Annotated in this window: 105 protein-coding genes and 2 pseudogenes (2 of these 107 running past the window's edge); 60 read left to right on the forward strand and 47 right to left on the reverse strand. The window is 61.3% G+C overall.

From position 1 onward, the window contains the following. Both ABI582_RS04060 and ABI582_RS04065 read left to right on the forward strand, forming a co-directional pair. Positions 1-852 carry the 3' portion of a sigma-54 interaction domain-containing protein gene (locus ABI582_RS04060; protein WP_442118473.1) on the forward strand. It extends 447 nt beyond the left edge of the window, so the window shows 852 of its 1,299 coding nt (coding positions 448-1,299); the start codon falls outside the window, past its left edge; the stop codon is at positions 850-852. Positions 853-1,015: 163 nt separating this feature from the next. Then, positions 1,016-1,423, forward strand: coding sequence for an RcnB family protein (locus ABI582_RS04065; protein ID WP_338745673.1), 408 nt, complete (start codon positions 1,016-1,018; stop codon positions 1,421-1,423). Positions 1,424-1,487: 64 nt separating this feature from the next. On the opposite strand, the gene gyrB is transcribed toward ABI582_RS04065, so the two are convergent. From gyrB to dnaA, 4 genes are read right to left on the reverse strand one after another with little or no spacing between them, the layout of a single operon-like run. After that, positions 1,488-3,908 carry a DNA topoisomerase (ATP-hydrolyzing) subunit B gene (gene gyrB / locus ABI582_RS04070; protein WP_016497346.1) on the reverse strand — a complete coding sequence of 807 codons (2,421 nt, stop codon included), beginning with the start codon at positions 3,906-3,908 and terminating at the stop codon, positions 1,488-1,490. A gap of 4 nt (positions 3,909-3,912) precedes the next feature. Further along, the gene (gene recF / locus ABI582_RS04075) at positions 3,913-5,016 is read right to left on the reverse strand and encodes a DNA replication/repair protein RecF (protein ID WP_442118474.1); all 1,104 of its coding nucleotides are present in this window, start codon (positions 5,014-5,016) and stop codon (positions 3,913-3,915) included. A 15-nt stretch (positions 5,017-5,031) separates the two neighbouring features. Further along, entirely contained in the window at positions 5,032-6,135 is a 1,104-nt protein-coding gene (gene dnaN, locus ABI582_RS04080) for a DNA polymerase III subunit beta (protein ID WP_016497344.1), read from the reverse strand. 40 nt (positions 6,136-6,175) lie between these two features. Further along, the gene (gene dnaA, locus ABI582_RS04085) at positions 6,176-7,720 is read right to left on the reverse strand and encodes a chromosomal replication initiator protein DnaA (protein WP_019470308.1); all 1,545 of its coding nucleotides are present in this window, start codon (positions 7,718-7,720) and stop codon (positions 6,176-6,178) included. Positions 7,721-8,316: 596 nt separating this feature from the next. Here dnaA and rpmH point away from each other — a divergent pair. From rpmH to ABI582_RS04195, 22 genes are all read left to right on the forward strand, one after another. Continuing rightward, positions 8,317-8,451 carry a 50S ribosomal protein L34 gene (gene rpmH, locus ABI582_RS04090; RefSeq protein WP_003253163.1) on the forward strand — a complete coding sequence of 45 codons (135 nt, stop codon included), beginning with the start codon at positions 8,317-8,319 and terminating at the stop codon, positions 8,449-8,451. 13 nt (positions 8,452-8,464) lie between these two features. Further along, positions 8,465-8,869 (forward strand): ribonuclease P protein component, encoded by a 405-nt coding sequence (gene rnpA, locus ABI582_RS04095; protein WP_019470307.1) that lies wholly within the window; start codon positions 8,465-8,467, stop codon positions 8,867-8,869. After that, positions 8,862-9,107, forward strand: coding sequence for a membrane protein insertion efficiency factor YidD (gene yidD, locus ABI582_RS04100; RefSeq protein ID WP_075046823.1), 246 nt, complete (start codon positions 8,862-8,864; stop codon positions 9,105-9,107). The genes rnpA and yidD overlap by 8 nt, the downstream gene beginning before the upstream one ends. A 2-nt stretch (positions 9,108-9,109) precedes the next feature. Next, positions 9,110-10,792: a membrane protein insertase YidC gene (gene yidC, locus ABI582_RS04105; protein WP_016502301.1), complete on the forward strand. Its 1,683-nt coding sequence runs from the start codon at positions 9,110-9,112 to the stop codon at positions 10,790-10,792. 88 nt (positions 10,793-10,880) lie between these two features. Next, entirely contained in the window at positions 10,881-12,251 is a 1,371-nt protein-coding gene (mnmE, locus tag ABI582_RS04110; protein WP_049275249.1) for a tRNA uridine-5-carboxymethylaminomethyl(34) synthesis GTPase MnmE, read from the forward strand. 590 nt (positions 12,252-12,841) lie between these two features. Continuing rightward, positions 12,842-14,734, forward strand: coding sequence for a tRNA uridine-5-carboxymethylaminomethyl(34) synthesis enzyme MnmG (mnmG, locus tag ABI582_RS04115; RefSeq protein ID WP_442118475.1), 1,893 nt, complete (start codon positions 12,842-12,844; stop codon positions 14,732-14,734). After that, positions 14,731-15,381, forward strand: a complete 651-nt coding sequence (gene rsmG, locus ABI582_RS04120; RefSeq protein WP_338745670.1) for a 16S rRNA (guanine(527)-N(7))-methyltransferase RsmG — start codon at positions 14,731-14,733, stop codon at positions 15,379-15,381. Before mnmG ends, rsmG begins: the two co-directional genes overlap by 4 nt. Positions 15,382-15,399: 18 nt before the next feature. After that, positions 15,400-16,191 (forward strand): ParA family protein, encoded by a 792-nt coding sequence (locus ABI582_RS04125; RefSeq protein ID WP_016502297.1) that lies wholly within the window; start codon positions 15,400-15,402, stop codon positions 16,189-16,191. Between the two features lie 9 nt (positions 16,192-16,200). After that, positions 16,201-17,073 carry a ParB/RepB/Spo0J family partition protein gene (locus tag ABI582_RS04130; RefSeq protein ID WP_016502296.1) on the forward strand — a complete coding sequence of 291 codons (873 nt, stop codon included), beginning with the start codon at positions 16,201-16,203 and terminating at the stop codon, positions 17,071-17,073. A 148-nt stretch (positions 17,074-17,221) separates the two neighbouring features. Next, positions 17,222-17,629 carry a F0F1 ATP synthase subunit I gene (locus ABI582_RS04135; RefSeq protein WP_008092225.1) on the forward strand — a complete coding sequence of 136 codons (408 nt, stop codon included), beginning with the start codon at positions 17,222-17,224 and terminating at the stop codon, positions 17,627-17,629. 16 nt (positions 17,630-17,645) lie between these two features. Then, on the forward strand, positions 17,646-18,515 hold the full coding sequence (atpB, locus tag ABI582_RS04140) for a F0F1 ATP synthase subunit A (RefSeq protein WP_016489912.1): 870 nt from the start codon (positions 17,646-17,648) through the stop codon (positions 18,513-18,515). A 142-nt stretch (positions 18,516-18,657) separates the two neighbouring features. Next, on the forward strand, positions 18,658-18,915 hold the full coding sequence (atpE, locus tag ABI582_RS04145) for a F0F1 ATP synthase subunit C (RefSeq protein WP_003097235.1): 258 nt from the start codon (positions 18,658-18,660) through the stop codon (positions 18,913-18,915). A gap of 56 nt (positions 18,916-18,971) precedes the next feature. Next, the gene (locus ABI582_RS04150) at positions 18,972-19,442 is read left to right on the forward strand and encodes a F0F1 ATP synthase subunit B (RefSeq protein WP_003253189.1); all 471 of its coding nucleotides are present in this window, start codon (positions 18,972-18,974) and stop codon (positions 19,440-19,442) included. A 12-nt stretch (positions 19,443-19,454) separates the two neighbouring features. After that, complete coding sequence (locus ABI582_RS04155) at positions 19,455-19,991, forward strand: F0F1 ATP synthase subunit delta (RefSeq protein WP_003253191.1); 537 nt, start codon at positions 19,455-19,457, stop codon at positions 19,989-19,991. A 21-nt stretch (positions 19,992-20,012) separates the two neighbouring features. After that, positions 20,013-21,557: a F0F1 ATP synthase subunit alpha gene (gene atpA / locus ABI582_RS04160; RefSeq protein WP_012274911.1), complete on the forward strand. Its 1,545-nt coding sequence runs from the start codon at positions 20,013-20,015 to the stop codon at positions 21,555-21,557. Between the two features lie 48 nt (positions 21,558-21,605). Continuing rightward, on the forward strand, positions 21,606-22,466 hold the full coding sequence (atpG, locus tag ABI582_RS04165; RefSeq protein ID WP_016502295.1) for a F0F1 ATP synthase subunit gamma: 861 nt from the start codon (positions 21,606-21,608) through the stop codon (positions 22,464-22,466). Between the two features lie 27 nt (positions 22,467-22,493). Beyond that, positions 22,494-23,870: a F0F1 ATP synthase subunit beta gene (atpD, locus tag ABI582_RS04170; RefSeq protein WP_016502294.1), complete on the forward strand. Its 1,377-nt coding sequence runs from the start codon at positions 22,494-22,496 to the stop codon at positions 23,868-23,870. 43 nt (positions 23,871-23,913) lie between these two features. After that, complete coding sequence (locus tag ABI582_RS04175; protein ID WP_041167946.1) at positions 23,914-24,333, forward strand: F0F1 ATP synthase subunit epsilon; 420 nt, start codon at positions 23,914-23,916, stop codon at positions 24,331-24,333. 120 nt (positions 24,334-24,453) lie between these two features. Further along, positions 24,454-25,821 (forward strand): bifunctional UDP-N-acetylglucosamine diphosphorylase/glucosamine-1-phosphate N-acetyltransferase GlmU, encoded by a 1,368-nt coding sequence (glmU, locus tag ABI582_RS04180; protein ID WP_442118476.1) that lies wholly within the window; start codon positions 24,454-24,456, stop codon positions 25,819-25,821. 190 nt (positions 25,822-26,011) lie between these two features. Beyond that, the gene (locus ABI582_RS04185) at positions 26,012-26,788 is read left to right on the forward strand and encodes a DeoR/GlpR family DNA-binding transcription regulator (RefSeq protein WP_442118477.1); all 777 of its coding nucleotides are present in this window, start codon (positions 26,012-26,014) and stop codon (positions 26,786-26,788) included. 3 nt (positions 26,789-26,791) lie between these two features. Beyond that, on the forward strand, positions 26,792-28,627 hold the full coding sequence (glmS, locus tag ABI582_RS04190; RefSeq protein WP_442118478.1) for a glutamine--fructose-6-phosphate transaminase (isomerizing): 1,836 nt from the start codon (positions 26,792-26,794) through the stop codon (positions 28,625-28,627). A 425-nt stretch (positions 28,628-29,052) separates the two neighbouring features. Further along, positions 29,053-30,033: a hypothetical protein gene (locus ABI582_RS04195; protein ID WP_442118479.1), complete on the forward strand. Its 981-nt coding sequence runs from the start codon at positions 29,053-29,055 to the stop codon at positions 30,031-30,033. A 268-nt stretch (positions 30,034-30,301) separates the two neighbouring features. Here the strand turns inward: ABI582_RS04195 and ABI582_RS04200 are convergent. Both ABI582_RS04200 and lpdA read right to left on the reverse strand, forming a co-directional pair. After that, positions 30,302-31,521, reverse strand: a pseudogene (locus ABI582_RS04200) (IS3 family transposase). A 162-nt stretch (positions 31,522-31,683) separates the two neighbouring features. Further along, positions 31,684-33,084 carry a dihydrolipoyl dehydrogenase gene (gene lpdA, locus ABI582_RS04205; protein WP_442118480.1) on the reverse strand — a complete coding sequence of 467 codons (1,401 nt, stop codon included), beginning with the start codon at positions 33,082-33,084 and terminating at the stop codon, positions 31,684-31,686. Between the two features lie 207 nt (positions 33,085-33,291). On the opposite strand from lpdA, the gene cfaB reads away from it, so the two are divergent. Next, complete coding sequence (gene cfaB, locus ABI582_RS04210; RefSeq protein ID WP_338745665.1) at positions 33,292-34,476, forward strand: C17 cyclopropane fatty acid synthase CfaB; 1,185 nt, start codon at positions 33,292-33,294, stop codon at positions 34,474-34,476. 72 nt (positions 34,477-34,548) lie between these two features. On the opposite strand, the gene cls is transcribed toward cfaB, so the two are convergent. After that, complete coding sequence (cls, locus tag ABI582_RS04215) at positions 34,549-35,988, reverse strand: cardiolipin synthase (protein ID WP_442118481.1); 1,440 nt, start codon at positions 35,986-35,988, stop codon at positions 34,549-34,551. 132 nt (positions 35,989-36,120) lie between these two features. Between cls and ABI582_RS04220 the strand changes: the two genes are divergently transcribed. Next, positions 36,121-36,648, forward strand: coding sequence for a DUF3617 domain-containing protein (locus ABI582_RS04220; protein WP_338745664.1), 528 nt, complete (start codon positions 36,121-36,123; stop codon positions 36,646-36,648). Here ABI582_RS04220 and folE2 read toward each other — a convergent pair. Continuing rightward, positions 36,632-37,537 (reverse strand): GTP cyclohydrolase FolE2, encoded by a 906-nt coding sequence (folE2, locus tag ABI582_RS04225; protein WP_442118482.1) that lies wholly within the window; start codon positions 37,535-37,537, stop codon positions 36,632-36,634. The two genes, ABI582_RS04220 and folE2, sit on opposite strands and share 17 nt — an antisense overlap. Positions 37,538-37,563: 26 nt before the next feature. Continuing rightward, a complete protein-coding gene (locus ABI582_RS04230) occupies positions 37,564-37,944 on the reverse strand; it encodes a glutamine synthetase (RefSeq protein ID WP_442118483.1) in 381 nt (126 codons plus the stop codon). 115 nt (positions 37,945-38,059) lie between these two features. On the opposite strand from ABI582_RS04230, the gene zigA reads away from it, so the two are divergent. From zigA to ABI582_RS04245, 3 genes are read left to right on the forward strand one after another with little or no spacing between them, the layout of a single operon-like run. Beyond that, positions 38,060-39,268 (forward strand): zinc metallochaperone GTPase ZigA, encoded by a 1,209-nt coding sequence (zigA, locus tag ABI582_RS04235; RefSeq protein ID WP_442118484.1) that lies wholly within the window; start codon positions 38,060-38,062, stop codon positions 39,266-39,268. Further along, the gene (locus ABI582_RS04240) at positions 39,265-39,891 is read left to right on the forward strand and encodes a DUF1826 domain-containing protein (protein ID WP_442118485.1); all 627 of its coding nucleotides are present in this window, start codon (positions 39,265-39,267) and stop codon (positions 39,889-39,891) included. The genes zigA and ABI582_RS04240 overlap by 4 nt, the downstream gene beginning before the upstream one ends. A gap of 39 nt (positions 39,892-39,930) precedes the next feature. Then, on the forward strand, positions 39,931-40,902 hold the full coding sequence (locus tag ABI582_RS04245; RefSeq protein WP_442118486.1) for a CobW family GTP-binding protein: 972 nt from the start codon (positions 39,931-39,933) through the stop codon (positions 40,900-40,902). Here ABI582_RS04245 and ABI582_RS04250 read toward each other — a convergent pair whose 3' ends face one another. After that, positions 40,903-41,295 carry a DUF3301 domain-containing protein gene (locus tag ABI582_RS04250; protein ID WP_016489878.1) on the reverse strand — a complete coding sequence of 131 codons (393 nt, stop codon included), beginning with the start codon at positions 41,293-41,295 and terminating at the stop codon, positions 40,903-40,905. It lies immediately after the preceding gene. Between the two features lie 119 nt (positions 41,296-41,414). On the opposite strand from ABI582_RS04250, the gene pdxY reads away from it, so the two are divergent. Further along, entirely contained in the window at positions 41,415-42,287 is an 873-nt protein-coding gene (gene pdxY / locus ABI582_RS04255; protein ID WP_442118487.1) for a pyridoxal kinase PdxY, read from the forward strand. Here pdxY and ABI582_RS04260 read toward each other — a convergent pair. Next, complete coding sequence (locus ABI582_RS04260; RefSeq protein ID WP_258654405.1) at positions 42,284-42,769, reverse strand: acyl-CoA thioesterase; 486 nt, start codon at positions 42,767-42,769, stop codon at positions 42,284-42,286. The two genes, pdxY and ABI582_RS04260, sit on opposite strands and share 4 nt — an antisense overlap. Before the next feature lie 342 nt (positions 42,770-43,111). Between ABI582_RS04260 and ABI582_RS04265 the strand changes: the two genes are divergently transcribed. Then, complete coding sequence (locus ABI582_RS04265; RefSeq protein WP_442118488.1) at positions 43,112-44,872, forward strand: cation:proton antiporter; 1,761 nt, start codon at positions 43,112-43,114, stop codon at positions 44,870-44,872. Positions 44,873-45,180: 308 nt separating this feature from the next. Here the strand turns inward: ABI582_RS04265 and ABI582_RS04270 are convergent, their stop codons facing one another. The 5 genes from ABI582_RS04270 to zwf all read right to left on the reverse strand — a co-directional run bounded on the left by ABI582_RS04270 (position 45,181) and on the right by zwf (position 50,842). Beyond that, the gene (locus ABI582_RS04270) at positions 45,181-45,588 is read right to left on the reverse strand and encodes an SMI1/KNR4 family protein (protein WP_016489874.1); all 408 of its coding nucleotides are present in this window, start codon (positions 45,586-45,588) and stop codon (positions 45,181-45,183) included. Positions 45,589-45,703: 115 nt separating this feature from the next. Next, positions 45,704-46,555, reverse strand: a complete 852-nt coding sequence (locus ABI582_RS04275) for a Tim44 domain-containing protein (protein WP_442118489.1) — start codon at positions 46,553-46,555, stop codon at positions 45,704-45,706. Between the two features lie 132 nt (positions 46,556-46,687). Then, entirely contained in the window at positions 46,688-48,874 is a 2,187-nt protein-coding gene (gene uvrD / locus ABI582_RS04280) for a DNA helicase II (RefSeq protein ID WP_442118490.1), read from the reverse strand. 118 nt (positions 48,875-48,992) lie between these two features. Continuing rightward, the gene (locus ABI582_RS04285; RefSeq protein ID WP_442118491.1) at positions 48,993-49,310 is read right to left on the reverse strand and encodes a hypothetical protein; all 318 of its coding nucleotides are present in this window, start codon (positions 49,308-49,310) and stop codon (positions 48,993-48,995) included. Between the two features lie 89 nt (positions 49,311-49,399). Next, positions 49,400-50,842 (reverse strand): glucose-6-phosphate dehydrogenase, encoded by a 1,443-nt coding sequence (gene zwf, locus ABI582_RS04290; RefSeq protein ID WP_442118492.1) that lies wholly within the window; start codon positions 50,840-50,842, stop codon positions 49,400-49,402. Positions 50,843-50,945: 103 nt separating this feature from the next. On the opposite strand from zwf, the gene hexR reads away from it, so the two are divergent. Further along, positions 50,946-51,812: a transcriptional regulator HexR gene (gene hexR / locus ABI582_RS04295; RefSeq protein WP_016489869.1), complete on the forward strand. Its 867-nt coding sequence runs from the start codon at positions 50,946-50,948 to the stop codon at positions 51,810-51,812. Positions 51,813-52,027: 215 nt separating this feature from the next. Further along, positions 52,028-52,246: a PA3496 family putative envelope integrity protein gene (locus tag ABI582_RS04300; protein ID WP_080889157.1), complete on the forward strand. Its 219-nt coding sequence runs from the start codon at positions 52,028-52,030 to the stop codon at positions 52,244-52,246. On the opposite strand, the gene ABI582_RS04305 is transcribed toward ABI582_RS04300, so the two are convergent. Then, on the reverse strand, positions 52,188-53,150 hold the full coding sequence (locus ABI582_RS04305; protein WP_318014198.1) for a LysR family transcriptional regulator: 963 nt from the start codon (positions 53,148-53,150) through the stop codon (positions 52,188-52,190). The genes ABI582_RS04300 and ABI582_RS04305 overlap by 59 nt on opposite strands. Positions 53,151-53,340: 190 nt before the next feature. On the opposite strand from ABI582_RS04305, the gene ABI582_RS04310 reads away from it, so the two are divergent. Together ABI582_RS04310 and oadA are read left to right on the forward strand one after the other, a co-directional pair. Further along, entirely contained in the window at positions 53,341-54,756 is a 1,416-nt protein-coding gene (locus ABI582_RS04310; RefSeq protein WP_016489867.1) for an acetyl-CoA carboxylase biotin carboxylase subunit, read from the forward strand. Between the two features lie 11 nt (positions 54,757-54,767). Continuing rightward, positions 54,768-56,573, forward strand: coding sequence for a sodium-extruding oxaloacetate decarboxylase subunit alpha (oadA, locus tag ABI582_RS04315; RefSeq protein ID WP_353457178.1), 1,806 nt, complete (start codon positions 54,768-54,770; stop codon positions 56,571-56,573). 122 nt (positions 56,574-56,695) lie between these two features. Here the strand turns inward: oadA and ABI582_RS04320 are convergent, their stop codons facing one another. The 3 genes from ABI582_RS04320 to ABI582_RS04330 are packed head-to-tail and all read right to left on the reverse strand — an operon-like array spanning position 56,696 to position 58,463. Beyond that, the gene (locus ABI582_RS04320) at positions 56,696-57,367 is read right to left on the reverse strand and encodes a GNAT family N-acetyltransferase (RefSeq protein WP_442118493.1); all 672 of its coding nucleotides are present in this window, start codon (positions 57,365-57,367) and stop codon (positions 56,696-56,698) included. A gap of 7 nt (positions 57,368-57,374) precedes the next feature. After that, the gene (locus ABI582_RS04325) at positions 57,375-57,821 is read right to left on the reverse strand and encodes a GNAT family N-acetyltransferase (protein ID WP_442118494.1); all 447 of its coding nucleotides are present in this window, start codon (positions 57,819-57,821) and stop codon (positions 57,375-57,377) included. A 12-nt stretch (positions 57,822-57,833) separates the two neighbouring features. Then, the gene (locus ABI582_RS04330; RefSeq protein ID WP_442118495.1) at positions 57,834-58,463 is read right to left on the reverse strand and encodes an FMN-binding negative transcriptional regulator; all 630 of its coding nucleotides are present in this window, start codon (positions 58,461-58,463) and stop codon (positions 57,834-57,836) included. A 90-nt stretch (positions 58,464-58,553) separates the two neighbouring features. On the opposite strand from ABI582_RS04330, the gene pdxR reads away from it, so the two are divergent. Then, positions 58,554-60,083 (forward strand): MocR-like pyridoxine biosynthesis transcription factor PdxR, encoded by a 1,530-nt coding sequence (gene pdxR, locus ABI582_RS04335; RefSeq protein WP_442118496.1) that lies wholly within the window; start codon positions 58,554-58,556, stop codon positions 60,081-60,083. An 84-nt stretch (positions 60,084-60,167) separates the two neighbouring features. On the opposite strand, the gene ABI582_RS04340 is transcribed toward pdxR, so the two are convergent. From ABI582_RS04340 to aspA, 4 genes are all read right to left on the reverse strand, one after another. Continuing rightward, a complete protein-coding gene (locus tag ABI582_RS04340) occupies positions 60,168-61,271 on the reverse strand; it encodes a polyamine ABC transporter substrate-binding protein (protein ID WP_442118497.1) in 1,104 nt (367 codons plus the stop codon). Beyond that, complete coding sequence (locus tag ABI582_RS04345) at positions 61,271-62,314, reverse strand: histone deacetylase family protein (protein ID WP_258910598.1); 1,044 nt, start codon at positions 62,312-62,314, stop codon at positions 61,271-61,273. The genes ABI582_RS04340 and ABI582_RS04345 overlap by 1 nt, the downstream gene beginning before the upstream one ends. Before the next feature lie 218 nt (positions 62,315-62,532). Then, entirely contained in the window at positions 62,533-63,525 is a 993-nt protein-coding gene (locus ABI582_RS04350) for an AraC family transcriptional regulator (RefSeq protein ID WP_442118498.1), read from the reverse strand. Positions 63,526-63,706: 181 nt separating this feature from the next. Further along, entirely contained in the window at positions 63,707-65,131 is a 1,425-nt protein-coding gene (aspA, locus tag ABI582_RS04355; RefSeq protein ID WP_041168153.1) for an aspartate ammonia-lyase, read from the reverse strand. Between the two features lie 182 nt (positions 65,132-65,313). Between aspA and ABI582_RS04360 the strand changes: the two genes are divergently transcribed. The 5 genes from ABI582_RS04360 (at position 65,314) to ABI582_RS04380 (ending at position 68,938) form a co-directional block, all read left to right on the forward strand. Continuing rightward, complete coding sequence (locus ABI582_RS04360) at positions 65,314-66,246, forward strand: LysR substrate-binding domain-containing protein (protein ID WP_442118499.1); 933 nt, start codon at positions 65,314-65,316, stop codon at positions 66,244-66,246. Between the two features lie 171 nt (positions 66,247-66,417). Beyond that, positions 66,418-66,909: a 5-(carboxyamino)imidazole ribonucleotide mutase gene (purE, locus tag ABI582_RS04365; protein WP_016489856.1), complete on the forward strand. Its 492-nt coding sequence runs from the start codon at positions 66,418-66,420 to the stop codon at positions 66,907-66,909. 10 nt (positions 66,910-66,919) lie between these two features. Then, the gene (locus ABI582_RS04370) at positions 66,920-68,002 is read left to right on the forward strand and encodes a 5-(carboxyamino)imidazole ribonucleotide synthase (RefSeq protein WP_016502259.1); all 1,083 of its coding nucleotides are present in this window, start codon (positions 66,920-66,922) and stop codon (positions 68,000-68,002) included. Positions 68,003-68,110: 108 nt separating this feature from the next. Further along, positions 68,111-68,356, forward strand: a complete 246-nt coding sequence (locus tag ABI582_RS04375) for a GlsB/YeaQ/YmgE family stress response membrane protein (protein WP_010955824.1) — start codon at positions 68,111-68,113, stop codon at positions 68,354-68,356. Positions 68,357-68,404: 48 nt separating this feature from the next. Beyond that, positions 68,405-68,938: a DUF3299 domain-containing protein gene (locus tag ABI582_RS04380; protein WP_161775560.1), complete on the forward strand. Its 534-nt coding sequence runs from the start codon at positions 68,405-68,407 to the stop codon at positions 68,936-68,938. A gap of 132 nt (positions 68,939-69,070) precedes the next feature. Here ABI582_RS04380 and ABI582_RS04385 read toward each other — a convergent pair whose 3' ends face one another. Next, positions 69,071-69,967 (reverse strand): D-hexose-6-phosphate mutarotase, encoded by an 897-nt coding sequence (locus ABI582_RS04385; protein ID WP_442118500.1) that lies wholly within the window; start codon positions 69,965-69,967, stop codon positions 69,071-69,073. A 71-nt stretch (positions 69,968-70,038) separates the two neighbouring features. Next, on the reverse strand, positions 70,039-70,437 hold the full coding sequence (locus ABI582_RS04390; protein ID WP_016489852.1) for an acyl-CoA thioesterase: 399 nt from the start codon (positions 70,435-70,437) through the stop codon (positions 70,039-70,041). 360 nt (positions 70,438-70,797) lie between these two features. Here ABI582_RS04390 and ABI582_RS04395 point away from each other — a divergent pair, with 360 nt between their 5' ends. The 8 genes from ABI582_RS04395 (at position 70,798) to ABI582_RS04430 (ending at position 81,448) form a co-directional block, all read left to right on the forward strand. Next, a complete protein-coding gene (locus ABI582_RS04395) occupies positions 70,798-72,087 on the forward strand; it encodes an MFS transporter (RefSeq protein WP_442118501.1) in 1,290 nt (429 codons plus the stop codon). Between the two features lie 256 nt (positions 72,088-72,343). Beyond that, entirely contained in the window at positions 72,344-73,342 is a 999-nt protein-coding gene (locus ABI582_RS04400) for a phosphate ABC transporter substrate-binding protein PstS (RefSeq protein ID WP_016502256.1), read from the forward strand. 139 nt (positions 73,343-73,481) lie between these two features. Further along, positions 73,482-75,770, forward strand: coding sequence for an ABC transporter permease subunit (locus ABI582_RS04405; protein WP_442118502.1), 2,289 nt, complete (start codon positions 73,482-73,484; stop codon positions 75,768-75,770). Between the two features lie 71 nt (positions 75,771-75,841). Continuing rightward, entirely contained in the window at positions 75,842-77,458 is a 1,617-nt protein-coding gene (gene pstA / locus ABI582_RS04410) for a phosphate ABC transporter permease PstA (protein ID WP_197862764.1), read from the forward strand. Between the two features lie 102 nt (positions 77,459-77,560). After that, complete coding sequence (gene pstB / locus ABI582_RS04415; protein ID WP_016502253.1) at positions 77,561-78,394, forward strand: phosphate ABC transporter ATP-binding protein PstB; 834 nt, start codon at positions 77,561-77,563, stop codon at positions 78,392-78,394. 73 nt (positions 78,395-78,467) lie between these two features. After that, positions 78,468-79,238 carry a phosphate signaling complex protein PhoU gene (gene phoU / locus ABI582_RS04420; RefSeq protein ID WP_016502252.1) on the forward strand — a complete coding sequence of 257 codons (771 nt, stop codon included), beginning with the start codon at positions 78,468-78,470 and terminating at the stop codon, positions 79,236-79,238. Positions 79,239-79,402: 164 nt separating this feature from the next. Then, positions 79,403-80,299, forward strand: coding sequence for a response regulator (locus tag ABI582_RS04425; RefSeq protein WP_442118503.1), 897 nt, complete (start codon positions 79,403-79,405; stop codon positions 80,297-80,299). A 252-nt stretch (positions 80,300-80,551) separates the two neighbouring features. After that, on the forward strand, positions 80,552-81,448 hold the full coding sequence (locus ABI582_RS04430) for a peptidoglycan DD-metalloendopeptidase family protein (protein ID WP_016502250.1): 897 nt from the start codon (positions 80,552-80,554) through the stop codon (positions 81,446-81,448). A 117-nt stretch (positions 81,449-81,565) separates the two neighbouring features. Here the strand turns inward: ABI582_RS04430 and ABI582_RS04435 are convergent, their stop codons facing one another. From ABI582_RS04435 to phoB, 3 genes are all read right to left on the reverse strand, one after another. Beyond that, a complete protein-coding gene (locus ABI582_RS04435) occupies positions 81,566-82,906 on the reverse strand; it encodes a hemolysin family protein (protein WP_338745642.1) in 1,341 nt (446 codons plus the stop codon). A gap of 173 nt (positions 82,907-83,079) precedes the next feature. Next, positions 83,080-84,387: a phosphate regulon sensor histidine kinase PhoR gene (gene phoR, locus ABI582_RS04440; protein ID WP_063422528.1), complete on the reverse strand. Its 1,308-nt coding sequence runs from the start codon at positions 84,385-84,387 to the stop codon at positions 83,080-83,082. Between the two features lie 48 nt (positions 84,388-84,435). Next, positions 84,436-85,125: a phosphate regulon transcriptional regulator PhoB gene (gene phoB / locus ABI582_RS04445; protein WP_003253341.1), complete on the reverse strand. Its 690-nt coding sequence runs from the start codon at positions 85,123-85,125 to the stop codon at positions 84,436-84,438. Positions 85,126-85,297: 172 nt separating this feature from the next. Here phoB and ABI582_RS04450 point away from each other — a divergent pair, with 172 nt between their 5' ends. Beyond that, positions 85,298-85,666: a COG4315 family predicted lipoprotein gene (locus tag ABI582_RS04450; RefSeq protein ID WP_442118504.1), complete on the forward strand. Its 369-nt coding sequence runs from the start codon at positions 85,298-85,300 to the stop codon at positions 85,664-85,666. Positions 85,667-85,788: 122 nt separating this feature from the next. Here ABI582_RS04450 and ubiA read toward each other — a convergent pair whose 3' ends face one another. Both ubiA and ABI582_RS04460 read right to left on the reverse strand, forming a co-directional pair. Beyond that, positions 85,789-86,679, reverse strand: a complete 891-nt coding sequence (gene ubiA / locus ABI582_RS04455; RefSeq protein WP_442118505.1) for a 4-hydroxybenzoate octaprenyltransferase — start codon at positions 86,677-86,679, stop codon at positions 85,789-85,791. Continuing rightward, positions 86,679-87,236, reverse strand: a complete 558-nt coding sequence (locus tag ABI582_RS04460; RefSeq protein ID WP_442118506.1) for a chorismate--pyruvate lyase family protein — start codon at positions 87,234-87,236, stop codon at positions 86,679-86,681. The genes ubiA and ABI582_RS04460 overlap by 1 nt, the downstream gene beginning before the upstream one ends. Positions 87,237-87,366: 130 nt before the next feature. Here ABI582_RS04460 and ABI582_RS04465 point away from each other — a divergent pair, with 130 nt between their 5' ends. From ABI582_RS04465 to ABI582_RS04480, 4 genes are all read left to right on the forward strand, one after another. Further along, on the forward strand, positions 87,367-87,534 hold the full coding sequence (locus ABI582_RS04465) for a rubredoxin (RefSeq protein WP_003253349.1): 168 nt from the start codon (positions 87,367-87,369) through the stop codon (positions 87,532-87,534). 16 nt (positions 87,535-87,550) lie between these two features. Further along, the gene (locus ABI582_RS04470) at positions 87,551-88,699 is read left to right on the forward strand and encodes an NAD(P)/FAD-dependent oxidoreductase (RefSeq protein WP_338745639.1); all 1,149 of its coding nucleotides are present in this window, start codon (positions 87,551-87,553) and stop codon (positions 88,697-88,699) included. A gap of 187 nt (positions 88,700-88,886) precedes the next feature. Continuing rightward, positions 88,887-89,192, forward strand: a complete 306-nt coding sequence (locus ABI582_RS04475) for an HU family DNA-binding protein (protein ID WP_338745638.1) — start codon at positions 88,887-88,889, stop codon at positions 89,190-89,192. A gap of 147 nt (positions 89,193-89,339) precedes the next feature. Beyond that, positions 89,340-89,714, forward strand: a complete 375-nt coding sequence (locus ABI582_RS04480) for an SCP2 sterol-binding domain-containing protein (RefSeq protein ID WP_016502241.1) — start codon at positions 89,340-89,342, stop codon at positions 89,712-89,714. Positions 89,715-89,836: 122 nt separating this feature from the next. On the opposite strand, the gene ABI582_RS04485 is transcribed toward ABI582_RS04480, so the two are convergent. The 6 genes from ABI582_RS04485 to exbB all read right to left on the reverse strand — a co-directional run bounded on the left by ABI582_RS04485 (position 89,837) and on the right by exbB (position 96,565). Beyond that, entirely contained in the window at positions 89,837-91,240 is a 1,404-nt protein-coding gene (locus ABI582_RS04485) for an HDOD domain-containing protein (protein WP_442118507.1), read from the reverse strand. 78 nt (positions 91,241-91,318) lie between these two features. Continuing rightward, positions 91,319-93,397: an ATP-dependent DNA helicase RecG gene (gene recG, locus ABI582_RS04490; RefSeq protein WP_442118508.1), complete on the reverse strand. Its 2,079-nt coding sequence runs from the start codon at positions 93,395-93,397 to the stop codon at positions 91,319-91,321. Between the two features lie 3 nt (positions 93,398-93,400). Continuing rightward, positions 93,401-94,327, reverse strand: coding sequence for a hydrogen peroxide-inducible genes activator (locus ABI582_RS04495; protein WP_043199836.1), 927 nt, complete (start codon positions 94,325-94,327; stop codon positions 93,401-93,403). A 94-nt stretch (positions 94,328-94,421) separates the two neighbouring features. Next, entirely contained in the window at positions 94,422-95,153 is a 732-nt protein-coding gene (locus tag ABI582_RS04500; protein ID WP_338745634.1) for an energy transducer TonB, read from the reverse strand. Continuing rightward, positions 95,150-95,578 carry a TonB system transport protein ExbD gene (gene exbD, locus ABI582_RS04505; protein WP_003253367.1) on the reverse strand — a complete coding sequence of 143 codons (429 nt, stop codon included), beginning with the start codon at positions 95,576-95,578 and terminating at the stop codon, positions 95,150-95,152. Before exbD ends, ABI582_RS04500 begins: the two co-directional genes overlap by 4 nt. Before the next feature lie 3 nt (positions 95,579-95,581). Continuing rightward, positions 95,582-96,565: a tonB-system energizer ExbB gene (exbB, locus tag ABI582_RS04510; RefSeq protein WP_442118509.1), complete on the reverse strand. Its 984-nt coding sequence runs from the start codon at positions 96,563-96,565 to the stop codon at positions 95,582-95,584. Positions 96,566-96,755: 190 nt separating this feature from the next. Here exbB and ABI582_RS04515 point away from each other — a divergent pair, with 190 nt between their 5' ends. Continuing rightward, positions 96,756-97,613 carry an NAD-dependent epimerase/dehydratase family protein gene (locus ABI582_RS04515; RefSeq protein ID WP_442118510.1) on the forward strand — a complete coding sequence of 286 codons (858 nt, stop codon included), beginning with the start codon at positions 96,756-96,758 and terminating at the stop codon, positions 97,611-97,613. A gap of 110 nt (positions 97,614-97,723) precedes the next feature. Here ABI582_RS04515 and ABI582_RS04520 read toward each other — a convergent pair whose 3' ends face one another. The 5 genes from ABI582_RS04520 to ABI582_RS04540 all read right to left on the reverse strand — a co-directional run bounded on the left by ABI582_RS04520 (position 97,724) and on the right by ABI582_RS04540 (position 102,403). After that, the gene (locus ABI582_RS04520; protein WP_442118511.1) at positions 97,724-98,455 is read right to left on the reverse strand and encodes a hypothetical protein; all 732 of its coding nucleotides are present in this window, start codon (positions 98,453-98,455) and stop codon (positions 97,724-97,726) included. A 56-nt stretch (positions 98,456-98,511) separates the two neighbouring features. Continuing rightward, complete coding sequence (locus tag ABI582_RS04525; RefSeq protein WP_043199829.1) at positions 98,512-98,892, reverse strand: RidA family protein; 381 nt, start codon at positions 98,890-98,892, stop codon at positions 98,512-98,514. Between the two features lie 23 nt (positions 98,893-98,915). Next, positions 98,916-101,024, reverse strand: coding sequence for a bifunctional GTP diphosphokinase/guanosine-3',5'-bis pyrophosphate 3'-pyrophosphohydrolase (spoT, locus tag ABI582_RS04530; RefSeq protein ID WP_019471052.1), 2,109 nt, complete (start codon positions 101,022-101,024; stop codon positions 98,916-98,918). Positions 101,025-101,083: 59 nt separating this feature from the next. Beyond that, the gene (gene rpoZ, locus ABI582_RS04535; protein WP_003253383.1) at positions 101,084-101,347 is read right to left on the reverse strand and encodes a DNA-directed RNA polymerase subunit omega; all 264 of its coding nucleotides are present in this window, start codon (positions 101,345-101,347) and stop codon (positions 101,084-101,086) included. 183 nt (positions 101,348-101,530) lie between these two features. Next, positions 101,531-102,403, reverse strand: a complete 873-nt coding sequence (locus ABI582_RS04540; protein WP_019471051.1) for a LysR family transcriptional regulator — start codon at positions 102,401-102,403, stop codon at positions 101,531-101,533. A gap of 205 nt (positions 102,404-102,608) precedes the next feature. On the opposite strand from ABI582_RS04540, the gene ABI582_RS04545 reads away from it, so the two are divergent. The 3 genes from ABI582_RS04545 to ABI582_RS04555 all read left to right on the forward strand — a co-directional run bounded on the left by ABI582_RS04545 (position 102,609) and on the right by ABI582_RS04555 (position 106,424). Beyond that, positions 102,609-103,991 carry a glutamine synthetase family protein gene (locus ABI582_RS04545; protein ID WP_016502231.1) on the forward strand — a complete coding sequence of 461 codons (1,383 nt, stop codon included), beginning with the start codon at positions 102,609-102,611 and terminating at the stop codon, positions 103,989-103,991. A gap of 4 nt (positions 103,992-103,995) precedes the next feature. Further along, entirely contained in the window at positions 103,996-104,769 is a 774-nt protein-coding gene (locus tag ABI582_RS04550; protein ID WP_019471049.1) for a gamma-glutamyl-gamma-aminobutyrate hydrolase family protein, read from the forward strand. A gap of 113 nt (positions 104,770-104,882) precedes the next feature. Continuing rightward, on the forward strand, positions 104,883-106,424 hold the full coding sequence (locus tag ABI582_RS04555; RefSeq protein ID WP_019471048.1) for an APC family permease: 1,542 nt from the start codon (positions 104,883-104,885) through the stop codon (positions 106,422-106,424). 126 nt (positions 106,425-106,550) lie between these two features. Here the strand turns inward: ABI582_RS04555 and gmk are convergent, their stop codons facing one another. Beyond that, positions 106,551-107,171, reverse strand: a complete 621-nt coding sequence (gene gmk, locus ABI582_RS04560; protein ID WP_338745629.1) for a guanylate kinase — start codon at positions 107,169-107,171, stop codon at positions 106,551-106,553. 13 nt (positions 107,172-107,184) lie between these two features. Continuing rightward, on the reverse strand, positions 107,185-108,048 hold the full coding sequence (locus ABI582_RS04565; RefSeq protein ID WP_016489820.1) for a YicC/YloC family endoribonuclease: 864 nt from the start codon (positions 108,046-108,048) through the stop codon (positions 107,185-107,187). A gap of 228 nt (positions 108,049-108,276) precedes the next feature. Between ABI582_RS04565 and rph the strand changes: the two genes are divergently transcribed. Continuing rightward, a complete protein-coding gene (gene rph, locus ABI582_RS04570) occupies positions 108,277-108,999 on the forward strand; it encodes a ribonuclease PH (protein ID WP_019472532.1) in 723 nt (240 codons plus the stop codon). A gap of 61 nt (positions 109,000-109,060) precedes the next feature. Here rph and ABI582_RS04575 read toward each other — a convergent pair whose 3' ends face one another. Further along, the gene (locus ABI582_RS04575) at positions 109,061-109,840 is read right to left on the reverse strand and encodes an exodeoxyribonuclease III (RefSeq protein WP_003253401.1); all 780 of its coding nucleotides are present in this window, start codon (positions 109,838-109,840) and stop codon (positions 109,061-109,063) included. 80 nt (positions 109,841-109,920) lie between these two features. On the opposite strand from ABI582_RS04575, the gene pyrE reads away from it, so the two are divergent. After that, positions 109,921-110,562, forward strand: a complete 642-nt coding sequence (gene pyrE / locus ABI582_RS04580) for an orotate phosphoribosyltransferase (RefSeq protein WP_003253405.1) — start codon at positions 109,921-109,923, stop codon at positions 110,560-110,562. 180 nt (positions 110,563-110,742) lie between these two features. On the opposite strand, the gene argB is transcribed toward pyrE, so the two are convergent. Both argB and ABI582_RS04590 read right to left on the reverse strand, forming a co-directional pair. Further along, entirely contained in the window at positions 110,743-111,648 is a 906-nt protein-coding gene (gene argB / locus ABI582_RS04585) for an acetylglutamate kinase (protein WP_004575216.1), read from the reverse strand. Positions 111,649-111,678: 30 nt separating this feature from the next. Beyond that, positions 111,679-112,661 (reverse strand): annotated as a pseudogene (locus ABI582_RS04590) (phosphomannomutase/phosphoglucomutase) (its annotated part continues 436 nt past the right edge of the window); the annotation flags it as partial.

Here is a 112,661-nt window from a genome sequence, read left to right on the forward strand (position 1 = left end):
CAACGTGCGGCGCCAGCGCAGATCCCGGTGCTGCTGCAGGGTGAGTCCGGTAGCGGTAAAGAACTGTTCGCCCGTGCGGTGCACATGGGCAGCCCCAGAGCAAACGGCCCCCTGGTGGTGGTGGACTGCACTGGCCTGACGGAGTCGTTGTTCGAAAGCGAGTTGTTCGGTTATGAGAAAGGCGCGTTCACCGGTGCCAACCAACGCAAGATCGGCTTGGCTGAGGCAGCCCATGGCGGCACCCTGTTCCTCGACGAAATTGGCGAAGTACCGCTGGCAATGCAGGTGAAGCTGCTGCGTCTGATCGAGTCTGGCAGCTTCCGCCCGGTGGGCAGCCTGCGCACGGTGCATTCGGATTTCCGCCTGGTATCGGCCACCCACAAGCCGCTCAAACAGATGGTGGCGGACGGCACCTTCCGTGAAGACCTGTATTACCGTATCAGCGGCTTTCCGATTCGCCTGCCGGCATTGCGTGAGCGGGTAGAAGACCTGCCGCTGCTCGCGCAGAGCCTGCTGCAGCGCATGGCCACGGCCGGCAAGCCAACGCCCAGGCTGAGTGACGATGCCTTGCAGCAACTTGGGTTGCATGCGTTTCCGGGCAATATCCGCGAACTGCGCAACATACTGGAAAGGGCGCGTCTGTTTGCCGATGACGGGCTGATTCGACCTGAGCACTTACCGGAAGATATCGGGCCGGTGGCAGCGCTGAGAGGAAGCGGCCGTCGTAATGACTTGGGTGAGCTGGCGCAGGCGCTGGAACAGTTCAAGGGCTCGCGTAGCGAACTTGCCAGCCATCTTGGCATGAGTGAACGCACGCTCTATCGCCGCTTGAAGGCCCTGGGGCTGAATTAACGAATATCGGCAAACGCTCCACGGTGTTCGCCCCACCTGCACCTTTACCCGACCTTTACCTCTGCCCTTACATTAAACGGCTAGAACCGTGGTCTGATTGGTTAACCGCACCCGGTACCCAGACAGTGACAACCGGGCGTTAATAGGCAGAGGACCGCAACACATGAAGAAAACCCTAACCGTGATCTGCGCCGCGCTCATGTTCAGCGCACCGTTGGCCAGCTTCGCGCAGCCGGGCCCACCCGACCGACATGATGGCGGCCCATCGCACCAAGGCAACTCGCCGCATGGTCAGCCGCAGCAACAGGGCCGACATGACAATGGCCGAGGTCCTGCTTACCGTGATCCGAACTTCCGTCCACAAAAAGGCATGCCGGTACCTCATCAGCAATGGCAGCGTGGTCATGCCGTGGACCCGCATTACCGTGGTGACCGTTACTGGGTGACCGACTGGAAAGCGCGCCACCTGTATGCGCCACCGCGTGACCACCGTTGGCTGTATGTGAACGGTGACTATGTGTTGATGTCGATCGCCAGTGGCAGGATCGTGAACATTCTTACCGGCTACTGATTTTTTGCAGACACTAAAAAGCCCGCATCAGCGGGCTTTTTAGTGCCTGTCGATTTAGACCTGATCAGAAGTCCAGGTTCGACACCGACAACGCGTTGCTTTCGATGAACTCACGACGCGGCTCGACTGCATCACCCATCAGGGTGTTGAAGATCTGGTCAGCAGCGATTGCATCTTCGATCGTGACCTTGAGCATACGGCGAACGGTCGGGTCCATGGTGGTTTCCCACAGCTGGTCCGGGTTCATCTCACCCAGCCCTTTGTATCGCTGGATGGTGTGACGCTTGGTGGTCTCGTTCATCAGCCAGTCCAGGCCTTCCTTGAACTCGACGATTGCCTTGCGGCGTTCACCACGTTGTACGTAAGCACCTTCACCCAACAGGCTGGAGAGCTTGGCACCGATGTTGACGACTGTCCGATAGTCATTGCTGCCAAAGAAGTCACGGTTGAACGTGATGTAGCTGGCCAGGCCGTGGGAGGTGATTTCCACTTCCGGCAGCCATACGTTGCGTTCTTTGTCTTCACGCAGGCTGGCGTTGTAAGCCAGGCCAGACTTCTGGCTGGAGTTCAGACGCTCCTGCAGCTTGGCCAGCCAGGCTTGCATCACCGCGTGGTCACCCAACTGCTCCAGGGTCACCTCAGGCAGGTAGACGAAGTGCTCGGTCAGCTCTTCCGGGTACAAGCGCGACAGGCGCTTGAGGGTCTTCATGACACTACGGAATTCGTTCACCAGGCTTTCCAGCTGCACGCCAGAAACCGCTGGTGCCGACTCGTCCAGGTGCAGGCTTGCGTCTTCCAGGGCCGACTGGGTCATGTATTCTTCCATGGCCTCGTCGTCCTTGATGTACTGCTCCTGCTTGCCTTTTTTCACCTTGTACAGTGGAGGCTGGGCAATGTAGATGTAGCCGCGCTCGACCAGCTCCGGCAACTGACGGAAGAAGAAGGTCAGCAGCAGGGTACGGATGTGCGAACCGTCAACGTCAGCATCGGTCATGATGATGATGTTGTGATAACGCAACTTGTCGATGTTGTACTCTTCGCGGCCGATACCACAGCCAAGCGCAGTGATCAGCGTGCCTACTTCCTGGGACGAGATCATCTTGTCGAAGCGTGCTTTCTCGACGTTCAGGATCTTACCCTTCAGCGGCAAGATCGCCTGGGTACGACGGTTACGACCTTGCTTGGCCGAGCCACCTGCGGAGTCACCCTCCACCAGGTACAGTTCGGAAAGGGCAGGGTCCTTCTCCTGGCAGTCCGCCAACTTGCCTGGCAGGCCGGCGATATCCAGCGCACCTTTGCGGCGAGTCATCTCGCGGGCTTTACGTGCTGCTTCACGCGCACGAGCAGCGTCGATCATCTTGCCAACGACGGCCTTGGCCTCGTTCGGGTTTTCCAGCAGGAAGTCGGAGAAGTACTTGTTCATCTCCTGTTCCACGGCGGTTTTCACCTCCGAGGAAACCAGCTTGTCTTTGGTCTGCGAGCTGAACTTGGGGTCCGGTACTTTCACCGAGATGATCGCGGTCAGGCCTTCACGGGCGTCGTCACCCGTGGTCGCCACCTTGTTCTTCTTGGCCAGGCCTTCCTGTTCGATGTAGCTGTTCAGGCTACGGGTCAGCGAAGAACGGAAGCCCACCAAGTGGGTGCCACCGTCGCGCTGTGGAATGTTGTTGGTGAAGCACAGCAGGTTTTCGTTGAAGCTGTCGTTCCACTGCAGAGCAACTTCCACGCCCACGCCGTCTTCACGCTGAACGCTGAAGTGGAACACCTGGGAGTTGACTGGCGTCTTGTTGGTGTTCAGGTACTCGACGAACGCACGCAGGCCGCCTTCGTACTTGAAGAACTCTTCCTTACCGCTGCGCTCATCCTTCAGCAAAATGCCAACGCCCGAGTTGAGGAACGACAACTCGCGAATACGCTTGGCCAGGATGTCCCAGCTGAAGTGAATATTCTTGAAGGTCTCAGCCGACGGCTTGAAGTGGATGTGGGTACCGGTGGTTTCGCTTTCACCGACAACAGCCATCGGCGCTTGTGGTACGCCGTGAACGTAGGTCTGCTCCCAGATCTTGCCGCTACGGCGAACGGTCAGCACGAGCTTCTCGGACAGGGCGTTCACAACAGAAACACCTACGCCGTGCAAGCCGCCAGATACCTTGTAGGAGTTATCGTCGAACTTACCGCCGGCGTGCAGTACGGTCATGATGACCTCGGCTGCGGAAACGCCTTCTTCTTTATGCACGTCGACCGGAATGCCGCGACCATTGTCGCGCACGCTGATGGATTCGTCCGTGTGGATGATGACGGTGATGTCATCGCAGTGACCGGCGAGGGCTTCGTCGATCGAGTTGTCGACCACCTCGAAGACCATGTGGTGCAGGCCGCTACCATCATCGGTGTCGCCAATGTACATGCCGGGACGCTTGCGTACGGCATCCAAACCTTTCAGCACCTTGATGCTGGAGGAGTCGTACGTTTGATTTTCGCTCATGCCTTCACTCCCGATGGTCGTGGGTCTGGGTGATACGGCCTTGTTCCACGTGGAACAAAGCAACTGGCGTTTCCGTCTGCCAGCCTTCCCTCAGTAATTCGTGATCTACACAGGTGATGAACACCTGGCAGCGTAATTCTTCAAGCAAGCGGCACAGCGCGCGGCGATGCTTGTCGTCCAGTTCGGACGGCAAGTCATCCACGAGATAAATACAGTTACCGCGACGAGCCTGGCTGACGAGGTGGCCTTGGGCAATGCGCAATGCGCACACCACCAGCTTTTGCTGACCACGCGACAGGATGTCGGCCGCGTTATTGGCAGCCAGACGAAGACGCAGATCAGCACGCTGCGGACCGGCCTGTGTATGGCCCATCTGCTGATCGCGAAGGAGAGAGGATGCGAGTACTTCTTGCAGTTCCCGGTCCTTGTCCCAGCCTCGGTAGTAGCTCAGGGTCAACCCGTCCAGCTCGACCAGTTCGCTCAGGGTTCGCTCGAAGACAGGCTTCAAGGCCTTGATGTAGTTGCGACGGTATTCATCTATTTCCGCGCTGGCCAGGCACAATTCCCGGTCCCAGGCGGCTTGCGAAGCTGCGTCAAGTGTACCATGACGCAACCATGAGTTCCGCTGCCTCAGCGCCTTCTGCAGCCGTTGCCAGGCTGGCAAAAAACGAGGTTCCACGTGGAACACACCCCAATCCAGGAACTGGCGGCGTATTTTCGGGGCACCTTCCAACAGCCGGAAACTGTCTGGGTTGATCAGCTGCAGCGGTAACAGTTCCGCCAGCTGGGCGGCGCTACGTGCATTTTGCCCATCGATGCGTATGGTGAATTCTCCCTGCCGCTCTCGGGATACACCCAGGTTGCTGGTGCCACCATCAGCCAACTGCACTTCGCCAAATACGGTACAGGCAGGCTGTTCGTACTGGATAACCGGGTTCAGGCGGGTGCTGCGAAATGACCGCGCCAGCCCGAGCAAGTGCACAGCTTCAAGCACACTGGTCTTGCCACTGCCGTTGGCGCCGTAAAGGATATTGATGCGGGGGGAGGGCGAGAGGGTCACCGGGTGCAAGTTGCGCACCGCGGTGACCATGATCCGTCGAAGGGACATTGCGCCTGCTACAGGTTACAGGCGCATCGGCATGACAACGTAGGAAGAATCGTCATTGCCAGCTTCCTGCAGCAGCGCACTGCTGTTGGAGTCGGACAGGATCAGACGAACTTGCTCGGTAGTCATCACGCCCAGCACGTCCAGCAGGTAGCTGACGTTAAAGCCGATTTCCAGCGAGCTACCTTCGTAGTCCACGCTGATCTCTTCTTCAGCTTCTTCCTGCTCGGGGTTGTTGGCCTGGATTTTCAGTTGGCCAGCAGCCAGTTGCAGGCGAATACCGCGGTACTTTTCGTTGGAAAGAATCGCAGTACGGCTGAAGGCTTCACGCAGAGCCTGGCGATCACCGACCACCAGCTTGTCGCCGCCCTTGGGCAGTACACGCTCATAGTCCGGGAACTTGCCATCTACCAGCTTGGAGGTGAAGGTGAATTCACCGGTTGTGGCGCGAATGTGGTGCTGGCCCAGGACGATGCTGACCATGCCTTCCGGGTCGGTAAGCAGGCGGGCCAGTTCCAGGATACCTTTGCGTGGCACGATGACCTGATGGCGATCTTCCTGCTCGATCGGCGCGGTCATGGAGCACAGCGCCAGGCGGTGGCCGTCAGTGGAAACTGCGCGCAGGGTGTTACGGGAAACCTCCAGCAGCATGCCGTTGAGGTAGTAGCGCACATCCTGCTGGGCCATGGCGAAGCTGGTGCGCTCGATCAGACGGCGCAGCTTGCTCTGTTCCAGGTTGCAGGTCAGCGAACCCGGGCCTTCTTCCACAGTCGGGAAGTCATTGGCTGGCAGGGTCGACAGGGTGAAGCGGCTGCGACCGGCCTTCACCAACAGTTTCTGCTCGTCGACCTTGATATCGATCAGGGCGTCGTTCGGCAGGCTTTTACAAATGTCCATCAGCTTGCGCGCCGGCACAGTGATTTCGCCAGGCTCGGCTGGCTCTTCCAGTTGTACGCGGCCTACCAGTTCGACTTCCAGGTCGGTACCGGTCAACGACAGTTGCTGGCCTTGTACGACCAGCAATACGTTGGACAGGACCGGCAAGGTCTGACGGCGCTCTACGACACCGGCGACCAGTTGCAGGGGTTTCAACAGGGCTTCGCGTTGAATGGTGAAATGCATGGTCTAGTCCCTTGCCTTCAATTAGCTGCGCAGACGGCCATCAGGTCGTCAGCGTCCGCAGCAGGTTCTTGTAGTCCTCGCGGATGTCCGCGTCGGATTCCTTCAATTCATTGATCTTGCGGCAGGCGTGCAGCACGGTCGTGTGGTCGCGACCACCGAACATGTCGCCGATTTCCGGCAGGCTGTGGTTGGTCAGCTCCTTGGACAGGGCCATGGCCACCTGACGTGGACGCGCGACAGAACGCGAACGACGCTTGGACAACAGATCAGAGATCTTGATCTTGTAGTACTCGGCGACGGTTCGCTGAATGTTATCCACACTCACCAGTTTATCTTGCAGCGCCAGCAAGTCTTTTAGCGACTCACGGATCAGCTCGATGGTGATGTCGCGGCCCATGAAGTGCGAGTGGGCAATCACCCGCTTCAGTGCACCTTCCAGCTCACGTACGTTGGAGCGAATGCGCTGGGCAATGAAGAAGGCCGCATCATGTGGCAACTCGACCTTGGCCTGGTCGGCCTTCTTCATCAGGATCGCTACGCGCGTTTCCAGCTCTGGCGGCTCTACAGCCACCGTCAGCCCCCAACCAAAGCGCGACTTCAGGCGCTCTTCCAGGCCTTCGATTTCCTTGGGGTAACGGTCAGAGGTAAGGATTACCTGCTGGCCGCCTTCAAGCAGGGCGTTGAAGGTGTGGAAAAACTCTTCCTGCGAGCGCTCTTTGCGGGCAAAGAACTGGATATCGTCGATCAGCAACGCATCCACCGAACGGTAGAAGCGCTTGAATTCATTGATGGCGTTGAGCTGCAGCGCCTTGACCATGTCTGCGACGAAGCGCTCGGAGTGCAGGTACACGACTTTGGCGTTCGGGTTCTTCCTCAGCAGGTGGTTACCCACAGCATGCATAAGGTGGGTTTTACCCAGGCCAACGCCGCCATACAGGAACAGCGGGTTATAGCCATGCTTGGGGTTATCAGCCACCTGCCAGGCAGCCGCGCGCGCCAGCTGGTTCGACTTACCTTCGACGAAGGTGTCGAAGGTGAAAGTGCGATTCAGGTAACTGGTGTGCTTGAGCGCCCCTTCCACCTGGACGGTGCGCTGTTCGGTCCGGGCATTGCTGGCTGGCGCCGACACAGGCTCGGCCATGGCATCAAAGCTGTCACGCGAGGACGGCTCTGCCAATTCATTGACCAGTACAGGCTCGGTGGCCGTGACAGCAACGGGTTCGACCGCTGCCGCTACCGGCACAGGCTTTTGTGCCTGGCTCTGCGACCGGGTCTGCGCCAGCGAAGCGGCTACCGCGGCGCTGACAGGCGCGTTGGGCGCGGCACGTGGGGCCGAGCTGCGGCGGCTGCCTATTAATAAGGAAAGGGCAGGCGCAATGCCGCTGCCGTTCTCACCCAACAGCTCGAGCAAGCGGCTCAGGTACTTTTCATTGACCCAATCGAGAACGAAACGGTTAGGCGCATAGACGCGCAACTCGTCGCCTTCGGCTTCGACCTGTAGCGGACGGATCCAGGTGTTGAATTGCTGGGCAGGCAGTTCATCGCGCAGAAGCTCCACGCACTGCTGCCAAAGTTCCACTGACACGGATATCCCCTGAGTTTGAAAGCCGGATGAGGCAAAAGCAAACCGCCATTGTACCGGTCGAGCGTTCAGTTATCCACATGTGGACACGTTAGGAACCATGACAAAACAGCCATTTATCGACCAAAAAGGCTTTACCTCACTGTGAATAAGCCCTGTGGATAAACGACCATGAGGGCTATGCACAACCCTGGGTCCAGATCTGTTGATAACTCAACTGTGGATAAGCGGCATTTTAATCCACAGGTTTCGACCACGATGGAAACAAGCGCAGCACCGGTTGAGAACAAGGTTTTAAAACTCTGTACAGTTCGTATTTACTGGCCTACAGAAGGTTATCCACAGAAGGTTATCCACCTAAGATTTATAAGTTATTCAGAAAAGCTTTTTATATGTCTCTTCTTTTTTTTCATGTTGTCCCCGATTCGTGTGTCCGATCAAGCACCCCCTTGAGGATGACCGAGCAGGCACCGTCCATCACACGGCCTATAGGGAATAGCTGGTTGGAAATTGACCTACGGGCTTGCTTTCTCTAGAATCGCCGGTCTCTTAAAAAGGGGGCCATCCCGGCCCGTCGTCGACAAACCAGGTAACACGCCATGAAACGTACTTTCCAACCAAGCACCATCAAGCGCGCCCGCACCCACGGTTTCCGTGCCCGTATGGCTACCAAGAACGGCCGTGCTGTTCTGTCGCGTCGTCGTGCCAAAGGCCGTAAGCGTCTGGCCATTTGATTTTTCGGCACAGGTGGTGAGTCAGGACTTCAGTCGGGAAAAGCGACTGCTTACACCCCGACACTTCAAAGCGGTCTTCGACTCCCCAACCGGCAAGGTTCCAGGGAAAAACCTGCTGATCCTTGCTCGCGAGAACGGTCTCGATCACCCACGTCTCGGCCTGGTGATTGGCAAGAAGAGCGTCAAGCTCGCCGTTCAACGCAACCGCCTCAAGCGCTTGATGCGCGATTCCTTTCGTCTGAACCAGCAATCGCTTGCCGGGTTGGACATCGTGATCGTCGCGCGCAAGGGATTGGGTGAGATAGAAAACCCGGAATTGCACCAACACTTTGGCAAGCTCTGGAAACGCCTGGCACGCAGCCGGCCAACACCAGCAGTCACCGCCAATTCCGCAGGGGTAGACAGCCAAGATGCGTAAACTGGCACTCGTTCCGATCCAGTTTTACCGTTACGCCATTAGTCCTCTGATGGCCAGTCACTGTCGTTTTTTCCCCAGTTGCTCCTGTTACGCTTATGAAGCCATCGAAAACCATGGCCTCTGGCGTGGTGGGTGGCTGGCCGTTCGTCGCCTGGGGCGTTGTCATCCGTGGAATGACGGCGGTTTCGACCCCGTTCCACCCGCTCCTTCCTCCCGAACTTCTTCGATAGCCGAGTAATCATGGATATTAAACGCACGATCCTGATCGCCGCGCTGGCAGTCGTGTCCTACGTCATGGTCCTGAAGTGGAACGATGACTACGGCCAGGCTGCCCTGCCGACTCAGAATACTGCTGCCAGCACTGTTGCGCCGGGCTTGCCCGATGGCGTGCCGGCCGGTAACAACGGCGCCAGCGCCGATGTACCGAGCGCCAACGCCGAATCGAGCCCTGCCGAACTGGCACCGGTCGCACTCAGCAAGGACCTGATCCGAGTCAAGACCGACGTTCTGGAACTGGCTATCGATCCGGTCGGTGGTGACATCGTCCAGTTGAACCTGCCGAAGTACCCACGCCGTCAGGACCACCCGAACATTCCGTTCCAGTTGTTCGACAACGGTGGTGAGCGTGTTTACCTGGCACAAAGCGGTCTGACCGGTGCCAACGGCCCGGATGCCCGCGCCAGCGGCCGCCCGCTGTATGCCGCCGAGCAGAAGAGCTACCAGCTGGCCGACGGCCAGGAACAACTGGTGGTCGACCTGAAGTTCAGCGACAACGGTGTCAACTACATCAAGCGCTTCAGCTTCAAGCGCGGTGAGTACGACCTGAATGTCAGCTACCTGATCGACAACCAGAGCGACCAGGCCTGGAGCGGCAACATGTTTGCCCAGCTCAAGCGTGACGCCAGCGGCGATCCGTCCTCGAGCACTGCCACTGGCACCGCCACCTACCTGGGCGCCGCCCTGTGGACAGCTTCCGAGCCTTATAAAAAGGTCTCGATGAAGGACATCGACAAAGGTAGTTTGAAAGAAAATGTGTCCGGCGGCTGGGTTGCATGGCTGCAGCACTACTTCGTGACCGCCTGGATTCCGGCCAAGTCGGACAACAACGTTGTCCAGACCCGCAAGGACAGCCAGGGCAACTACATCATCGGCTACACCGGCCCAGCCCTCAGCGTACCTGCTGGTGGCAAGGTCGAAACCAGCGCCATGCTGTACGCCGGCCCGAAGATCCAGTCCAAGCTGAAAGAGTTGTCCCCAGGCCTGGAACTGACCGTAGACTACGGCTTCCTGTGGTTCATCGCCCAGCCGATCTTCTGGCTGCTGCAACATATCCACAGCCTGCTGGGTAACTGGGGCTGGTCGATCATCGTGCTGACCATGCTGATCAAAGGCCTGTTCTTCCCGCTGTCGGCTGCCAGCTACCGCTCCATGGCGCGCATGCGTGCTGTTGCGCCCAAGCTCGCCGCGCTGAAGGAACGCTTCGGTGACGATCGCCAGAAGATGTCCCAGGCGATGATGGAGCTGTACAAGAAAGAGAAGATCAACCCGCTGGGCGGCTGCCTGCCGATCCTGGTGCAGATGCCGGTATTCCTGGCCCTGTACTGGGTACTGCTGGAAAGCGTGGAAATGCGCCAGGCCCCATGGATGCTGTGGATTACCGACCTGTCGATCAAGGATCCGTTCTTCATCCTGCCGATCATCATGGGCGCCACCATGTTCATTCAGCAGCGCCTGAACCCGACGCCGCCGGATCCGATGCAGGCCAAGGTGATGAAAATGATGCCGATCATCTTCACCTTCTTCTTCCTGTGGTTCCCGGCTGGTCTGGTGCTGTACTGGGTTGTGAACAACTGCCTGTCGATTTCGCAGCAGTGGTACATCACTCGCCGTATCGAAGCAGCCACCAAAAAAGCTGCTGCTTGACGGGCTAGTACGCTAGCCTGTGAATAAAAAACGCCCCCTAGTGGGGCGTTTTTGCTATCTGTCGTTTTTGTCGTAGAGGCTTTCGAGCATGAACACTGTGCGTGAAACCATCGCCGCCATCGCTACCGCCCAAGGCCGCGGTGGTGTGGGTATTGTCAGGTTGTCCGGCCCCTTGGCCAGCAAGGCCGGGCAGTTGATCACCGGCCGTACGCTGACCCCTCGCCATGCCCATTACGGCCCGTTCCGCGACGATGAAGGCCTGGTGCTGGACGAGGGGATCGCGTTGTTCTTCCCTGGGCCCAACTCGTTCACCGGCGAAGATGTGCTCGAACTCCAGGGCCACGGTGGCCCGGTGGTCCTGGACATGCTGCTGCAGCGCTGTGTACAAGTTGGCTGTCGCCTGGCCCGCCCAGGTGAGTTCAGCGAACGCGCGTTCCTCAACGACAAGCTCGACCTGGCCCAGGCCGAAGCCATTGCCGACCTGATCGAGGCCAGCTCCAGCCAGGCGGCACGTAACGCCCTGCGCTCGCTGCAGGGGGAGTTCTCCAAGCGTGTGCACAGCCTGACCGAGGCGCTGATTGCCCTGCGCATCTACGTCGAGGCAGCAATCGACTTCCCCGAAGAGGAGATCGACTTCCTCGCCGATGGCCACGTCCTGTCGATGCTCGATGCAGTGCGTGGCGAGTTATCCACCGTGCAACGCGAGGCCGGGCAGGGTGCCTTGCTGCGTGACGGCATGACGGTGGTCATCGCCGGGCGGCCGAACGCCGGCAAGTCGAGCCTGCTGAACCAGCTGGCTGGTCGGGAAGCCGCCATTGTCACCGATATCGCCGGCACCACCCGGGACATCCTGCGCGAACATATCCACATCGACGGTATGCCGCTGCACGTGGTCGATACCGCCGGTTTGCGTGATACCGATGACCATGTGGAAAAGATCGGCGTAGAACGCGCCCTGAAGGCCATTGGCGAGGCCGATCGTGTGTTGCTGGTGGTCGACTCCACCGCGCCCGAGGCCAGCGACCCGTTCGCGTTGTGGCCCGAGTTTCTCGATCAGCGGCCCGACCCGGCCAAGGTCACGCTGATTCGCAACAAGGCCGACCTGAGTGGCGAGCGGGTAGCGTTGGAACAGTGCGATGACGGCCATGTGACCATCACCCTCAGTGCCAAGGGCGACGACACAGGGCTGCAACTGCTGCGCGACCATCTCAAGGCCTGCATGGGTTACGAACAGACGGCAGAGAGTGGTTTCAGTGCCCGCCGGCGCCACCTGGATGCCTTGCGCCAGGCCAGCGAGCACCTGGAGCACGGCCGTGCACAGTTGACCTTGGCGGGCGCAGGAGAGCTGCTGGCAGAGGACTTGCGCCAGGCCCAGCATGCCCTGGGGGAAATTACCGGGGCGTTCAGCTCGGATGACCTGCTGGGGCGGATTTTCTCCAGCTTCTGCATCGGCAAGTAATCCACAGCCAGGCTAGACCAAGGCCGCTCCTTCGGGAGCGGCTTTTTTTTGCCTGAAATTCGTTGCGGGAGATGACCACAGTGAGGTCAACAGCGCACCTGTGGGATCGGGCATGCCGGCGAAGACGCCAGTACAACCGCTAGATCTCTGTGGCTGGACCGACGTTTTTGCATATTTTTGTCATCCACAACCTGAAAACTGAGGTCAGGAGCCCTGTGGAAAACCCATCTTCAGCTCAGTTGATAAGCAGGCTTTTTTCCTGAGGAGAAATCCGCCTGTGGGTAAATAGCCATTTCATCCACAGGCTAAATCGCGTTATCCATAGCCCTCATGGCACTCCAGACACAGGGTTTAATTTCTCTCTACACAGCGCCAGTAATGGCCTACAAAGCTTTATCCACAGATATCGTTGTGCATAAGAATAAACATAAAAACAAAGCTTTTATAAATTTCTTCTTGTTGATTTCTGTTGTCTGCCACTCATCCACAGACTGGTCAAAATTTGCTCAGACGGTTTCTTTAAAGGGGGTGAAGTCCCTATACTTGTCGGCTTACCTTCTCTATTCGCAAAAACAGGCACGAGGTGCGTGGTGGATTTCCCTTCCCGTTTTGAAGTGATCGTCATCGGCGGCGGCCATGCCGGTACCGAGGCTGCGCTTGCGTCTGCACGCATGGGTGTAAAAACCCTGCTGCTGACCCATAACGTGGAAACCCTCGGTCACATGAGCTGCAACCCCGCCATCGGCGGTATTGGCAAAAGCCATCTGGTCAAAGAGATCGATGCCCTCGGTGGCGCCATGGCGCTGGCCACCGACAAGAGCGGCATCCAGTTCCGCGTTCTGAACAACCGCAAGGGCCCGGCGGTACGCGCCACCCGTGCACAGGCCGACCGCGCCATCTACAAGGCGGTGGTGCGTGAAATCCTGGAAAACCAGCCAAACCTGTGGATATTCCAGCAGTCCTGTGACGACCTCATCGTCGAGCAGGACCAGGTCAAGGGCGTAGTTACCCAGATGGGTTTGCGTTTCTTCGCCGAATCGGTGGTACTGACCACTGGTACTTTCCTCGGCGGGCTTATCCACATTGGTTTGCAAAACCATTCCGGTGGCCGTGCCGGTGATCCACCCTCGATCGCCCTGGCCCACCGCATGCGTGAACTGCCGCTGCGCGTCGGCCGCCTGAAAACCGGGACGCCGCCACGCATCGATGGGCGCTCTGTGGATTTCTCGGTGATGACCGAGCAGCCAGGTGATACGCCGATCCCGGTCATGTCCTTCATGGGCAATGCCGAAATGCACCCACGGCAGGTGAGCTGCTGGATTACCCATACCAATGCGCGTACCCACGAGATCATCGCCTCGAACCTCGATCGTTCGCCGATGTACTCGGGTGTGATCGAAGGCGTCGGGCCGCGCTACTGCCCATCGATCGAAGACAAGATCCACCGGTTCGCCGACAAGGAAAGCCACCAGGTGTTCATCGAGCCCGAAGGCCTGAACACCCATGAGCTGTACCCCAACGGTATTTCCACTTCGCTGCCGTTCGACGTGCAGCTGGAGCTGGTGCGTTCGATCCGCGGCATGGAAAACGCCCACATCGTCCGCCCGGGCTACGCCATCGAGTACGACTACTTCGACCCGCGTGACCTCAAGTACAGCCTCGAGACCAAAGTCATCGGTGGCCTGTTCTTCGCCGGGCAGATCAACGGCACCACCGGTTACGAAGAAGCCGGTGCCCAGGGCCTGCTGGCCGGGACCAACGCCGCATTGCGCGCACAGGGCCGCGAAAGCTGGTGCCCGCGGCGCGACGAGGCGTACATCGGCGTGCTGGTCGACGACCTGATTACCCTGGGTACCCAGGAGCCGTACCGCATGTTCACTTCGCGGGCCGAGTACCGCCTGATCCTGCGCGAAGACAACGCCGACCTGCGTCTGACCGAGAAAGGCCGTGAACTGGGCCTGATCGACGATCAGCGCTGGGCCGCCTTCTGCGCCAAGCGTGACGGCATCGAGCGTGAGGAACAGCGCCTGAAGTCGACCTGGGTTCGGCCGAACACCGAACAAGGCCAAGCCATTGTGGATAAGTTCGGCACGCCGCTCAGCCACGAGTACAGCCTGCTGAACCTGTTGGCGCGCCCGGAAATCGACTACGTCGGGCTGATCGAGGCGACCGGCGGTGACGCAATCGATCCACAGGTCGCCGAGCAGGTCGAGATCCGCACCAAGTACGCGGGCTACATCGACCGCCAGCAGGATGAAATCGCTCGGCTGCGCGCCAGCGAAGACACCCGCCTGCCTGTGGATATCGACTACACGACGATTTCCGGCCTGTCCAAGGAGATCCAGGGCAAGCTGGGCCAGACCCGCCCGGAAACCCTGGGCCAGGCTTCGCGCATCCCAGGCGTGACCCCGGCGGCGATTTCCCTGTTGCTGATTTACTTGAAAAAACGCGGCGCTGGCCGCGAATTGGAGCAAAGCGCTTGAGTTCCCTGGTCACCCCGCAACACGCTGAAGAGTTGTCCACAGGTGCGCGCCAGCTCGGTGTAGAGCTGAGTGCCGAGCATCACGAGAAATTGCTCGGCTACCTGGCCCTGTTGATCAAATGGAACAAAGCCTACAACCTCACTGCCGTGCGCGACCCGGACGAGATGGTGTCGCGCCATCTGCTCGACAGCCTGAGCGTCATGTCGTTTATCCACAGCGAGCGTGAAAACTGGCTGGATGTTGGCAGCGGTGGTGGCATGCCTGGTATCCCGTTGGCTATCCTGCATCCGCACAAGCGCGTGACGGTGCTGGACTCCAACGGCAAGAAGACCCGCTTCCTGACCCAGGTGAAAATGGAGCTCAAACTGGACAACCTCACGGTTATCCACAGCCGGGTCGAAGCCTTCCAGCCGGCGCAGCCGTTCGACGGAATCATCTCCCGCGCCTTCAGCAGCATGGAGAACTTCACCAACTGGACCCGCCATCTGGGCGACACCGGGACGCAATGGCTTGCAATGAAGGGGCTGCATCCTGCCGATGAACTGGTAGCATTGCCCGCAGACTTCACAGTGGAAAGCGAACAGGCCCTGACCGTTCCAGGTTGCCAGGGCCAGCGCCATCTGCTGATACTGCGCCGCAAGGCATGACTGGGAACACGCGCATCAATGGCTAAGGTATTCGCAATCGCGAACCAGAAAGGTGGTGTAGGCAAGACCACCACCTGTATCAATCTCGCCGCCTCGCTGGCCGCGACCAAGCGTCGTGTGCTGCTGATCGACCTCGATCCGCAGGGCAACGCCACCATGGGCAGCGGTGTGGACAAGCACGAGCTCGAGCACTCGGTCTACGACCTGCTGATCGGGGAATGCGACCTGGCCCAGGCCATGCATTACTCCGAGCACGGTGGGTTCCAGTTGCTGCCGGCCAACCGCGACCTGACCGCCGCCGAGGTGGTGCTGCTGGAAATGCAGGTCAAGGAGAGCCGTCTGCGCAACGCACTGGCGCCCATCCGTGAGAACTACGACTACATCCTCATCGACTGCCCGCCGTCGCTGTCGATGCTCACGCTCAACGCCCTGGTCGCTTCCGATGGCGTGATCATCCCCATGCAGTGCGAGTACTACGCACTGGAAGGCCTCAGCGACCTTGTGGATAACATCAAGCGCATCGCCGCCCGGTTGAATCCGGAGCTGAAGATCGAGGGCTTGCTGCGGACCATGTACGACCCTCGGCTGAGCCTGAACAACGATGTTTCGGCGCAGCTGAAGGAACACTTTGGCCCGCAGCTGTACGACACGGTCATTCCGCGCAATATTCGCCTGGCCGAGGCCCCCAGCTTCGGCATGCCGGCACTGGCCTACGACAAGCAATCGCGCGGCGCGCTGGCTTATCTGGCCCTGGCCGGGGAACTGGTTCGCCGTCAGCGCCGTCCATCACGCACTGCACAAACAACTTAAGGAATCCGTATGGCCGTCAAGAAACGGGGTCTCGGACGTGGGTTGGATGCACTGCTCAGTGGTCCTTCCGTCAGCGCGCTCGAAGAGCAGGCTGTGAAGATCGACCAGAAAGAACTGCAACACCTGCCGGTCGAGCTGATCCAGCGTGGCAAGTACCAGCCGCGTCGGGACATGGACCCGGAGGCGCTGGAAGAGCTCGCTCATTCGATTCGCAGCCATGGCGTCATGCAACCGATCGTGGTCCGCCCGATCGGCGACAACCGCTTCGAGATCATCGCCGGTGAGCGCCGCTGGCGCGCGACCCAGCAGGCCGGCCTGGACACGATCCCGGCCATGGTCCGCGAAGTGCCCGATGAAGCCGCCATTGCCATGGCGCTGATCGAGAACATCCAGCGCGAAGACCTCAACCCGCTGGAAGAGGCGATGGCCCTGCAGCGTCTGCAGCAGGAATTCGAGCTCACCCAGCAACAGGTGGCCGACGCCGTGGGCAAGTCGCGGGTCACCGTGGCCAACCTGCTACGCCTGATCACCTTGCCGGAGGCGATCAAGACCATGCTCGCCCACGGTGACCTGGAGATGGGCCACGCACGCGCATTGCTCGGCCTGGACGAAAACCGTCAGGAGGAGGGGGCGCGTCATGTTGTCGCACGTGGTCTCACCGTGCGCCAAACCGAGGCACTGGTTCGTCAGTGGCTCAGTGACAAGCCTGATCCGGTCGAACCGAGCAAACCTGATCCGGATATCGCACGCCTTGAACAGCGGCTCGCAGAGCGCCTGGGCTCGGCCGTTCAGATCCGTCATGGCAACAAGGGCAAGGGCCAGTTGGTTATTCGTTACAACTCGCTTGACGAGTTGCAAGGCGTGCTTGCTCACATCCGCTGAAACAATTCCTGTTGTAGCGCGCAGTCGGAAATCACTACGAAGAGTTGAATAGGGGTTAATCCACCCCTATACTCTGCGCGCATTTTGTCGGCACAAATTATGCCAAGTCATAGCTGACTTGTTGGTCGACTTCCGAGGAGCAGTTGTGATGGAAATCCGCACGCCAAACCGCCTGCCTTTCCATCGCTGGGCGGTTTTTCCGGTACTGCTGGCTCAATTCGTCGTACTGCTGCTGGCAACCCTGGTGTTGTGGCAGTGGAAAGGGGCGGTCAGTGGATATTCAGGCCTTTGCGGAGGTTTGATTGCGTGGCTGCCCAATGTGTATTTCGCCTGGAAGGCTTTTCGCTTCAGCGGAGCTCGGGCAGCACAAGCCATCGTCAAGTCGTTCTACGCTGGCGAGGCAGGCAAGATGATTTTGACGGCAGTGCTTTTTGCACTGACCTTCGCAGGAGTGAAGCCACTGGCGCCGTTAGCAGTATTCGGCGTCTTCGTGTTGACCCTTTTGGTCAGCTGGTTCGCGCCCCTGCTGATGAATAAAAGACTTTCGAGACCTTAGGGCGTTTGAGGCAACCATGGCAGCAGAAACCGCTTCGGGCTATATCCAGCACCACTTGCAGAACCTGACCTACGGTCAACTACCAGACGGCAGCTGGGGCTTTGCCCATTCGGCTGCAGAAGCCAAGGCAATGGGCTTCTGGGCGTTCCACCTGGACACCCTGGGTTGGTCCGTCGCGCTGGGTCTGATCTTCCTGTTCATTTTCCGCATGGCGGCAAAGAAGGCGACTTCCGGCCAGCCTGGCGGTCTGCAGAACTTCGTGGAAGTGATGGTCGATTTCGTCAACGGCAGCGTGAAGGACTCCTTCCACGGCCGTAGCCCGGTAATCGCACCGCTGGCATTGACCATCTTCGTCTGGGTATTCCTGATGAACGCCGTCGACCTGGTACCGGTCGACTGGATTCCTCAGCTGGCCATCCTGATTTCCGGTGATCCGCACATTCCGTTCCGCGCCGTGTCGACCACCGACCCGAACGCGACCCTGGCCATGGCCTTCAGCGTGTTCGCCCTGATCATCTTCTACAGCATCAAGGTCAAGGGCCTGGGCGGCTTCATCGGTGAGCTCACCCTGCACCCGTTCGGCAGCAAGAACATCTTCGTGCAGATCCTGCTGATTCCGGTCAACTTCCTGCTCGAATTCGTCACCCTGATCGCCAAGCCGATCTCGCTGGCACTGCGTCTGTTCGGCAACATGTATGCCGGCGAACTGGTGTTCATCCTGATCGCTGTCATGTTCGGCTCCGGCCTGCTGTGGCTCAGCGGCCTGGGTGTGGTGCTGCAATGGGCGTGGGCTGTGTTCCACATCCTGATCATCACCCTGCAAGCTTTCATCTTCATGATGCTGACCATCGTCTACCTGTCGATGGCGCACGAAGATAACCATTAAGACCGCCTGGCGTGTCTGATAGCCTTCCCCGCCTGTTCGGGGGGAGGGCTTAAAAAGTCCGCAAGGGCAGCTGTACTCACGATTTGTTTTACCGCTTCAAACTAAAAACCTAACCAATACGACGTAAAAGTCGGGAGGAAAGATGGAAACTGTAGTTGGTCTGACCGCTATCGCTGTTGCTCTGCTGATCGGCCTGGGTGCTCTGGGTACCGCCATTGGTTTCGGCCTGCTGGGCGGCAAATTCCTGGAAGGCGCTGCTCGTCAGCCAGAAATGGTTCCGATGCTGCAGGTCAAAATGTTCATCGTTGCCGGTCTGCTCGACGCCGTAACCATGATCGGTGTTGGTATCGCTCTGTTCTTCACCTTCGCGAATCCGTTCGTTGGTCAGATCGCCGGCTAATCACTCGTCACCACGAGTTGATGGCTGTATGAATTAAGACCGAGCGAGGTGTTGGCGTGAACATTAATGCAACCCTGATTGGCCAATCCGTTGCTTTCCTGATTTTTGTACTCTTCTGCATGAAGTATGTATGGCCTCCGGTCATCACTGCCCTGCAAGAGCGCCAAAAGAAGATTGCCGACGGCTTGGACGCTGCCAACCGCGCAGCTCGCGACCTGGAGCTGGCCCAAGAGAAAGCGGGTCAGCAACTGCGTGAAGCTAAAGCACAGGCAGCCGAAATCATTGAGCAAAGCAAGAAACGCGCTGCTCAGCTTGTCGAGGAAGCCCGTGAACAGGCCCGCGTCGAAGCTGACCGTGTGAAGGCTCAGGCTCTGGCCGAGATCGAACAGGAACTGAACAGCGCTAAAGATGCCCTGCGTGCCCAAGTGGGTGCTCTGGCCGTTGGCGGTGCTGAAAAGATCCTTGGCGCCACAATCGATCAAAACGCGCATGCGGAGCTGGTTAACAAACTGGCCGCTGAAATTTAAGCGAGGGCGATCATGGCAGAACTGACCACGTTGGCCCGACCTTACGCTAAGGCTGCCTTTGAGCATGCCCAGGCCCATCAGCAACTGGCCAATTGGTCAGCCATGCTCGGCCTGGCTGCTGCGGTGTCGCAAGACGACACCATGCAGCGCCTGCTCAAGGCCCCGCGACTGACGAGCGCAGAAAAGGCCGCCACGTTCATTGACGTGTGCGGTGACAAGTTCAATGCACAGGCACAGAATTTCATTCATGTTGCCGCGGAAAACGACCGTCTCCTGCTTCTGCCGGAGATTGCCGCTCTGTTTGACCTGTACAAGGCCGAGCAAGAGAAATCCGTGGACGTGGAAGTCACCAGTGCCTTCGCGTTGAACCAAGAACAGCAAGACAAACTCGCCAAGGTTCTCAGTGCACGGTTAGGCCAGGAAGTGCGCCTGCACGCGTCGGAGGATGCCAGCCTGATTGGCGGCGTCGTCATCCGCGCTGGTGACCTGGTAATCGATGGCTCTGTTCGCGGCAAAATCGCGAAACTGGCCGAAGCATTGAAATCTTGAGTTTGAAGGGGCAGCAGAGCAATGCAGCAACTCAATCCTTCCGAAATTAGTGAAATCATCAAGGGCCGCATCGACAACCTCGATGTGAGCTCCCAAGCCCGTAACGAAGGTACCGTCGTTTCGGTTTCCGACGGTATCGTGCGGATCCACGGTCTGGCCGACGTCATGTACGGCGAAATGATCGAGTTCCCGGGCGGCGTCTACGGCATGGCCCTGAACCTGGAGCAAGACTCCGTAGGTGCAGTGATCCTGGGTGCCTACGACACCCTCGCCGAAGGCATGAGCGCCAAGTGCACCGGCCGCATCCTGGAAGTTCCGGTTGGTAAGGAACTGCTGGGTCGCGTCGTCGACGCACTGGGCAACCCGATCGACGGCAAAGGTCCTCTGGGCAACACCCAGACCGACGCGGTCGAGAAAGTAGCTCCAGGCGTGATCTGGCGTAAGTCGGTAGACCAGCCTGTACAGACTGGCTACAAATCCGTCGACGCCATGATCCCTGTCGGCCGTGGCCAGCGTGAGCTGATCATTGGCGACCGTCAGATCGGCAAGACCGCCATGGCCATCGATGCCATCATCAACCAGAAAGACTCCGGTATTTTCTGTGTTTATGTAGCTGTCGGCCAGAAGCGTTCCACCGTTGCCAACATCGTTCGCAAGCTGGAAGAAAACGGCGCCCTGGCCAACACCATCGTGGTTGTTGCCAGTGCCTCGGAATCCGCCGCACTGCAATTCCTGGCGCCATACGCCGGTTGCACCATGGGCGAGTTCTTCCGTGACCGCGGTGAAGACGCTCTGATCGTTTACGATGACCTGTCCAAGCAGGCCGTTGCCTACCGTCAGATCTCCCTGCTGCTGCGCCGTCCACCAGGACGTGAAGCGTACCCAGGCGACGTGTTCTATCTCCACTCCCGTCTGCTGGAGCGTGCATCGCGCGTTTCGGAAGAGTACGTCGAGAAGTTCACCAACGGTGCTGTCACTGGCAAAACCGGTTCCCTGACCGCTCTGCCGATCATCGAAACCCAGGCTGGCGACGTTTCCGCGTTCGTTCCGACCAACGTGATTTCCATCACCGACGGTCAGATCTTCCTGGAATCGGCCATGTTCAACTCGGGCATCCGCCCGGCAGTGAACGCCGGTGTTTCGGTATCCCGCGTAGGTGGTGCCGCTCAGACCAAGATCATCAAGAAGCTGTCCGGTGGTATTCGTACCGCGCTGGCTCAGTACCGTGAACTGGCAGCATTCGCCCAGTTCGCGTCCGATCTGGACGAAGCGACCCGCAAGCAGCTGGAGCATGGTCAGCGCGTTACCGAGCTGATGAAGCAGAAACAGTACGCGCCAATGTCCATCGCGGACATGGCCCTGTCGCTGTACGCCGCTGAGCGTGGCTTCCTGACCGACGTAGAAGTCTCCAAGATCGGCAGCTTCGAGCAAGCACTGATCGCCTTCTTCAACCGTGATCACGCTGAACTGATGGCGAAGATCAACGTGAAGGGTGACTTCAACGACGAAATCGACGCAGGCCTGAAAGCCGGTATCGAGAAGTTCAAGGCCACCCAGACCTGGTAAGCCGCAGCGGGGGCCCTGGCCCCCGCTTGCTAACCTGATAGGTGATACATGGCAGGCGCAAAAGAGATTCGCAGTAAGATTGCGAGCATCAAAAGCACGCAAAAAATTACCAGCGCCATGGAGAAAGTGGCGGTCAGCAAGATGCGCAGGGCACAAATGCGCATGGCTGCTAGCCGTCCTTACGCGGAGCGTATCCGCCAGGTGATCGGTCATCTGGCCAACGCCAACCCGGAATACCGCCACCCGTTCATGATCGAGCGCCCTGTAAAGCGCGCCGGTTATATCGTGGTGAGCAGTGACCGTGGTCTGTGCGGTGGCTTGAATACCAACCTGTTCAAGGCCTTGGTCAAGGACATGAGCGCAAACCGCGAACAGGGCGTGGAAATCGACCTGTGCGTGATCGGCAGCAAAGGTGCGACTTTCTTCCGCATCTTTGGCGGCAACGTCGTAGCAGCGATCAGCCACTTGGGCGAAGAGCCATCGATCAACGATCTGATCGGCTCCGTCAAAGTGATGCTGGACGCCTACCTGGACGGCCGTATCGATCGCCTCTCCGTGGTTTCGAACAAGTTCATCAACACCATGACCCAGAAGCCAACGGTCGAGCAATTGGTACCGTTGGTGGCAACCCCGGATCAGGATCTCAAGCATCACTGGGATTACCTGTACGAACCCGACGCAAAAGAGCTGCTGGACGGCTTGATGGTGCGTTACGTGGAGTCGCAGGTATACCAGGCGGTGGTCGAGAACAACGCTGCTGAACAAGCGGCCCGGATGATCGCCATGAAGAACGCCACAGACAACGCCGGTGATTTGATCAAAGAGCTTCAGTTGATCTACAACAAGGCGCGTCAGGCTGCGATCACCCAGGAGATCTCGGAAATCGTCGGCGGCGCTGCCGCGGTTTAACGGTTCAAAAATTCAGAGGATCCAGCTATGAGTAGCGGACGTATCGTTCAAATCATCGGCGCCGTCATCGACGTGGAATTCCCACGTGATGTCGTGCCGAGTGTATACAACGCGCTGAAAGTACAAGGCGCGGAAACCACCCTGGAAGTTCAGCAGCAGCTGGGCGACGGCGTGGTTCGTACCATTGCGATGGGCTCCACCGAAGGCCTCAAGCGCGGTCTGGAAGTCGTTGACTCCGGCGCTGCCATTTCCGTTCCTGTTGGTAAGGCCACCCTGGGCCGTATCATGGACGTACTGGGCAACCCGATCGACGAAGCCGGCCCGATCGGTGAAGAAGAGCGTCGCGGTATCCACCAGCCAGCGCCTTCGTTCGCTGACCAGGCAGGCGGCAACGACCTGCTGGAAACCGGCATCAAGGTTATCGACCTGGTTTGCCCGTTCGCCAAGGGTGGTAAAGTTGGTCTGTTCGGTGGTGCCGGTGTCGGCAAGACCGTAAACATGATGGAACTGATCCGTAACATCGCCATGGAACACAGCGGTTACTCCGTGTTCGCTGGTGTGGGTGAGCGTACTCGTGAGGGTAACGACTTCTACCACGAGATGAAGGACTCCAACGTTCTCGACAAAGTAGCACTGGTCTACGGTCAGATGAACGAGCCACCAGGAAACCGTCTGCGCGTAGCGCTGACCGGCCTGACCATGGCTGAGAAGTTCCGTGACGAAGGTAACGACGTTCTGTTGTTCGTCGACAACATCTATCGTTACACCCTGGCCGGTACCGAAGTATCCGCACTGCTGGGCCGTATGCCTTCGGCAGTAGGTTACCAGCCGACCCTGGCTGAAGAGATGGGCGTTCTGCAAGAGCGCATCACCTCCACCAAGGAAGGTTCGATCACCTCCGTCCAGGCCGTATACGTACCTGCGGACGACTTGACCGACCCGTCGCCAGCGACCACCTTCGCCCACTTGGACGCCACCGTCGTTCTGTCCCGTGACATCGCCTCCCTGGGTATCTACCCAGCGGTCGATCCACTGGACTCGACTTCGCGCCAGCTGGACCCGAACGTGATTGGCAACGAGCACTACGACACCGCTCGTGGCGTTCAGTATGTTCTGCAGCGCTACAAAGAGCTGAAGGACATCATTGCGATCCTGGGTATGGACGAACTGTCCGAGACCGACAAGCAACTGGTAGCCCGCGCTCGTAAGATCCAGCGCTTCCTGTCGCAGCCGTTCTTCGTGGCCGAAGTCTTCACCGGTTCGCCAGGCAAATACGTTTCCCTGAAAGACACCATCGCTGGCTTCAGCGGCATCCTCAAAGGTGACTACGACCACCTGCCAGAACAAGCGTTCTACATGGTCGGCAGCATCGACGAAGCGATCGAGAAAGCCAAGAAACTGTAATTCCTGCGCCCCGCAAGGGGCGCTATCAGGTTGAGGCAAGCAGATGGCTATGACAGTCCATTGCGATATCGTCAGCGCGGAAGGAGAAATTTTCTCCGGTCTGGTCGAGATGGTGGTTGCGCACGGTAACCTGGGTGATCTTGGTATCGCTCCAGGCCACGCGCCGCTGATCACCAATCTGAAGCCAGGTCCGATTACGCTGACCAAGCAGGGTGGCGCCCAAGAGGTGTTCTACATCTCTGGTGGTTTCCTCGAGGTTCAGCCGAACATGGTCAAGGTGCTTGCCGATACCGTGCAACGTGCTGCAGACCTGGATGAAGCGCAAGCTCAGGAAGCCCTCAAGGCTGCCGAGAACGCCCTGAATCTGAAAGGCGCGGACTTCGACTACAGTGCCGCCGCCGCACGTCTGGCCGAGGCCGCAGCCCAGCTGCGTACCGTCCAGCAAATGCGCAAAGGCAAGTAATCGGCCACGGCTGATAACTTCTGTTGCGATTGAGTAAAAGGGTAGCCTCGGCTACCCTTTTTCTTTTTCTGATTTTTCTCCCCCGGTCTTCCACTGACCGCCCAGGATTGGTAGCCAGTAATGTCACTCGATATCGTTATTCTCGCCGCCGGCCAAGGCACACGCATGCGCTCGGCGCTGCCCAAGGTGCTGCACCCGGTAGCCGGCAACTCCATGCTCGGCCATGTTATCCACAGCGCGCGCCAACTGCAGCCGCAAGGTATTCACGTGGTCATTGGTCATGGTGCCGAGCTGGTTCGCGAGCGCCTGGCCGCTGACGACCTGAACTTCGTCATGCAGGAAAAACAGTTGGGCACCGGCCATGCGGTAGCCCAGGCACTGCCGGCCGTGACCGCCGACACCGTGCTGGTGCTGTACGGCGATGTACCGTTGATCGAAGTGGAGACCCTGCAACGTCTGTTGGCCAAGGCCAATGACCAGCAGCTGGGCCTGCTTACGGTGATGCTCGACGACCCGACCGGCTATGGCCGCATCGTGCGTGACGAGCAAGGCCAAGTGACTGCCATCGTTGAGCACAAGGACGCCAACGACGCGCAGAAAGCGATCAAGGAAGGCAACACCGGTATTCTGGCCCTGCCAGCCGCGCGCCTGGCTGACTGGATGGGCCGCCTGTCGAACAACAACGCCCAGGGCGAGTACTACCTGACCGACGTCATCGCCATGGCAGTGGCCGACGGCCTGGTGGTGGCCACTGAACAGCCACACGACCCGATGGAAGTGCAGGGCGCCAACGATCGTCGCCAGCTATCCGAGCTGGAGCGTCATTACCAGCTGCGTGAAGGCCGCCGGCTGATGGCCCAGGGTGTGACCCTGCGCGACCCGGCGCGCTTCGATGTACGGGGTGAAGTGACCGTTGGTCGTGATGTGCTGATCGACATCAACGTGATTCTCGAAGGCAAAGTGGTCATCGAGGACGATGTGCAGATCGGCCCTAACTGCGTCATCAAGAACACTACCCTGCGCAAAGGCGCGGTGGTCAAGGCCAACAGCCACCTTGAAGGCGCCGTGATGGGCGAGGGCAGCGATGCCGGCCCGTTCGCTCGGCTGCGCCCGGGCAGCGTGCTGGACGCCAAGGCCCATGTCGGTAACTTTGTCGAACTGAAAAACGCCCACTTGGGTGAAGGCGCCAAGGCCGGTCACCTGACCTACCTGGGCGATGCCGAAATTGGTGCACGCACCAATATCGGCGCTGGCACCATCACCTGCAACTACGATGGCGCCAACAAGTTCAAGACGGTAATGGGCGAAGACGTGTTTATCGGCTCGAACAACTCGCTGGTTGCGCCTGTGGAAATCAAGGCCGGCGCGACCACCGCAGCCGGTTCGACCATCACCCAGACCGTCGAAGCTGCCGACCTGGCTGTAGGCCGTGCGCGCCAGCGCAATATCTCGGGCTGGAAGCGGCCGGAGAAAATCAAGAAGAGCTGAGTTATCCACAGCTGCTTCGATCGAAAGCCGACTTATGCGAATAAGTCGGCTTTTTTATTGGCCGATCGGTAATCCCGTGGGACCGCGCCAAATATGACAAAACTATCCACAGGGCAGCAACTGCTTGACGAAACGAGCGTGTTAGGTTTTGATTGCAACCATTATCTTTCGAAACGAAACTTAAGCGCTCATGTCGAAACGAAACACACCGCAGCGGCGGCACAATATCCTGGCTTTGCTCAGCGAGCAGGGCGAGGTAAGTGTGGACGCCTTGGCCAAGCGTTTCGAAACTTCGGAAGTGACCATTCGCAAAGACCTCGCCGCCCTCGAAACCAACGGCCTGTTGCTGCGCCGCTACGGCGGTGCGGTACCGGTGCCGCAGGAACTGCTCGGTGAGCCGGCCCAGCCTGTCTCTTCCTACAAGAAGGCCATTGCGCGTGCCGCCGTCGGTCGTATCCGCGAACATGCGCGCATCATCATCGACAGCGGCAGCACCACGGCAGCCATGATCCCCGAACTGGGACGCCATCCCGGCCTGGTGGTGATGACCAATTCGCTGAACGTGGCCCGAGCCATCTGCGACCTCGAACACGAGCCCGTGCTGCTGATGACCGGTGGCACCTGGGACCCCCATTCCGAGTCGTTCCAGGGCCAGGTGGCCGAGCAGGTATTACGTTCTTACGATTTTGATCAGCTGTTCATCGGCGCCGACGGCATCGACCTGGGCCGGGGTACCACCACCTTCAACGAGCTGCTCGGGCTTAGCCGCGTCATGGCCGAAGTTGCCCGTGAAGTGATCGTGATGGTCGAGTCGGACAAGGTGGGGCGCAAGATCCCCAACCTTGAGCTGCCCTGGGGCAGCGTGCACACCCTTATTACAGACGAACGCCTGCCCGCAGCGGCACGCGAACAAATTCAAGCTCGCGGCATCAACCTGATCTGCGCCGCGATCAGCCAGGAGCAATAAAACATGTGTGGAATCGTTGGTGCCGTCGCCGAGCGCAATATCACAGCCATCCTGATCGAAGGTCTCAAGCGTCTTGAGTACCGCGGTTACGACAGCGCCGGCCTTGCCGTGCTCACCCAGAGCGGTGAACTGCAGCGCCGCCGCCGCATCGGCAAGGTCAGCGAGCTGGACGCTGCTGTGGCAGCCGACCCACTGGCTGGCCAGCTGGGCATCGCCCACACCCGTTGGGCCACCCACGGTGCGCCAACCGAAGGCAATGCCCACCCGCACTTCTCGGGCAATGAAGTGGCTGTGGTGCACAACGGCATCATCGAAAACCACGAAGAGCTGCGCGAAGAGCTGAAAGGCCTGGGCTACGTCTTCACTTCGCAGACTGACACCGAAGTCATCGTCCACCTGATCCACCACACCCTGAAGAGCATCCCGGACCTGGCCGATGCCCTGAAAGCCGCTGTGAAGCGCCTGCATGGCGCCTATGGCCTGGCACTGATCAGTGCCAAGCAGCCTGACCGCCTGGTGGCTGCACGCAGCGGCAGCCCGCTGGTCATCGGCCTGGGCCTGGGTGAAAACTTCCTGGCGTCCGACCAGTTGGCCTTGCGCCAGGTCACCGACCGCTTCATGTACCTGGAAGAAGGCGACATCGCTGAAATCCGCCGTGACCAGGTCACCATCTGGGACCAGCAAGGCAACAAGGTCCAGCGCGAAACCGTGCAGTACCATGAAGGTGCCGAAGCTGCCGACAAGGGCAACTATCGCCACTTCATGCTCAAGGAAATCCACGAGCAGCCAAGCGTTGTTCAGCGCACCCTGGAAGGCCGCCTTGGCAAGGACAACGTGCTGGTCCAGGCTTTCGGTCCGAAGGCTGCCGACCTGTTCGCCAAAGTGCGCAACGTGCAAATCGTTGCCTGTGGTACCAGCTACCACGCCGGTATGGTCGCCCGTTACTGGCTCGAAAGCCTGGCTGGCATCCCGTGCCAGGTGGAAGTGGCCAGCGAATTCCGTTACCGCAAGGTGGTGGTGCAGCCGGATACCCTGTTCGTGTCCATCTCGCAGTCTGGCGAAACCGCCGACACCTTGGCCGCGCTGCGTAACGCCAAGGAGCTGGGCTTCCTCGGCAGCCTGGCAATCTGCAACGTGGGCATCAGCTCGCTGGTGCGTGAGTCGGACCTGACCCTGCTGACCTTGGCCGGCCCGGAAATCGGTGTGGCCTCGACCAAAGCCTTCACCACGCAGCTGGTGTCGCTGATGCTGCTGACCTTGGCCCTCGGCCAGGTGCGCGGTACCTTGGAAGCAGGTGTCGAAGCCGAGCTGGTTGCAGAACTGCGTCGGCTGCCGACCCGCCTGGGCGAAGCCTTGGCCATGGACGCGACGGTCGAGAAGATTGCCGAGCTGTTCGCCGACAAGCACCACACCCTGTTCCTCGGCCGTGGTGCTCAGTACCCGGTGGCGATGGAAGGTGCGCTCAAGCTCAAGGAAATCTCCTACATCCACGCCGAAGCCTACCCGGCAGGCGAGCTGAAGCACGGTCCGCTGGCACTGGTGGATAACGACATGCCGGTGGTTACCGTCGCCCCGAACAACGAGCTGCTGGAGAAGCTGAAATCCAACCTGCAGGAAGTGCGCGCCCGTGGTGGCGAGCTGGTGGTGTTCGCCGACGAGCACGCTGGCATGACCAATGGGGAGGGCACACACGTGATCAAAGTACCGCACATCGCCGATGCGCTGGCGCCGATCCTGTACACCATTCCGCTGCAGTTGCTGTCGTACTACGTGGCCGTGCTGAAGGGCACCGACGTGGATCAGCCGCGTAACCTGGCGAAGTCGGTAACGGTAGAGTAAGAGGCCGGCATTTGCCGGTAAAAAGGTTTCGTTGAATTAAAACGCTTTTCGAGCAATTAAAGTCGTCACCGATGGAGGGAAGCGCTCGCTTCCCTTCCGGGAGCGGCTCACCTGCCTCTCCATGTCACCCCTCCCTACCTCGCATTGGCATTATCTGATGCCCCTCTCAAATCAGCCTGATGCATCCCTTTCGTCCTACGTTAGGAGGAACCAGCTGCTCTACTGGGTCGAGCCCAAGGCAGAGATCCAGTTTTAAGCAGATGGCCTCGCGCGACTGCACAAGCCCGTTGCTGGAGTCTTCCTCGCTCCCAGATTGCTGTGTGGTCGAGGGCATTACGGGCGAGTTGGCAAGTCAGCTTTGATTTAAGATGTCCTATTTCATGTGCTAGGGCACGATGCGCTTGCAGGAGAGGGAACCGAGACTGATGTGGGGATATGTTGCGTTCTATGTGCTGTTCGCAGCGGGCGTCTATGGCTTGGACTGTTGTATTCATCGGCCGCTGTTCGTCCGAACTCAGAACCGGCACTTGCCTTGGAAGCTGAATTTCAGCGTGAAAGACTGGGGCGTTGACGAGTATCTGGCCGCGCTGGTCACGACGTGTGTGATTGTCTTGCTAGTTATGCCGATGTTTCACTCGCTGGGCAGCACACTCGATAAATCTTTTGCGAAATGGCTGTTTGCGTTGCTTAGCCTGGGGTCAATAGTGCTAGCTGTGCGCTTGCTACGGCTGGTAGAGCGCTATGCACGTTACAAAGGCTGGTTGACGGTACTGGCTGCATTGGTGACTGTCGCGGCGGGGCTCGTAGCGAGCGCAGAAGCTGACGCCTTTATCCTCGGGCAGACGCGTATTGAGCCAGGGCAGTTTCCAGGTGCACAGAAAACCCTGACTTTCATCTATTTGGTTTACTTCTGGTATGTGGCAACGAGCTTGCTGATGCCGATAGTGATGCTTACCGGTGTATTGGTGTTCGGTATGACGGCGCCGACTTTCAGCCAGCAGATGAGGCGTAATCACGCCACCGCTATTTGTAGGAATCTCTTCGTACCCAGCTCAGCCTGGCGACGGCGGCAGTGGATGCATGGATCGTGCGTGCTAGGGGTGATTTATACCGCCGTGATTCTTCTGCAGTTTTCAGAAATGGTCGACAGCAAGTTACGGTGGGTTTCGCACGAGGCCTTGGTGTATGCATCCTTTCACCTCGGGCCTGAAGACTGCGCGATGACCGGGTTACCTGTTGGCACACGAGTGGCGCTGGTGGCCAATGGAAGGGTAGTGGTCGCTCAACCCGCAGAGGGCGTTTATCGCTACAAGGAGCAGACATGCTCACTGCAGTCGCTTGAGCAAATAAAGGCGACGCGAGATCATCGGATCAGAGAGGCCAGGGCCAGCGATGCCTACTTTTAACATGCATCGCTGGTTTTTCGGCTAAAAAGGCCGGTTTGTATCTAATCATCAGCAGCATACGGGCCAGGCAACGGCGCAAGACGCTGCAGGTAGGCATATTTACCCACGGCGGATCTCGCGAAGACGGCATTTGGGACGATTGCGACAGCTTTGCACTTTCTCAAGAACGGGCTGGAAATCCCAGAATACGGGAGCCCTGTGAGACAGTTTTCATCTTCCTGTCTAGTCCTGAAATAGGTTTACACCTGTTCAGGTAGGCCGAAAGGCCTCAAAACGCCCGATGCACCGCATCGGGCGTTTTGTTTTTCAGGGCCATATGAGGCCGTTCTGTATTGTAAATCTGCACTGCCTCGTCAACCATCTGCCTCGCTTGCTCCAGATCTTCAGGGCTACTCAACAGCAGCTCCATCTTGAGGATTCCGTTGATTCGCTCGGCCAGCGCGTTCTGGTAGCAGTCATACCCATCAGTCATGGAGCACTGAACGCCGTGCCGTTGATGCAGTGACTGGTATAGCGCCGAGCAATATTGGATTCCTCGATCCGAATGGTGGACTAATGGCTGGCGACGACGGCGCTTTCGTAATGCCTGCTTGAAGGCTTGCGCCACTGACTCGGCATGCAGGTTTTCATGGACGTGGTGGCCAACAATCTTCCTGGAGTACGCATCCGTTACCAGGCTCAGGTACAGCGGGCCCTTACGTGCGGGCAGGTAAGTAATGTCGGCAACCCAGACGTGCTCCGGCCTTGTCGGAACGATCTGGCTTGGGCCGGGTTTGAGTAAATTGGGATGGCGGTAGAAGCGATGAAAGCTTTGTGTTGTCTTGTGATAGGCCCGCTTAGGCAACACTAGCAAACGGCGCTCTCCCAAGACCTGGAACAGCCTATCTCGGCCGACCTGGAATCGTCTGTCAGGTTGGCAATGCAGCAGATAGCGCAGCTTGCGTGTGCCCAGACGAGGCTGGCGTATCCGGATCTGCTGTACAAACTCAACCACCCGGTCTGCCTGGCGTTCTTTGCCATCAGCAACTCGATTGCGTTTGTAGTAAGCCTGTCGACTGATGCCTAGAAACTGACAAGCCCTGGCAATGCTCAGTCCTGCGACTTGACCTTGCGTGAGGACTTGCCGGATCGCTTTTTTACGACCGAGACACCTTAGTCATTTTTCAGAACATCAACGACCGTCTCAAAGAACTGGGCCTTCTGGCTCATCAGCTCAAGCTGCTGTTCTAGCTCTTTGATCCGCTGCTCTGGAGTGAGCGTTTTGGGGTCAGACATCGCGCAGCTCCTCTCGTCGCGGATCGAGGCCCCCTGGCTCCAATCCTGCCGACCGTGCTTACGCAACCATACCAGAACCGTCGAGCGACCCTGGATGCCATACCGCACCTGGGCCTGCTTGTAGGTCAGTTCGCCTTTTTCTATCTGATCAACCACCGCCAATTTAAAAGACAGTGAGTAATCACGCTGTGTGCGCTTTACACCTTGCTCCATCAGACTCTCCGGAAATTCGGGATGGGAGGTGTAAACCTTATTCAGGACGGGACATCCAGATCAAAAAAACCCTCCCCATGGAGGGCTTTTTGCTTACTGAAGATCAGGCAATCGCGCACCAGGACATACGAGTTGAATGCCTTGTGCTGCGAAGGCGTACGCTCAGATCTGCATCGCCATGCCGTCCACATTCATCGCTGCCTGGCGCAGGGCCTCGGAGCGGGTGGGGTGGGGGTGGCAGGTCAGTGCGATATCTTCCGCCGAGGCCGAGAACTCCATCGCCACGCAGAACTCACCGATCATCTCGCTGACGCTTGGGCCCACCAGGTGCACACCCAGTACTTCATCGGTTTGGGCATCAGCGATGACTTTGGCGAAGCCTTCGGTCTCGTGGTTGATCTTGGCGCGGCTGTTGGCGGTGAAGGGGAACTTGCCTACTTTATAAGCACGCCCTTCGGCTTTGAGCTGCTCCTCGGTCTTGCCCACGGTGGCCAGCTCCGGGCGGGTGTAAATCACGCCAGGGATGAGGTTGTAGTTGACCTCGTGGGGCTTGCCGGCAATGCGCTCGATGCAGGCTACCGCTTCGTCTTCGGCCTTATGCGCCAGCATCGGGCCGGAAGTGACGTCACCAATCACCCACACACCGGGCACTGAAGTGCGGTGGTGGTCGTTGCCGAGCATGCCGCGTTTGTCGGTTTCCAGGCCCACGCTTTCAAGGTTCAGCCCCTTGGTATAAGGGCGGCGGCCGATAGCCACCAGCACGTAATCGGCCTGCAGCGATTCTGCGGTGCCCCCGGCAGCAGGCTCCAGCGTCAGGCTCACGCCATCGGAACTTGCAGAGGCTTGGGTCACTTTGCTGCCCAGCTTGAACACCATGCCTTGCTTGGCGAGTGCCTTTTGCAGGGTCTTGGCGGTTTCCGTGTCGGTACCTGGGCAGATGCGATCAAGGTATTCGATGACGGTGACCTGGCTGCCCAGGCGGCGCCAGACGGAACCCAGCTCAAGGCCGATCACGCCGGCACCGATGACCACCAGGTGCTTGGGCACTTGCGGCAGCGACAGTGCGCCGGTCGAGTCGATGATGCGCTGGTTGTCGATTGTCACGCCCGGCAGAGGAGTGGGCTCGGAGCCGGTGGCGATGACCACGTCCTTGGCTTGCAGCGCCGTTTCGCTGCCATCTTCAGCCTTGACCACAACCTTGCCGACGCCGTCCAGGCGGCCCCAACCCTTGATCCAGTCGACCTTGTTCTTGCGGAACAGGTATTCGATGCCCTTGGTCAGGCCGGTCACGCTCTCGTCCTTCTGTTTCATCATCTGGGCGAGGTTGAGGGTGGGCTTGACTTCGATACCGAGGTGGGCGAACTCTTCACCGCTGGCGGCTTCGTACAGCTCGGAAGCATGCAGCAGTGCCTTGGAGGGCATGCAGCCCACGTTCAGGCAAGTGCCGCCCAAGGTCGAGCGGCCTTCCACGCAGGCAACGCTCAGGCCCAGCTGGCCAGCGCGGATGGCTGCGTTGTAGCCGCCAGGGCCACCGCCGATGATCACCACGTCATAGGATTTCATGGGTTCAACTCCAGGATGTAGAAGCGCGAGAGGGGCACAAGGTTAAGCTGAGATGCAAGAATTGTATACAATCTGCTGCAGGTATAAGACCCGACGGTTCTAGACCTTGGTCTCGTTTAGAGGAAACATCTCTCCAATGAACTACTCTGATTCGGCGACGTTCGAAATTTAAGGCGTCGAAGTCAAATATGGATAGGAGGGTTGTTCATGCTCGCGCAACTTCCACCTGCTCTGCAGAGCCTGCATCTGCCGCTGCGGCTGAAATTGTGGGACGGTAACCAGTTCGATCTGGGGCCTAGCCCGCAGGTCACCATCCTGGTCAAAGAGCCGCAGTTGATCAGCCAGTTGACGCACCCGAGCCTGGAGCAGTTGGGCACCGCGTTCGTCGAAGGCAAGCTGGAGCTGGAAGGCGACATCGGTGAAGCCATCCGGGTATGCGATGAGCTGAGCGAGGCGCTGTTACCTGATTTCGAAGAGGCTTCGCCGGCGCGGCTTGCCCATGACAAAAGCACTGACGCTGAAGCCATCTCCTATCACTATGATGTTTCCAACGCGTTCTACCGGCTGTGGCTGGACCAGGACATGGCCTATTCGTGCGCTTACTTTCGCGAGCCTGATAACACGCTCGATCAGGCGCAGCAGGATAAGTTCGACCACCTGTGTCGCAAGTTGCGCCTGAATGCCGGCGACTACCTGCTGGACGTTGGCTGTGGTTGGGGTGGGCTTGCGCGCTTCGCTGCACGGGAATATGACGCCAAGGTATTCGGCATCACCTTGAGCAAGGAGCAGCTTAAGCTTGGCCGGCAGAGGGTCAAGGCCGAAGGCTTGGCCGACAAGGTCGACCTGCAGATTCTCGACTACCGAGACCTGCCTCAGGATGGCCGCTTCGACAAGGTTGTCAGCGTTGGCATGTTCGAGCATGTGGGGCATGCCAACCTGGCGCTGTATTGCCAGAAGTTGTTCGGCGCCGTGAGGGAAGGGGGGCTGGTGATGAACCACGGTATCACCGCCAAGCATGTCGATGGCCGCCCGGTCGGGCGTGGCGCAGGTGAGTTCATCGACCGCTACGTGTTTCCCCATGGCGAGCTGCCTCACCTGTCGATGATCAGCGCCAGCATCTGTGAAGCGGGGCTGGAGGTGGTGGACGTTGAAAGCCTGCGCCTGCACTACGCCAAGACCCTGCACCACTGGAGCGAAAACCTGGAGAACCAACTGCACAAGGCGGCAGCGCTGGTGCCGGAAAAGACCCTGCGCATCTGGCGCCTGTACCTCGCAGGGTGTGCGTATGCCTTTGAGAAGGGCTGGATCAACCTGCACCAGATCTTGGCAGTGAAGCCATACGCCGACGGGCACCATGACCTGCCCTGGACGCGCGAAGATCTGTATCGCTAAGCATGTAGATGCGGATGTTGTGGGAGCGGCCTTGTGTCGCGAAAGGGCCGCTCCCACACTCAGACTGCTAGCTTAAAGGATTGGCGAAATCAGCCGTGCAATCCGCATCCCCAATTGCTGCAGTCGATGAGTGTCCAGGCTGTCCTCCGCAGTAATTTCTCGCGACTGTTCAAAGTCATTGATCAGCATCTTTTCCACCTGGTCGGCGAAGCTGCGGTCGACGGTCAGCAGGGTGATCTCGAAGTTCAGACGGAACGAGCGGTTGTCCAGGTTGGCACTGCCGATCGCGCTGACATCATCATCCACCAGCACCACCTTCTGATGCATGAAGCCCGGCTGATAGCGGAACATGCGCACACCCGCGCGCACCGCTTCGAAGGCAAACAGGCTGGAAGCGGCATAGACCACGCGGTGGTCTGGCCGTGACGGGATCAGCACTCGCACATCGACCCCACGCAGCACCGCCAGGCGCAAGGCGGCGAACACCGCCTCGTCAGGGATAAAGTAAGGGCTGGTGATCCACACCCGGCGGGTAGCTGAATGAATTGCTTCGAGGAAGAACAGCGAGCAGGTTTCCTGCGGGTCGGCCGGGCCGCTGGCCAAGGCCTGGCACAGCACCCCGTTATCCGGGTAGGTATCCGGCAGGATCAGCGGCGGCAGCTGGCGCGTGGCCCAGTACCAATCCTCGGCGAACGACTCCTGCAGACAGGCCAGCACCGGCCCGCCGATCTGTACATGGGTGTCGCGCCAGGGGGAAAGTTTCGGGTGCTTACCGAGGTATTCGTCACCTACGTTGTGCCCACCAATGAAACCTAGCAGGCCGTCCACTACCACGATCTTGCGATGGTTGCGGAAGTTCACCTGCAAGCGGTTGAACCATCCGCGGCGAGTGGCGAAGGCGTGAATCTGGACACCACCGTCGCGCAGCTGTTGGCTGTATCTGGCTGGCAAGGCATGGCTGCCAACGCGGTCATACAGCACGAACACCTGCACCCCTTCGGCAGCCTTGCGTAGCAGCAGCTGCTGTAATGCCTTGCCGAGGGTGTCGTCATGGATGATGAAGAACTGCACCAGCACCACGTCGCGGGCTTTGTCGATGGCGGCGAAGATGGCATCGAACGTGGCTTTGCCATCGACCAGTAGCTTCACCTGGTTGTTCGCCAGGCAGGGCATGCGCCCCAGTTTTGGCATGGCGCGCAGGGCTGCATAGCTTTCTGACTCACGGGCGGTCAGGGCTTCTTCCACCCAGGGCCGCCAGTTGAGATTGGCCATGGCCACGTGCATTTCCTGGTTGGCCTGGCGCCTGGCCTTGATGTAGGCATAGAACGAGCGGGCGCCGAAGATCAGGTAGGGGATCAAGGTAAGGTAGGGGATGAAGAGCAAGGGCATGGCCCAGGCGATGGCGCCTTGGGCGGTACGCACGGTGAATATCGCGTGCAGTGCGGCGACGATACCCAGTAGGTGAATCAGTCCTATCACATAACCAAAAAAGTAGGGGCTGTGGTAATCCATATGCATCCTGCTTGCCGAGTACACTTGAGGTAACAGAACACGTTCCCGGTCCGCCTTGCAACCCGAAGGTGAATTTGGCGTCCAAGGTTCAGCCCGGCCCGCTTGGCCGGTTTTTTTCAGGAGCGATCGTCCATGAAAATTCGTCTGCCACTGTTGGCGTTGGCCCTGACCATGAGCAGCCCGCTGGTGCATGCCCAGGTGCTGCAACCAGGTTTGTGGGAGCTGACTACCAGCAACATGCAGGTTGATGGCAAGCCATTACCCGACATGCAGTTCATGCTCGGTCAGTTGAAAAACCTGCCGCCAGAGCAACGCGCGATGATGGAGGGGGTATTGGCGAAACAGGGGGTTACTGTCGGTGGCAATGGTGTGCGTTCGTGCCTGACGCCAGAACAGGTGGCAACCAACGATATTCCGCTACAAGACCCAAAGTCAGGTTGCACTCAGAAGATTACCGACCGTACCGGTAATGTGTGGAAGTTCCAGTTCAGCTGCCCCAAGGCACAGGGCACTGGCCAGGCTACGTTCCTCAGTGACCGGGAATTCACCACGCAGGTCAGTGGTACCTTCAACGCTTCGGGTGTGCAGCAGCAAGGCAGCATGAACACCCGTGCGGTGTGGCTGGGTAATGACTGTGGCACGGTCAAACCGCGCAGCTGACCTCCCATTGCCATTGGCTGGTGGCAACGGCGTCGTGGGCATGCAGGCTTTCTGCATGCTCAACGCGCAGCTTGAAGGCCGTGCTCCATTCCAGTTGCCGTAGCGCCTTGTGCAGGCGTCGTGCGGCGTCTTCACAGAACATCAGGTTCTGCCCGTTGGCCAAGGCGAAGGCTTGCTCGTCCGCACGCTTCACGGCGGTTTGCACAGCGGTCCCCAAGCTTGCCTCAATGCAATCGATCAACTCGGTGATGGGTAATACGTGCTCATTGCTGCGCAGCCTTACCTGAATGTGTGCGGTACTTCGTTGGCTGTGCGGCGTCGCCACAATACCTCCGGCGCTGCCAAGCCACTGCATTACTGCGGACTTTTCGACTTGGTCTTCGCTGAAGTCGTCCAGGAATTGCTGTTGGATCAGCTGGCGTGCAAGCGCAGCTGAGCATGGACAGGTAGAGGAGTAGGGTACGGAAACAGATAGTTCCACGTGGAACATTTCGTTTTCTATCCGCGCATCGACCGAAACGGCGTAGCTTTTCCAGCCTGCCAAGGGGCTGATCAAGGCCGGCCTTTTCAGCAGATGCTCAAACCGCAGGCGCAGGTAGGCTGCCGAAGAAAGCCCTTCATGGCTGCTCAGGAAATCAGCCAGTAGCTGTCTGATTGCCAGTGGATTGAGGGGCTGGTGCTCCAATGTCTCAAGGGCAAGGTAAAGTCGCGACATATGGATACCGCGTGAACTGCCGTCTACCAGGCTTACCCCTGCATCGATTTTGGCGGCTGCGGTGCGCCCTTCGAATTGCACAGGCAAGGCGATCCCGCACATGCCCACCCAGTCCAAAGGCAAGGTGTACTCCAGGGTTTGTGCTGCGATGTCGGGGAGCTTGAACTGGGTCATCTGGCTTTCCAAACAAAAAGGGGCAATCAGTGGCAACCTCCGATCAAGCTGCAATGCAGCCTGAAGCGCTGCCCACTGGAGCTGGATACGCGGTTCAGGGTGGTCCAGCCAACGCGACGGCTGTAACCCACCCAGGCTTCGCCATCGCTGGCCAGGCCGGTAAAAAAGGTCAACGTGCCATAGCGGCTGTTGGTTTGTGCCCACAGGCGCCGGCTGCTGAAGTCGTAGCCGCGCAGGTAGAACGTACTGCCTTCGCTGCGCACGCTGTAATAACTACCCTTACCGTCCTGGCAGGCAAGCAGTGTCGCGCTGCGTGTACATACCGCCAACATGCTGCTCTTCGGCATGGCGAACAGCGAAGTGGGCAGGGCGAGCAACAGCAACACCATGGCGCGTGGCAGATTCATTTTTCATCCCCGGTGAATACTCGTCCGTCTAGAACGGCTTGGCGAAATTGTATTGTTACTTTATAACATTGTGCAATGCATCGTTTCGAATGCGCTCGCCTGAAGAGGTTTCGCCATGTCCAATCGTCTCCCTGTCACCGTGCTGTCTGGCTTCCTTGGCGCCGGCAAGAGCACCTTGCTCAACCATGTGCTGCGTAACCGCGACAACCTGCGGGTCGCGGTCATCGTCAACGACATGAGTGAAATCAACATCGACGCCAGCGAGGTGCAGCGCAACGTCAGCCTCAACCGCGCTGAAGAGAAACTGGTCGAGATGAGCAACGGCTGCATCTGCTGCACACTGCGTGAAGACCTGCTCGAAGAGGTGGCGCGGCTGGCCGAAGAAGGGCGCTTCGATTATTTGCTCATCGAGTCCACGGGTATCTCTGAGCCGCTGCCGGTTGCCGAGACGTTCACGTTTCGCGACGAGCAGGGCCGCAGCCTTTCCGACATGGCGCGCCTGGACACCATGGTCACTGTGGTCGATGGCCTGAATTTTTTACGCGATTACCAGGCAGCAGACAGCCTGGCCAGCCGTGGTGAAACCTTGGGTGAAGAGGACGAGCGCTCGATCAGTGATCTGCTGATTGAGCAGGTGGAGTTCGCCGATGTGCTGTTGCTGAGCAAGATCGACCTGATCAGCCAGCACGAGCGCGAAGAACTCATGGCCATTTTGCGTAGTCTCAACGCCCGGGCGCAGATCGTGCCCATGGTCATGGGCCAGGTGCCGCTGACGCGCATCCTGGACACTGGCCTGTTCGACTTCGACCAGGCTGCTCAAGCGCCTGGCTGGTTGCAGGAATTGCGCGGCGAGCATGTGCCGGAGACTGAAGAGTACGGCATCGCGGCCACGACCTGGCAGGCGCGGCGGCCACTTCATCCACAACGCTTTTTTGATTTTATCCACAAGCCCTGGAGCAATGGTCGGCTGCTGCGTTCGAAGGGTTTTTTCTGGTTGTCCAGCAAGTACCAGGAAGCCGGTAGCTGGTCCCAGGCAGGTGGCATGATGCGTCACGGCCTGGCTGGCCGTTGGTGGCGTTTCGTGCCGCGCGAGCAGTGGCCGCAGGATGTGGATAACACTGCCGATATCTTGAAACACTGGCACGCCGAAACCGGTGACTGCCGGCAGGAATTGGTGTTCATTGGTCAGAATATCGACTTCAAAAAGTTATCAACAGAGCTTGAGGCCTGCTTGTTGACGGATGAAGAAATGGAGTTGGGGGCTATGGGCTGGTTGCGTCTGCCCGATCCATTTGGCCCTTGGCACGAGGAGGCTGCAGCATGAACCAGGCGCTCAAGCCTGTGGATATCTTCCAGGTGTTTGGCGAAACGCCGCTGGTGTTGACCGACGTGCTGCAGGACGGCGTGAACCTGGCGGTCTGGCGCCGGCGCTTGCCGCCACAGCTGGAGGATTTTGCCGAACTGGTCGTCAGCCTTGGGCAACCCCTGGCAGATCAGTGGGTAATCGATGTGGACGAGCAGCAGATGCCGGTTTTGCCGGATTTGCTACGCGAAGCGGCGGACTTCCACGGTTACGAAGCATTCGTGGCCGATGTAGCCTGGCTGGTGGCGGCCTATACCTGCCTGGTTGGCGCGCGCCGGGTAGGTTTGCGCCTGCGGGTGCTCACCGGGCCCATGTGCCCGCGCTTCCATGTGGATAACGTGCCGTTGCGATTGCTCACCACCTATGCGGGCCCGGGTAGCGAGTGGTTGCGCGAGCAGGAGAGCCGGCGCGGGGAGTTACACACAGCTCAAGTGCCTGTGGATAACATTCAGAAACTGCACGTCGGTGAAGTAGCCGTACTCAAGGGCGAGAAGTGGCAGGGCAACGAAGGTGCTGGCCTGGTGCACCGCTCGCCCTCGGGCCAGCAAGGGCGCCTGTTGCTCAGCCTTGACTGGCTGGCCTGACGGCGCATAGTGAGCCATCACCCCGCCTGAAGCCATCCCATGCTGCAGAACATTCCCACCCATGTGATTGCTGGCCCACTGGGGGCCGGCAAGACCACCCTGATCCGCCATCTGCTTGCCCAGCGCCCGGGCAACGAACGCTGGGCGGTATTGATCAACGAATTCGGCCTGGTTGGCCTGGATGCGGCCTTGCTCAGCCGTGACGAAGATGGCATCGCCATCGGCGAGGTTGCAGGCGGCTGCCTGTGTTGTGTCAACGGCATGCCGTTTCAGGTGGGCCTAGGCCGGTTGTTGCGCAAATCCCGGCCTGACCGGCTGTTTATCGAGCCGTCTGGCCTGGGTCACCCGTTGCAGCTGCTTGCTCAGCTGAAACAGGCGCCGTGGGCTGGAGTGCTGACAATTCAGCCGTTGTTGATGGTTGTCGATGCGCAATCCATGGCGCGAAACGAGCCCCTTCCGGAGGCCCAACAGCAGGCTTTCAACGCGTCTGAATACGTGGTTTTCAACAAGTCAGAGGCTGTGGATGAAAAATCTAAGTTGTTGATAACTAATAAATTTAACGACAAGAATGTGATGTGGTCGGTACAGGGCCAGGTGCCGCTATCAAGCCTTCCTGGCGCCCTCGTACAGATTGTCGACAGCCCATTTGAGGAAAACCAGATTGTCGACAATCTTGGAGGTGCCCCAACAATATTGTGGACAGACCCCAGCCAGCCGATCTGTCTTGCCCAGAAGGGGGAGTGCGGTTGGAGCATTGGCTGGCGCTGGCATCCCGCGCAGCAGTTTTATCCACAGCGGCTACTGGCGTTCTTGCGGACCTTGCCATGGCGGCGTGCGAAAGGGGTTATCCACAGCGTGGAAGGTTGGCAGTCATTCAATGGGCTCAAGGGTGACATGCCGATGTGGCAGCCCAGTGACTGGCGAAGGGATAGCCGTATCGAGCTGATTTTTGATCAGCCGCAATCGCAACCCACGCTGCAAGCGGGGTTGAGCGAATGCCGCGTCAGCTGATCAATTGCGCCAGCGATTGTGCTCCTGGCGCCACTGCTGCATCTCGATGACATTGTCGGTGCGTGGCGGGGTCTTGATTTCGAACGGGTAGGGCGCCAGCTCGATCTGCACGCTGTGCGCGCCAAACTGGGTCACGGTACCGGGGTGGCGTTGCTCGCCGGTAACGGTGAATTCGAAGGCATAGATGCGTGCCAGGCGCTTGCGGCCATTGGCATCACGGACAAAGGCGATGCGCTTGAGCGCGACGGCATCGTCGAGCAGTTCGAGGTCGAGCTTGGCGCAGTGCTGTTTGACCCGTTCCAGGGCTTTTTCGCGCAACCCATGGTTGTGCCACAACCAGCCGCCCGCCGTGGCTAACAGCATCAGGACGAAGACATTCTCCAGGGTCAACATTTGCATATGCTCCAAACAGGTAGATCCAGCTTAACTGCGTCCCTGGCCTGTCGTACAGGTGGCAATCGAGTTCATACTGCGCTGCGCACAATCCTTGAAACAGCTTTGGAAACCCCCGCATGAAACGTACCCCGCACCTGCTCGCCATCCAGTCCCATGTGGTGTTCGGCCACGCCGGCAACAGCGCCGCGGTGTTTCCCATGCAGCGTATCGGGGTCAATGTCTGGCCACTCAATACCGTGCAGTTCTCCAATCACACACAGTATGGCCAGTGGGCGGGTGAAGTGCTTGCCCCGGCGCAAATTCCTGCGTTGGTGGAAGGTATTTCCAACATTGGCGAACTGGGTCACTGCGATGCGGTGCTTTCTGGCTACCTGGGCAGTGCCGAGCAAGGGCGGGCTATCCTGGCGGGTGTCGAGCGGATCAGGGCGGTAAACCCGAAGGCTTTGTACTTGTGTGACCCGGTCATGGGGCACCCGGAGAAGGGCTGCATCGTGCCACAGGAAGTCAGCGAGTTCCTGCTCGACGAGGCGGCGGCCCGGGCCGACATCCTGTGCCCCAACCAGCTGGAGCTGGACAGCTTCTGTGGGCGCCGCGCGCAGTCGCTGGAGGATTGCGTGAGCATGGCGCGCAGCCTGTTGCAGCGTGGGCCGCAGGTGGTACTGGTCAAGCACCTGTTTTACCCCGGGCGGGCCGAAGACCAGTTCGAAATGCTGCTGGTGACCGCCGAGCAAAGCTGGCACCTGCGCCGCCCGCTGCTGGCGTTCCCGCGTCAGCCGGTGGGGGTGGGTGACCTGACCTCAGGGTTGTTCCTGGCCCGCGTGCTGCTCGGCGACAGCTGGGTGCAGGCGTTCGAATTCACCGCTGCAGCCGTGCATGAGGTGCTGCTGGAAACCCAGGCCTGCGCCAGCTACGAACTGCAGCTGGTACGGGCCCAGGACCGCATTGCCCACCCGCGGGTGCGCTTCGAGGCGCAGTTGCTGGCGTTTTAGACCGCGTCGGTTTTCAGGTCCTGGTAGCGCTTCTCCAGCTCCTGGCGGATCTGACGGCGCTGCTGGCCTTGCAGGAAGCGGCGCTTTTCTTCGCTGCTGTGCGGCTGGCGCGGCGGCACCGGCACCGGGCGGCGGTTGTCGTCGACTGCGACCATGGTGAAGAAACAGCTGTTGGAATGGCGTACCGAGCGCTCGCGGATGTTCTCGGTCACCACTTTGATGCCGACTTCCATCGAGGTGTTGCCGGTGTAGTTGACCGACGCCAGGAAGGTCACCAGTTCACCCACGTGCACGGGTTCGCGGAAGATGACCTGGTCGACCGACAGGGTCACCACATAGCTACCGGCATAGCGGCTGGCACACGCATAGGCCACTTCGTCGAGATACTTGAGCAGGGTGCCGCCATGTACGTTGCCAGAAAAGTTGGCCATGTCCGGGGTCATCAGGACGGTCATGCTCAGCTGGGCGTTTCCAGGTTCCATAGTGTGCTCACGGTGAGGTTGCGCTGAATCGGGCGAATGGGGGGCGTTATTTGCTGACACTTCTGTTCCCCTCTTTTGAATTTGCCTTACGGATACGGGACGTTGCCTGACGCGCCGTCGTCACGCTGATCATGTCATCAGCGGCGCTTTTCCAGCCGATCTGTTTCTGCATATTGCACCGGCTTTTTGCGGCGAGGTGCGATGTTAACCTGAGTACGCCCATGCACCATGGGCTTTCCTGTATTCAATACAGTATGTACTTGCTGCTCGCTCAGGTTTGCCTTGGCAGAGGAGCGGTCTGCCCAGGCATCCATAAAAAGACGAGAAAAGGAGTATCACGCCATGCATGCCATCAGCTTCATCCAGGACCTGGCAGTCATCATGCTGGTCGCTGGCGTGGTCACCATTGTTTTTCACCGCCTCAAGCAGCCGGTGGTGCTGGGCTACATTGTCGCCGGCTTCATCATCGGCCCGCACACCCCGCCATTCGGCCTGATCCATGACGAAGACACCATCAAGATCCTTGCTGAACTGGGGGTGATCTTCCTGATGTTCTGCCTGGGGCTCGAATTCAGCCTGCGCAAGCTGTTCAAGGTTGGCGCCACGGCGTTTATCGCGGCGTTCCTGGAAATCGTGCTGATGATCTGGATCGGTTTCGAGATCGGCCGCTGGTTTGGCTGGAGCACCATGGATTCACTGTTCCTCGGCGCGATCCTGGCCATTTCCTCGACCACCATCATCGTCAAGGCACTGAACGACCTGAAGATGAAGAACGAGCGCTTCGCCCAGCTGATCTTCGGCGTACTGATCGTGGAGGACATCCTCGGTATCGGTATTATCGCCCTGCTGTCAGGCATCGCTGTCAGCGGCTCGGTCAGCTCGGGGGAAGTGTTCTCCACCGTAGGAAAATTGTCGCTGTTCATGATCGTTGCCTTGGTCATCGGCATTCTGCTGGTGCCGCGGCTGCTGGCCTACGTGGCCAAGTTCGAAAGCAACGAAATGCTGCTGATTACCGTGCTTGGCCTGTGCTTCGGCTTCTGCCTGTTGGTGGTGAAGCTGGAATACAGCATGGTGCTGGGCGCCTTCCTGATTGGCGCAATCATGGCCGAATCGCGTCAGTTGCTAAAGATCGAACGCCTGATCGAGCCGGTACGCGACCTGTTCAGCGCCATCTTCTTCGTCGCCATCGGCCTTATGATCGACCCTCAGGTACTCGTCGATTACGCCTGGCCGATCGTGGTCATTACCCTGGCGGTGGTGCTGGGCAAGATGCTCTCCTGTGGCATGGGGGCGTTCATTGCCGGTAATGACGGGCGCACGTCGCTGCGGGTGGGCATGGGTCTTTCGCAGATTGGCGAGTTTTCCTTCATCATCGCCGCGCTGGGCATGACGCTGCAGGTGACCAGCGACTTCCTGTACCCGGTGGCGGTCGCAGTATCGGCCATCACCACGCTGTTGACGCCTTACCTGATCCGTGCGGCCGACCCGCTGTCGCAGAAACTTGGCAATGTGGTGCCCAGCCGCCTGGCGCGGGTGCTTTCGTTGTATGGCGAATGGTTGCGCAACATCCAGCCGCAGGGCGAGAGCGCCATGCTGGCCGCGATGATCCGGCGCATCCTGCTGCAGGTGGGGGTGAACCTGGCGCTGGTGATCGCCATCTTCTTCAGTGGTGGTTACTTTGCAGAGCGTATCGGCAACTGGCTCAGTGAGTGGGTCAGCGATGTCAGCCAGCAGAAGGCGATGATCTGGGGGGCGGCGTTGTTGCTGTCGCTGCCATTCCTGATCGCGGCCTATCGCAAGCTCAAGGCACTGTCGATGCTGCTGGCAGAAATGGGCGTGAAGCCGGAAATGGCCGGGCGGCATACCCAGCGTGTACGCCGCGTGATCGCCGAAGTTATTCCGCTGTTGTCACTGCTGGTGATTTTCCTGCTGCTGTCGGCATTGTCGGCGAGCATTCTGCCCACCAGCGAGTTGCTGTTGGTCATTGCCGTAGTGGCCGCGGTGGTGGTGGCCTTGTTGTGGCGCTGGTTCATCCGCGTGCACACGCGCATGCAGATTGCCTTGCTGGAGACGCTGGAAAACAGTCGCGAGAATACGCACTGAAGGGAGCCATGCTCCCTGCGCAAGATTTCATCGTCGTCCGAGGGGATGGAGCGGTAGCAATGTCGCCAGGCGCAGAAAGCCTGGCGATTTTAATCAGGATGGTGGCACTAAGCCATAAACTTTACAGCTGCAGGCTGTGAACGGGCTTGGTGGGAGCAAACTTCTTTCACATCACACATCACTTGTAGGAGCAGCCTTGTGCTGCGAAGAGGCCGGTAAGGCTAACGACTATCTGCGGCTGCAATGGCCTCTTCGCAGCGCAAGGCTGCTCCTACAGGGATCGTGGTAACCCAGGCAATGGGGGGGGATCAGCTCTCCAGCCACACATCCCGCGCCCAGTGCCACACCGACTCCCAGCTGTCTTCACCGGCGATTTCCTCTTCCGCATCCCACAGCACCACGGTGCCGTCTTCTTCGACGCAGTAGTAGTTGTCACCGTCCTGGCACAGCGGAATCAGGTCGCGCGGCACGCCGGCATCCCAGGCGTTGGCGGCGACGTCGGGCAGGTAGGTGTGCGATTGTGGGTCGGTGACAGTCACCGGCTCCAGCGAGCCATACACCACGTCGCTGACGGTCAGCAGAAACTCTTTGAACACGAAGGGTATGTTGATGAACAGCTCTTCCTCGATTTCGACCAGCTGGTCCTCGTCGGGAAGCTCCAGGGGCACCGGCACTGGCTGATTGGCTTCACGGAGTTGTTCGATCACTTCTTCCACGGTTCACTTCCTCTGACCTAGATGACAACGCTGCGCGTTATACCCTAGTAGGCCACTCTGGCAAAAGCAAAAACCCCGGGACAGGCCCGGGGTTTTTTTGTACAGCACGCTGCGGTTAGCCGTTTTGACGGATACCGGCGACCAGCCAAGGCTGGTTCTCGCCTGGGGCGCGAACCATGTGCCAGCTTTCGCTGAACACTTCGCCCTGGTCGAAGCGCGAGTTCTTCGACACGCCACGGAAGGTCAGGGTGGCGTCGGTACGGTCGGCACGGTCGTCGATACCGTCCAGCTGTACTTCGAGGTTGTCGATGTAGGTGGACTGGAAGCCGTCACCCAGTTCAGCACGCTCACGCTTGAGGAACTCAAGCATTTGCGGGGTAACGAACTCGGTGATCTTGTCCATTTCGTTGGCATCCCAGTGCTGCTGCAGCGACTGGAAGTGGTTACGGGCAGCAGCCAGGAAGCTTTGCTCGTTGAACCAGGCCGGGGCGTTGATCACCGGGGCAGCGGCAGGTGCGGCCGAACCACCAAACACCGATGGCTGTGCCGGCTGGTTGTGAGCTTCACGCTGCATCGACGCATGGCCTGGCATGGCCACTTGCGGCTGCTGCTGGCGGCGGCGTGCGGCAATGAAACGGAACACCAGGAAGGCGATGAGCGCCACGATCAGGAAGTCCATGATCTGGAAGCCCTCGAAACCGTCGCCCATGAACATGGACGCCAGCAGGCCACCGGCGGCCAGGCCGGCCAGTGGGCCCAGCCAGCGCGAAGCACCGCTGGCGGCCGGAGCTGCACGACCAGGTGCGGCAGCCGGTGCGGCGGCAGGCGTGGTTGGCGTAGCCTGGCGGGTCTGGTGGATAGGCGCGGAGCCCGAGCTCTTGCCGCCGCCGAAACGCTTGGCGTTGGCGTCCAGGCTCAGCGTCAGGCCAACGCAGAGCGCCAGTGCGATGCTAAGAAAACGTTGCATAAGTGGGATATCCCCTGTTGTGGATTGCACGCGCGTCATGGTGCACAGGTTCCCGGGCACATGACCAGCGACATAGTGTTTCGAGCTTTTGCCTGAATGTTACAAGGCCCCCCGGCAGGGCGGCCTTGTTCTTCAGATGGCCTCAAGCTTGGCATACCCCAGCATCAGCCACTTGCTGCCTTCGGCAAAGTTCACCTGCACCCGTGCCTGGGCGCCCGAACCCTCGAAGTTGAGGATCACGCCTTCGCCAAACACTGCATGTTGCACACGCTGACCGAGGTTGAACGCCGTCTGCGGAATGTTGGCATTGGCGAACAGGTTGCTGTTGGTGGCCGTCTTGGCCCCACTGAACGGGCGGCTGACGCTGTTGGACAGGCGCACTTCCTGAATCAGGCCTGCCGGAATTTCACGTACGAAACGCGACACCTTGTTGTAGGTCTCGCTGCCATACAGGCGACGTGTTTCGGCGTAGGTCATGACCAGCTGGCGCATGGCGCGTGTAATCCCCACATAGGCCAGGCGGCGTTCCTCTTCCAGGCGGCCGGGCTCTTCCAGGCTCATCTTGTGCGGGAACAGGCCTTCTTCCATGCCCACCAGGAACACATACGGGAACTCCAGGCCCTTGGCGCTGTGCAAGGTCATCAGCTGCACGCTGTCCTCATGCTCGTCGGCCTGGGTATCGCCGGCTTCGAGCGAGGCATGGCCGAGGAAGGCCGAGAGCGGCGAGAGATCGGCGTCTTCGTCGGTGGACTCGAAGTTGCGCGCCGCGCTCACCAGTTCCTCAAGGTTTTCTACCCGTGCCTGGCCCTTTTCACCCTTTTCTTCCTGGTGATAGGTAATCAGCCCGGACTGCTCGATGGTGGTCTGGGTCATGGTATGCAGCGGCATGTCCGTGACCTTGGCAGCCAACCCCTCGATCAGCTCGATGAATGCACCCAGAGCGCTGGCGGCGCGGCCCTTCATAGCCTTGGCCGCCAGCAGCTGGCACATGGCTTCCCACATCGACAGCTGGCTGTGGCGGGCATGCTCGCGGATGGCTTCGACGGTTTTCTCGCCAATACCGCGTGGCGGCACGTTGATCACCCGCTCCAGCGCAGCGTCGTTGCCACGCCCTTCGATCAGCCGCAGGTACGCCATGGCGTTCTTGATTTCGGCGCGTTCGAAGAAGCGCTGGCCACCATAGATACGGTAGGGGATACGCTCGCGCAGCAGGGCTTCTTCCAGCACCCGCGATTGGGCGTTGGAACGGTACAAAATAGCGATTTCGTTGCGCGCATTGCCCTGCTTGACCAGGCTTTCGATGGTTTCCACCACGTAGCGCGCTTCGTCGTGTTCGTTGTAGGCCGCGTACAGGGTCAGCGGTTCGCCTTCGCCCATGTCGGTCCACAGTTCCTTGCCCAGGCGCCCGGTGTTGTTGACGATGAGGGCGTTGGCGGCCTTGAGGATGCCTCCGGTGGAGCGGTAGTTCTGCTCCAGGCGGATCATTTCGGCGTCGGGGAAGTCGGCGGTGTACTGGTGAATGTTCTCGATCTTGGCACCGCGCCAGCCGTAGATCGACTGGTCGTCGTCGCCCACCGCCATCAGGCTGGCACCACCGCGCGCCAGCAGGCGCAGCCAGGCGTACTGCACGGCGTTGGTATCCTGGAATTCGTCTACCAGCACATGCTGGAAGCGCCGCTGGTAGTGCTCAAGCAGGCCCGGGTGGTCGCGCCACAGGTCCAGGGCGCGCAGCAACAGTTCGGAGAAGTCGATGACCCCGGCGCGCTCACAGGCCTGTTCGTAGGCGCTATACACCTCGCGCATGGTCGCCAGGAACAGGTCGCCCCCCGCCTGGATATGCTGCGGGCGCAGGCCTTCGTCCTTCTGCCCATTGATGAACCACTGGGCCTGGCGTGCCGGCCACTTCTGCTCGTCCAGGCCCAGCTCGCGCATGACCCGCTTGATCAGGCGCTGCTGGTCATCGCTGTCGAGGATCTGGAAGTTCTGCACCAGCCGCGCTTCCTGCCAGTGGGCCCGCAGCAGGCGATGGGCCAGGCCGTGGAAGGTGCCGACCCACATGCCTGCCGGGTTGATCCCCAGCAGTTGCTCGATCCGGTGGCGCATTTCTGCCGCCGCCTTGTTGGTGAAGGTCACCGACAGGATCGAGTGCGGCGATGCCTGCTCCACCTGGATCAGCCAGGCGATGCGGTGCACCAGCACGCGGGTTTTACCGGAGCCGGCGCCAGCAAGCACCAGTTGACGCCCGAGCTTGGCCGCGACGGCCTGGCGTTGAGCATCGTTGAGGGAGTTCAGCAGGAGGGAGAGGTCATCTGTGTGCATCGGGCCATTCTAGGGCGCAGCAGGGGAAGGGTAAATGGCACTGTATAAATATTCACCCTGCCAAACATACAAAGCGGCCACTACAGGCGATGCGCTTGCAGTGGCCACCGCGTCTACATCAATGGGTTTCCACGATGTCGGTGATGCTGGCGATCAGTTTACCGTCGTGGATAATGTCCACCCGCGGGATCAGACCGTGCTCGTCTTGGGTTTCGAACGTCACTTGCTTGTCGCAGACAACCTGCATGAAGTTACCGTCCTGTTGCTGCAGTTCAAGCTCCAGGGCCAGTGCAAAGGACCTGTCCTGCTTTCTGCGCTTGACCAGTACCGGTACTACGCCTGGGTGGCTTACGGTGATGGTCCCGTTCACCCGCAGGCGAGCGCCTGGTGGCATCTTGTCGTGCTGGGCTTGCCAGTCTTTGCATTCGATGATCATGGTAAAACTCCTGTCCTGGAAAGCGCGGTATGCACCTTCCGAACGACAGATTGCTTGCAGCACCTACCGGCACAGCAGAGCGAAGCGCTTCAGCTGTACCAATGCCTGCCATGCCTGGCCAGCAGGCTACCGGCCTGTTCCGGGCCATTGCTGCCGGCGGCATAGTGGCGGGGCGCCTGAAAGTGCTCCTGCCAACCCTTTATTACCGGGTCGACCCAGTGCCAGGCTGCCTCGACTTCATCGCGGCGCATGAACAGTGTCGAATCACCCTCCACGATGTCCAGCAGCAGCCGTTCGTAAGCTTCCCAACGGCGGGTCTGGCTGAATACCTGGGCCAGGTTCAGGTCCAGTTCAACCGGTTCCAGCCGCATGCCCCTGCCTGGGCTCTTGGTCATCATGCGCAGGCTGATGCGCTCATCCGGTTGCAGCTGGATCAATAGCTGGTTGACCTGGCCACCGCTGAACAGCTCGTGGGGTACCGGCTTGAATTGAATGACGATCTGCGACGAGCGCCGTGCCATGCGCTTGCCGGTGCGTAGATAGAACGGCACACCTGCCCAGCGCCAGTTGTCGATGTGCGCTTCGATGGCCACGAAGGTTTCGGTATCGCTGTCGTTGTCGACGTCCTTTTCGAAGTAGTAAGCCGGCACCTCCTGGCCGCCGATGTGCCCCGCACCGTACTGGCCGCGCACGGTCTTGTCCTGCACGTCCTGGCCAGTGATCGGCTTGAGGGCCCGCAGGATCTTCACCTTTTCGTCGCGCACCGCTTCGGCCTCGAACTGCGCAGGTGGCTCCATGGCCACCAGGCACAGCAGCTGCAACAGGTGGTTTTGCAGCATGTCGCGGGTTGCCCCGGCGCGGTCGTAGTAAGCGCCGCGGTTCTCCACCCCCAGGGTTTCGCAAACGCTGATCTGTACGTGGTCGACCTGATTGTTGCGCCACACCGGCTCCAATAGGGCGTTGGCGAAGCGCAGGGCCATGAGGTTCTGCACGGTTTCCTTGCCCAGGTAGTGGTCGATGCGAAATACCTGGTTTTCGTCGAACACTGCGCCAATCGCTTCGTTGATGGCGGTGGCCGAGGCCAGCGAGTGGCCGATCGGCTTTTCCAGCACGATGCGCGCTTCGGGGTCGGCCAGGCCTGCGTTACGCAGGTGATTGGCAATCGGCACGAACAGGTTGGGAGCGGTGGCCAGGTAGAAAATGCGCGTCAGCCCGCCAGGTTCGCCCAGGTAGCGCGCCAGGCGGCCGAAGTCGGCGCTTTGCGACGCATCCATGGGGAAGTAGTCGAGGCGCGCGGCAAAGCGTTGCCATACATCTTCGTCGAAATCGTTGCGGGCAATCTGCGCTCGGCAATGGCGTTCTGCGAGCTTGAGATATTCGTTACGGCTTATGTTGCGGCGGGCGAGGGCGATGATGCGTACCGCGTTGTTCAGGCGCGCCTCGCGATACAAGTGATAGAGCGCCGGGAGGAGTTTGTGCAGGGCCAGATCGCCTGTGCCACCGAACACCAGAATGTCGCAAGGAATAGTCAAACCGCCACTCTCCACGTTCGTTTAACTGGGCGGGTTGGCGTCCATGTAGTATAACTACAAGAAAGCTACAACCCGGCCAGTCGATCATAACCGAGTCCAGCCCGTGAATCTGTTGCAACATATCGCCCAATCGCGCCACCTGCTGCGCAAATCGGAACTCAAAGTGGCCGACCACGTGCTGCTCGACCCGGCTGCGGTCATGCACAGCTCCATGGCCGACCTGGCGCACAGCGTGGGTATCAGCGAACCGACCATCGTGCGCTTTTGCCGGGCCATCGGTTGCTCGGGCTTCCAGGACCTGAAATTGAAACTGGCGCAGAGCCTGGCCGCCGGGGCCAGTTTTGGCCAGTTCGCCATTCATGAAGACGACTCGGTTGCCGACTACAGCCTGAAGATTTTCGACACCACCCTGCACACGTTGATGGAAGTGCGCGAGCACCTCGACCCGCATGCGCTGCAACAGGCCGTGAGCGCCATGGCCCAGGCGCAGCGTGTGGAGTTCTATGGCTTTGGTGCCTCCGGCGCGGTCGCGGCGGACGCCCAGCACAAGTTCTTCCGCCTGCTGCTCAGTGCGGCCGCGTATTCCGACCCGCACATGCAGGCGATGTCGGCAGTAACCTTGAGGCCTGGCGATGTGGCGGTGTGCATTTCCCAGTCCGGCCGTTCCAAGGACCTGCTGATCACTGCCAACCTGGTGCGTGAGAGCGGTGCCAACCTGATTACATTGTGCCCAAGCCAGACGCCGCTGGCCGAGCTGTCGACCGTGAACCTGGCGATCGACGTGCATGAGGACACCGAAATCTACACCCCGCTGACCTCGCGTATCGCTCACCTGGTGGTAATCGACGTGTTGGCCATGGGCGTGGCCATGGCGCGCGGCCCGAGCCTGGTCAACCACCTGAAAAGCGTGAAGCGCAGCTTGCGCAGCCTGCGTTTGTCGCCCAAGTCGATCAAGGCTACAGACGACTGATTTTCTTTGTCAGCGCAGGCCCTTTCGCGGGTAAACCCGCTCCCACAGGTACTGCGCACCTCTTGAAGTCGGCGCTCTCCCCGTGGGAGCGGGTTTACCCGCGAAAGGGCCAGCATAGGCGAAGCAGATTTAACTGTTTTGTCACCATTCCACAGCCAAACCGTAAACCTTCAAGGCCAGTCTGAAACTCCCGCATCCTATCTGGGAGACAGGCAATGGCACGTGACCACGACGGTATCTACCAACCCAACGCCAAAGCTCGCAAGCAGCAGGAAAAGGATCAGCGCCGCATGGAATACCGCCGCGCGATCGAGGTGTATTGCGACCAACGTCAACTGCTGCGCGACCTGGTGGATTATCCCGAGTTGCAAGCACTCACAGTGTGGCAGTCTTCGGCGGCAACTTCCCCGAAAAACGCTCAACAAGCGCGCTGATCAGCGCACGTTCGCTGCGGATGAACGCCAGAAACGCCAAGGCCACCGGCGACTGCCGCTTGGCCTTGGACTGCACCACGCACCAGCTGCGATACAGCGGCAGCTCTTCCACCGGTAGCTCCTTCAACGCACCCGTGGCCAGTTCCAGGTTGACCGCATGGCGGGTCAGCAGGGCGATCCCCAGGCCGGCGATCACGCACTCGCGCTGGGCATCGGCCGAGGCCACTTCCAGGGTCTGGGTGAAATGCACGCGTTTGTCCTTGAAATACTCCTCGCAGGCCTTGCGCGTGCCTGAGCCTTGCTCGCGTACCAGCAGGGTATGAGGCTCCAGGTCCTGAAGGCGCAGCTGCTCCAGCTTGCACAGGGGGTGCTCGGGCGGTGCCACCGCGATGATCGGGTTGTTGAGGAACGGCAGAAACTCCAGGCCCATGTCCTGCGGCACCATCGACATGATGATGATGTCGTCGCGGTTATCCGAAAGGCGGCGGATGGCCTGGGCCCGATTGACCACCGTCAGGGTCAGGTTGACCTCCGGGTGACGCTGCTTGAAGGCGGCGAACAGGTGTGGCACGAAGTACTTGGCGCTGGACTCGATCGCCAGCTTGAGCTGCCCCTGCAATGAGCCCTGCATGTCCGACAGCTGCATGTCCAGGCTTTCGAGGCGCCCGAAGATGTCGCGGCTGGCGCGTTGCAGGGCTTCGGCCGCTTCGGTCAGGTACAGCTTCTTGCCCACATACTCGAACAGCGGCTGGCCGATCAACTCTTCGAGCTGGCGGATCTGTAGACTAACGGCGGGTTGCGTCAGCGACATCTCCTCCGCCGCACGGCTGTACGAGCGCAAATCGCACACCTCATTGAAGATCTGCAATTGACGCAAAGTCATACGCATCAAGGACTTACGCATTTTACACCCGCCCTTCGGCAATACCTTGTTACTGCACTATAAGCTTTTGCTAATACTGCCCCTAACAAATATTGATTTTTGTTTATCGATCCACAGCGCTAGGGTGAATATGCGACTGGCCAGCAACGTCTGGTCACGCGCCGACCGGTAGAACCGGCTCGACTGTTCCTACGGCTTTGGGAAGACTCCAGTGATAAAAAAAATCCTGATCGCCAACCGAGGTGAAATCGCAGTTCGGATCGTGCGTGCCTGCGCCGAGATGGGCATACGCTCGGTAGCGATCTATTCCGACGCCGACCGGCATGCCTTGCACGTCAAGCGCGCCGACGAAGCCCACAGCATTGGTGCCGAGCCGCTGGCCGGTTACCTGAACCCGCGCAAGCTGGTGAACCTGGCTGTGGAAACCGGCTGTGATGCCCTGCACCCGGGCTATGGTTTCCTGTCGGAAAACGCTGAACTGGCAGAGATCTGCGCCGAGCGCGGGATCAAGTTCATCGGCCCGGCCGCTGACGTCATTCGCCGCATGGGCGACAAGACCGAAGCGCGCCGCACCATGATCGCCGCCGGTGTGCCGGTAACCCCGGGCACCGAAGGCAACGTTGCCGATATTCATGAAGCCTTGAGCGAAGGTGAGCGCATCGGTTACCCGGTAATGCTCAAGGCCACTTCCGGTGGTGGCGGCCGCGGGATTCGCCGTTGCAACAGCCGCGAAGAGCTGGAACAGAACTTCCCACGGGTGATTTCCGAGGCCACCAAGGCCTTTGGTTCGGCCGAAGTGTTCCTGGAAAAGTGCATCGTCAACCCCAAGCACATCGAGGCACAGATCCTCGGTGACAGCTTCGGCAACGTGGTGCACCTGTTCGAGCGCGATTGCTCGATCCAGCGCCGTAACCAGAAGCTCATCGAAATTGCCCCAAGCCCCCAGCTCACGCCCGAGCAGCGCGCCTACATCGGCGACCTGGCAGTGCGTGCGGCCAAGGCGGTGAACTACGAGAACGCCGGCACCGTGGAGTTCCTGCTCGCCGATGGCGAGGTGTACTTCATGGAAATGAACACCCGGGTGCAGGTGGAGCACACCATCACCGAGGAAATCACCGGTATCGACATTGTCCGTGAGCAGATTCGCATCGCCTCGGGCCTGCCGCTGTCGGTCAAGCAGGAAGACATCCAGCACCGCGGTTACGCGCTGCAGTTCCGCATCAACGCGGAAGACCCGAAGAACAACTTCCTGCCCAGCTTCGGCAAGATCACCCGTTACTACGCCCCCGGCGGCCCGGGCGTGCGTACCGATACAGCGATCTACACCGGCTATACCATTCCGCCGTTCTACGACTCCATGTGCCTGAAACTGGTGGTGTGGGCGTTGACCTGGGAAGAGGCCATGGACCGCGGCCTGCGAGCCCTGGACGACATGCGCGTGCAAGGGGTGAAGACCACCGCCGCCTACTACCAGGAAATCCTGCGCAACCCGGAATTCCGTAGCGGCCAGTTCAATACCAGCTTCGTCGAAAGCCACCCTGAACTGACCAACTACTCGATCAAGCGCAAACCCGAAGAGCTGGCCCTGGCCATCGCCGCCGCCATCGCCGCCCACGCAGGCCTGTGAGGAAACCTATAATGTCCAAGAAAATTCACGTAACCGACACGATCCTGCGCGACGCCCACCAGTCCCTGCTGGCCACCCGCATGCGTACCGAAGACATGCTGCCGATCTGCGACAAGCTCGACAAAGTCGGCTACTGGTCGCTGGAAGTCTGGGGCGGCGCCACCTTCGACGCCTGCGTGCGCTTCCTCAAGGAAGACCCATGGGAGCGCCTGCGCAAGCTGCGCGCAGCCCTGCCCAACACCCGCCTGCAAATGCTGCTGCGCGGCCAGAACCTGCTGGGCTACCGCCACTACAGCGACGACGTGGTCAAGGCCTTTGTCGCCAAGGCTGCGGTAAACGGCATCGATGTGTTCCGCATCTTCGACGCCATGAACGACGTGCGTAACCTGCGCGTGGCCATCGAAGCGGTAAAGGCCGCCGGCAAGCACGCCCAGGGCACCATCGCCTACACGGTCAGCCCTGTGCACACCATCGACGCCTTTGTTGCCCAGGCCAAGCAGATGGAAGCCATGGGTTGCGACTCGGTGGCAATCAAGGACATGGCCGGCCTGCTGACCCCATTCGCCGCTGGTGAACTGGTCAAGGCGCTGAAGGCCGAGCAGTCGCTGCCGGTGTTCATCCACTCCCACGACACCGCCGGCCTGGCCGCCATGTGCCAGCTGAAAGCGGTGGAAAACGGCGCCGACCACATCGACACCGCGATCTCCAGCTTCGCCTGGGGCACCAGCCACCCGGGTACCGAGTCGATGGTTGCTGCGCTCAAGGGCAGCGAGTTCGACACCGGCCTGGACCTGGAGCTGCTGCAGGAAATCGGCTTGTACTTCTACGCCGTGCGCAAGAAGTACCACCAGTTCGAAAGCGAATTCACCGCCGTGGATACCCGCGTGCAGGTCAACCAGGTGCCGGGCGGCATGATTTCCAACCTGGCCAACCAGCTGAAAGAGCAGGGCGCGCTCAACCGCATGAACGAAGTGCTGGCAGAGATCCCGCGTGTGCGTGAAGACCTCGGCTTCCCGCCGCTGGTGACGCCGACCTCGCAGATCGTCGGCACCCAGGCGTTCTTCAACGTGCTGGCCGGCGAGCGCTACAAGACCATCACCAACGAAGTGAAGCTGTACCTGCAAGGCGGTTACGGCAAGGCCCCGGGTGTGGTCAACGAGCAGCTGCGCCGCCAGGCCATCGGCAGCGAAGAAGTGATCGACGTGCGCCCGGCCGACTTGCTGAAGCCAGAGATGGCCAAGCTGCGTACCGACATCGGCGCCTTGGCCCGTTGCGAAGAGGACGTGCTGACTTTTGCCATGTTCCCGGACATTGGCCGCAAGTTCCTTGAAGAACGCGAAGCCGGCACTCTCACCCCGGAAGCCCTGTTGCCGATTCCGGAGGCTGGCGCCGTTTCTGCGCCAGGCGGCGAAGGCGTACCGACCGAATTTGTCATCGACGTGCACGGCGAAACCTACCGCGTCGACATCACCGGCGTTGGCGTGAAGGCTGAAGGCAAGCGCCACTTCTACCTGTCGATCGACGGCATGCCGGAAGAAGTGGTGTTCGAGCCACTCAACGAGTTCGTCGGCGGCGGCAGCAAGCGCAAGCAAGCCACCGACCCAGGCCACGTCAGCACCAACATGCCAGGCAACATCGTCGATGTACTGGTCAAGGAAGGTGACGTGGTCAAGGCTGGCCAGGCCGTGCTGATCACCGAAGCCATGAAGATGGAAACCGAAGTGCAGGCGGCCATCGCCGGCAAGGTCGTGGCCATCCATGTGGCCAAGGGCGATCGCGTGACGCCGGGTGAGATCCTGATCGAGATCGAAGGCTGAGATAAGCCCTCATCTACAAGCGGTTAACCTCTGGGGAGCGGATGCTCCCCTTTTTTTGTGCTGTATTTGCCGGCCTCTTCGCGGGTTTACCCGCGAAGAGGCCGGCAGGTTCAATATCATCCTCAGCCTTTGCGGCATGCCTCAAGCGTTTCTACCTGGCCTCCCGGCTGCTGATTTTCCTCACTCAACCACCGCTCGAACCCGGCAGCCACCGCCGGCCACTCATCATCGGTAATCGAATACCACGCCGTATCGCGGTTATGGTCCTTCACCACCAGGTGCTTGCGGAATACCCCTTCGTAGACGAAGCCGAACCGTTCAGCCGCGCGCTTGGAGCGCGCGTTGGCATTGTTGCACTTCCACTCCAGCCGGCGGTTGCCCAGTTCGAAGCCCAGCTTGCCCAGCAGGTACACCGCCTCGGTGCCCTTGGGTGTGCGCTGCATGGCGGCGCCGAAGGCGATGTGGCCGATTTCGATGCGGCCGTGGTCGGGCACGATCGACATCAGGCTGAGAATGCCTTGGGCCTGGCCGCTGGGGCGGTCGATGACGGTGTAGAACAGCGGGTCGCGCCCCGCGGCGTTGCCTTCCAGCCAGCGGTCGAAGGCAGCACGTTCGGCGAACGGGCCATAGGGCAGGTAGTCCCACAGCACCGGGTCGGCGGTTGGGCCTTGCAGCACTTCCCAGAGGTCGTCGCCATGGCGCGCCGGGTCGAGCTTTTCCAGGCGGATGAAGCGGCCGTCAATAGGCTCGGCCTCGGGCGTTGCGGCGGGTTTCCAGTTCAATGCGTCTGTCATGTTCGGCCTACAAGCCTTTGCGGAATTGGATGAAGCCCGAGCGCTCGGCAACCTGCTGATACAGGCTGATGGCGGTGGCATTGGTTTCGTGGGTCAGCCAGTGAACCTTGACGCAGTTGTCGGCCTTGGCTGTGGTGTAGACGTGCTCGATCAGCTGGCGACCAATACCCAGGCCGCGTTGCGAGCTGTCCACGTACAGGTCCTGCAGGTAGCAGGAGTTTTCGATGCTCCAGTTGGAACGATGGTAGATGAAGTTGACCATCCCCACCGCCTTGCCATCGACCCAGGCCAGTGCCGAATGGGTCGGCTCACTTGGGTCGAGCAGGCGCTGCCAGGTGCTCAGGCTGACTTCATCGGCCAACTCGGTTTCATAGAAGTGCAGGTAGGCCTGCCACAGGGCGAGCCAGGCGGCATGGTCTTGGGCGCTGACGGGGCGCAGGGTAATGCTGGGCATGGGGCTATTCCTTCACAGTTGGCGCATGTGCGCCGCGAGTTGGTTGTCCAGTTGATCGGGGCTGGCGCTCAGGCCTTCGCGCACGCCGGCGATGTCTTGCTCGGAGCGGTTCTGGCTGAGCTTGCGCGCACCTTGCAGGCGGGCGATGGGCAGGCGGATACCGACGATGGCGCGGAGCATGCCGTCGATGTAGTCAGCCGGGGCATCGGCGACGCTCCACGGTTCGTTGCGGCCTTGTTCATGGCGCTCGGTCAGGCGGCTGACGATAGCGAGCAGAGGCTCGGCTTCATGGATGACTTCGGCCGGGCCATAAGCGTGCACCGCCAGGTAGTTCCAGGTCGGCACCACTTTGGGGTTGTCGGCTTTGCTCGGGTAGTAGCTGGGGCTGACATAGGAATCGGCGCCGGGGAAGACCAGCAGGGCTTCGCCACCTTGTGTCAGGTCCTGCCATTGGCGATTGGCCCGTGCCAGGTGCGCATAGACGGTGCCGAACTCGCCCTCGGTGGTATCGACCAGCACCGGCAGGTGTGTGGCCAGCAGGCCTTGCTCGCCTTGGCTGACCAGCACGGCAAGGCGGGTGTCGAGCATGTGCTGGTGAAGGCGGCCGAGGTCGTGTTCCTGGTGCGGTTTGCTGTTGTACATGCTCGGTTTCCTTGTGCAATGGTGCCATCCTAGGCAGGCTATTGGTTCTGGGTAAGAGCCATTAAAGCCTTATTTGATAGGTCCAATAGCATGAGCGAAAGCCCCCTCGTTTTGCCTTTCGACCCTTCCGGGATCGCCCTGGACCGCCGCCGCGGGCTCAGCCAGCAGCTTTACCAGGCGCTGCGTGCGAGGGTGCTGGACGGCCGCTTGAGCAGCGGTACCCGGCTGCCGGCCACCCGCGAGTTGGCCACCATGCTGGTGCTGTCACGCAACAGCGTGGTGCGGGCCTATGACCAGTTGTACGCCGAGGGCTACATCGAAAGCCGGGTGGGCGATGGCACCTATGTAAGCCGGCTACCAAAACTATCCACACAAGTATCCACAGGGTTATCCCATGGGTTATCAACAGACTTGTCCACATTTTCAGTAAAAGACACTGAGGATTTATCCAGCAACCGACGTTCCAGTGAAGCTTTGCAGCGGCTGAAAACCAACCACTTGCCGCCGCCAAGAAGCGGCCAGCCGCGTGCTTTTCGCGTGGGTATTCCCGCATTCGACCTGTTCCCGTTTGACGTCTGGGCCAAGCTGCAGGCGGGTTTCTGGCGTAATCCGAGCCCCGCACAACTGGGTTATGGCGACCCGGCGGGCGAGCCGATGCTGCGCGAACTGATCGCTGCCTACTTGCGTCGATCGCGTGGGTTGAGTTGCATGGCTGAACAAATTGTGATCACCAGTGGTGCACAGCAGGCCATCAGCCTTTGTGCACAGTTGCTGTTGCAGCCAGGTGACGCGGTGGCTGTGGAAAACCCGGGCTATCGGGCGGCTGGCCATGCCTTCGCACTGGCGGGTGGCCGAGTGCTTGGCGTACCGGTGGATGAAGAGGGGATGGACTGCGGCCGGCTCGGGCAGTTGGAGGGTTGCCGCCTGGCCTACGTGACGCCTGCTCACCAGTACCCGACCGGGGTAACCATGAGCCTGGCGCGTCGCCTGGAACTGCTGGCCTGGGCTGACCGCAACGATGGCTGGATCATCGAGGACGACTACGACGGCGAGTACCGATACAGCGGCGCGCCCTTGGCCCCGTTGGCGGCGCTCGACCGGCACGGGCGGGTACTGTACGTCGGCACCTTCGGCAAGATTGCCTTCCCGGCGCTGCGCCTGGGCTATCTGGTGCTCCCACCGCAGTTGGCGCAGGCGTTCAGCCAGGGCAAGGCCCTTGCGGTGCGCCATTCTGAGGTCAGCAGCCAATGCGTGATGGCCGAGTTCATCGCCCGCGGGCACTTTCAGCGGCATATCCGGCGCATGCGCAAGGCAGCGTTGAGCCGACGCAATGTGCTCAAGGCAGGCTGGCCTGTGGATATTGCAGGTTTGGGCGCCATGCCAGCAGTGGCGGCCGGGCTGCATGTGAAGGTTGATGTGGATAACTTTGCGCGGGAGCAGGAACTCGTGGCCAAGGCTGAAGCGGTGGGTGTGGAGGTTACGCCGCTGAGTAATTTCTGGTTGGCGGACAGCGAGGTGCCTGTGGATAAGCGGGCGGGGCTGGTGCTGGGCTTCGCGGCGGTGCCAGAGGGGGAGATTGCCGAGGCGCTGATGAAACTGCGTAAGGCCTGGAGAAGGTGAATGGGGCCGCTGTGCGGCCCAATCGCCGGCAAGCCAGCTCCCACAGAGTCCGCGTGGCATGCGAACAATGTGGGAGCGGGCGACTCAGGTGCCGGACTTGATCCGCGTCCAGGCCCGGGTCCTGGCCCGCTCTGCATCCCTCGCCAATGGCTTGAGGGTATACAGCTTGGCCATCGCCTCTGCCGTCGGGTACAGGTTGGGGTTGTTGCGAATCGCCGGGTTCACCTTGTCGGTCGCATCCTTGTTCGGGTTGGGGTACCCGACAAAGTCGCTGATCGGCGCAATCACCTCTGGCCGCAGCAGGTAATTGATGAACGTGTGGGCATCTCCCGGGTTGGCCGCATTCTTTGGAATCGCCAGCATGTCGAACCAGATCGGCGCGCCTTCCTTGGGCAGGCGCATGTCCACCACCACGTCGTTCTTGGCTTCGCGGGCGCGGTTGGCGGCCTGCGAGAAGCTGCCGCTGTAGCCCACCGCCACGCAGATATCGCCATTGGCGATGTCTGCCATGTACTTCGAGGAGTGGAAGTAGGTGATGTACGGGCGAATCTTCAGCATCAGTGCCTCAGCCTTCTTGTAGTCGGCCGGTTTGTCACTGTTCGGTGGCAAGCCCAGGTACTGCAGGGCCAGCGGCAGAATTTCCGAAGGCGAGTCGAGCAGGGCCACGCCGCACTGCTTGAGCTTGGCGATGTTCTCTTCCTTGAAGATCAGGTCCCAGCTGTCTACCGGCGCATTGTCGCCGAGCGCAGCCTTGACCTTGGCCGGGTTGAAGCCGATCAGCACGGTGCCGTACATGTACGGCACGGCAAACTTGTTACCCGGGTCGTTGGCCTCGATCAGCTTCATCAGCGCCGGGTCCAGGTGTTGCCAGTTTGGCAGCTTGCTGCGGTCCAGCGGCTGGAATACCCCGGCCTCGATCTGCTTGGCGAGGAACACGTTGGACGGCACCACCACGTCATAGCCGGAGTTGCCGGTGAGCAGCTTGGCCTCCAGCGCTTCGTTGGTGTCGAAGATGTCGTAGATCAGTTTGACGCCGCTGTCCTTCTGGAAGTCGGTCAAGGTCTGCGGGGTGATGTAATCGAACCAGTTATACACACGCAAGGTGCGCTGCTCGGCCTGGGCTTGCAGGGCACCGGTGAACAGGGTGGCAGCGATGAACGGGGCGAGCAGACGCTTGAGTCGGACCATTACCGGGCTCCTGGCTGGGCGCGCTGGAAGCCTTCCAGCACATTGACCGCGTTGATACCGATTTCTTCCACAGCGTAGCCGCCTTCCATCACGAACAGGGTCGGCTTGCCGAGCTGGGCGATGCGCTTGCCCATTTCCAGGTAGTCCGGGCTGTCGAGCTTGAACTGGGAGATGGGGTCATCCTTGAACGTGTCCACACCCAACGAGATGACCAGCACGTCGGCGTCATAGCTGGCGATGCGCTGGCAGGCATCTTCCAGCGCAGCGTTCCAGGCGGCCCAGTCGCTGCCGGCCGGCAAGGGGTAATTGATGTTGCAGCCCTCGCCGGCACCTTCCCCGGTTTCGTCGGCATAGCCGAGGAAGAACGGGAATTCGTCCTGCGGGTCGCCGTGGATCGAGGCGAAGAACACATCGTCGCGGCTGTAGAAGATGTCCTGGGTGCCGTTGCCGTGGTGGTAGTCGACGTCGAGGATGGCGACTTTGCGCTTGCCCTGGTCGAGGAACGCCTGGGCGGCGATGGCAGCGTTGTTCAGGTAGCAGTAGCCGCCCATCACTTCACCCGCGGCGTGGTGCCCTGGCGGACGGCACAGGGCAAAGGCCGAATGGGCGCCTTGCTGGATCGCTGCCTGGGCGGTGAGGGCGACTTGCGCAGCACTGTAGGCAGCCTGCCAGGTACCCGCGGTGATGGGGGCGCCGGCGTCGAAACTGTAGTAACCCAGTTCGCCATGCAGGCCGGTGGGCTTCACCTGGCGTAGCGTGCGGGCCGGCCAGGTGAAGGGCAGCAGGTCACCTTCGTGGCCCAGTGCGGCCCAGCGGGCCCAGGCGCCTTCGAAGAAATCCAGGTAGTCGGCGCTGTGGATGCGCAGCAATGGCGCACGGCCGAAGTCGGTCGGGCCCTGGACGTCGCCGAGGTTGCGCTTTTTCACCTGGTCGAGCACATGGTCGGCGCGCGAAGGCATTTCGAAGCAGGGCATCAGCTTGCCGTCGATCAGCTCGCAGCGGCCGTGGTGCAGGCGGTGGTCATCGGAATAGATCGTCAGCATTGTTGTTCTCCGGGTGGGTACTGGCGTGGGTCCATTGTCATGGGCGGGTCAGTGGCGGAGAACGACGCAAACGGCCAAAAGGGGATCGATGTGGCCAAGGTTGATTGGCTTGTGCTGGCCCTGTCGCCGGCAAGCCAGCTCCCACAAGTACCGCACAGGCCTTGAATGCAGCGCAGTACCTGTGGGAGCTGGCTTGCCGGCGACAGGGCCGGAACAGGTCAACCGCGGAAGTGGCTGGGTGCCACACCACTCCAGCGCTGGAAGGCATGGCGGAAGCTGGCCGTCTCGCTGAACCCCAAGGTCTCGGCAATACGGTAGATGGGCATCTGCTCATCGGCCAGCAACTGCTTGGCTCGTTCGAACCTGAGCTCGTCCAGCAGCTGTTGATAACTGCTGCCCAGCGCCTGCAAATGCCGGCGCAAGGTGCGCGAGGAGCAGTTCATCTGCCGTGCCAGGCCCTCCAGCCCAGGCGCGGCATCCAGTTGCTGTGCCAGCAGCTGGCGAATCCGCCCCAGCCAGGCCTGACGGCCGGTGAACTCAAGGTTCAGGCGCCGGCAGCGTTCGCTCATGGCCTTGTGGGTAATCGGGTCGGCCAGCGGCAGCGGCGTATCCAGCCAGCGCCGCTCGAAGGCAAAGGCATTGTCCTCGGCGGCAAACCCGACCGGGCACTGGAATGCACCGGCATAGCGCGCGTGGTAGTCGGGCCGTGGGTGCTCGAAGCGGGCGCCCAGCAATGGTAGCGGGCGGCCAAGCAGGTCATCGCAGATGACTTTCAGCGACACCAGGCAGAACTCTGCGTTGAAAGCGCTCAGCGCCGGGCTGTCGTGGTAATCGCTGGCGCTGAACCAGACCCGCTGGCCATCGTCGAGCAACCGCAGCTTGAAGACTGTTCCCAGCAGTGCCGGATATTGCAGCGCCAGGCGCAAGGCGTCACCCAAAGTGGCACTGGAGAGCAGGGCGTAACCCAGCATGCCGTAGCACGACACGTGCATGCGGCGGCCCAGTTCCAGGCCGATGTCCTCGCGCCGGGCCACGGCGTTGGCGCACACCTGCAGTTCCTGCTGGGTGGTGATGCGCGCATCGGCGTGCCCCAGGTCTGCCGGGCCAATGCCGCTGCCGGCCAGCAGCGCCGAAGCCTCGCAACCGTCTGCCTGGAAGACGTTGAGGATCAGCGAAACTGCGTTGAGGGTGGTCAGGTGACTGTGCAGCATGCTGGGTAATCCCGGGGGGCTGGGACGCATTATGGAGCAAGTTGTGTGCCGATATCCCGGTGCCGCTTTGCGGCCCCGCCATCCCTCAGGCAAAAAAAAGGCCCGAAGCAATCGCTCGGGCCTTGAAAGGTTGAGAGGTGTCTAGTCCCTTAACCTGGTGAGACTGTTTGCAGCGGCCGGGTTACGCCTTCAGCGGAACCAGACGTGGAGCGATCATGTTTTCCGGACGCAGGATGTCGTTGAGCATCTCTTCGTCCAGCAGCTTCTCTTCGCGCACCAGTTCCAGTACGCCGCGGCCGGTTTCCAGGGCAACGCGGGCGATACGGGTGGCGTTTTCGTAGCCGATGTACGGGTTCAGGGCGGTGACCAGGCCGATCGAGTGCTCGACCAGTTCACGGCAGCGCTGTTCGTTGGCAGTGATGCCGACGATGCAGTGCTCGCGCAGCATGTCCATGGCGCGTTGCAGCAGGCGGATCGAGTCGAAGATCTTGTAGGCGATCAGCGGCTCCATCACGTTCAGCTGCAGCTGGCCACCTTCGGCGGCGACGGTCAGGGCCAGGTCGTTGCCCATGATGGCGAAGGCGACTTGGTTGACGGCTTCCGGGATAACCGGGTTGACCTTGCCTGGCATGATCGAGCTGCCTGGCTGACGCGCTGGCAGGTTGATCTCGTTGATGCCGGTGCGCGGGCCGCTGGACAGCAGGCGCAGGTCGTTGCAGATCTTCGACAGCTTGACGGCGGTACGCTTGAGCATGCCGGAGAACAGCACGAAGGCGCCCATGTCGGAGGTGGCTTCGATCAGGTCGGCAGCTGGCACCAGCGGCTGGCCGCTGATGGTTGCCAGGCGCTGTACGGCGAGCATCTGGTAGCCCGGGTCGGCGTTGATGCCGGTACCGATGGCAGTACCACCCAGGTTGATTTCGGTCAGCAGCTCAGGCGCCAGCGAACGCAGACGGTTGAGGTCTTCGGTCATGGTGGTGGCGAAGGCGCGGAATTCCTGGCCCAGGGTCATCGGCACGGCGTCTTGCAGTTGGGTACGGCCCATCTTCAGTACGTGGTCGAACTCTTTACCTTTGGCTGCGAAGGCCTGGATCAGGCTGTCGAGGCTGGCCAGCAGAGCGTCGTGACCCAGCAGCAGGCCCAGACGGATAGCGGTCGGGTAGGCGTCGTTGGTCGACTGCGCCATGTTCACATCGTTGTTCGGGTGCAGGTACTGGTACTCACCCTTCTGGTGGCCCATGGCCTCCAGCGCGATGTTGGCGATGACTTCGTTGGCGTTCATGTTGGTAGAAGTACCAGCACCGCCTTGAATCATGTCCACCACGAACTGCTCGTGGTAGTCGCCCTTGATCAGTCGTGCGCAGGCTGCGCTGATCGCGGCGTGCTTGGCATCGCTCAAGTGCCCCAGCTCACGGTTGGCGTCAGCAGCTGCCTGCTTGACCATCGCCAGGCCCACTACCAGTTTCGGGTAGTGCGACAGCGGAACGCCGGAGAGGTGGAAGTTGTTGGCAGCGCGCAGGGTCTGGATGCCGTAGTAGGCATCAGCAGGAACTTCAAGGGTACCCAACAGATCTTTTTCGACGCGGAACGATGCAGCGGAGGACATGATGTATATCATCTCGAATTTGACCCGGCACATGCCGGAATGGCGCCAATCCTAGGCCTGAAGGTGATTTTGCGGCCAATGCTGTTGCACGCTAACCTATGCACAAACGGCATAGTGTTTCATGTGACGCCAATTGACATTCGAGCGTGTTCCATTTTGGTGCACGCCGGGAGATGTGCTTCGTGAACCTTGAAAGCAAATGGCTGGAAGATTTCAGTGCGCTGGCTTCTACCCGCAGTTTTTCCCAGGCCGCAGAGCGGCGTTTCGTCACCCAACCGGCCTTCAGCCGGCGTATTCGCAGCCTTGAAGCGGCGTTGGGGTTGCAACTGGTGAATCGTTCCCGCACGCCCATCGAACTGACCGAAGCCGGCCAGCTTTTTCTCGTCACAGCGCGCACGGTTGTCGACCAGTTGGGCGAAATTCTCCGCCATTTGCATCATCTTGAGGGCGGGCAGGGCGAGGTGGTGCAGGTGGCTGCGGCACACTCCCTGGCGTCGGGCTTTTTCCCCCGGTGGGTGGCCCAGTTGCGCAACGACGGTTTGAACATCGCCACGCGCCTGGTTGCGACTAACGTCGGAGATGCCGTGCATGCATTACGCGAAGGTGGCTGCGACCTGATGCTGGCCTTCTATGACCCGGACGCGGCCCTGCAGATGGACGCCGAGATCTTCCCGTCGCTGCACATGGGCAACACCGAAATGTTGCCGGTGTGCGCCGTGGATGCCGATGGCAAGCCGTTGTTCGACCTGGAAGGTGAGGGCAGCGTACCGTTGCTGGCCTATACCGCTGGCGCCTTCCTGGGCCGCTCGGTCAATTTGCTGCTGCGCCAGCGCAACCTGCGCTATACAACGGTCTATGAAACCGCCATGGCCGACAGCCTCAAGAGCATGGCGCTGGAGGGCATGGGTATTGCCTGGGTACCGCGCCTGTCGATGCGTGGCGAGCTGGAGCGGGGCGAGCTGGCCGTCTGTGGCGGCAGCCAGTGGCACGTGCCACTGGAAATTCGCCTGTACCGCTGCGCCCTGGTGCGCAAGGCCAACGTCAGGCTGTTATGGCGCAAGCTCGAGGGTACGGCGGCGGTTGACCCAAAAGTCAGCCAAAGCCCCGAAAAATAAGGCCCGACAGTTGGTCGCCGGGGTGCCTTAAACGCACCACCTTACGGTATACTGCGCGGCCTTTCGACCGGATGCGTCCGGTCCAGATCAGCAAACAAGCCACGCCGGTCGTCCCGCGTGGCTTGTTGTTTTTTGACGCGCCCGCGGGCGCACAAGCGAAGAGGCTCGACGATGAGTGCACTGGTTGGCGTGATCATGGGCTCCAAGTCCGATTGGTCCACCCTTAGCCACACCGCCGATATGCTGGAAAAACTCGGCATTCCCTACGAAGTGAAGGTGGTTTCTGCCCACCGCACCCCGGATCTGCTGTTCCAGTATGCCGAGGAGGCCGAAGGCCGCGGCATCGAGGTGATCATCGCCGGTGCCGGTGGCGCAGCCCACCTGCCAGGCATGTGCGCCGCCAAGACCCACCTGCCGGTGCTGGGCGTGCCGGTGCAGTCGTCGATGCTGTCGGGTGTCGATTCGCTGCTGTCGATCGTGCAGATGCCAGCCGGCGTGCCGGTTGCCACGCTGGCCATCGGCCGTGCCGGTGCGATCAACGCTGCGCTGCTGTCGGCCAGCATCCTGGGCGCCAAGTACCCGCAGTACCACGCGGCGCTCAAGCAGTTCCGCACGGAACAGACCGACACTGTGCTGGACAACCCAGACCCGCGCCAGGCTTGAGGCTCAACCCATGAAGATCGGTGTAATCGGTGGCGGCCAGCTGGGCCGCATGCTGGCCCTGGCGGGCACCCCGCTGGGCATGAACTTCGCCTTCCTCGACCCGGCACCGGACGCCTGTGCCGCGCCGTTGGGCGAGCACCTGCGTGCCGACTACGGCGACCAGGACCACCTGCGCCAGCTGGCCGACGAAGTCGACCTGGTCACTTTCGAGTTCGAAAGCGTCCCGGCCGAGACCGTGGCCTTCCTCTCGCAGTTCGTGCCGGTGTACCCCAGCGCCGAAGCGCTGCGCATCGCCCGCGACCGTCTGTTCGAAAAAAGCATGTTCCGCGACCTGGGTATCCCGACTCCGGCCTTCGCCGACATCCTCTCCCAGGCAGACCTGGACGCTGCGGTAGCCAGCATCGGCCTGCCGGCCGTGCTGAAAACCCGCACCCTGGGCTACGACGGCAAGGGTCAGAAGGTGCTGCGCACGCCAGAAGACGTGGTAGGCACCTTCGCCGAGCTGGGCAGCGTGCCGTGCCTGCTGGAAGGCTTCGTGCCGTTCACTGGCGAAGTGTCGCTGGTGGCCGTGCGTGCCCGTGATGGCGAAACCCGCTTCTACCCGCTGGTGCACAACACCCACGAAAGCGGCATCCTGCGCCTGTCGGTGGCCAGCCAGGCGCACCCGCTGCAGGCCCTGGCCGAAGACTACGTGGGCCGTGTGCTGCAGAAGCTGGACTACGTCGGCGTCATGGCCTTCGAGTTCTTTGAAGTGGACGGTGGCCTGAAGGCCAACGAAATCGCCCCGCGCGTGCACAACTCCGGGCACTGGACCATCGAAGGCGCCGAGTGCAGCCAGTTCGAGAACCACCTGCGCGCCGTTGCCGGCCTGCCGCTGGGCTCGACCGCCAAGGTGGGCGAGAGTGCGATGCTCAACTTCATCGGTGAAGTGCCGGCCGTGGACAAGGTTGTCGCCATCGGCGACTGCCACCTGCACCACTACGGCAAGGCCTTCAAGGTCGGCCGCAAGGTTGGCCACGCCACCCTGCGCTGCCATGACATGGCCACCCTCGAGCGCAAGATTGCCGAAGTAGAGGCTCTGATCAGTAACTGATCGGGCTGCAAATCGAACTTCTGCAAGCGGCTTGCCCTCTGAACATGGCAACAAGCCAAAGCCCGTCTAGGCTTTGGCTTGCTCCATATTCACTGCAGAGGGATTGCCATGGGCATCATTGGAACCATCTTCATCGGCCTCATCGTCGGCCTGCTGGCCCGCTTCATCAAGCCGGGCGACGACAGCATGGGCTGGATCATGACCATCCTGCTGGGTATTGCCGGCTCCTTGCTGGCTACCTATGGCGGCCAGGCACTGGGCATCTACCAAGCCGGGCAGGCGGCGGGCTTCTTTGGCGCGCTGGTCGGTGCCGTGGTCCTTCTGGTGATCTACGGATTCATCAAGAAACGCTGAATACTGGTTAGAATGCCCGGCAATTCATTCGAGTTGCCGAGCATTGCCATGCGAGCCTTTTTCCTCGTCCCCCTCCTGTTGGCCAGTACCCTGGCCCATGCCGAACTGCCTGAAACCGACTGGCTGGAGCTGATGCCCAAGTCGGATCAGAAGGCGCTCGAGCAAATGCCCGAAATCGACCACAACTCGCCAGAAGCCATGGGCACGTTTACCGACAAGGGCGGGCTGAAACAGAGCAAGGGCCTGCCAGCGGTGATGTATTCGACCAAGACCGTGGCGGCCATGAACGGCAAGGACATTCGTCTGGGCGGCTACCCGGTGCCGCTGGAAAGCGATGCCAAGGGCAACAGCACGCTGTTCTTCCTGGTGCCGTACCCAGGCGCGTGCATTCATGTGCCGCCACCGCCGCCGAACCAGCTGGTGCTGGTGCGCTACCCGAAAGGGTTGAAGATCGATGACATCTACACACCGCTGTGGGTCAGCGGCAAGCTGAAGGTGGAAAAGGTCAGCAATGACCTGGCCGATGCGGCCTATGCACTGGATGCGGGCAAGGTGAGGGTGGTGGAAGACGCAGACCTCTGATTGCCTGCACCGGCGTATTCGCGGGTAAACCCGCTCCCACAGGGTCACCACGGGCCTCAGGCGTTGCGCGGTCCCTTGTAGGAGCGACCTTGTGTCGCGAAAGGACCGCGCAGCGGTCCCGGGGGCTTCAGATCAAAGCGCTTCGCTGGCAACTACCACGCTCAGTGAATGACTCGCGCCAGGCTTCAATTCCACCAGGTCATCCCACACATTCGCTGTCTCGATGCACAGCATGCGCTGCCAGCCGTCGTCAGCCATGTCCGCCAGCTCCCTGGCCCGCTCGGTCCATGGGTTCCAGATCACCGCCGACCGCGAGCCACTGCTGGTCAGGGTAATCCGCCGGTTCCAGTGCGGGTCGACAATGCTCAGGGTCTGCGGGGTGTCGAGGTAGATCCGGTCAGTCTCCCCGGCAAACCCCAGTGCGCCCTGCTGCTGACGCTGTTCCCAGTCCGCAAGGGTTTCGATATAGCCCAGGCCTTCGACGCCTTCGACCCGCGCCTGGCGCACATCGCTGACCGCGAAGTAACTGTGCAGTGCCTGGCTGATGGTAACGGGGGTATTACCCATGTTGCGGCTTGTCAGCTTAAGCTTCAGCGCATCACCCAGCTCCACCACCAGTTTCAGTTCGACGTCATGGGGCCAGCCGGGCAGGTCGCCCTGCGCTTCAGGCAATTCGAATTCGATGCGCAGGCCGTTGCCCGTTTCCTCGATACCCAGCAGCTGCCAGTCACGCGAGCGCGCCAGCCCGTGAGCAGGCGCCTGCTCGCCGTGGTACATGGCCTGAACGGCCTGGGGGTTGCGCTGCAGGTTGCCGAACCACGGCCAGCACACCGGCACACCGGCGCGTACCGACTTGCCGTGGCGGAAGATGGCCTGGTCGCTCAGCCACAGCAGCGGCGGCTCGCCGACCCGCTGGTAGCTGAGGATCTGTGCGCCCTGCTGGGCGATCAGGAGTTCGGCGCGGTCGCTGCTGATACGCCAGCAGTTGAGTTCGCCATGTTGCTCGGTTACGACCTGGAAGGTAGCCATTGCGTTCGTCTCATTGATTGCCAGTGGGCCTTGGACCCGGGCATATGCAATGAGTTTACCGCCCGCGTGGCTCAGCGACGAGGCACGGAACGGGTGCGGCCACTGCCGTCGATGGCAACGAAGACGAATGCCGCTTCGGTAACCTTGCGCCATTCACTGGACAACGGGTCGTCGCTCCACACTTCGACCATCATCTGGATCGAGCTGCGGCCGATTTCCAGGGTCTGGGTATAGAACGACAGCTGTGCGCCCACCGCGACGGGTACCAGGAACGCCATGCGTTCGATGGCCACGGTCGCCACACGGCCTCCGGCGACGCGGCTGGCCATGGCGGTGCCGGCCAGGTCCATCTGGGCAACCAGCCAGCCGCCGAAGATGTCGCCAAACCCGTTGGTTTCGCGCGGGAGTGCGGTGATCTGCAAGGCCAGGTCGCCTTGCGGGATTGGATCTTCTTGTTCGAGCTCAATCATGCGATGGGGCCTCTGACCCGTGACGCTTTTCGTTGGTGTGGCGCAAAGGCCGGGTAAACGATTCAGCTTGAAACATACTACGCCGATTTCGTTTCACTGGACGGCCGTAGGGAAACTCTGCGAAACCGTCTGACATAAAGACCGGCGTTTTCGCACAACATCCCACGCTGGCAGCAACCTTTTCCTACGAATCGCCAGTATATAGAGCATAACTGCCAGCGACGACCGCGCATTCATGAATATCTGTATGGATTTTGTATCGCTTTCGGCGCGCCTCGGCAATTTGCTATCTTCGCTTGTCTCCCAATCCAGAAGCCGCGTGCCAAGCGGCCTGCATGCCCTACAAGAGAACAACGAGCGATGACTTCCGTGCCGAGCAGTATCGAGCAGCCCCCGCGGCCGCTGACCCGCAGTGATTACAAGACACTCTCACTGTCCGCCCTGGGTGGCGCACTGGAGTTCTACGACTTCATCATCTTCGTGTTCTTCGCCACGGTGGTTGGCAAGCTGTTCTTCCCGGCCGACATGCCCGAGTGGTTGCGCCTGATGCAAACGTTCGGCATTTTCGCCGCCGGCTACCTGGCGCGGCCGCTGGGCGGCATCATCATGGCTCACTTCGGTGACCTGCTCGGGCGCAAGAAGATGTTCACCCTGAGCATCTTCATGATGGCCCTGCCGACCCTGATCATGGGCCTGCTGCCAACCTATGCCCAAATTGGCATGTGGGCGCCGATCCTGCTGCTGCTGATGCGGGTGATCCAGGGCGCGGCGATTGGGGGCGAGGTGCCGGGCGCCTGGGTATTCGTCTCCGAGCACGTACCGGCGCGCAACACCGGCTATGCCTGCGGCACCCTTACAGCAGGTTTGACCGCCGGCATTCTGCTGGGCTCGCTGGTGGCAACCCTGATCAACAGCGTGTACAGCGCTGGAGAAGTGGCCGATTACGCCTGGCGTATTCCGTTCCTGCTTGGCGGTGTGTTCGGCCTGTTCTCGGTGTACCTGCGCCGCTGGCTGCACGAAACCCCGGTGTTCGCCGAGATGCAGCAACGCAAGGCGCTGGCCGAGGAGCTGCCGCTGCGCGCCGTGCTGCGCGACCACCGCGGCCCGATCATCCTGTCGATGCTGCTGACCTGGATGCTGTCGGCCGGTATCGTGGTGGTCATCCTGATGACCCCGGCGCTGCTGCAGAGCTTCTACCACATCAGCCCGATCGACTCGCTCAAGGCCAACAGCATGGCCATCGTGCTGCTCAGCTTCGGCTGCATCGGCGCCGGCAGCCTGGCCGACCGCTTTGGTGCGGGCCGGGTGTTCGTGATCGGCAGCCTGTTGCTGCTGGCCAGCTCCTGGACCTTCTACCACAGCCTGCCGACCCGGCCCGAGCTGCTGTTCCCGCTGTATGCGCTGACCGGCCTGTGCGTGGGGGTGATCGGCGCGGTGCCTTATGTAATGGTCAAGGCATTCCCGGCGGCGGTGCGCTTTAGCGGGCTGTCGTTCTCGTACAACGTGGCCTACGCGATCTTTGGTGGCTTGACGCCGATGGTGGTGACCGCGCTGCTGAAAGTAAGCCCGATGGCACCTGCCTACTACGTGGCAGGGCTGTGCGCCGTTGGCCTGGCCGTGGGCCTGTACCTGCTCGCCAACAAGCGCTGATCTGTACTACGGCTACTCGCGTCCCCTGTAGGAGCGGCCTTGTGTCGCGAAAGGGCCGCAACGCGGCCCCAAGGTTGCCAGCGTAGATGCATGAATTAATGGGGCTGCTTCGCAGCCCTTTCGCGACACAAGGCCGCTCCTACAGATGATGGCCTTTCATCCAATTGTCACAATGAAGTCATATCGTGTTCATGCGGCCTGCCGATACTTGGGCCCGTTCCATCCAACACCCCAATATTCCTGCTAGGAGCAAGGCATGAAACTGAAGCGTTTGATGGCGGCCCTCACCTTTGCCGCCGCTGGCGTTGCAACCGCCAACGCGGTAGCCGCTGTCGATCCTGCAATCCCGACCTACACCAAAACCACCGGTGTTTCGGGCAACCTCTCCAGCGTCGGTTCCGATACCCTCGCGAACCTGATGACTCTGTGGGCCGAGGCCTACAAGAAGGAATATCCGAACGTAAACATCCAGATCCAGGCTGCCGGCTCTTCCACTGCGCCACCCGCGCTGACCGAAGGCACCGCCAACCTCGGCCCGATGAGCCGCAAGATGAAGGACGTCGAGCTGCAGGCCTTCGAGCAGAAGTACGGCTACAAGCCGACCGCCATCCCGGTCGCCGTCGACGCCCTGGCCGTGTTCGTGCACAAGGACAACCCGATCAAAGGCCTGACCATGGAGCAGGTCGATGCGGTCTTCTCCTCCACCCGCCTGTGCGGTGGCAAGGCAGACGTGAAAACCTGGGGCGACCTGGGTGTGACCGGCGACCTGGCCAACAAGCCAGTGCAGCTGTTCGGCCGTAACTCGGTATCGGGCACCTACGGCTACTTCAAGGAAGAAGCCCTGTGCAAAGGCGACTTCAAGCCTAACGTCAACGAACAGCCTGGCTCGGCTTCGGTCGTGCAGTCGATCAGCAGCTCGCTGAACGGCATCGGCTACTCGGGTATCGGCTACAAGACCGCCAGCGTGAAGACTGTTCCGCTGGCCAAGAAAGGCAGCACCGAGTACATCGAGGACAACGAAGAGAACGCCCTGAACGGCAAGTACCCGCTGTCGCGCTTCCTGTACGTCTACGTCAACAAGGCCCCGAACAAGCCTCTGGCCCCGCTGGAAGCCGAGTTCGTCAAGCTGGTACTGTCGCAAGCGGGCCAGCAGGTCGTGGTGAAGGATGGCTACATCCCGCTGCCGTCTAAAGTCGTCGACAAGACCCTGGCTGACCTGGGCTTGTCCCACGCCGGTAACGTCGCAAAGAAGTAATTAACTGAAGAAGGGGCCGGTGCTGATGCCCGGCCTCTTCCACGAATTTCCAGTCCGAAGCCAGGTCCCCTGTGCGGCGGGCTTTCGCGCGTCACCACTTTGTAATGTTTTTGTCACACGGGACCGCTAGGGTGTGCGCATGAATGATCTGGCCAATTCCAACATGACCCAAAACTCCCAGCCCGTGCGCATTGATTTCAATACGCCCGGGTTGCAACGCAAGCGCCGCATGCGCGCGCTGAAGGACCGCCTGACCCGCTGGTACGTGCTGGTGGGCGGGCTTGCCGTATTGGCGGCAATCACCTTGATCTTCTTCTACCTGGCCTATGTGGTGTTGCCACTGTTCCAGGGCGCCGAGCTGACCAGCAAGAAAGCCCTGGAGCCGGCTTGGCTGCAGCAGGATGCCGGCAAGCCGCTGCTGATCGCGCTTGAAGAACAGAACCTGGTGGGAATGCGAGTTTCGGACAAGGGCCAGGCACTGTTCTTCGATACCAAGACCGGTAACGAGCTCAAGCGGGTCGACCTGCCAGTGCCGGCAGACACCCAGGTAACCTCGATCAGTAGCGACCAGCCGGGCAGCCCGCTGGTGGTACTGGGCTTGTCCAATGGTCAGGCGCTGGTGTTCCACCACACCTACAAGATCACCTACCCGGACAACAAGAAAACCATCACCCCCGGCATCGACTACCCGTACGGCGAGCAGCCGTTCGTGCTTGACGAACAGGGCCGTGCGCTCGAGCACGTCAACGTCAACGTCAATGGCGACACCTTGGTACTGGCCGGGTCCACCGGCGCGCACCTGCAGGTGGTGCAGCTGACCCGTACCGAAAACATGATGACCGAAGAGGTCACCACCGAGCAGAACCGTATCGTGCTGCCGCAGATGACCGAAGCGGTGAAGAACATCTTCATCGACCCGCGTCAGCAGTGGCTCTACGTGATCAACGGCCGCGCCACCGCCGACGTGTTCAGCCTGCGTGACAAGAGCCTCAACGGCCGCTACAAGCTGGTCGAAAGCGCTGACACCGAAATCACCGCCAGCGCCCAGTTGGTCGGCGGCATTTCGCTGATCATCGGTGACTCCAAAGGTGGCCTGGCCCAATGGTTCATGGCCCGTGACCCGGACGGCGAATCGCGCTTCAAGCAGATCCGTACCTTCCAGATGGGCAAAGCCCCGGTTGTGCAGATTGACGCCGAAGAGCGCCGCAAGGGCTTCATCGCCCTGGACGCCGACGGCAAGCTGGGCGTGTTCCACAGCACCGCGCACCGCACCCTGCTGGTCGAGCCGGCTGCCGAAGGCCCTGGTATTCTGGCCCTGTCGCCGCGTGCCAACCGCATCATCATCGAAGAAGGCGGCAAGCTGCTGCCGCTGAGCCTGCGCAACCCGCACCCTGAAGTTTCCTTCAGCGCGCTGTGGGGCAAGGTGTGGTACGAGAACTACGACGAACCGAAATACGTCTGGCAATCGACCGCTTCCAATACCGACTTCGAACCCAAGCTGAGCCTTTCGCCGCTGACCTTCGGTACGCTGAAAGCCGCGTTCTACGCGATGATCCTGGCCGCCCCGCTGGCCATTGCCGCCGCCATCTACACCGCCTACTTCATGGCCCCGGGCATGCGCCGCAAGGTCAAGCCGGTGATCGAGCTGATGGAAGCGATGCCGACGGTGATCCTCGGCTTCTTCGCCGGCCTGTTCCTGGCACCGTACCTCGAAGGCCACCTGCCAGGCGTGTTCAGCCTGTTCCTGCTGATGCCGCTCGGCATCCTGCTGGCCGGCTTCACCTGGAGCCGCCTGCCAGAGTCGATCCGCCTGCGTGTGCCGGATGGCTGGGAAGCCGCGATCCTGATACCGGTCATCCTGTTCACCGGCTGGTTCGCCCTGACCATGAGCCCGCACCTGGAAAACTGGTTCTTCGGCGGTGACATGCGCCTGTGGATCACCAACGACCTGGGCATCACCTACGACCAGCGCAACGCCCTGGTAGTGGGTATCGCCATGGGCTTTGCGGTCATCCCTAACATCTACTCCATTGCCGAAGATGCTGTATTCAGCGTGCCGCGCAGCCTGACCCTGGGCTCGCTAGCCCTGGGCGCCACGCCCTGGCAAACCCTGACCCGCGTGGTCATCCTCACTGCCAGCCCGGGTATTTTCTCGGCGCTGATGATCGGGATGGGCCGTGCGGTGGGCGAGACCATGATCGTGCTGATGGCCACCGGCAACACCCCGGTGATGGAAATGAACCTGTTCGAGGGCATGCGCACCCTGGCCGCCAACGTGGCCGTGGAAATGCCGGAATCGGAAGTCGGTGGCAGCCACTACCGCGTGCTGTTCCTGGCCGCGCTGGTGCTGCTGATGTTCACGTTCGTAATGAACACCTTGGCCGAGCTGATTCGCCAGCGTCTGCGCAAGAAATACTCGTCGCTTTGATAGAAAGGTAGCGATCCGTGAAAAAGGATTCCCTCAAAGGCTGGTTCAAGAGCGGCGCCCCAGGCGTCTGGATGAGCGGCGGCGCCGTGGCCATGGCGGTGATCATGACCGTTGGCCTGCTGGCGGTGATTGCCGTGCGCGGCCTGGGCCACTTCTGGCCGGCCGATCTTGTCCAGGCCACCTACAAGGTACCGGGCCAGGCTGACCACATCGTCATCGGCGAAGTGGTGCAAAAGGAAGAGGTACCCCGTGCCCGCCTGAAGGGGGCCGGCCTGCCGGTACCGGAGCAGGGCCCGGAGTTCATGACCCGCGAGCTGATCAAGGTGGGTAACCGCGACCTCAATGGCAGCGATTTCACCTGGGTGGTCGGCGACTGGCTGGTCGATGAACAGCGCCCGGCCGACTTGATTGCCCTGGAGCGCCGCGAGTGGGGCAACTTCTATGGCTACCTGGTCAGCGTCAAGGAAGAAGGCCGCGTGGTTGCCGAAGGCCCTGCTGCCTGGAACGAACTGCAGGCCCGCCTCAAGCGTGCCAGCCAGCTCAATGGTGAGCTGCAGCAGCTGGAGAAGAAGGACATCGGTGCCATCAACCATGGCCTTGAGCGCCTGCGCCTGCACGCGCGCAAGCTGGAGCTGGACGGCAAGCTGGACGCCGCCGCCCAGGCCGACATGGACGCCGACCGCGCCGAGCTGAACAGCCGCTACAAGGCCATCGAAGACCGCTTGAGCGGCCTGCACCAGGCCTTCGCCCGCGACAGCCTGGTGGCCCGCGATGGCAACGGCCGTGAAGTGGAAATCAACCTGAGCAAGGTGGTGCACGCCATCCAGCCGAACGGCATGTCCGGCTTCACCAAGCTGGGTACGTACTTTGCCAAGGTGTGGGAGTTCCTCAGCGACGACCCGCGTGAGGCCAACACCGAAGGCGGTATCTTCCCGGCCATTTTCGGTACCGTGATGATGACCCTGATCATGGCCGTGATCGTCACCCCGTTCGGTGTGCTGGCTGCCGTCTACCTGCGCGAATACGCACGGCAAGGCCCGGTGACCCGCCTGATCCGCATTGCGGTGAACAACCTGGCTGGCGTGCCGGCGATCGTCTACGGCGTGTTCGGCCTGGGCTTCTTCGTCTACGTGCTGGGTGGTTCTATCGACCGCCTGTTCTTCCCCGAAGCACTGCCGGCGCCTACCCTGGGTACCCCGGGCCTGCTGTGGGCATCGCTGACCCTGGCCCTGCTGGCCGTACCGGTGGTGATCGTGGCCACCGAAGAAGGCCTGGCGCGTATTCCCCGTACCGTGCGCGAGGGCTCGCTGGCCCTGGGCGCGACCAAGGCCGAGACGCTGTGGAAGATCGTCCTGCCCATGGCCAGCCCGGCAATGATGACCGGCATGATCCTCGCCGTGGCCCGCGCCGCCGGTGAAGTGGCGCCGCTGATGCTGGTAGGTGTGGTGAAGCTGGCGCCGTCGCTGCCAGTGGACGGCAACTACCCGTACCTGCACCTGGACCAGAAGATCATGCACCTGGGCTTCCACATCTATGACGTCGGCTTCCAGAGCCCGAACGTCGAGGCCGCGCGGCCGCTGGTGTACGCCACGGCACTGCTGCTGGTGCTGGTGATCGCCTCCCTCAACCTGTCGGCCGTGTGGATCCGCAACCACCTGCGCGAGAAGTACAAGGCGCTGGACAGCTGATCAAAGCTTTAAGTCACAAGCGGCAAGCTCCAAGCAGATTGCCGCTTTGTCCTAACTTGCAGCTTGCAGCTTCAAGCTCGCAGCTACAAACGGAGTGAGACCATGCAGCAAGATTCTCATACCCACGGCATCGACATGTCTGCCCTGGGCCGCAACAAGCAGGGCCTGCAACTGGCCGAAGAAACCGTGGCCATCGAAGTGCCGGGCCTGAGCCTGTTCTACGGCGACAAGCAGGCGCTGTTCGACGTCAGCATGAACATTCCCAAGCAGCGCGTGACTGCCTTCATCGGCCCGTCCGGCTGCGGCAAGTCGACCCTGCTGCGCACCTTCAACCGCATGAACGACCTGGTTGACGGCTGCCGCGTGGAAGGCGCCATCAACCTGTACGGCAACAACATCTACCGCAAGGGCGAAGACGTGGCCGAGCTGCGCCGCCGTGTGGGCATGGTGTTCCAGAAGCCCAACCCGTTCCCCAAGACCATCTACGAGAACGTGGTCTACGGCCTGCGTATCCAGGGCATCAACAAGAAGCGTGTGCTGGACGAAGCCGTCGAGTGGGCGCTGAAGGGCGCGGCCCTGTGGGACGAGGTCAAGGACCGCCTGCACGAGTCGGCGCTGGGCCTGTCCGGTGGCCAGCAGCAGCGTCTGGTCATCGCCCGCACCATTGCCGTGGAGCCCGAAGTGCTGTTGCTCGACGAACCGTGCTCGGCACTGGACCCGATCTCGACCCTGAAGGTCGAAGAACTGATCTACGAATTGAAATCCAAGTACACCATCGTCATCGTGACCCACAACATGCAGCAGGCGGCCCGGGTTTCGGACTACACCGCGTTCATGTACATGGGCAAACTGGTCGAATTCGGGGACACCGATACCCTGTTCACCAACCCGGCGAAGAAACAGACCGAAGACTACATCACCGGTCGCTACGGCTAGCAGCCACGCGGCCCGCTCCCACAGGGAATGACACGAACTACATGAAGCTTGCAGCCTCTTCGCGGAGCGAACGATGATCAACAAAGAAAGCCTTACACACCATATTTCCCAGCAGTTCAACGCCGAGCTCGAAGAGGTGCGCAGCCATCTGCTGGCCATGGGTGGCCTGGTGGAAAAACAAGTCAATGACGCCGTTACGGCGCTGATCGAGGCCGACTCTGGCCTGGCCCAGCAAGTGCGCGAAGTCGACGAGCAGATCAACCAGATGGAGCGCAACATCGACGAGGAATGCGTGCGCATCCTCGCCCGTCGCCAGCCGGCGGCGTCCGACCTGCGCCTGATCATCAGCATTTCAAAGTCGGTGATCGACCTTGAGCGCATCGGTGACGAGGCGACCAAGATCGCCCGCCGCGCCATCCAGCTGTGCGAAGAGGGCGAGTCGCCACGCGGCTACGTCGAGGTGCGCCACATTGGCGACCAGGTGCGCAACATGGTCCGCGATGCGCTGGACGCCTTTGCCCGCTTCGATGCCGACCTGGCGTTGTCGGTGGCCCAGTACGACAAGACCATCGACCGCGAGTACAAGACCGCCCTGCGCGAGCTGGTGACCTACATGATGGAAGACCCGCGCTCCATCTCGCGGGTTCTGAGCGTGATCTGGGCGCTGCGTTCGCTGGAACGTATCGGTGACCACGCGCGCAACATTTCCGAGCTGGTGATCTACCTGGTGCGCGGCACCGACGTGCGCCACATGGGCCTCAAGCGCATGACCGCAGAAGTGCAGGGTACCGCTGTCGCCGACGCCGAAAAGGCTAATGTTCCGGGCGAATCTGACGATAAGTAAGGTTGCTCCCGAGCTTCGACGCCCGGCCTTGGCCGGGCGTTTTCGTTTGCGGTCGAGGAGCCGGCAGGCACCCGCGAACGATGTGAAGAAGTCCCGGCGTGACCAGGTTGTAGCAAATAGCCATTATTTGGCAGTAGGCTAGTCGGGATTCAGAAGGAGTATTGATGAGTAAAGTGAATGTGCTGGTCGTGGATGACGCCCCGTTTATCCGTGACCTGGTCCGCAAGTGCCTGCGCAATGCCTTCCCGGGCATGGCGATCGACGACGCCGTCAATGGTCGCAAGGCCATGGCCATGCTCGGCAAGGAAGCCTTCGACCTGGTCCTGTGCGACTGGGAAATGCCCGAAATGTCCGGCCTGGAACTGCTCACCTGGTGCCGTCAGCAGCCAGCGCTGAAGAACTTGCAGTTCATCATGGTGACCAGCCGTGGCGACAAGGAAAACGTCATTCAGGCGATCCAGGCGGGCGTATCCGACTTTGTCGGCAAGCCGTTCACCAACGAGCAACTGCTGACCAAAGTGAAAAAGGCGCTGACCAAGATCGGCAAGCTCGACAGCCTGATGGCCATCGGCCCGGCCCGCGCCAACTCGGCATTCGCCAACGATTCGCTGAGTGCCCTGACAGGTGGCAAGCCAGAGGCGGCCAAGGTGACGGCCCCCGCGCCAGCGCCAGGCGCTGCCAAGCCATTGGTCAATGCACCTACGCCGTCGGCCCCTGCTCCGACGGGGCGTGGCCAAGGCCAGTTGCGCCTGGCCAGCGGCATGCAACCGTGCGTGATCAAGGCGCTGAGCCTGAAAGAGGCCCTGCTGGTGGTACGCCGCAGCGAAGCGCTGCCGCAGGTGCTGGAGGGCGCCGTGCTGGACCTGGAGCAGGGCGAGAGCGCTGAAGTTGCGCGTTTGAACGGCTACCTGCATGCCGTCGCAGCGTTGGAGCCCAAGCCCGACAGCGACTGGCTACAGTTGACCTTCAAGTTTGTCGACCAGGACGCCCAGAAGCTCGATTACCTGTCGCGGCTGATCGCCCGCGGTACAGCGCAGAAGCACTTCACCCCCGGCGCCTGAGCCCGGTACCGCCTGCTTTGTGTAGGAGCGGCCTTGCCGGGGCGCCGGACCGGTCGGATAGGGCCGCAGAGCGGCCCCGGCAATTCATGCGGCGAAGCTGAGATCCTGGGTCTGCTACCGCAGCCCTATCGCGACACAAGGCCGCTCCTACAAAAAGCCCGCGCAGCCCTGAGCCATCCGACCAACTGCAATACCTGCCTCAAAACCCGCTGCTAGGCTTCGACAGATCACAACTGTCAAAAAGCCACTATCATGCCCGCCCGCCTGCTGCTGTTCTGTGCATTGCTCATGGCCTCGGCGTCGAGCCTGGGTGTGACGCTCTACAAGATCACCGACGACTTCGGTGTCATCTCCTATTCCGACCGGCCAGGCCCGGGGGCCAAGCCCTTGGTGCTGCGCGAGCCCATGGTCGAAACGCTCGAAGGCCAGGTGCTGCTGAACGCGAAAACCTTCGACGGCGGCGTGAGCTTTTCGGCACGCAACGAGCTGCATGTGCCGGTAGAGGTGGAATTGCGCCTGGACAACCTGGTGAACGCCCAAGGCGGTGATGCACCGCGTATCGTGCGCCGGCTGCTGCCGCCGCGCACCACGCAAATGCTCAGCGTGCTCAGGGGGCGGCCCGGGCTGCTGCTGAACTACCGTTCGACCCTGTTGCAGGCCATGGGTGACCCGGGCAAGCGGCCCCAGGGCTTCCGCTATGCATTCCCGTGGGTCGGCGGGCCGTTCCGCGTCACCCAGGGCCCTAACGGCCGTGTCAGCCATTTTGGGCCCAAGGGGCGCTATGCCATGGATATCGCCATGCCCGAAGGCACTACCATCATCGCTGCGCGCGAGGGCGTGGTGGTGAAGACGGAAAACAGCCAGAGCGGGCGCGCGCCCAACCCCTCGGGTAACTTTGTCAGGATCCTGCACCCGGACGGCACCATGGGCGTGTACCTGCACCTGATGCGTGGTTCGGTGGTGGTGGCGGAGGGGCAACGGGTGCGCCAGGGGCAGATGCTGGCCAAGTCGGGTAATACCGGCAACAGCACAGGGCCGCACCTGCATTTTGTGGTGCAGCGCAATGTGGGGTTGGCGCTGGAGTCGATACCTTACCGGTTCGACCGGCCGATCAGCGGGTTGCCGGACTTTACTGCGGGTAACCCTTGAGGTTTTTGGGGCCGCTTGGCGGCCCTTTCGCGGCACATGGCCGATCCTACTGGATTACGCGAACCCCTGTTGGAGCGGCATTGTGCCGCGATGGGCTGCGCAGCAGCCCCATGGCCCTCAGTCCAGCTTGAGCACCTTGGCCAGCACGATCTTGGGCCCTTTCATCTTCTTGATGATGATGCGCAACCCTTCGACTTCCAGTACTTCCTCTTCTTCAGGCACGCGCTTGAGCGTCTCGTAGATCAGCCCCGCCAAGGTTTCCGCCTCGATGTGATCAAGGTCGATGCCCAGCAGGCGCTCCACCTTGAACAGCGGGGTATCACCCCGCACCAGCAGCTTGCCTGGCTGGTAGGCGAGGATGCCGCGCTCGGTCTTGCGGTGTTCGTCCTGGATATCGCCCACCAGCACTTCCAGCACGTCTTCCATGGTCAGGTAGCCGATGACCTTGCGGTCGGCTTCCTCCACCAGCACGAAATGCGCGCCGCCCTTGCGGAACTGCTCCAGCAGTTGCGACAGCGGCATGTGCCGCGATACGCGCTCCAGCGGCCGGGCGAGGTCGTCCAGGTCGATGGTTTCGGGCAAGTGCTCCAGTTCGGCAAGCTCCAGCAGTAGGTCCTTGATGTGCAGCAGGCCGGTGAACTCTTCACGCTCGGCGTCATACACCGGGTAGCGGCTGAATTTGTGGCGACGTATCAAAGCCAGAATCTGCTTCAGCGGCGCCTGGGCATCGATGCTGACCATGTCTTCACGCGAGTTGGCCCAGTCGACCACTTCCAGCTCGCCCATTTCCACGGCCGAGGCGAGCACCCGCATGCCTTGGTCGCTCGGGTCCTGGCCACGGCTGGAGTGCAGGATCAGCTTCAGCTCTTCACGGCTGTAGTGGTGTTCGTGGTGCGGGCCCGGTTCGCCCTGGCCGGCAATGCGCAGGATGGTGTTGGCGCTGGCATTGAGCAGGTAGATGGCCGGGTACATCGCCCAGTAAAACAGGTACAGCGGCACGGCCGTCCACAGCGACAGCAGCTCGGGCTTGCGAATGGCCCAGGACTTGGGCGCCAGCTCACCGACCACGATGTGCAGGTAGGAAATGACAAAGAACGCGACGAAGAACGAGATCGCCTTGATCAGTTCGGGCGAGTCGACACCAAAGTACGCGAGCAGCGGCTCGAGCAAGTGGGCAAAGGCCGGCTCGCCGACCCAGCCCAGGCCCAGGGAGGCGAGGGTGATGCCCAGCTGGCAGGCCGACAGGTAGGCGTCGAGCTGGTTGTGGACCTTGCGCAGGATGTTGCCGCGCCAGCCATGCTGCTCGGCAATGGATTCCACGCGGGTGGCGCGCAGCTTGACCATGGCGAACTCGGCGGCAACGAAGAAGCCGTTGAGCAGCACCAGCAGCAAGGCAAAGATGATCATGCCGAAATCGGCGAATAACGAGGTGAGGCTGATACCAGGGGAAGGGTCCATGATGGAGTTTTTACGGGGTCCGTCTTTGAGATTGAGAGAAAAAAAGTGCCAGCTCTTGCTGGCACAGGGGATCCAATGTAGCGGCTAGGGCCGTAAAAGCAAAGGGTGGCGGGCTTATTGCGACCCCGGTGGGCGCGGGCGTGCCCGCGAAGGGCTGCGCAGCGGCCCCGGTTTCAAGCCTTTTCGTTGACCAGTTGTGCTGGCGCAAAGTGACAGGTAAAGGTGCTGCCATGGCCCGGCACGCTGCTGATGTCCAGCTTGCCGCGGTGGCGCATCAGCACATGTTTGACGATCGCCAGCCCCAGCCCGGTGCCACCGGTATTCGACGCACGGCTGGAGTCCACCCGGTAAAAGCGTTCGGTCAGGCGCGGCAAGTGCTTGGCGTCGATGCCCACCCCCGAGTCCTGCACAGACAAGTGCGCACCCTGTGCATCGGCCCACCAGCGGATGCGAATGTTGCCCTCGTCCTGGGTGTACTTCACCGCGTTGAACACCAGGTTGGAAAAGGCGCTGCGCAGTTCCGACTCGCTGCCCTTCAGCTTCACGCCGGGCGCGGCTTCGAGGGTGATGCGCTGGTTGCGTGGCCCAGACAGCGCCTGGGCGTCGTTCTTGATCGCGGCGAGCAGGGCTTCGACCGCCACCGGCTGGTTGTCCGACGGGTAATCGGTGGCTTCCAGCTTCGCCAGCAGCAGCAGGTCGTTGAGCAGCGTCTGCATGCGCGAACCTTGCTGGCTCATCTGCTGCAGGGCGCGGGTCCAGCGCGGGTTCACATCCTCGACGTTGTCCAGCAAGGTTTCCAGGTAACCCGTGATCACCGTCAGTGGGGTGCGCAATTCATGGGACACGTTGGCGACGAAGTCCTTGCGCATCTGTTCCAGCTGGTGGATGCGGGTGACATCGCGCACCAGCATCAGGTGTTCGTTGTTGCCGTAGCGGGTGATGTGCAACTGCACGCGCATGCGGTCGTTGATGGGCGAGGGGATTTCCAGCGGTTCGAGGTAGTTCTCCGCCTCGAAGTATTCCTTGAAGCGTGGGTGGCGCACCAGGTTGGTGACCTGCTGGCCACCGTCCTGTGGGGTCTTGAAGCCCAGCAGGGTTTCGGCGGCACGGTTCCACCACTCCAGGTTGCCGTCGCTGTCGAGCATGATCACCGCGTCGCGCAGCGCGGCGGTGGACTCCTGTACCCGGTCGATCACTGCCTGCAGGCGGCCCCGCACGCGCTGGTCGCGGCGTTGCAGGTGGTAGATGCTGTCGAACACCTCGCCCCACAGGCCGTAACCATCGGGCGGTGCTTCATCGGGCTGGTGGTTGCGCAGCCAGTCGTGCAGGCGCAGCAGTTGCTTGAGGGTCCAGCCCAGGTAAAGCGCCAGGCCAATGGCCAGGCTCCAGCCATAGTAGCCGCTGACCAGCCCGCCGATCAGGCAGACGGTAATCAGCAACAACAGATGGCGAATCAGGGTTGCGTGCCAGTTCTGGTTCAATTGACGGTCCTTGTACAACGACGTGCAGCTTGGCGCTCTTGAGCTCGATCAGCTCTTGGTCGAGAAGCGGTAGCCGGTGCCCCGGACGGTTTGTACCAGATTTTCGTAGGCTTCACCCAGCGCCTTGCGCAGGCGACGGATGTGTACGTCGACGGTGCGTTCCTCGACATAGACGTTGCCGCCCCACACCTGGTCCAGCAGCTGGCCACGGGTGTAGGCGCGCTCCTGGTGGGTCATGAAGAACTGCAACAGGCGGTATTCGGTGGGGCCCATCTCGGCGGGCTTGCCGTCGATGGTGACACGGTGGCTGATCGGGTCGAGCAGCAGGCCGCCCACTTCGATCGGCGCTTCGCTGTCGCTCGGGCCGGTGCGACGCAGCACGGCTTTCAGCCGCGCTACCAGCTCACGCGGGGAGAACGGCTTGGTGATGTAGTCGTCAGCGCCCACTTCCAGCCCTTGGATCTTGTTGTCCTCTTCACCCTTGGCGGTGAGCATGATGATCGGGATGTCGCCGGTCAGCTCATCACGCTTCAGGCGGCGGGCCAGCTCGATGCCGGAGGTGCCGGGCAACATCCAGTCGAGCAGGATCAGGTCCGGTTTGCGGTCGACGATGATCGCGTGGGCCTGTTGGGAGTTTTCCGCTTCCAGGCAGTCATAGCCGGCCATTTCCAGGGCAACGGCGATCATCTCGCGAATGGGCGCTTCGTCGTCGACGATCAGAATGTTCCTGCCAACCATGCTCAAAACCTCTCCTGAATTCGGTGTCTTGGCCCGCATTAGATAACGGAATTATTGCAGCTGTGTGACAGGGTGTTGGCCGTTCTGGCGACATTGCGTGACTGAACTAGGCTTGAAAGAGCCGCAATTGTGGCACCCGAACTCAATTTCCCCCGGAACAATGGTGAATCCAATGACACGAAAAACGCTGAGCTGGATGGCCCTTTTCACTGCGCTGGCGCTCCCGGGGGTGGCGTCGGCCCACCATGCCATGGAGAAGGACGGCGTGTGGGTCGATCATGCCGGCATGACCCTGTACACCTTTGACAAGGATGCGGGCGGCAAGTCGATGTGCAATGGCGACTGCGCCACCAACTGGCCGCCATTGAAGGTAATGGATGGCGAAAAGGCCGATGGCAAGTGGACGCAGATCAAGCGTGACGACGGCTCCATGCAGTGGGCCTACGACGGCAAGCCGCTGTATACCTTCATCAAGGACAAGAAGGCCGGGGACAAGACCGGTGACGGCGTGAAAGACGTCTGGCATATCGCCAAGCCTTGAGATTGCCGGGGCCGCTGTGCGGCCCATCGCGACACAAGGCCGCTCCTACAGCGTCCTGCATACGCCGATCAGTGTAGGAGCGGCCTTGCGTCGCGATGGGCTGCAAAGCAGCCCCATAATATTCAGCGCAACGCGTAATCCAGCACCACACCAATGAACACCAGCAACCCCGCCCAGTGGTTGTGCAAAAACGCCTTGAAGCACGACTCGCGGTCCAGCTTGCGCGTCGACCAGTACTCCCAGGCAAAGCACGCCGCTGCACCCAGCAACCCCAGGTGGAACCAGCCCCCCAGCTCGAAGCGGCTACCCGCCAGCAACAGGCAGCCGAGCGACAGCAGCTGCAAGGTGAGGATGATGGTGCGGTCGGCCTCGCCGAACAGAATGGCGGTCGACTTCACGCCAATCTTCAGGTCGTCATCGCGGTCGACCATGGCGTAATAGGTGTCGTAACCCACCGTCCACAGCAGGTTGGCGATGTACAGCAGCCAGGCGGTGGCCGGCAGCTCGCCCCCTGCGGCAGTGAAGGCCATGGGGATGCCCCAGGAATACGCCGCCCCCAGCACCACCTGTGGGTAATAGGTGTAGCGCTTCATGAACGGGTAGCAGGACGCCAGCGCCACCGCGCCGAACGACAGCCACACCGTGCGGCTGTTGGTGCACAGCACCAGCAGGAAGCTTACCGCGACCAGAATCGCAAACAGTGTCAGCGCCTCGCGTGGCTTGACCCGGCCGCTGGCCAGCGGCCGGTCGGCGGTGCGTTTGACGTGGCCGTCCACCTTGCGGTCGGCAAAGTCGTTGATGCAGCAGCCCGCAGCCCGCATCAGCACCACGCCAAGGCCGAAGATCAGCACGTTGGCCAGGGTGGGAGAACCGTTGCCGGCAATCCACACCGCCGACAGGGTTGGCCACAGCAGCAGATAGATACCAATCGGGCGGTCCATGCGGCTGAGCTGGACGAAGTCCCAGGCCCGCGGGTGCAGGCGGTTCAGCGACTTGAGCAGTTGCATGTACATCAGCGGTTTTCCTCCCTGGCCGCTTGCCACAATGCCGGCAGAAACACTTCTGCAACCAGCAGCTCCAGGCCGCCTCGTTCAAAGCGCGAGCGGCGACCCCACAGGGCTGCATGGGTGGCGTCGGTCGGTAGCCAGGCCTGTGGATAACTGCACACTTCGATCGGGTGGCGGATGAACGCCTGGTCGCAGAACAGCAACTCGCCCAGCGAGCGGCTGCCGAGGGTTTCCAGGTCCAGCCCGCCGCGCTCCAGGGCGCTGCGGCTGGCCACACTGCGGGCGAACACCCAAGGCTGGCCATGGCCGCGCAGGTACACCTCGCGCACCCAGCCTTCGCTGCCGGCAGCAATGCCCAACGCCTGGCATTCATCGTCGCGCAGCGCTTGCCAGCCCTCGAACAGCGGGGTAACGGAGAAGTGATCAGAGGACAGGCGGGTCAGGCGGCGGGTCAGCGAGCCTTCGTCGAACAGCCAGTCAAGAGTAGGCTGGTCGAAGTCGGTCGCCAGCTGTGAATACGGCAGCCACGCGACAGCGGCTGCTTGCGGGGATTCGTACGACACGTCGGTCTGCTTGTTACAACCAATGAGGCGGCGAGCTTAGCATGATTGCCCCGACTGCTTGCATAATGCCTGAAGCAGGGCGAAGACCCGCCAGCTAAAGCCCCCAGCCTGAACCGAGGAAAAAGACCTGATGAAAAAGTGGCAATGTATTGTCTGTGGCCTGATCTACGACGAAGCCGAAGGCTGGCCCGACGACGGCATCGCCCCCGGCACCCGTTGGGAAGATGTGCCTGAAGACTGGCTGTGCCCCGACTGTGGTGTCGGCAAAAGCGACTTTGAAATGATCTCCATCGGCTAATCGAGGAAAGCACGACATGACGTCCCCTGTGGTAATCATCGGTACCGGCCTGGCGGGCTACAACCTGGCCCGTGAATTTCGCAAGCACGATGCGCAGACGCCGCTGCTGCTGATCACCGCCGACGATGGTCGCTCCTACTCCAAGCCCATGCTCTCCATGGGCTTTGCCAAGCAGAAGGACGCCGACGGCCTGTGTATGGCCGAACCGGGCGTCATGGCCGAGCAACTGAACGCCGAGATCCGCACCCATACCCGCATCAGCGGCATCGACCCTGGCCACAAGCGCCTGTGGATCGGCGAAGAGGCCGTGCAATACCGCGACCTGGTGCTGGCCTGGGGCGCCCAGACCGTGCAGGTGCCGATCGAAGGCGATGGTAGCCATCTGGTGTTCCCCATCAACGACCTGGAAGACTACGCACGCTTCCGTGCCGCCGCCGTCGGCAAACAACGTGTGCTGATCCTCGGTGCCGGCCTGATCGGCTGCGAATTCGCCAACGACATGAACCTGGGTGGCTTCCAGGTCGACGTGGTGGCGCCGTGCGAACAGATCATGCCCACCCTGCTGCACCCGGCCGCTGCGGCAGCGGTGCAGGGCGGGCTGGAGGGCCTGGGTGTGCGCTTCCACCTGGGGCCGGTGCTGACCCGCCTGCAGCAGGTGGCCCAGGGCCTGGAGGCGCACCTGTCGGATGGCAGCGTGATCGCCTGCGACCTGGTGGTTTCGGCCATCGGCCTGCGCCCACGTATTGACCTGGCGGCCGCAGCCGGCTTGCAGACCAATCGTGGCGTCAGCGTAGACCGCGAGCTACGTACCTCCCACGCCAACATCTTCGCCCTTGGCGACTGTGCCGAGGTCGATGGCATCAACCTGCTCTACGTGATGCCGCTGATGAGCTGTGCCCGGGCGCTGGCGCAAACCCTGGCCGGCAAACCGACCGCGGTTGCCTACGGGCCGATGCCGATCACCGTGAAAACCCCGGCCTGCCCGCTGGTGGTGTCGCCGCCGCCCCTGGCCCACGAGGGCACTTGGCAGGTGGAGGGGCAGGGCAGTGACCTCAAGGTACTCTGCCACGGCGCTGACGGCGCATTGCTGGGCTATGCCCTGACCGGGGCTGCTGTGATGGACAAGCTGGCACTGAATCGCCAGTTGCCGCCGGTGATGGCGTAAATAGAGGGCGTTCTGTCGGATTTATCCTGTTGTTGCCTGCACAATGGCCGGCCTGATACTGGCGCGGCCCCTGAGCACGTGCCATTCTCACTTCCGTCTGCCGCAGATTAGAGCCTGCGGTGCCTTGAGCGCTGCTCCCAAAGGCAGCACGGCATAACAACAAGAATTCCGTCAAAGAGGCTTCACTATGCGCAAACCAGAACTCGCCGCCGTCATCGCCGAAAAGACTGAGCTGACCAAGGAAAAGGCCAATCAGGTGTTGAACGCGATTCTCGACAGCATCACCGGTGCCCTGGACAAGGACACGGTGACCCTGGTCGGTTTCGGCACCTTCGAAAAACGTCATCGCGGCGCGCGTACCGGCAAAAACCCGCAAACGGGTGAGCCGGTAAAGATCAAAGCCAGCAATACCGTGGCCTTCAAGCCAGGCAAGAACCTCAAGGACAGCGTCAATCCACCGGCCCCGCCAGCCAAGGCCGCCAAGAAAAAGTAAGCTTCTGCTGACGATTCGTTGATCCCGAACGGGCGCCTTCATGGCGCCCGTTGTGCTTTACACGCGCTAACTGCTGCGAACTTGCATAAAAAGGTCGTTAAGAGGATAAACTGCGAAACTTAGTCACTTTTCAATCGAGGCGTGTCGATGAAGTTCCGCTTTCTTCTCTGGGCCATGGGGCTTTTGATGGCCAGGGCCAGCCGTAACAACCCGGCATTCCAGCAGCAGCTCAAGGGCAAGGACCTAGTGTTCCAGATGCAGACCCTGGACGGCAAGGTTGCCCGGCACTTCGTCGTCAACAACGAGCGCATCAGCAGCAAGGGCGGCGCACATCCGCAGCCGGCCTTCGCCATCGCCTTCAAGGACGCTGCCTACGGCTACGCCACGATGCAGGCGGGCAACAAGCAGTTGGCGTTCATGCAGGGGATTCAGGACAAGAACATCCAGATCAAGGGCAACCCGGCGCTGGTGATGTGGTTCCAGGGGCTGATGAAGTACCTGAAACCGAAGAAGAAAGGCTGAAATTGCCGGGGCTGCTGCGCAGCCCATCGCGACACAAGGCCGCTCCCACAGGGCCCTGCATACGCCGATCAATGTGGGAGCGGCCTTGTGTCGCGATGGGCCGCAAAGCGGCCCCAATGGTCTTAATGCGGCGCTTGAAACTGCGAAGCGAGTTCGCGCAGCAGGGTCTCGGCCTCGAGCACCTTGTTCACCACATCTTCAGCCTTTTCCCTGGTAATCCCAAGGCGCTCCAACAACTCGTCAGGAATCTCTTCCTGCGGCCCGGAGCCAATCCCCCGCGAGCGCAACAGGCGGGTGGCCAGGCACACCAGGTTGGGGAACGCCGAATACTCGCCGTCGTAGGCCGGGTCGTGCTGGAAGCGCAGCGCGGTCGACAGCTCTTCGGGCATGTCCCACAGCTTCATCAGCCAGGCACCGATCTGTTCGCGGTTGATACCCAGCAGGTGCTGTTCCACGTAGGTGTGGTTCAGGTGCGGGTTGACCTCCAGGTGGCGGCAAATCAGCGAGAAGTGTGGCGGGAACACGTGCGCCAGCAGCAGGTAGCCGAAGTTGTGCAGCAGCCCGGCCAGGTAGGTCAGACCGGCTTCGGGGCGTTCTGCCCGAGGCATGGCGCGGGTCAGGCTTTCGATGATCGCGGCAGTGTAGATCGACTGCTGCCAGTAGGGTGTGGCCTGCTGCGGCTGGTCTTTCGGCAGGCTCAAGGTCTTGCCCAGCGCCAGGCCCAGGGCCAGGTTGATCACCAGGTCAAAGCCCAGCACACGCACGATGGCGTCTTCCACCGAGCGGATCTTGCCCGGCGAAGCGTAGTAGGGCGACGCCGCCCAGCTCACGACCTGGGCCGCCAGCGCCGGGTCGGTTTCGACCACGCCGGTAATGTCATCGATGCTCGCGTTGGGGTCTACCCGCAGCTTGATGATCTTCTGCGCGGTATCGGCCAGTGGCGGGATCTCGATGGTTTCTTCCAGGCGTTTCTGGATGCGCCGGGCAGTGAAGGCCTGAACGGCATTGGTGATTTCCAGGGTGTCGTCATGGGGGCGGTCGAGGTTGGGGCTGATGGCCTCGACCTCCTGGCCGAAGCTGCTGGCGCTTGCCTTGGCCAGCATGCGCTTGAAGTGGGCGCGCTCGATCTCCAGCAGCAGCCTGCTTTCGCCAGACTGGATGTATACGGTCTCGGCGTCCAGCAGGCTCTTTTCGTACTGGCACGGTGAGCTGGTCAGCGCGGGAATGCCGGGTAGGGCTTTGAGCTGGTGCTTGTCGAGCATTTGCTTGAGCCGTGGCACCGACACCGCGGTCAGCTTGCGCCCGGTCAGCTCGGCCAGGCGGTTGAGGTCCAGCAGTTGGCTCTGCGGGAACAGCACCATGAGGGCGCCGACCTCGTCGTCGAGAAGCACCGCCTGCACCCGCGAAGCCGCAGGCAGCTGCGGGTGTTCGACCACCTCGCGGTAGACCACGCCGAGCTTGTCGAGCAGCAGCCTGATAACAGAGGGGGCGTGTGGGGTTGCGGTGTCCAGGGCAACTTCAGTCATGGTCCGTATCCACTGATTCTTTTAAACGCGAAGTATAACCAGCCTGCGAGCAAATCTGGATCCATTCTGGGACTAGCGTCACACTTGGCCATATTGCTGACCATGGCGCAGCCAGCGGTCGAGCAGCGGGCTGACATGGTCCGGCCAGCGGGCCACCAGGGCCTGGGCGGCATCGCGCACAGCCGGTAACAGGTCGGCGTCGCGCATCAGGTCGGCGACCTTGAACTGCAGCAGGCCGGTCTGGCGTGTACCCAGCATCTCGCCTGGGCCGCGTAGTTCGAGGTCTTTCTCGGCAATGATGAAGCCGTCGTTGGTCTCGCGCATGATGCCTAAGCGCTCGCGGCCGATCTGCGACAGCGGCGGGTGGTACAACAGCACGCAATGGCTGACGGCACTGCCCCGGCCAACCCGGCCGCGCAGCTGGTGCAACTGGGCCAGGCCCAGGCGTTCGGGGTTTTCGATGATCATCAGGCTGGCGTTGGGGACGTCCACGCCTACTTCGATGACAGTGGTGGCGACCAGCAGCTGCAATTCACCGGCCTTGAACTGCGCCATGATTTCGGCTTTTTCCGCAGGCTTCATACGGCCGTGGATCAGGCCCACACGCAATTCGCCCAGGGCGCTGCCGAGTTCTTCATACGTGCTTTCGGCAGCCTGGCAGGTCAGCTCTTCGGATTCTTCGATCAGGGTGCACACCCAGTAGGCCTGACGGCCTTCGGCGCAGGCGGCGCGAACCCGTTCGACCACCTCGAAGCGACGGCTGTCGGCTACCAGCACGGTGTTTACCGGGGTACGCCCAGGCGGCAATTCGTCGAGCACCGAGGTGTCCAGGTCGGCGTAAGCGCTCATGGCCAGGGTGCGCGGGATGGGCGTGGCGGTCATGATCAGCTGGTGCGGGCACAACTCGCCGGCCACGCCTTTCTTGCGCAGGGCCAGGCGTTGCTGCACGCCAAAACGGTGCTGTTCGTCGATGATCGCCAGGGCCAGGTGCTTGAATTTTACTTCTTCCTGGAACAGCGCGTGGGTGCCGACCACCATCGGCGCACCATTGGCAATCTGCTCCAGGGCGCTGAGCCGGGCCTTGCCCTTGAGCTTGCCGGCCAGCCAGGCCACTTCGATGCCCAGCGGCTCGAGCCAGCGCTTGAAGGTGATGAAGTGCTGTTCGGCGAGGATCTCGGTGGGCGCCATCAGCGCCACCTGATAGCCGGCTTCCAGCCCTTGCAGGGCTGCCAGTGCGGCGACCACGGTCTTGCCGGCACCGACATCGCCCTGCACCAGGCGCATCATCGGCTCGTGCTGGCTGAGGTCGTAGGCAATTTCGTTGGCCACCCGCTGCTGTGCGCCAGTCGGCTGAAAGCCCAGGTTGGCCAGGTACTGCGCCTGCAGGCGCGTGGCTTTGGGCAGCACCGGTGCCCGCAGGCTGCGCAGGCTCTCGCGCAGGCGTTGCTGCGACAGCTGGTGGGTCAGCAGCTCTTCGAAGGCCAGGCGGTGCTGAGCCCAGTGCTGGCCTTCGGCAAGTTCGTCGAGGTCGGCGTCGGCCGGCGGGTTGTGCAGGTAACGGATGGCATCGTCCAGCGGCGCCAATTGGTAGTCCCGGGCCAGCTCGTCAGGCAGCCAGTCGGGCAGGCTGCGCGGGCCAAGCAGGCCCAGGCTCTGCTGGCACAACAGGCGCAGGCGTTGCTGGGTGAGGCCTTCGGTGGACGGGTAGATCGGCGTCAGGGTCTGTTCGACCGGTGGCGGCGGCTCGTCGCCGTTCAGCGCGCGGTATTCCGGGTGGTAGATTTCCAGGCCCGAGGCACCGGGGCGGGCTTCGCCGTAACAGCGCAGGTGGGTGCCACGTTTCAGGCCTTCCTTCTGCGCGTTGCTGAAGTGGTAGAAGCGCAACGTCAGCACGCCGCTGCCGTCGCCCAGGCGCACCACAAGGCTGCGGCGCTTGCCCATGGTCACGTCGGTACCACTGACCACACCTTCGATAACCGCATCCTGGCCGGGCCGCAGCTGGCCGATCGGCACCACGCGGGTGCGGTCCTGGTAGCGCAGGGGCAGGTGGAACAGCACATCCTGCAGGTTCTCCAGGCCGACCTTGGCGAGTTTTTCCGCCATGGCCTCGCCAACACCCTTGAGTACCGTGACCGGGACCTTCGACAGCTCACTCATGACTCAGGCCGGTTGTTCCGCAGGGGCTTTGGCGACCGAGCACAGGCGGATCGAGTCGGCGAGGATCTCGATGGCCTTGGGCCGTGGGAAGCTGGCGCGCCAGGCGATGGCCACGGTGCGGAACGGTGCCGGTGCCGTAAGCGGGCGAACTTCGATGACGCCAGGGGCGTAGTGATGGCTGTGCACCGCCGACAGTGGCAGGATCGACACGCCAAGGCCCGAGGCCACCATGTGGCGGATGGTTTCCAGCGAGCTGGATTCGACCGTGGTATGCCTGGCGCCTTCGCCGCCCTTGTTCAGGGTCGGGCAGGCTTCCAGTACCTGGTCGCGGAAACAGTGGCCCTCACCGAGCAACAGCAGGCTCTTGTCGTTGAGCATGGCGGTGTCGATGGTCTTTTTTGCCGTCCATGGGTGGTCGGCGGGCATCAGGGCGCAGAACGGCTCGTCGTACAGCGGCAGGGTCAGCACGTCGGCTTCGTTGAACGGCAGGGCGATGATTACTGCATCCAGCTCGCCGTTACGCAGCTTTTCACGTAGCACGTGGGTGAAGTTTTCTTCGATGTACAGCGGCATCTGCGGCGCCACGCGGTGCAGTTGCGGGATCAGGTGCGGGAACAGGTAGGGGCCGACGGTGTAGATGGCACCGACCTTGAGCGGGGCGGTCAGCTGGTTCTTGCCAGCCTGGGCCAGTTCGCGAATGCCTTGGGCCTGCTCCAGTACCTTCTGCGCCTGGGCGACGATGCTCTCGCCGACCGGGGTCAGGCGTACCGCGCTTTTGCTGCGCTCGAAGATCAGAACGCCAAGCTCGTCCTCGAGCTTCTTCACACCGACCGACAGGGTCGGCTGGCTCACGTGGCAGCGTTCGGCGGCATGGCCGAAGTGCTGTTCCTGGGCGAGTGTGACGATGTAGCGTAATTCGGTGAGGGTCATAACGTGCGTCCATGAAGTTGCGGGCCCAGCATAGCGGCTGCAATCGATAGACGCACGTTATCAGAGTTGCCGATTTGTGACAGAAGCAAAAGTCTTAGCGGCGGTCCAGCGAGTAGACGAACGGTGCCACGACTTCGATCGTGCCATTGTTCAGCAACTCGGGTGGCGGCTTGGGTACCGTGCCGGCTCGACGGATCATTTCCAGGGTCGCCCGGTCCAGTGCGGCACTGCCCGAACCACCGGCCATGGAGTACGACACTACCTTGCCTTCGGCGTCGACCACGAAGCGCAGGCGGTTGATGCCTTGCAGGCCGCGACGGCGCGCGTCTTCCGGGTAACGCTTGTACTTGGCCAGGTGGCGCAGCAGGTCACTCTGCCAGGTTGGCAGGGCGTTGCTGTTGGACGCAATGCTCGGCGCCGGTGCCGCGGACTTCTGCGGTGGCGTGTTGCTTGGCGGTGCGTCTACCGTTTGCTCGGTGGGCGGCGCTTCCTTCGGCGGCTCAGGCTTCTTCTCGGGCTTGGGCGGCTGTGGCTTGGCCTTCGGCTTGGGCGGCTTGGGGATGGCGATCTTGGGCTTGGGTGCTTCCACAAGCTTGGGCAACGGCGGTTCTTCGACCGGTGCCGGTGGCTGTGGCGCCGCTTTTGGTGGCGGTGGTGGCGCAGGCTCCGGTAACGGTGCCAGCTCGACCATCATGGCTGCCGGGGGCAGTTCGATGGCCTGGGGCACCGACCAGTTGAGCGTCAGCAGCACGGCGACCACGTGCACGCCCAGCACGATCGCCAGGCTGCCACCGTAGCGCGCCATGTTTGAGCGCGTTTTCGTCATTTCTTGGCTGCCGTCTCGAGACCTACCAGACCGACCTTGAGGTAGCCGGCCGCGCGCATGTTGTTCATCACTTCCATCAGGTCGCCGTAATCCACGCCTTTGTCAGCCTGGAAGAAGATGGTGGTTTCCTTGTCACCCTTGGTCTTGGCGTCGAGCATCGGGCCAAGCTGGTCGGGCGCAGCCACCTGATCGTCGCCGACGTACAGCTTCTGGTCGGCCTTGACGCTGACGAACACCGGTTTCTCCGGCCTGGGCGCCGGTTTGGCGGTTGAAGCCGGCAGGTCGACCTTGATGTCGACCGTGGCCAGGGGGGCAGCGACCATGAAGATGATCAGCAGCACCAACATCACGTCGATGAACGGCGTAACGTTGATTTCGTGGTTTTCGGCGAGGTCGTCGCCACCTTCGTTGAGATGCAGGCCCATGGCTTACCCCACTTTCACCATGTGCGGGGCGGCGCGATCGCTGCCCTGGTGGTCCAGGTCACGGCTGACCAGCAGCAGTACCTGGGCGGAGGCGTCGGACACCTGGGCCTTGTAGCCGGCAATGGAGCGGGCGAAGACGTTGTAGATGACCACAGCCGGGATTGCAGCAACCAGGCCCAGAGCGGTAGCCAGCAGGGCTTCGGCGATACCTGGGGCAACTACCGCCAGGTTGGTGGTCTGGGTCTTGGCGATGCCGATGAAGCTGTTCATGATGCCCCATACGGTACCGAACAGGCCGACGAACGGCGCGGTGGAACCGATGGTGGCGAGTACGCCGGTGCCGCTGCTCATGGTACGACCGCTGGCGTGAACCAGGCGCTCCAGACGGAAGCTGACGCGCTCCTTGATGCCTTCTTTTTCGCGGGCATTGGCCGACAGGCGCATCTCTTCAAGCGCGTCGTGGACCAAGGTGTGGGACAGGGTGCCTTCCTTGTTGGACACGTCGCTGGCTTCTTTCAGGCTGGCGGATTTCTTCAGTTTGGCGATTTCGCCACGCAGGCGACGCTTGGCGCCCATCAGCTCGAAGCCTTTGGCGATCCAGATGGTCCAGGTGATGATGGAGGCGATGGCCAGGCCGATCATGACGATCTTCACCACGATGTCGGCGTTCTTGTACATGCCCCATGGGGACAGGTCGTGCGCCATGCCCAGCGAGGTGTCTTCAACCAGGGCTTCCACGCTCGGGTCTACCGCGGCCGGTGCATCAGCCGGGGTGGCAGCAGTGGCATCGGCAGCAGGCGCCTGCGCATCGGCAGCCGGGGCAGCAGCAGGTGCGGCCGGGGCAGTGGCGGCAGCCGGCGTGGCACCGTTGGTGGTTGGCTCATCGGCCATGGCCACCGGGGCCAGCACCAGGCTGAGTGTCAGCGCGGCGATGGCGCGCCAGGCGCGCGACGGGGTTGGCGAAGCGGAAGGTTGATTACGTGTCATGCTGGCCGGACCTGATGAAGAAAAAAGTGAACGTTCTCCAAGGCCTCGAGGTAGGCCGAGAACAAATTGGCGGCCATTATTGCAAGTAATTCTTGTTAACAAAAGTAATCTTGTTGCTTTTTTCGCCTATGGTCTAGCCATCCATCGTGTAGCGTGGCCGGGCTGATCAATTGGTCTAGGGAGTTTAGAGATGTCAGACCTTTCCGTGATGGTGGTGGGTTGTGGTGATGTAGGTGGGCGTCTGGCCCTGCAAATGTTGGCCAAAGGCTGGCGGGTAAGCGGCCTGCGCCGCGCTGTCGGGCAGCTGCCTGCGGGCGTTCAACCGGTTGCCGCAGACTTGGCCGAACCGTCGATCCCGCAAGCCTGGCCACAGGGTCCGCTGGATTACCTGGTGTACTGCGTGGCGGCCAGCCAGCACGACGAGGCCGGTTACCAGGCGGCCTATGTGGATGGTTTGCGCCATGTGCTGGCCTGGCTGGCCGAGCGAGGCCAGTGCCCCCGTCGCCTGTTGTTCGTCTCCAGCAGCAGCGTTTATGCGCAGAAGGACGGCGAGTGGATCGAGGAAGGCGCGGCCACGGAGCCTGAAGGTTATTCCGGGCGGGTGATGCTGGAGGCTGAGCGGCTGGCGCTGGCCAGTGGTATCCCGGCGAGCGTTGTGCGCCTGACGGGCATTTACGGTCCAGGCCGCGAGTGGCTGTTGAGCCAGGTGCGCCAGGGTTACCGTGTGGCTGAGGAGCCACCGCTGTATGGCAACCGCATCCACGCCGAGGATGCCGCCAGCCTGTTGGCGTTTCTGCTGCTGGCCGATGCCGAGGGCAAGGTGCTGGACGACTACTACATTGGCGTTGATGACGACCCGGCACCACTGGCCGACGTGGTGGCCTGGCTGCGGGCATACATGGGGGTGACCGAGTGGTCCGATGAGCAGCGGGTGCGGCGTACCGGCAGCAAGCGCTGCAGCAACGCCCGGGCCCGGGCGCTGGGCTGGGCGCCGGTGTACCCAAGCTACAAGGAAGGCTATGCAGCCATCCTGAAAGGAGGGCGTTGAATTTACCGGCCTCTTCGCGGGTAAACCCGCTCCCACAGGGATATCACAAGGCCTGAAGAAGGTGATTACCCGCGAAGAGGCCAGTGCATTCAGTGCAAACGCAGCAGGACTCAGCTGCGCTCCAGCACCCACTGGCGCTTGCCCGCGGCCAGTTCCGGCATTTCATCCGGTTGCGCACGGTTTACCGCCTGGAAAATCTCCAGCTTGTCGCCATCACGCTTGATGATGAACGGTGCACCACGCTGGTTACGCTCCAGCCACAGGCTGTCATTGCTGCCGCCCATGGTCGCGCAGTCGCCTGCCAGGCACAGTGCGAAGCGGTCTGGCCCCGGCAGGCCAGTGACGTTGCCGGTGTCGCTGAAGCGCACGCTGGCACCTTTGCCCTCGCCTTCGACCACCTTCCAGTTGCCGCCCAGGTAGGCCTGGTACAGCGCTTTCTCGAAGCTGCTGCCCAGCGGCGCATTGGCAGTCGCCGGCGCCTTGGCGCGGACGAAGGTTTGCTTGGCGCCGCGCTGGTCGACGGCTTGCAGCTCGTCGCCATCGAGCGACAGCTGCTCGGTCTGGCCGCCCTCGAAGCTGGCCTGCCATTGCTTGTCATTGGCGCTCAACTGGCCGTCAGCGGCCTCGAAACCATTGCTGTAGCTGGCCTGCTGGCTGGCAACGTCGAGCTTCCATTCGAACACCGGGCCGTGTTCATTCAGCGCTTGGCGCAGGCTGCCGCCCTTGACCGCAGCAGTGATGGCCTCCTGGTTGATCCAGGTGCCGTTGAAATCTTCGGGTTTGTGGCTGGCGCAGCCGCCCAGTAGCAGGGCTGCCAGCGCGAGGGGCAGTGCTTGACGCATGACGGGGTAACCTTGCAAAGGAGGGGTGACGGGCAGGGCGCCCGTCACCGGGGGCATCATTCGATGACCAGGATGGCGTCCATTTCGACCTGGGCGCCTTTCGGCAGCGCGGCAACGCCAATGGCGGCGCGGGCCGGGTAGGGCTGTTCGAAGTAGCGGCCCATTACCTCGTTGACCTTGGCGAAGTGGCTCAGGTCGGTGAGGAAGATGTTCAGCTTGACGATGTCCTTGAACGAACCGCCAGCGGCTTCAGCCACGGACTTGAGGTTCTCGAACACCTGCACGGTCTGGGCTTCGAAGCCTTCGACCAGTTCCATGGTCTTGGGGTCCAGCGGGATCTGGCCCGACATGTACACCGTGTTGCCGGCCTTGATCGCCTGCGAGTAGGTGCCGATGGCGGCAGGTGCCTTGTCGCTATTGATGACGGTCTTGCTCATGATGACTCCTTGCGGTTGGCGGACTACGTACGCATGCGGGTGATGCGGACCACGCCGGTCAGGGTACGCAGCTTCTTGATCACACGCGCCAGGTGCACACGGTCGTGCACGCTGACCACTAGTTGGACCACGCTGATACGGCCGTCGCGTTCGTCCATGCTGATCTTCTCGATGTTGCCGTCGGCGGCGTTGACGCTGCTGGCCAGCAGGGCGATAAGGCCGCGCTGGTGCTCCAGTTCGACACGCAGTTCGACATTGAACTCACCGGTGATGTCCTTGGCCCAGGAAAGCTGAACGCACTTTTCCGGGTTATGGCGGATTTCACTGATGTTGCGGCAATTCTCCAGGTGCACGACCATGCCCTTGCCGGCCGACAGGTGGCCGACGATCGGGTCGCCAGGGATAGGCGTGCAGCACTTGGCGTAGCTCAGCACCAGGCCTTCGGTGCCGCGGATCGCCAGCGGGCCTTCCGGCGCAGGCAACTGCTCGCCTTCAGCCGACAACAGCCGTCGCGCGACCACGTAGGCCATGCGGTTGCCCAGGCCGATGTCTTCGAGCAGGTCTTCGATCAGTTCCAGGCGGTACTCGGCGAGAATCGCCTGAATGCGCTCCTGGGGGATTTTCTCCAGGCTGCTGTCGAAGCCGGTGAGCACCTTGTTCAGCAGGCGTTCGCCCAGGCTGATGGACTCGGAGCGGCGCTGTTGTTTGAGCGCGTGGCGGATGTGCGTGCGCGCCTTGCCTGTCACCACGAAGTTGAGCCAGGCCGGGTTCGGCCGTGCGCCCGGGGCGCTGACGATTTCCACCGTCGAGCCGCTTTGCAGCGGTTCGGACAGCGGCGCCAGGCGGCGGTTGATGCGGCAGGCGATGCAGCTGTTGCCGACGTCGGTGTGCACCGCGTAGGCGAAGTCCACCGCCGTGGAGCCTTTGGGCAGCTCCATGATGCGGCCTTTGGGCGTGAACACGTAGACCTCGTCCGGGAACAGGTCGATCTTCACGCTCTCGATGAATTCCAGCGAGTTGCCGGCACGCTGCTGCAGTTCGAGGATGCCCTTGACCCACTGGCGCGCGCGGGCGTGGCTGCCCTTGGGCTGCTCATCGTCGTTGGACTTGTACAGCCAGTGCGCGGCAATGCCGTTGTTGGCCATCTCTTCCATCTCGCGGGTGCGGATCTGGATTTCGATGGGCACACCGTGCATGCCGAACAGCGTGGTGTGCAACGACTGGTAGCCGTTGGCCTTGGGGATCGCGATGTAATCCTTGAAGCGACCGGGCAGCGGCTTGTACAGGTTGTGCACGGCGCCGAGCACGCGGTAGCAGGTGTCGACCTTGTCGACGATGATGCGGAAGGCATACACGTCCATGATCTCGTTGAAGGCACGGCGCTTGCCGCGCATCTTCTTGTAGATGCCATAGAGGTGTTTCTGCCGGCCGCTGACCTCGCCTTCGATGCCGTCGGCAGCCAGGCAGTTGGCCAGCGAGTGCTCGATCTTGGCGACGATCTCTTTGCGGTTGCCGCGTGCGCTTTTCACCGCCCGGTGAATCAGCGACGAGCGCATCGGGTGCATGGCCTTGAAGCCGAGGTCCTCGAACTCCACGCGCACGGTGTGCATGCCCAGGCGGTTGGCGATGGGGGCGTAGATCTCCAGGGTTTCCTTGGCGATGCGCCGGCGTTTTTCGCCGGACAGCACTTCCAGGGTGCGCATGTTGTGCAGGCGGTCGGCCAGCTTGACCAGGATCACGCGAATGTCGCGGGCCATGGCCATGGCCATTTTCTGGAAGTTTTCGGCCTGCGCCTCGGCCTTGGTCTCGAAGTTCATCTGGGTCAGCTTGCTGACCCCATCGACCAGTTCGGCCACCGTCTCGCCAAATTGCTGGCTGAGGGCTTCCTTGGCGATACCGGTGTCTTCGATCACATCGTGCAGCATGGCCGCCATCAGGCTTTGATGGTCCATGTGCATGTCGGCGAGGATGCTGGCCACGGCCAGCGGGTGGGTCACGTAGGGCTCGCCGCTGCGGCGGCGCTGCCCATCGTGGGCCTGTTCGGCGTAGAAATAGGCGCGCCGGACCAGGTTGACCTGTTCGGGGCCAAGGTAGGTCGACAGCCGTTCGGCCAAGGCTTCTATACCCGGCATGGGTTCACCTCCTGCGGAGGACGAGGGCCTTGCGCCGTGCGACGTCGACCTGGCATCAATCAGACAGCCTCGTTGTTCTCGTCCTCGAAGGCGGCGAAGACCGGATCCTCGGTGACGATCTCTTCAGCGGCGATGAACTCGTTGGTGACGATGCCTTCGGCGATTTCACGCAGGGCAACAACGGTCGGTTTGTCGTTTTCCCACGCAACGCGTGGCTCTTTGCCGCCGGTCGCCAGCTGGCGAGCGCGCTTGGTCGAGAGCATGACCAGCTCGAAGCGGTTATCCACGTGTTCCAGGCAGTCTTCAACAGTTACGCGGGCCATGGTCTTCCTCAGTAGCAAATGCGGTGGGCGTGCAGCCCAGTAATGGGCAGGCGGACTCGATAGTATAAAAATTCACCAGCCAATAGGGAAGCGCTGTTTTGCCGGGCGGTCACCTTGAAGCACTATGTTTGCCCGCGAAAGGGCCGGACCAGACAGCCGCAATACTTGAGCCCGACGATAACCTCAGAGCATCGCGCCACGCAACCGCGGCGTCAGCTCTTCGAAAAGGGTCTGCACCGAGCGCAGCGCCCGGCAATCCGGCCGGGTCAGCAGCCACAGCTGGGTGTCGCAACCCGGCAGCGGTCCGCTCAGCGCATCCACGCCGGGCAGGGCGTGCACCATGTAATCCGGCAGTGCCGCCACGCCCAGGCCGGCAGTTACCAGCTGGGCGATGGTCGACATGCCGCTGCACTGGTAGCGTGGGCTTAGCCCGGGGTGCTGCTGGTTGCGCCAGACCACCGTGGGGTGGTCCTGCATCGAGTCGTCGGGGGCGATCCATGGCACGCTGACGGCCGATTCTGCCAGGCGCTCGCGCCACTGCGGCTGGCCGCAGACCACATAGGAGGTGGACCCCAGGTTGCGACCCACCAGGTGTTCCGGCGGTGTATTGGTCAGGCGCAGGGCAATGTCGGCATCGCGCCGGCTGAGGTTGGCGAAGGTGTTCGAGGTGCCCATCTCCAGCGACAAGGCCGGGTAGTTGGGCATGAACTCGGCCAGCGCCGGCAGCAGCAGGCTATGCATGACCGCCTCGGTGCAGGTCACCCGCACCGTGCCGCTTACCACCTGCTCGCCACTGGTCATGGCAATGCGCGCCGCCTCCAGCGCCTGTTCGGCGCGCTCGGCCTGCTCGGCCAGGGCCTGGGCGGTATCGGTCGGCAGGTAGCCCTTGCGGCTCTTGACGAACAAGGCGGTGCCCAGCGCCGACTCCAGCCGGCGGATCGAGCGGAATACCGTCGAAACGTCGACTTTGAGGAGCTCGGCGGCTTTGGCCAGCGAGCGGCCGCGCTCCAGTGCCAGGACCAGGGAGAGGTCGGCGTGGGTGATCTGATATTGCATTGGTGCACGCTCTGCTTGCCGAATTGCCAATGTCTGTTGCGTCAGGGCCATTTTATAGTGAAACGGCCCCCCGGAATCAATGCGTCCGGTCGGGTAACCAATCCCCACGATGGGAAAGTGAAAAAAACAACAGCTGCAACCATCGTCGCCCGTGAGGCGCCAGCCGTATCCCCACATCGCCGCAGCACATCAAAGGATGTACACCATGACGTCGGTAACCCCGTGCGCCAGTTCTTCCAGCGAGATGAATGACTTCCTCCAGGCCCATCCGGAAACGCAGTACGTCGACCTGCTGATTTCCGACATGAATGGCGTGGTACGTGGCAAGCGCATCGAGCGGGCCAGCCTGCACAAGGTGTACGAGAAAGGCATCAACCTGCCGGCTTCGCTGTTCGCCCTGGACATCAACGGTTCCACGGTAGAGAGCACCGGCCTTGGCCTGGACATTGGCGATGCCGACCGCATCTGCTTCCCGATCCCCGGCACGCTGTCGGATGAGCCGTGGCAGAAACGCCCCACCGCCCAGCTGCTGATGACCATGCACGAGATCGAAGGCGCGCCGTTTTTCGCCGACCCGCGTGAAGTGCTGCGTCAGGTGGTGAGCAAGTTCGACGATCTGGGCCTCACCATTTGCGCGGCGTTCGAGCTGGAGTTCTACCTGATCGATCAGGACAACCTCAACGGCCGCCCGCAGCCGCCGCGCTCGCCCATTTCCGGCAAGCGTCCGCAGTCGACCCAGGTGTACCTGATCGACGACCTCGACGAATATGCCGACTGCCTGCAGGACATGCTCGAAGCGGCCAAGGAGCAGGGCCTGCCTGCCGATGCCATCGTCAAGGAAAGCGCCCCGGCGCAGTTCGAGGTCAACCTGCACCACGTGGCCGACCCGCTGAAGGCCTGCGACTACGCGATCCTGCTCAAGCGGCTGATCAAGAACGTTGCCTACGACCATGAAATGGATACCACCTTCATGGCCAAGCCCTACCCGGGCCAGGCGGGCAACGGCCTGCACGTGCATATCTCGCTGCTGGACAAGAAAACCGGCAAGAACATCTTCTCGAGCGATGACCCGCTGCAAAGCGACACGCTGCGCCACGCCATTGGTGGTGTGCTGGAGACCATGCCGGCGTCGATGGCCTTCCTCTGCCCGAACATCAACTCCTACCGCCGCTTCGGCGCGCAGTTCTACGTGCCCAATGCACCGAGCTGGGGCCTGGACAACCGCACCGTGGCCGTGCGCGTGCCTACCGACAGCAGCGAAAACGTGCGCCTGGAACACCGCGTGGCCGGCGCCGATGCCAACCCGTACCTGATGCTCGCGGCAATCCTTGCCGGCGTGCATCACGGCCTGACCAACAAGGTCGAGCCGGATGCCCCGATCGAGGGCAACTCCTACGAGCAGCTGGAACAGAGCCTGCCGAACAACCTGCGTGATGCCCTGCGCGCGCTGGACGACAGCGAAGTGCTCAACCAATACATCAGCCCGGACTACATCGATATCTTCGTGGCCTGCAAGGAAAGCGAGCTGGCCGAGTTCGAAGTGTCGATTTCCGACCTTGAGTACAACTGGTACCTGCACACGGTGTAAGCCAATGAGCGCAAATGCGGTCCCCTTGATCGGTGTCAGCGCCTGCCGCCAGCAGGTGGGGAAGAACTCGTCGCACACGGTAGGCGACAAGTATGTCGAGGCGGCCGGCTTTGCCGGTTTGCCGCTGATCCTGCCGGCCCGAGACGGGGGCAGCGACACGCAGGCGCTGTTGGCCCGGCTGCACGGCATTGTTTTTACCGGCTCGCCTTCAAATATCGAACCGCATCATTACAATGGCGCCCCTAGCGTAGCCGGTACCCGGCACGATCTGGCGCGCGATCGCCTGACCCTGCCGCTGCTGCAGGCAGCGATTGCCGCCGGCGTGCCGGTGTTCTGCATCTGCCGTGGCTACCAGGAACTGAATGTGGCGCTTGGCGGCAGCCTGCACCAGCGCGTGCAGGAAATGCCCGGGTACCTTGACCACCGCGAACCTGAGGACGCACCCCTGGAGGTGCAATACGGCCCTCGTCACCCTGTCGGCATCGAGCCAGGCGGGTTGTTCGAGCGCCTGGGCCTGGCGGCGCAGTTCGAGGTCAACTCGCTGCACAGCCAGGGCATCGACCGCCTCGCCCCGGGCCTGCGTGTCGAGGCACGGGCCCCGGATGGCCTGATCGAAGCGGTATCCATGCCTGCGGCGCCGGGCTTTGTGCTTGGCGTGCAGTGGCACCCGGAGTGGCGCTTCACCGAAAACCCGGTCTCGCTGCGCCTGTTCCAGGCGTTTCGCGAGGCCTGCATTGCCTACGCGGCACGGGAGGGCGCACGGCAGGAGACATTCTGACGTCAGCCGAAGGTCTTGGATGACTGGTTCCCGGCAGCAAGCTTTCAATGAGTGAAAGCAGGCCTTGTGTGCAAGGCCTGCGAAAACAATTCCAAAATTTACGGCAAATACTCATGAGCAATTATACAGAAGCCGGCCGCCCACCCGATGTGGCGGCCGACGCGGGCAACACCCAGCGCGGCAAGGGCCTGGCCAAAGGCCGCCTGGGCCTGCTGGCCAGCGTGGTGCTGGGCATTTCCACCATCGCCCCGGTCTACACCCTGACGGGCGCCCTTGGCCCGACCGTGCGTGAGGTGGGTGCCCACCTGCCCGCCGTGTTCATCGTCGGTTTCCTGCCGATGCTGCTGGTGGCCCTGGGCTACCGGGAACTGAACTCGGCAGAACCGGACAGCGGTACTTCGTTTACCTGGTCGGCGCGTGCCTTCGGCCCGATGATCGGCTGGATCGGCGGTTGGGGGCTGGTGGTCGCCACTACCATCGTGCTGTCGAACCTGGCGGGGGTGGCGGTCGATTTCTTCTACCTGTTCCTTGGCCAGATCACCGGCAAGCATGAGCTGGCAGCGTTGGCCGACAACCTGTTGATCAACATCAGCACCTGTTGCGTGTTCATCGGCCTGGCCGTGTGGATCTGCTGTCGCGGCATCGCCACCACCATGACCGTGCAGTACGGCCTGGTGGCCCTGCAGTTGCTGGTGCTGATCGGCTTTGCCTTCGCCGCCTTCGGCGGCACCACTGCGCCGCCACCGCTGGCGTTCGATTTCGCCTGGTTCAACCCGTTCGGCGTCGAGTCGTTCTCGGCCTTTGCCGCCGGGCTGTCGCTGTCGATCTTCATCTTCTGGGGCTGGGACACGTGCCTGACCGTCAGCGAAGAGTCGGTGGGTAGCGAAGAGGTGCCGGGCAAGGCCGCCACCTGGACCGTGATGTTGATCCTCGGCCTGTACTTGTTCACCGCCATCGCCACCCTGCAGTTTGCCGGTATCAGCGAAACCGGGCTGGGCCTGAACAACCCGCGCATCCAGGAGAACGTCTTCGCCCACCTGGCGGGCCCGGTCATGGGGCCGCTGGCAATCCTGATGTCCATCGCCGTGCTGGCCAGCACCGCGGCGTCGCTGCAGTCCACCTTCGTGGCACCGGCGCGCACCCTGTTGGCCATGGGTTACTACGGTGCGGTGCCGCAGAAGTTCGCCAGCGTCTGCCCGCGCTCGCAAACCCCGCGCTACGCCACCATCTGCGCCGGCCTGGCAGCAGGGCTGTTCTACGTGACCATGCGCACCCTGAGCGAGAACGTGCTGGCGGATACCATCACCGCGTTGGGCATGATGATCTGCTTCTACTATTCGCTGACCGCGTTCGCTTGCGTCTGGTATTTCCGCGCCAGCCTGTTCGACAGCCTGCGCCACTTCATCATGCGCGGCCTGTGCCCGCTGGTAGGTGGGGTGATCTTGTCGGTGATCTTCGCGCGTACCGCCATCGACAGCGCCTCGCCGGACTTCGGCAGTGGCTCGCATGTGGGCGGGTTGGGCCTGGTATTCGTGATTGCCGCGATCATCTCGGTGCTCGGCATCGGGCTGATGATGCTGTCGCGCATGCGGGCGCCGGCTTACTTCCTGGGGGCTACCCTGCGTCAGCAGGCTACCCTGCCTTTGCAGGAATAAAGCTGGGGGGCGCTTTGCGCCCCTTTCGCGGCACAAGGCCGCTCCTACAAAGGCACGGCGTACGCTTTCAAATGTAGGAGCGGCCTTGTGCCGCGAAAGGGCTGCAAAGCAGCCCCGTGCGGTATCTCAGGAGAGCAGTTCTTTCAGCAGCCCGCTGTTTCGCTGTTGCTGTTTCTTCAGCACCAGCCGGTTCGAACGGAACACCGCTTTCAAGTCTTCCAGCGCCGCGTCGAAATCATCATTGATGATCAGGTAGTCATACTCGTCGTAGTGCACCATCTCGCTGACCGCTTCCTTCATGCGCCCGGCGATGATCTCTTCGCTGTCCTGCCCGCGGCCGTCCAGGCGCTGGCGCAGCGCTTCCTGGCTTGGCGGCAGAATGAACACCGACAACGCCTGCGGCATCAGCTTGCGCACCTGCTGGGCGCCTTGCCAGTCGATTTCCAGGATCAGGTCATAGCCCTGGTCCAGGGTCTGCTGCAGCGCACTGCGCGAGGTGCCGTAGAAGTTGCCGAACACTTCGGCATGCTCCAGGAAGTCGCCTTGCTGGATCAGCGCCTTGAACTCCTCGTGGACCACGAAGTGGTAGTTCACCCCGTGTTCCTCGCCCGGGCGCATGGCGCGGGTGGTGTGCGAGACCGAGACGCGGATTTGCTGGTCTTCCTTGGTCAGGGCCGTTACCAGGCTGGTCTTGCCGGCGCCCGAAGGGGCCGAAACGATGTAGAGGGTGCCGCTGCTGTGGTTCATGGTCGGGTTGGCCTTACTCGATGTTCTGTACTTGTTCACGCATCTGTTCGATCAATACCTTCAGGTTGACCGCCGCTTGCGTACTGCGTGGGTCGAAGGCCTTGGAGCCCAGGGTGTTGGCTTCGCGGTTGAGTTCCTGCATCAGGAAGTCCAGGCGTCGGCCGGCGGCGCCGCCACCCTTGAGCACGCGGCGCACTTCGGTGACGTGGGTGCTGAGGCGGTCAAGTTCCTCGGCCACGTCGCTCTTCTGGGCCAGCAGCACCATTTCCTGCTCCAGGCGCTGCGGGTCGAGTTCGGCCTGCATGTCGCCGAAACGGTCGAGAATCTTCTGCCGCTGCGCCGCCAGCATCTGCGGCACCAGGGCGCGCAGGGTGGTGACTTCGCTGGTCATGTTGTCCAGGCGCTCGTTGATCAGCCGGGCCAGTTCCTGGCCTTCGCGCTGGCGCCCGGCCTTGAGTTCGGCTAGTGCTTCGTCGAACAGGGCCATGGCTTCTGCATTCAGCGCCTGCGGGTCACTGGTGTCGGCCACCAGCACACCCGGCCACGACAGCACTTCCAGCGGGTTCAGCGGTGCCGGCTGCTTGATCAGGCCGGCCACTTCCTCGGCGGCAGCGACCAGCTGTGCGGCGCGCTCGCGGTCTACCTTCAACGGCTTGCCGTTGCTGTCTTCATTGAGGCGCAGGGTGCATTCCACCTTGCCCCGCGAAAGGCCCTGGCGCAGGCCTTCACGCACGGCGCCTTCGAGGTCGCGCAGGGCCTCGGGCAGGCGCAGGTGGGGTTCCAGGTAACGGTGGTTGACCGAACGCAGCTCCCAGATCAGGGTGCCTTGGCTGCCGGCGCGCTCGACACGAGCAAAAGCGGTCATGCTGTGCACCATGGGGAGTACCTCGCGTAGATGAATGAACGGTGGGAGCCTCTCGGCTGCAAGGCGCAGGATTGTAGCGCAGTGGCGCCTCGGCGCCCAATCCACCTATGTTACAGAGGGGTGGCCATGGCAGCAGGAAAAGGCGACGGGCTGTGTCGGGCGCGACAATAGGCATGTCTTCCCCGCGCTGCGGGCTCTATAATGCTCGGCAGATTCAAAGTCCCAGTACAGGTATCCCAGATGAAACGTCCAAGTGGTCGCGCCGCCGATCAGCTCCGCTCGATCCGCATCACCCGCAACTACACCAAGCACGCCGAAGGGTCGGTACTGGTCGAGTTCGGTGACACCAAGGTCATCTGCACGGTCAGCGTGGAAAACGGTGTGCCGCGCTTCCTCAAAGGCCAGGGCCAAGGCTGGCTGACTGCCGAATACGGCATGCTGCCACGCGCCACCGGTGAGCGTAACCAGCGCGAAGCCAGCCGTGGCAAGCAGGGTGGCCGCACCCTCGAAATCCAGCGCCTGATTGGCCGTTCGCTGCGCGCCGCGCTGGACATGAGCAAGCTGGGTGACATCACCCTGTATGTCGACTGTGACGTGATCCAGGCTGATGGCGGCACCCGTACCGCGTCCATCACCGGTGCCATGGTCGCCCTGTGCGACGCCTTGGCGGTGATCAAGAAGCGCGGTGGCCTGAAGGGCGGCAACCCGCTCAAGCACATGATTGCTGCCGTGTCGGTAGGCATGTACCAGGGCGAAGCCGTGCTCGACCTGGACTACCCGGAAGACTCCGCTGCCGAAACCGACCTGAACGTGGTGATGACCAGCGCCGGTGGCTTCATCGAAGTGCAGGGTACCGCCGAAGGCGCACCGTTCCAGCCGGAAGACTTCAACGCCATGCTGGCGCTGGCGCAAAAAGGCATGAACGATATCTTCGAGCTGCAGCAGGCCGCTCTGGCTGACTGACTGTTCCTGTAGATACGAAAAAGCCGACATCAATGTCGGCTTTTTCATGTCTGAACAGCAATCAGATGGTCAACGTCCAGTCATAGTCGACGATCAGCGGCGCATGCTGGGAGAAGCGCGGCTGACGCGGCAGGCGGGCGTTGCGCACGAAGCGGCGCAGGCCCGGCGTGAGGATCTGGTAGTCGAACCGGTAGCCCAGGTTGAGCATCTCGGCCTGCTCGTTGTCCGGCCACCAGCTGTACTGGTCGCCTTCACGGCTGACTTCGCGCAGGGCATCGACGTAACCCATCTCGCCGGTGATCGCATCCATCCAGGCGCGTTCCGGCGCCAAGAAGCCCGGCGACTGCTGGCTGTCACGCCAGTTTTTGATGTCGAGCTTCTGCTGCGCCACGTAGAACGAGCCGCAATAGATGTATTCGCGACGTTTGCGACGCTGTTTGTCCAGGTACTTGGCGAAGTCGTCCATCAACTTGAACTTCTGGTTCAAGTCTTCGTCGCCGTTCATGCCCGAAGGCAGCAGCAGGCTGGCAATACTGACTTTGTCGAAATCTGCTTGCAGGTAACGCCCGTAGCGGTCGGCTGTCTCGAAGCCCAGGCCGGTGATGACTGCCTTGGGCTGCATGCGCGAGTAAAGGGCCACACCACCTTGGGCAGGCACCTCCGCGTCGCAGGCATAAAGGAAATAGCCATCGAGCTGGAAAGCTGGGTCATCGAGTTCAAAGGCCGAGGCGCGGGTATCCTGAAGGCAGATGACGTCGGCATTCTGGGCTTGTAGCCAGCTGAGCAAACCACGCTCGGCCGCAGCCTGAATGCCATTAACGTTCACACTGATGATCCGCATAAATGGCCCCAAAAATCTCGTGCGTGTATGATACCCGAGCTCAACCCATTTAGCTAAATCCGTGGTGTCCGGGACTATTCATGCAGCCGTATCAGCGCGACTTTATCCGTTTTGCCATCGATCGCGGGGTACTGCGTTTCGGTGAATTCACCCTGAAATCGGGGCGTACCAGCCCGTATTTCTTCAATGCCGGCCTGTTCAACACCGGTTCTGCATTGGCCGAGCTGGGGCGGTGCTATGCCGCAGCCATCGTCGACAGCAAGATCCCGTTCGACGTGCTGTTCGGCCCGGCCTACAAGGGTATCCCTCTGGCGGCGACCACTGCCGTGGCCCTTGCCGATCAGCATCAGCTCGACGTGCCATGGTGCTTCAACCGCAAGGAAGCCAAGGACCACGGCGAAGGCGGCAGCCTGGTCGGCGCGCCGCTGGCCGGTGATGTGCTGATCATCGACGACGTGATCACCGCCGGTACCGCTATCCGCGAGGTCATGCAGATCATCAACGCCCAGCAGGCCAAGGCCGCCGGCGTGCTGATCGCCCTGAACCGCGAAGAGCGTGGCAATGGCGAACTGTCGGCGATCCAGGAAGTGGAGCGCGACTTCGGTATCCCGGTGGTCAGCATCGTTTCGCTGACCCAGGTGCTGGAATTCCTGGCCGATGACCCACAGCTGAAGCAGCACCTGCCGGCTGTCGAGGCTTACCGGGCGCAGTACGGGATCTGATCCTGGCCTGGCAATGAAAAAGGCGACCCTCACATGAAGGTCGCCTTTTTTGTGTCACCTGTCCCGGCCCTTTCGCGGGTGAACCCGCTCCCACAGGATCTCCACAGCCCTCAAAGGCGGTGCTATCCCCTGTGGGAGCGGGTTTACCCGCGAAGAGGCCGGTGCAGGCTAGCCAATCACTCAGCGTGGTTTGCGGTTGGTAATCAGGGTACCCACGCCGCTGTCGGTGAAGATCTCCAGCAGCACCGCGTTAGGTACGCGGCCATCGATGATGTGCGAGCTGTTCACGCCACCCTGCACCGCATCCAGCGCGCACTTGATCTTCGGCAGCATGCCGCCGTAGATGGTGCCGTCGGCGATCAGTTCGTTGACCTGCTCGGTGGTCAGGCCGGTCAGTACCTGGCCCTGCTTGTCCATCAAGCCGGCGATGTTGGTCAGCAGCATCAGCTTCTCGGCCTTCAGCGCCTCGGCTACCTTGCCCGCCACCAGGTCGGCGTTGATGTTGTACGACTCACCGTTGGCGCCCACGCCGATCGGCGCGATCACCGGGATGAAGTCACCCTTCACCAGCATGTTCAGCAGGTCGGTGTTCACGCTCACCACTTCGCCCACGTGGCCGATGTCGATGATTTCCGGGGTGGTCATCTCAGGCGTCTGGCGGCTGACGGTCAGCTTGCGGGCGCGGATCAGCTCCGCGTCCTTGCCGGTCAGGCCGATGGCGCTGCCGCCGTGGCGGTTGATCAGGTTGACGATGTCCTTGTTGACCTGGCCGCCCAGCACCATCTCCACCACGTCCATGGTCGCCGAGTCGGTGACGCGCATGCCATCGATGAAGTGACTTTCGATCGACAGGCGCTTGAGCAGGTCGCCGATCTGCGGGCCACCACCGTGGACCACCACCGGGTTGATGCCCACAGCCTTCATCAGCACGATGTCACGGGCGAAGCCTGTTTTCAGCTCCTCGCTTTCCATCGCGTTGCCGCCGTACTTGATCACCAGGGTCTTGCCGACAAAGCGGCGGATGTAGGGCAGTGCTTCGGACAAAACCTCGGCTACATGGGAAGCGGCATCGCGATCGAGGGTCATGCAGGGCTCCTGTAAGGAACAGATAGTCGGTCAGAACGGCAGTTGCAGCTCAGGCTCAACCCGCAGCAACTGGGTACGGAATACATCCTTGATACGTTGCAATTCGGCGTCGCTGTCGGCCTCGAAGCGCAGCACCAGCACCGGCGTGGTGTTGGAGGCGCGAACCAGGCCCCAACCGTGGGGGTAGTCGACCCGCACACCGTCGATGGTGGTCAGGCTGGCTTCGCCCCAGTCGGCGTCGCGTTGCAGTGCATCAATGATGCTGAATTTACCTTCGTCGGTCACATCAATATTGATTTCCGGCGTGGAAATATCGTTCGGGAAGGCGGCAAACAGGTTTTCGGCGCTCTGCCCGGCCTTGCTGAGGATCTCCAGCAGGCGCGCAGCGCTGTAGATGCCGTCGTCAAAACCGTACCAGCGTTCCTTGATGAAGATGTGACCGCTCATTTCGCCGGCCAGCAGCGAGCCGGTCTGTTTCATCTTCTTCTTGATCAACGAATGACCGGTCTTCCACATCAGCGCACGGCCGCCGTGCTGTTCGATCAGCGGGGTCAGGCGACGGGTGCATTTGACGTCGAAGATGATCTCGGCGCCCGGGTTGCGTGCCAGCACGTCCTGGGCAAACAGCATCAACAGGCGATCGGGGTAGACGATGCTGCCGGTGTTGGTTACCACGCCGACACGGTCGCCATCACCGTCGAAGGCCAGGCCAATGTCGGCACCGGTTTCCTTGACCTTGGCGATCAGGTCTTCGAGGTTCTCCGGCTTGCCCGGGTCCGGGTGATGGTTGGGGAAGTTGCCGTCGACTTCGCAGAACAGCGGGATCACTTCACAGCCCAGGGCTTCGATCAACTGCGGCGCGACCACGCCGGCGGCGCCGTTGCCGCAGTCCACCACCACTTTGAGTTTTTTGGCCAGTTTCACGTCGCTGACGATCTGCTGGAAATAACGCTCCAGGATTTCGACTTTTTCCACGCGGCCTTCGGCCAGGGTCAGGTCGTTGGTTTTCAGGC

The organism is Pseudomonas sp. SAS7 (assembly GCF_052112345.1).
Classification (GTDB): Bacteria; Pseudomonadota; Gammaproteobacteria; order Pseudomonadales; family Pseudomonadaceae; genus Aquipseudomonas; species Aquipseudomonas putida_Q.

What these genes read in the sequence shown, in the direction of transcription:
- ABI582_RS04370 (WP_016502259.1), top strand. Translation starts at nt 66,920, where the DNA reads ATGAAGATCGGTGTAATCGGTGGCGGCCAGCTGGGCCGCATGCTGGCC.
- ABI582_RS04245 (WP_442118486.1), top strand. Translation starts at nt 39,931, where the DNA reads ATGCTGCAGAACATTCCCACCCATGTGATTGCTGGCCCACTGGGGGCC.
- atpB (WP_016489912.1), top strand. Translation starts at nt 17,646, where the DNA reads ATGGCAGCAGAAACCGCTTCGGGCTATATCCAGCACCACTTGCAGAAC.
- atpE (WP_003097235.1), top strand. Translation starts at nt 18,658, where the DNA reads ATGGAAACTGTAGTTGGTCTGACCGCTATCGCTGTTGCTCTGCTGATC.
- ABI582_RS04400 (WP_016502256.1), top strand. Translation starts at nt 72,344, where the DNA reads ATGAAACTGAAGCGTTTGATGGCGGCCCTCACCTTTGCCGCCGCTGGC.
- purE (WP_016489856.1), top strand. Translation starts at nt 66,418, where the DNA reads ATGAGTGCACTGGTTGGCGTGATCATGGGCTCCAAGTCCGATTGGTCC.
- pstB (WP_016502253.1), top strand. Translation starts at nt 77,561, where the DNA reads ATGCAGCAAGATTCTCATACCCACGGCATCGACATGTCTGCCCTGGGC.
- ABI582_RS04375 (WP_010955824.1), top strand. Translation starts at nt 68,111, where the DNA reads ATGGGCATCATTGGAACCATCTTCATCGGCCTCATCGTCGGCCTGCTG.
- ABI582_RS04385 (WP_442118500.1), bottom strand. Translation starts at nt 69,967, where the DNA reads ATGGCTACCTTCCAGGTCGTAACCGAGCAACATGGCGAACTCAACTGC.
- ABI582_RS04525 (WP_043199829.1), bottom strand. Translation starts at nt 98,892, where the DNA reads ATGAGCAAGACCGTCATCAATAGCGACAAGGCACCTGCCGCCATCGGC.
- ABI582_RS04565 (WP_016489820.1), bottom strand. Translation starts at nt 108,048, where the DNA reads ATGGTGCACAGCATGACCGCTTTTGCTCGTGTCGAGCGCGCCGGCAGC.
- ABI582_RS04380 (WP_161775560.1), top strand. Translation starts at nt 68,405, where the DNA reads ATGCGAGCCTTTTTCCTCGTCCCCCTCCTGTTGGCCAGTACCCTGGCC.
- ABI582_RS04575 (WP_003253401.1), bottom strand. Translation starts at nt 109,840, where the DNA reads ATGCGGATCATCAGTGTGAACGTTAATGGCATTCAGGCTGCGGCCGAG.
- ABI582_RS04475 (WP_338745638.1), top strand. Translation starts at nt 88,887, where the DNA reads ATGCGCAAACCAGAACTCGCCGCCGTCATCGCCGAAAAGACTGAGCTG.
- phoB (WP_003253341.1), bottom strand. Translation starts at nt 85,125, where the DNA reads ATGGTTGGCAGGAACATTCTGATCGTCGACGACGAAGCGCCCATTCGC.
- ABI582_RS04320 (WP_442118493.1), bottom strand. Translation starts at nt 57,367, where the DNA reads ATGACAGACGCATTGAACTGGAAACCCGCCGCAACGCCCGAGGCCGAG.
- ABI582_RS04480 (WP_016502241.1), top strand. Translation starts at nt 89,340, where the DNA reads ATGAAGTTCCGCTTTCTTCTCTGGGCCATGGGGCTTTTGATGGCCAGG.
- ABI582_RS04325 (WP_442118494.1), bottom strand. Translation starts at nt 57,821, where the DNA reads ATGCCCAGCATTACCCTGCGCCCCGTCAGCGCCCAAGACCATGCCGCC.
- ABI582_RS04395 (WP_442118501.1), top strand. Translation starts at nt 70,798, where the DNA reads ATGACTTCCGTGCCGAGCAGTATCGAGCAGCCCCCGCGGCCGCTGACC.
- ABI582_RS04555 (WP_019471048.1), top strand. Translation starts at nt 104,883, where the DNA reads ATGAGCAATTATACAGAAGCCGGCCGCCCACCCGATGTGGCGGCCGAC.
- ABI582_RS04405 (WP_442118502.1), top strand. Translation starts at nt 73,482, where the DNA reads ATGAATGATCTGGCCAATTCCAACATGACCCAAAACTCCCAGCCCGTG.
- ABI582_RS04500 (WP_338745634.1), bottom strand. Translation starts at nt 95,153, where the DNA reads ATGACGAAAACGCGCTCAAACATGGCGCGCTACGGTGGCAGCCTGGCG.
- ABI582_RS04430 (WP_016502250.1), top strand. Translation starts at nt 80,552, where the DNA reads ATGCCCGCCCGCCTGCTGCTGTTCTGTGCATTGCTCATGGCCTCGGCG.
- ABI582_RS04435 (WP_338745642.1), bottom strand. Translation starts at nt 82,906, where the DNA reads ATGGACCCTTCCCCTGGTATCAGCCTCACCTCGTTATTCGCCGATTTC.
- glmS (WP_442118478.1), top strand. Translation starts at nt 26,792, where the DNA reads ATGTGTGGAATCGTTGGTGCCGTCGCCGAGCGCAATATCACAGCCATC.
- pdxR (WP_442118496.1), top strand. Translation starts at nt 58,554, where the DNA reads ATGAGCGAAAGCCCCCTCGTTTTGCCTTTCGACCCTTCCGGGATCGCC.
- ABI582_RS04265 (WP_442118488.1), top strand. Translation starts at nt 43,112, where the DNA reads ATGCATGCCATCAGCTTCATCCAGGACCTGGCAGTCATCATGCTGGTC.
- ABI582_RS04195 (WP_442118479.1), top strand. Translation starts at nt 29,053, where the DNA reads ATGTGGGGATATGTTGCGTTCTATGTGCTGTTCGCAGCGGGCGTCTAT.
- atpD (WP_016502294.1), top strand. Translation starts at nt 22,494, where the DNA reads ATGAGTAGCGGACGTATCGTTCAAATCATCGGCGCCGTCATCGACGTG.
- ABI582_RS04240 (WP_442118485.1), top strand. Translation starts at nt 39,265, where the DNA reads ATGAACCAGGCGCTCAAGCCTGTGGATATCTTCCAGGTGTTTGGCGAA.
- ABI582_RS04540 (WP_019471051.1), bottom strand. Translation starts at nt 102,403, where the DNA reads ATGCAATATCAGATCACCCACGCCGACCTCTCCCTGGTCCTGGCACTG.
- ABI582_RS04330 (WP_442118495.1), bottom strand. Translation starts at nt 58,463, where the DNA reads ATGTACAACAGCAAACCGCACCAGGAACACGACCTCGGCCGCCTTCAC.
- cls (WP_442118481.1), bottom strand. Translation starts at nt 35,988, where the DNA reads ATGGATTACCACAGCCCCTACTTTTTTGGTTATGTGATAGGACTGATT.
- yidD (WP_075046823.1), top strand. Translation starts at nt 8,862, where the DNA reads ATGCGTAAACTGGCACTCGTTCCGATCCAGTTTTACCGTTACGCCATT.
- ABI582_RS04155 (WP_003253191.1), top strand. Translation starts at nt 19,455, where the DNA reads ATGGCAGAACTGACCACGTTGGCCCGACCTTACGCTAAGGCTGCCTTT.
- ABI582_RS04520 (WP_442118511.1), bottom strand. Translation starts at nt 98,455, where the DNA reads ATGCGTCAAGCACTGCCCCTCGCGCTGGCAGCCCTGCTACTGGGCGGC.
- ABI582_RS04470 (WP_338745639.1), top strand. Translation starts at nt 87,551, where the DNA reads ATGACGTCCCCTGTGGTAATCATCGGTACCGGCCTGGCGGGCTACAAC.
- ABI582_RS04305 (WP_318014198.1), bottom strand. Translation starts at nt 53,150, where the DNA reads ATGCGTAAGTCCTTGATGCGTATGACTTTGCGTCAATTGCAGATCTTC.
- rph (WP_019472532.1), top strand. Translation starts at nt 108,277, where the DNA reads ATGAAACGTCCAAGTGGTCGCGCCGCCGATCAGCTCCGCTCGATCCGC.
- ABI582_RS04350 (WP_442118498.1), bottom strand. Translation starts at nt 63,525, where the DNA reads ATGCTGCACAGTCACCTGACCACCCTCAACGCAGTTTCGCTGATCCTC.
- pyrE (WP_003253405.1), top strand. Translation starts at nt 109,921, where the DNA reads ATGCAGCCGTATCAGCGCGACTTTATCCGTTTTGCCATCGATCGCGGG.
- oadA (WP_353457178.1), top strand. Translation starts at nt 54,768, where the DNA reads ATGTCCAAGAAAATTCACGTAACCGACACGATCCTGCGCGACGCCCAC.
- ABI582_RS04220 (WP_338745664.1), top strand. Translation starts at nt 36,121, where the DNA reads ATGAAAATTCGTCTGCCACTGTTGGCGTTGGCCCTGACCATGAGCAGC.
- ABI582_RS04275 (WP_442118489.1), bottom strand. Translation starts at nt 46,555, where the DNA reads ATGCAACGTTTTCTTAGCATCGCACTGGCGCTCTGCGTTGGCCTGACG.
- lpdA (WP_442118480.1), bottom strand. Translation starts at nt 33,084, where the DNA reads ATGAAATCCTATGACGTGGTGATCATCGGCGGTGGCCCTGGCGGCTAC.
- argB (WP_004575216.1), bottom strand. Translation starts at nt 111,648, where the DNA reads ATGACCCTCGATCGCGATGCCGCTTCCCATGTAGCCGAGGTTTTGTCC.
- phoU (WP_016502252.1), top strand. Translation starts at nt 78,468, where the DNA reads ATGATCAACAAAGAAAGCCTTACACACCATATTTCCCAGCAGTTCAAC.
- ABI582_RS04135 (WP_008092225.1), top strand. Translation starts at nt 17,222, where the DNA reads ATGGAAATCCGCACGCCAAACCGCCTGCCTTTCCATCGCTGGGCGGTT.
- ABI582_RS04515 (WP_442118510.1), top strand. Translation starts at nt 96,756, where the DNA reads ATGTCAGACCTTTCCGTGATGGTGGTGGGTTGTGGTGATGTAGGTGGG.
- ABI582_RS04345 (WP_258910598.1), bottom strand. Translation starts at nt 62,314, where the DNA reads ATGCTGACGATCTATTCCGATGACCACCGCCTGCACCACGGCCGCTGC.
- mnmE (WP_049275249.1), top strand. Translation starts at nt 10,881, where the DNA reads ATGAACACTGTGCGTGAAACCATCGCCGCCATCGCTACCGCCCAAGGC.
- rpmH (WP_003253163.1), top strand. Translation starts at nt 8,317, where the DNA reads ATGAAACGTACTTTCCAACCAAGCACCATCAAGCGCGCCCGCACCCAC.
- ABI582_RS04230 (WP_442118483.1), bottom strand. Translation starts at nt 37,944, where the DNA reads ATGAATCTGCCACGCGCCATGGTGTTGCTGTTGCTCGCCCTGCCCACT.
- ABI582_RS04550 (WP_019471049.1), top strand. Translation starts at nt 103,996, where the DNA reads ATGAGCGCAAATGCGGTCCCCTTGATCGGTGTCAGCGCCTGCCGCCAG.
- spoT (WP_019471052.1), bottom strand. Translation starts at nt 101,024, where the DNA reads ATGCCGGGTATAGAAGCCTTGGCCGAACGGCTGTCGACCTACCTTGGC.
- pdxY (WP_442118487.1), top strand. Translation starts at nt 41,415, where the DNA reads ATGAAACGTACCCCGCACCTGCTCGCCATCCAGTCCCATGTGGTGTTC.
- dnaN (WP_016497344.1), bottom strand. Translation starts at nt 6,135, where the DNA reads ATGCATTTCACCATTCAACGCGAAGCCCTGTTGAAACCCCTGCAACTG.
- recG (WP_442118508.1), bottom strand. Translation starts at nt 93,397, where the DNA reads ATGAGTGAGCTGTCGAAGGTCCCGGTCACGGTACTCAAGGGTGTTGGC.
- ABI582_RS04185 (WP_442118477.1), top strand. Translation starts at nt 26,012, where the DNA reads ATGTCGAAACGAAACACACCGCAGCGGCGGCACAATATCCTGGCTTTG.
- cfaB (WP_338745665.1), top strand. Translation starts at nt 33,292, where the DNA reads ATGCTCGCGCAACTTCCACCTGCTCTGCAGAGCCTGCATCTGCCGCTG.
- ABI582_RS04495 (WP_043199836.1), bottom strand. Translation starts at nt 94,327, where the DNA reads ATGACCCTCACCGAATTACGCTACATCGTCACACTCGCCCAGGAACAG.
- gyrB (WP_016497346.1), bottom strand. Translation starts at nt 3,908, where the DNA reads ATGAGCGAAAATCAAACGTACGACTCCTCCAGCATCAAGGTGCTGAAA.
- glmU (WP_442118476.1), top strand. Translation starts at nt 24,454, where the DNA reads ATGTCACTCGATATCGTTATTCTCGCCGCCGGCCAAGGCACACGCATG.
- gmk (WP_338745629.1), bottom strand. Translation starts at nt 107,171, where the DNA reads ATGAACCACAGCAGCGGCACCCTCTACATCGTTTCGGCCCCTTCGGGC.
- ubiA (WP_442118505.1), bottom strand. Translation starts at nt 86,679, where the DNA reads ATGTACATGCAACTGCTCAAGTCGCTGAACCGCCTGCACCCGCGGGCC.
- ABI582_RS04390 (WP_016489852.1), bottom strand. Translation starts at nt 70,437, where the DNA reads ATGATTGAGCTCGAACAAGAAGATCCAATCCCGCAAGGCGACCTGGCC.
- aspA (WP_041168153.1), bottom strand. Translation starts at nt 65,131, where the DNA reads ATGTCCTCCGCTGCATCGTTCCGCGTCGAAAAAGATCTGTTGGGTACC.
- exbB (WP_442118509.1), bottom strand. Translation starts at nt 96,565, where the DNA reads ATGACACGTAATCAACCTTCCGCTTCGCCAACCCCGTCGCGCGCCTGG.
- ABI582_RS04450 (WP_442118504.1), top strand. Translation starts at nt 85,298, where the DNA reads ATGACACGAAAAACGCTGAGCTGGATGGCCCTTTTCACTGCGCTGGCG.
- uvrD (WP_442118490.1), bottom strand. Translation starts at nt 48,874, where the DNA reads ATGCACACAGATGACCTCTCCCTCCTGCTGAACTCCCTCAACGATGCT.
- ABI582_RS04485 (WP_442118507.1), bottom strand. Translation starts at nt 91,240, where the DNA reads ATGACTGAAGTTGCCCTGGACACCGCAACCCCACACGCCCCCTCTGTT.
- ABI582_RS04175 (WP_041167946.1), top strand. Translation starts at nt 23,914, where the DNA reads ATGGCTATGACAGTCCATTGCGATATCGTCAGCGCGGAAGGAGAAATT.
- zigA (WP_442118484.1), top strand. Translation starts at nt 38,060, where the DNA reads ATGTCCAATCGTCTCCCTGTCACCGTGCTGTCTGGCTTCCTTGGCGCC.
- pstA (WP_197862764.1), top strand. Translation starts at nt 75,842, where the DNA reads ATGAGCGGCGGCGCCGTGGCCATGGCGGTGATCATGACCGTTGGCCTG.
- recF (WP_442118474.1), bottom strand. Translation starts at nt 5,016, where the DNA reads ATGTCCCTTCGACGGATCATGGTCACCGCGGTGCGCAACTTGCACCCG.
- ABI582_RS04340 (WP_442118497.1), bottom strand. Translation starts at nt 61,271, where the DNA reads ATGGTCCGACTCAAGCGTCTGCTCGCCCCGTTCATCGCTGCCACCCTG.
- ABI582_RS04130 (WP_016502296.1), top strand. Translation starts at nt 16,201, where the DNA reads ATGGCCGTCAAGAAACGGGGTCTCGGACGTGGGTTGGATGCACTGCTC.
- atpA (WP_012274911.1), top strand. Translation starts at nt 20,013, where the DNA reads ATGCAGCAACTCAATCCTTCCGAAATTAGTGAAATCATCAAGGGCCGC.
- ABI582_RS04250 (WP_016489878.1), bottom strand. Translation starts at nt 41,295, where the DNA reads ATGTTGACCCTGGAGAATGTCTTCGTCCTGATGCTGTTAGCCACGGCG.
- ABI582_RS04465 (WP_003253349.1), top strand. Translation starts at nt 87,367, where the DNA reads ATGAAAAAGTGGCAATGTATTGTCTGTGGCCTGATCTACGACGAAGCC.
- yidC (WP_016502301.1), top strand. Translation starts at nt 9,110, where the DNA reads ATGGATATTAAACGCACGATCCTGATCGCCGCGCTGGCAGTCGTGTCC.
- exbD (WP_003253367.1), bottom strand. Translation starts at nt 95,578, where the DNA reads ATGGGCCTGCATCTCAACGAAGGTGGCGACGACCTCGCCGAAAACCAC.
- ABI582_RS04125 (WP_016502297.1), top strand. Translation starts at nt 15,400, where the DNA reads ATGGCTAAGGTATTCGCAATCGCGAACCAGAAAGGTGGTGTAGGCAAG.
- rpoZ (WP_003253383.1), bottom strand. Translation starts at nt 101,347, where the DNA reads ATGGCCCGCGTAACTGTTGAAGACTGCCTGGAACACGTGGATAACCGC.
- ABI582_RS04425 (WP_442118503.1), top strand. Translation starts at nt 79,403, where the DNA reads ATGAGTAAAGTGAATGTGCTGGTCGTGGATGACGCCCCGTTTATCCGT.
- ABI582_RS04285 (WP_442118491.1), bottom strand. Translation starts at nt 49,310, where the DNA reads ATGATCATCGAATGCAAAGACTGGCAAGCCCAGCACGACAAGATGCCA.
- ABI582_RS04300 (WP_080889157.1), top strand. Translation starts at nt 52,028, where the DNA reads ATGGCACGTGACCACGACGGTATCTACCAACCCAACGCCAAAGCTCGC.
- ABI582_RS04545 (WP_016502231.1), top strand. Translation starts at nt 102,609, where the DNA reads ATGACGTCGGTAACCCCGTGCGCCAGTTCTTCCAGCGAGATGAATGAC.
- folE2 (WP_442118482.1), bottom strand. Translation starts at nt 37,537, where the DNA reads ATGACCCAGTTCAAGCTCCCCGACATCGCAGCACAAACCCTGGAGTAC.
- ABI582_RS04065 (WP_338745673.1), top strand. Translation starts at nt 1,016, where the DNA reads ATGAAGAAAACCCTAACCGTGATCTGCGCCGCGCTCATGTTCAGCGCA.
- ABI582_RS04260 (WP_258654405.1), bottom strand. Translation starts at nt 42,769, where the DNA reads ATGGAACCTGGAAACGCCCAGCTGAGCATGACCGTCCTGATGACCCCG.
- atpG (WP_016502295.1), top strand. Translation starts at nt 21,606, where the DNA reads ATGGCAGGCGCAAAAGAGATTCGCAGTAAGATTGCGAGCATCAAAAGC.